Raw genomic sequence first — 113517 nt, 5'->3', positions numbered from 1 at the left:
CGCTCCCATGAACTTCGTGGGAGCGCTCCCAGAGCCTTCGCGGCTCACGTTACGCCCGAGATTTGCGTCGTGTCAAGAACTTTGTGGGCGCGCTCCCACGACCGCGATGCATGGTCGCCTTCTCCCCCGCTGGGGCGTCAGCGGGTGGGCGCCAGCTGGCGACGCGCCTCGTCGATGGTCGTCATGATCTCGATCGACGTCTGCAGCGGATGCAGGGGCGACTCGATGAGCCCGTCGTCGATGTGCTGTGCCACGGCCGCGGCCTGCCACGCCATGCCGTCGCGGTGGCGCAGGCCGGAGCGATCGACGAAGCGCCCTCGAGCATCGCCCTGCAGCGCGGAGAAGCCTCCGGGAAAGACGAACGACGGATCGATCTGCACAGTGCCGCCCGATCCCGAGATGGACGCCGAGCCCGGCGATGTCACCCGGATGCTCGTGCTCAGCAGAGCCTGAGCGCCCGACGGGTACGCGAGCACGACCGCGCTCTGCTGGTCGACACCCGAGTCGGTGCGTGTGCCGAGGGCCGTGACGGCAGTCGGGGCGCCCAGCCACAGGTGGCTGAGCCAGACCGGGTAGACACCGAGGTCGAGCAGCGCGCCGCCGCCGAGGGCCGGATCGAACAGTCTCCCACCGGCGCTCTGGTCGGCGGCGAACCCGAGATCGGCGATGACCAGGCGCGGATCGCCGATGACGCCGTCTTCGTGCAGATGCAGCATGACGTCGGTCTGCGGCAGGAAGCGAGTCCACATCGCCTCCATCGCGAACACACCGGCGTCGCGGGCAGCAGCGGTGATCTCGCGCGCCTCGTCGGCGGAGAGGCCGATCGGCTTCTCGATGAGCACGTGCTTGCCAGCGGCGATCGCGTCGGTGGCGAGTCGCCGATGCTCGCTGTGCGGGGCGGCGATGTAGACGATCTGCACCTGCTCGTCGTCGTACAGGGCGGCATAGTCGTCGTGCACGCGGGGGATGCCGTTTCGCCGGGCGAACTCGTGGGCGCGCTCCACGGATCGCGAGGCTACGGCGATCATGCGCTGGTCGGTGTGCGTGTGCAGGGCATGCACGAAGTCGGCGGCGATGCCACCTGGCGCGACGACGCCCCAGCTCAGAACCGGTCCGCCCCGGAGCGGCGTCGTTCGCGGAGCGGGCATGGTGAGCAGGGGCGCGGTCATGAGTCCTGAACCTAACGCACGGCGACGAGTGGGCAGCGTGCCCGCTTCGACGGGGTGGACGATTCCGAAGTCGTCGGGTATCGTCCTGGGCACGATCGGAGATCTCTCTCAGATCGCACGGGGGTGAGCGTGAACGTGGCGACGATAGAGGTCCGCAGACCTGCGGTGTACCTCTGGGGCGCGCTCTTCGTGCTCGTCTGGGCGCTTCTCAGCGCCGTGCTCAGCGGCAGTGAGGCTCGAGCGGATGACGAATCCCCCACGCCGCTGTCGGGGCTCACGTCACTCGTCGGCGACACACTGGGCGATGTCGTCACGCCGGTCGCGAAGGTGGCGACTTCGACTGTCGAGCACGTGGCCGCGCCCGTGGTCTCGACCGTCGAGAAGGTCGTCGCGAAGACGACGACCACCGTGGCGTCGGTCCCCGTCGTCGGGATTCCTGCGGCGCAGGTCGTCGCGAAGACCGCCGACACGGTGTCGAGCGTGACGCAGACCGTCGAGGATGTCGCAGCATCGGCTCCGGTCAGTGCGATCCTCACCCCGGTCACGGATGCTGTCAGCAGCGTTCCCGTGGTGGGCGCGTTCGTCGATGGACTCGGCGCGACCGCTCTCATCGACGAAGTCGCGACGGGCGTGGACGGAGTCCTCGAGGTCGTGCCACCTGTCATCGACAGCACGGTGGATCCCGTCGTCGACGGGCTGCAGCCGAGCATCCCGAACACCGATGGTGCCGTGCGGCCGGAGCTAGATCTTCCGCTCGACGCCGACCTCTCCGCAGCCGCCCCTGGCGTGGACAGTGCAGCCGCGCCCGTCGTGTCCGTCGCGGCGGAGACCGCCGCAGCGTACATGGCGCGGTCCTCCGCGTCCGGCGTGCTCGTATCTCGCGACGGCGGCGCGACAGTCGCCCGAGATTCCCATGCTCAGCCGACCGCGCCGTCCGACGATCGCAACGGTGTGCCCGGGACCGTTCCGGGCGTTGCGGGCCCCGGGTCCGCTGCCAGCGGCAGCGGATCCTCACCCGGCACGAGTTCTGACAGTCCTTCTTCCGCACGCCTCGACCTCGAGGCCTCGACGCGGACGGGTATTCCCGCCGATGCGGCTCTGCCGGATTCTCCGGCGGGCAGCACCGACGTATCTCCTGACTGACGAGAGGGCGGCCGATCCTCCATCGGCACGCCGGACCACGCGACCGCGTGGTCTTCATCTCGCACAGATCAGGAGTAATTCTCATGCGCACTATCGTCAAGCACGCCATGTGGGGCGCGCTCATCGCCGGCGGCGTCTCGCTGCTCGGCGCCACGGCCGCGAACGCGGCCGAAACGAACGGAGACGAAGGTCTTCTCTCGGGAACGCAGATCCTTGCGCCGGTCACTGCACCCATCGACATCGTCGGAAACGCCGTCTCGGTCCTCGGCAGCGCAACCGGCATGACGACGAACGCCGCGCCTGCGGCTTCCGCGCCGGCCTCCACGCCGGCTTCCTCACCCGTGACCACCGGCGACGGCGGCGTGGCGTCGGGCACGCAGGCGGTCGTCGACGTGGTCGCCCCGGTGACCGTGTCGGGGAACGCCGTGAGCGTTCTCGGCTCATCCGCCGCTCAGACGGATGCCGCTGCGCCGGCGGCTGCACCGGCCCCGGCGCCCGCGGCGGCCGCGACCTCGGGGGTGGACGGCATCCTGGCGGGTACGCAGGGCCTCGTGTCTGTCACCGCGCCGATCACGGTGAGCGGCAACAGCATCTCGGCGCTGGGCGACTCTGCCGTCACCGGTGGCGCCGGCGAGACCCCGGCACCCAGTGAGGCACCCGGGACCGACGCCACCACCGGCGGAAGCGACGGAATCCTCGGCGGCACACAGGTGCTCGCACCCATCACCGCACCGATCACCATCGGCGGCAACGCAATCGCAGTCCTGGGTGACTCTGCAGTCACCCAGGGACCAGCTGGCACCTCAGCCCCGGCTCGGACGCCCTCGACCAACGCCACGACCGGCGGAAGCGACGGCATCCTCGCTGGCACCCAGGTGCTCGCACCCATCACCGCACCGATCACCATCGGCGGCAACGGCATCTCGCTGATCGGCGACAGCACGGTCGAGGTACCGGGCACCGACCCGGGAACCGACCCGGGCACCGACCCGGGAACCGATCCGGGCACCGACCCGGGCACCGAGCCTGGCGCCGAGCCCGGCACCGAGCCCGGAACCGACCAGGTGACAGACCTCGGCATCGCTACTGCGGCTCTTGTCGCGTCGCCGCGGGTTTCGGCGATGTCGGCCGCAGCGACCGGTGCCCCCGCGCTGGCCGCGACCGGTGGCGGTGAGTTGGCTCCGGTCCTCGCGCTGTTCGCAGGTCTGATGCTGCTCATCGGCGGAGCGCTGGTCCGCCGCGCCCGCGCAGCGATCTGACCTCTGCCCTTGCGGCGGATGCGACTCGTGAGGTCGCATCCGCCGCAGGGGCGTGCCCGCCGGCATCCGTCCCGCCCGACCTGCCGAGGTCGGAAACGTACACAGACGCGCCGCAAAGCGTGCGTTCTTGACCTCGCACCGCAACCCCGACGCGCACACAGACCGCCAGGCACGCAGAAGGCCCCCGGGCATCCGGAGATGTCGGGGGCCTTCTGGTGCAGCGAGATTACTTCGCGGCGATGACCTGAAGGGTGATCACGGCGGTGACGTCGTCGTGCAGACGAACCGTCGCCTCGTGCTCGCCCGTCGTCTTGACCGGAGCGGCGAAGTGCACCTTGCGCTTGTCGATCGAGCCGAGGCCCTCGGCGGCGACAGCGTCGGCCACGTCGGCGGTCTTCACCGAGCCGAACAGGCGCCCCTCGGCGCCGGCCTTGACGGCCAGACGCACCTTGGTGCCCTCGAGCTTGTTCTTGAGTGCGGTCGCCTCGTCGAGGTCGTGGATCTGGCGGGCCTTGCGGGCTGCCTGGATCGACTCGACCTGCTTCTGGCCACCACGGGTCCACGCCACGGCGTAGCCCTTGGGGACGAGGTAGTTGCGGGCGTACCCGTTCTTGACCTCGATGACGTCACCGGCGCTACCCAGCCCGGCGACCTCGTTCGTGAGAATCAGCTTTGCCATGTCGGTACCCCTCAGCGGCCAGCGCCGGCGTAGGGCAGCAGGGCCATCTCGCGAGCGTTCTTGATCGCCTTGGCGATCAGACGCTGCTCCTGCACCGAGACTCCGGTGATACGACGGGCGCGGATCTTGCCGCGCTCCGAGATGAACTTGCGAAGCGTCGCGACATCCTTGTAGTCGATGACGCCAACGCGGATGGACTTCGCGGGAGCGGTGGGCTTGCCACCCTTCCGCGGCTTGCGGCGATCGCCGCTCGACTTTCCAGCCATGTTTCTTCCTTAAGAGATGAGATCGGATGCCGGAGCATCCGGAATTCAGAACGGGGTGTCGTCGCCGAAGCTGCCCGGAGTGCTCCAGGCGTCAGCGCTCGAGGAGCCGGGCGTCGACCACGGCTCGTCCGAGACCTGCTGCTGCTGCTGCTGCGGACGCGACTGTCCACCGCCGCCGTTGGATGCGGCCCGCGTGACCTGTGCCGTCGCGTATCGCAGCGACGGACCGATCTCGTCAACCTCCAGCTCGATCGAGGTGCGCTGGTTGCCTTCGCGGTCCTGGTAGGAGCGCTGACGCAGACGGCCCTGCGCGATGACGCGCATGCCCTTCGTCAGCGAACCCGCCACGTGCTCGGCGAACTCGCGCCACACCGACGCGCGGAGGAACAGCGCTTCGCCGTCCTTCCACTCGTTGGCCTGACGGTCGAACGTGCGCGGGGTCGAGGCGATGGTGAAGTTCGCCACCGGCAGACCGTTCTGCGTGTAGCGCAGCTCAGGATCTGCGGTGAGGTTGCCCACCACGGTGATGACGGTTTCGCCGGCCATGTTCCCTAGGCCTTTGCGACCTTGGGCTTGCGGGCAGCCTTGTCGGCGGCGCGCTTGGCCTCGGCGGCGACCATGGCCTGTGCCTCTTCGGCACGCAGGACCTTGGTGCGGAACACGAGCTCGCTCAGCTTCAGCTGACGGTCGAGTTCGTCCGTGGCCTGGCTGGTCGCGGTGAAGTTGACGACGGCGTAGATGCCCTCGTTCTTCTTGTTGATCTCGTAGGCGAAACGACGCTTGCCCCAGACGTCGACCTTGTCAATCGAGCCACCATCGTTGGTGATGACCTTCAGGAACTTGTCGAGGTTGGGGGCAACCTGGCGCTCGTCCAGCTCGGGGGTCAGAATGACCATGAGCTCGTACTGGTGCGTCACTTACCCACCTCCTTCGGACTAGAACGGCTCCCGGGACTTTCCCGGAAGCAGGAGGGTGTGTAGCACGTCGTCTGTCGCGGCTTCCCGAATGGATGCCGACGGGCAGACAACCACAGCAGTCTACCGGATCGACGCGGATGCTTCCGACCGTCGTCGCACCGGCTCTGCGAGCGGGCTCGGCGCGAGCGTGAAGTCCGCTGCCAGGGCATCCGGAACAGCCGCTCGGCTACGGCGGCGCTTCAGCGCGGCCAGCGCTGCGATCGCCGGCGTCACCAGCACGGCCGCGATGCGTCCCGACGGTGTGCGGTCGGCGTCGCCGAGCACCATCCGGCGGTGCCACGCTGCGTGCAGGGCACCGCCGCGCGGCAATGGCACCGTGCGCGCGGGCAGGGCGCCGCGGCGTCGCTGCGCGACCAGCGCGCGCACCTGCTCCCACCATCGCGAATCGCGCGAATCGTGGAAGTAGTTGGCCGCCGCCCACTGCGGGTCCGGATGCCGGAAGCGCCGCGCCACCACGTCGTCTCCGCCGCCGAGCAGCCCGCTGCGGTCGAAGACGCGGTTGAGCAGGTCGGGCCGGATGCCGAAGTCGTCGAGTGCGATCACCGGGACGCCCGCGGCCAGCGCCTCCACGGCCGCCGTCGAACTCACCGTGACCAGGCCTTCGGCAGTGGCCAGTGCCTCGGCCATCGGCGCGAACGAGAAGACGAGGTTCTCGGGGGCGTTCTCGAGCAGGTCGGTGTAGCCGTCGCGCTCCTGATGCGCTTCGACTTCACCTGGCCGCGAGCGCAGCTTGACGACGACGCGGCGCGACGGGTCGGCCACCGCCGCGAGGCGCAGGACCTCGGCGATGCGGCGCCGCTCGGCACGATCACCCGGCACGAGCGCCTGCGCGGCGAACACGAGGTCGGTGCCTGTGCTCGCCACCCGAGCCGGCTTCGCGAACGGAAACGTCGCGAGCCCCACGGGCACCGTGGCGCCGAGGGCACGGCCGAGGCGCGTGTACGCGGTGACCTCGCGGTGCGAGTGCACCACGACGAGGTCGCAGTGCCGGCGATACTCGAGTGCGCCGCGCAGCGCTGGGATCGACATACCCGGCAGACCGCTGACCACGACAGGACGGCGGGTGAGCCGGTCGATCTCGCGTCCGAGCAGACGCACGAACGGGGCGCGACCCGCGAGCACGACGACGTCGGGAGTGTCTCTGGCGAGCCAGTCGGCGGCGTCGTCGAAGGCGATCCGCGTGATCGACGCGGGGTGGTCAGCGAAGCGGGTGCCGGCGACCGCGGCATCCCGCTGCGCATCGCTCACGACCAGCGGCGTGTGCACCAGCAGCAGGTGCTGACTGATGTCGTCTACCTGGTCGATGAGGTGGGCGGCCCACTTCACGAACGAGTCGGCGTCGCCGATGGCGACCACCCGCAGGCGGGGCGGCCGGCTGCCGGGGAAAGTCATGCCCCGACGCGACGCAGCTTGGCCATGGGAGCGAGCTCGCCCGGATAGACGCGCTTGACTCCGTCACCGAGTGCTTCCTCGATGACGCGGATGTCGCGAACCAGGCGCTCGAGACCCGCCGGTTCGAGGGACGCGGCGTGATCCGAGCCCCACATGGCGCGGTCGAGTGTGACGTGGCGCTCGACCCCCACTGCGCCGAGCGCGACGGCGGCGAGCGAGATCTGCAGGCCGCGCTCATGGCCGGAGTAGCCGACCGGCACGCCCGCGTAGCGGTCGCGCAGCGTGGCGATCATCTTCAGGTTCGCCTCACCCGACTCCATCGGATACGTCGAGGTGGCGTGCATGAGGATGGTGCGGTCGGTGCCCAGCGTGTCGAGCGCCCGGTCGATCTGCTCGATCGTCGACATGCCGGTGGAGAGGATGACGGGCTTGCCGGTCGCGCGCAGCGCCTGCAGCAGCTCGGTGTCGGTGAGGCTGGCGGATGCCACCTTGTGGGCGACCACGTTCAGGTCCTCGAGGAACTCGACGCTCGGCACATCCCACGGCGAGGCGAACCAGTGCAGGCCTGCCATCGTCGCGTAGTCGCCGATCTCGATGTACTGCTCGCGGTCGAACTCGACCCTGCGGCGGTAGTCGAGGTAGCTCATGGTGCCCCAGGGCGTCTCGCGGGACACGTCGCGCATGTGCTCGGGAGTGGCGATCTCCGGAGTGCGCTTCTGGAACTTCACGGCGTCGGCGCCGGCGGCGCGGGCCACGTCGATGAGCTGCTTGGCGATCTCGACATCGCCGTTGTGATTCAGGCCGATCTCGGCGATGACGTACGTGGGACGGCCCCCGCCGATCACGCGGTCTGCGATGGTGACGGTCATGAGGACCCTCCGTTTCCGGTCGTGTCCTCCCGGTCTACGCGGCTCGGGTGAACCTGCGGCGTCGAGCCGGTGACCGGCTGCCGACGCTCGTACGGCGAACCGGGGCGGCGGGAATCAGCGCGCGGCGAGCATGCGCTCGGCAACCTCGCGCACCGCTCCCTCGCCACCGCGACGAGTCAGGACGACGCGCGCGGCCGCCCTCACGGCGGGGTGGGCGTTCGCCACGGCGATCGGCCAGCCGACGATGTCGAGGGCGGCGAGGTCGTTCACGTCGTTGCCGACGTAGGCGATGTCGGCGAGCGCGATGCCGTTCTCGGCGGCCCACGACTCCAGAGCGGCGGTCTTGTCTTCGATGCCGTGCAGCACCGGCACCTGCAGCTTCTCAGCCCGACGAGCGACGACGGGGTTCAGTTCGGTGGAGAGGATGAGCATCGGGATACCCGCGCGGCGCAGCCGCGAGACGCCCATACCGTCTTCCCGGCTCACCCGCACCGACTCGCGGCCCTCGGTGTCGACCGTGGCCGTGTCGTCGGTGTGCACCCCGTCGAAGTCGGTGACGAGCACGGATGCCGGGATCGGGGCATCCGGTGCGGGGTCGAGCGCCGCGAGAGCGTCTGCGACGGCGAGCTGGTGCTCGTCGTCGATCTCGATGGCGGAGGTCTCGGGCACGTCGACGATGCCGATGCGGCCGAAGAACCGGTGACCCGCCGTGCGGAAGCCATCGGCGGTGAAGGCGTAGAACGCCCCGGTCTCGAGGTGGTGCGGCTCGCGGTCCTGCCGGCGCGGCCTGTTCGAGGCGTCGTGGTTGACCGCGGTGGCCAGCTGATCGGCATCCCGTCGCCAGAGGAAGCCATAGGTCTCGTGAGCGGAGAAAACGCTGTCGTAGCGGTCGGTCGCGATGTGCGCGGCGGCCTCGGCGATGCCCTCGCTCGGGATGAAGGGGGACGTCGCCTGCACGAAGACCACGGTGCCGACCAGGACGCCGTCGGCGGCGAGCGCGTCGAGGGCGTGCAGCACCGCGCTCTCGGACGTCGCGGTGTCGCTCGACAGATCGGCTGGGCGCGTGATGACCCGCGCACCCGCCGCGGCGGCGACGCGTGCGATCTCGGCATCGTCGGTGCTGACGACCACCAGGTCCACGCCTCGAGCCTCGACAGCAGCGCGAACCGCGCGTTCGACCAGCGATATCCCGCCGACCCGCCGCAGGTTCTTACCCGGCACGCCCTTCGACCCGCCGCGCGCGGGGATGATCGCGACAGTGAGCTCGTTCTCGGTCATCGGCCGGTTGCCGCCTTCCAGACTCTGCGGGCGCGGCGCTTCGCGCCCGCTGCGGTGAGCTGCAGCTCCTCCCAGCGCCCGACTCCCCCGGCCTGGCCACCCGGCCGCTGCCACCGACCCCGCGCGGGCGCACCGGGCAGGTCGAGGGCGCGCAGTCGGTCGGATGGCACGTATCGCTCACGGTCGCGGCCGGTCATGGCCGCCAGCGCCGCGATCGCGCGCGGCCGAAGATGCCCGACGATGTGGGGCTGCATGGCGTATCCGACGGCGTCGACGATGCCCTGCAGCTCATCCGTCGCGACGCCGCGCTCGAGGGCGTCGACGATGGCGGCGGGCACTCGGTTGCTGTTCTCGTACGGTGTGAGTCGTGCGAGCACCGTGTCGGATCCCACGGCGTGTCCGGGGATCCCGAACACCGTTCGCGCTGTCGGCAGAGCGGTCGAGAACCCGGCGATGACCGCCGCTGCCCCCAGGCGGTGCGCGACGTACTCCGCCGGCTGGTCGCCGGCGTAGGTGGCGAAGGCGACCCCTCGAGCGGATGCCCGCTGCCCGAGCGCATCCGAGAACGCAGGCGGCGCGGAGGGGTGCGGTTTGAACACGACGCGCTGCGCGCCGGCATCCGCCGCCCGGTCGATCATCCGCGTCTGCAATGACGTCTCGTCGTCCTGGCTCATCAGCCCGAGAGCCGACAGGTACTGCCCGATGACCAGTGCCGTCGGGACGTCGGGCGACACGAGGGCGTCCAGAGCGGCATCCGGCTGCGCCTGCCCCACCTCGCACAGCACCCGCCCGTGATCCGCAGGGTCGACCGGCACCGGGATCGCGCCGGTCTCGGCGAAGACGAGCGGTACGACGCCCGGCACGACATCGGGGTGCACGACGCGGGCGACGCGCTCGGTGACCTGCCGTGGCATGGCGCTGCGGATCGGCGAGTACGTCATGAGCCCGTCGCCGATGACATTCAGCTGCGCCTGCGAGAACAGCGCCATCAGCGTGCGCGCCGGTGCGACCTGCGGCGACTGCACGAACAGCTCGAGCCGGGCGTCGTGGAGTGCCCACGTACGCCTGAGCAGCCGCTCAAGCATCGGCAGTTCCTGCTCACCGGGGTGCCAGGTGGTCGGGTGCAGCGGATCGAGCAGTGGGTTCAGCGGCTCGATGCGGTCGAATCGCGCGCGCAGCGGGGCCAGCCGGGGCACGCTCTCGAGATCGGGTGCGGTCTCGGGCACCGCGGCGGTGCTCATCGGCACGAGGATGCGCTCGACATCGTCATCTCCCAGCAGCCCTGCATCAATGGCGGCGACTGCCGTCATCAGCCCGTAGGCGCTGTGCAGGGCGAACAGCTGAATCGTCCCGCTCATGCGTGATCCGCGTCCCGGAGCACCCGCGCGAGCACCCGCCTACGGGAGCCGCCGATGCGGTCGCTCGCCGTCCGCGCCTGGTCGCGAGGCAGGCGAGCGATGAGATCCCGGATGCCGGCACGCAGCTCTCTCCGCACGGCAGGCTGCATGCGGCGAGCGCGCACGAGGTGATGCGAACTGAGCGCGAGCACGCTGAACACCGCCTTGGGCAGCAGCTGATCGGCATCCCGATCCGCCTCGACGAGATCGAGCACCTCGCTCAGAGCCCTGGAGAAGTGCAACTGGCGCCGATCGAGCGTCTTGGAGAGCGAGTCGGAGAGACCCCGGCGGTACAGCAGGTGCGGGGCGTCGACGACGGCGAACGACCGCGCGTGCAGGTGCAGCCGCCAGATCCAGGGGCGGTCCTCGGCGGTGAACAGACCATTGCTGAACGCGGCGACGCCGCTGTCGAGCATCCGGCGGTGCAGCAGACCCGCCCACGCGAACGGATAGTCGACCATCGTGCGGTCCTCGACGGGCAGGATCGCCTCGCGCGGATCGACGACGATCCCGCGATGGGTGAACGGGGCGCGCACGAGCCGCCGCTCCGCTCCCTGAACCGTGACGTGATCGGTGCGCACGAAGTCGCAGCCGAGGGCGCGCAGTGCGCGCTGCAGGGCAGGCAACCGGCCGGGCTGCATCCAGTCATCACCGTCGAGGAAGCAGAAGGAGTCGCCCTCGACGTACGCCAGGCCCTGATTGCGGGCGGTGGCGAGCCCTCTGGGGGTGCCGTTGCGAATCACCTCGGCATGCGCGAACCGCTCGGCGTACCGGCGCATGATCACCCCGGTGTCATCGCTCGAGCCGTCGTCGATCGCGACGAGCTTCAGCGCGTGATCGTCGGGGAACTGGCGGACGAGGGTCTCGAGAGCCGTGCCGATGAACCTGCCGGCGTCCTTCGCGGGGACGATCACGGTCATCGACGGTGCGGGCACGGCGTCATCGTGCCTGGCCGCTCTTACGGGCGTCGGTCCGCCCGGTGAACAGCGGGTGACGTCGTCAGCGCTGGATGGCGGGCACGTCGGCCCATATCGCCCGCTCGGCGGCGGACGGTGCCGCCGGGATGCGGCCTGCGCCGTCGGGCTCGGGGATCGCCGCGAGCAGCGCCTGCGTGTACGGGTGCTGCGGGTCGGCCCAGAGCTGCGCGGTCGGCCCGGATTCGAGCACGCGGCCGCCGAACATCACGAACGTCCGGTCGGCGATGCGCTGCACGACGGCGAGGTCGTGCGAGATGAACAGCATCCCGGCACCCGCCTCTTTGACGAGATCGCGCATGAGCGCGGCCACGCTGGTCTGTGTCGACGCGTCGAGAGCCGAGATCGGCTCGTCGGCGACGAGCAGCTGCGGGCGAGCGGCGAGCGCCCGCGCGATCGCGATGCGCTGCTTCTGACCGCCCGAGAACTGGTGGGGGAACTTCGAGACGGATGCTGTGGGCAGACCGACCTTCTCGAGCCACTCCTCGACCGTCGAGCCCTCCGTACCGCGCGCTCGCGCGGTGGCGATGCCGTCGGCGACCTGGTCGCCGATCCGGCGACGGGGGTTGAGCGAGGTCGATGGATCCTGGAACACCATCTGGATGCCGGTGAGGTGCTTCGGGCGCCGGCGCACCCGCAGCGGCGTCACCTCGCCGTCGAGGAAGCGGGCCGTGCCGCCCGCGAGCTTCTCGATGCCGACGGCGGCGCGGGCGAGGCTCGACTTGCCGCTGCCGGATTCTCCGACGAGAGCGACGGTCTCACCGGCATGCACCTGAAGCGACACGTCGTCGACCGCGACGACGGGCGGGTTGCCGGGGTAGCGGACGACGATGCCCTGAGCGTCGAGGACGGTCTCATGCGCCATGATCGTCGACTCCTTCGATGCGTGAACCCGGCAGGGCGGCGAGCAGCTGCCTGGTGTACTCGTGCTGCGGGTCGCGGAACAGCGTCTCTCGATCGGCGTGCTCGACGACCCTGCCGTCCTTCATCACGGTGACGACGTCGGCGATCGCGCTCATCACCCCGAGGTCGTGCGTGACGAGCAGGACGGCGATCTGCCGCTCGTCTGCCAGTTCTCGCAGCAGCGTGAGGATGCCGGCCTGCACGGTCACGTCGAGCGCTGTCGTCGGCTCGTCGGCGAGCAGCACCTCGGGATCGCACGCGAGAGCGCACGCGATCGCGATGCGCTGCCTCTGACCGCCCGAGAACTGGTGCGGGTAGCGGCGCAGCGCATCTTCCGGGTTCGGCACCTGCACGCGTTCGAGCAGCTCGACGGCGCGCTGGCGGGCGGCCGCGGCGCGCAGCCCGAGGTGCACGCGCATGTGGTCGGTCAGCTGACGCCCGACCGGTATCTGCGGGTGCAGCGAAGACGAAGGGTCCTGGAACACCATGGCGATGCGCCGACCGCGGATGCGGTTCATCGCGCGCCGGCCCAGGCTGAGCAGTTCGGTGTCGCCCAGCCGGATGGAGCCGCCGGTCCGTGCGTGACGCGGAAGCAGGCCCAGCACGGCCATGGCGGTCAGCGTCTTGCCCGACCCGGATTCTCCGGCGAGCCCGTGGATGCGCCCGGCGTCGAGCTGCACCGAGAGGCCCTTCACGAGAGGGCGTCCGATGTCGACCGTGAGGTCGCGGATGTCGAGGATGCTCATGCGCCGCCTCCGCTCGATGCGACCAGTTCGGTCTGCTTCTCGTGCGTCACCTCGGCGGTCGGGTCGAGGATGTCGCGCAGCGCGTCGCCGAGGAAGTTGAACGCGAGCACGACCGTGAGGATGGCGAGGCCGGGGAAGACTCCGAGCCACCACGCGTCGAAGTTCTGCATCGCGGCCGAGATCATCGATCCCCATTCGGCCGTGGGCGGCTGCGCGCCCAGACCGAGGAATGACAGACCCGACAGCAGCAGGATCGCCGCACCGATGTCGAGCGTCGCGAGCACCAGCAGCGGGCCGGCGACGTTGGGGAGGATGTCGACCACGAGCGTGCGTGCCGGCGAGTGGCCGAGGAGGCGACCGGCGATCACGTAGTTCTGGTTGCGCAGCGACAGCACGATGCTGCGAGTGACGCGCGAGTACTGCGGCCATGACACGACCACCGCGGCGATCACCGCGTTGAACAGTGACGGGCCGAGCGACGCGGCGACGACCATCGCGAGGATCACGGTCGGGAACGCCATGAACAGGTCGGTGATGCGCATGAGCGTCTCGTCGACCCATCCGCCGAAGTACCCCGCGAGCGCGCCGATCACGGCGCCGATGACGAGGGCGGCGACGACGAGGGTGAGCGCCAGCGGGATGGTGACGGTGGCGCCGGTCATGAGGCGCGAGAAGATGTCGCGCCCGTTGCCGTCGGTGCCCAGCAGCGTGTCGACGCCGGGGGTCTGCAGGCGCGGCAGAACCTGCGCGTTCGGCTCGAACGGCACCCACCACTGCGCGGTGAAGGCGACGAGGATCCACGCGGCGGCGACGACGGTGCCGATGACGCCCAGGGGGGTGCGCCAGGCACGCGGCCAGCGCAGCCTGAGCCGCCCGGGCATGCGGGGTGCGCGAGAGCTCATGCGATCCTCACTCTCGGGTCGAGTACGCCGTACAGCAGGTCGACGATGAAGTTGATGACCAGGTAGATGACGCCGACGATGAGGCCGACGCCCATGATTCCGGGCAGGTCGAGGTTGGCCGCCGAGTTGTAGGCGTACGTGCCGAGGCCCGGCCAGGCGAACACCGACTCGACGAGCACGGTGCCCGAGAGCAGTGAGCCGAAGGCGACGCCGACCACGGTCAGCACCGGCAGAGCCGCTCCACGCAGCACGTAGTCGAGCACCACGCGCATGGCCGGCAGGCCCTTCGCGCGAGCCGCCCGGACATAGTCGCTGTCGAGCACCTCGAGCACAGACGTGCGGATGAACCGGGTCAGCAGACCGATCGTCACCAGTGACAGCACCATCACCGGCAGCGCCAGGTGCGCCATGGCGTCGGCCCAGCCCACGCCGTCGCCGTTCAGCAGATAGTCGATCGTGTACAGCCCGGTCACCCGGGGCGGCGGGATGATCGACGGCGAGACGCGACCGGACCCCGGGGCGATGCGCAGGTTGAGGAAGAACACGTAGAAGCTCACGAGCGCCAGCCAGAAGGTCGGCACGCTGAGCCCGATCAGGGTGACCACACGCACGATCTGGTCTGTGACCATGCCGCGCCGGTACGCGGCGAGCGTGCCGAGCACGAGGCTGACCGCGAGGCTCAGGACGATCGCGCACAGCGCGATCTCGATCGTGGCGGGCACGGCAGTGGCGAGATCCGCGGTCACGGGCTGCCCGGTGACGAGGGAGGTGCCGAGGTCGCCGCGCAGCAGCTTGCCCATGTAGATGAAGTACTGCACGAACAGGGGCTGGTCGAGTCCCTGCGCCTTGATGAAGGCTTCGCGCGTCGCGGGGTTCTGAGAGGCCCCCTCACCCAGTGCCGCGGAGACGGGGTCTCCGGGAACCAGGTTGGTGAGCAGGAACGTCACGACCGTGACGCCGATCAGCAGCAGCACCGAGGTGCCGGCCCGGCGCAGCAGGTACCCCGCCAGGGGCGACTTCTTGCGCTGCGCCTGTGTCTGCACAGCCACTGTCGTCATCACGGTCGATCCGTTCAGCCGGCGGGCGTGATCTCGGCGATGTCCATCTCCCACACGGAGTTGTAGACAGCGCCGTCGACCTTGTCGGAGGTCGCGATGTTGCGTCCGGGCACGATCAGAGGAACGAACGGGCCGCTCGCCTGCATCGTCTCGGCGAATTTCGTGAACGCGGCGGTGCGCTCGTCGGGGTCGGTCGCGCTGGCGGCATCCGCGGCGATGGCGGCGATCTCGGGGTTGGCCGACTGCTCCCAGCCCGCACGCAGACCGACCTTCAGACCGGGACCGAAGGGCAGGAAGTTCGCGGAGTCGGCGTAGTCCGGGCCCCAGAACCAGAGGCCGAAGCCCTCGGTGCCGTTCACGTACGCGTCGAGCTCGGTGGCGAACGGTGCGGGGGCGAGCTCGACCGTGACGCCGGCGTCCTTCAGCTGCGCCTGGATGCGCTCGGCGAGCGGCGTGAACTCCACACCGCCGACGGGGTAGTCGTTCGGGAACTGCAGCTTCAGCGTCTGACCGGTGTAGCCGGCCGCGTCGAAGGCCGCCTTCGCCTTGCCGAGGTCCTGGGTGACACCCTTGTCGAGGGCGCCCTCGAATCCGGGCGGGATCACGCCGGTGGCCTGCTCGGCACCGGCGCCGGCGAGCTCGAGCAGAGCCGGGTAGTCGAGTGCGTACCGGATGCCTTCGGCGAGCTTCACGTTGGCCAGGTCGCCGGCGACGCCGGTCGACTGGTTCAGCAGCAGGAAGATGGTCTGCCCGGACGGCACCGAGTCGACGTCGAGACCGTCACCGAGACCGCTGACCTGGTCGCCGTTCAGGTCCATGGCGACCATCGAGTCGCCGCCCTTGAGGTTGGCGAGCTGGGTGGCGCTCTCGGAGACGTTGCGGATGACGACGCGGTCGTAGGCCGGCTTCTCGTCGCCGTTGTACTCGTCGTTCTTCTTCAGCACGATCTGCGAGCTGAGGTCGAGGGTGTCGAGCACGAAGGGGCCGGAACCTGCGGAGGCACCGTCGAAGTACTTCTGCGCGGAGTCGGAGCCGTCGGTGCTGCCGCCGTTCTTCATCACCACGTCGGCGTTGACGATGCCGAGAGCGGGGTTGGCGAGGATGGCGGGCAGCTGCAGCAGGGGCGTCTCGGTGGTGAAGAGGATCGTCTTCTCGTCGACCTCCGTGATGGTGACGCCGGAGAGGAGGAAGTTGGGCTTGGCGTCGGCCATGCCCTGGATGCGCTGCAGCGAGAAGACGACGTCCTTCGCCTCGATCGGGGTGCCGTCCGAGAAGACGCGGCCGTCTTCGAGCGTGAAGGTGAACTCGGTGGCGGAGTCGTTGGCCTCCCACGACGCGAGGCCGGGGATCGGGGTCGAGACGTCCGAGCCCTTGAAGTCGACGAGCGTCTCGTACATCGCCTTGGCGAGCATGTTGCCGGTCGGGTCGTAGGTGTGCCCGGGGTCGGCGGTCTCGACCGAGAACGCGGTGTCGATGACCAGGGAACCACCGGACTTCGCCCCGCCGTTGCTGTTCGCAGAGTTTCCTCCCGAGCATCCGGTCAGGGCGAGGAGCGCGACCGCTCCGAGGGCGATTGCCGGCGTGCGCAGCGTCGACAGCATGGGTACCTCCATTGGCAGGGTGGATCGGGAGTCCTGGGCATCCAACGGTGGACGACCGTGATCAGATTCCCATGATGTGCGACGATCTGTCCAATGACATCGCGTCATAAAGACGAAGCATGTCCGAACGATGGAGATTGGGGTGCAGAATGTCCAGCGCTGACGCTGAACAAGACCACGGTTCTGGACGAAGTGCCGCCGCTCTCGATCCGGTCTCGTATCGGATCCTCGATCTGCTTCGCGAGAACGGGCGCATCTCGATCGCCGCGCTGGCCGAGAAAGTGGGCATCTCGCGAGCCAACGCGTACACCCGGGTCGAGGCTCTGATGGCCGATGGTGTGATCACGGGTTTCAGTGCGCGGGTCGACCCCGCCAAGGCCGGGCTCTCGATCGGGGCGATGATCTTCGTGACGGTGTATCCACAGGCGTGGGCGTCGTTCCGCGCGCAGATCGCCGAGATGCCCGACATCGAGTACTGCGCGGTGACGACCGGTGAGCATGACGCGATGCTTCTGGTCCGGGCAACGGATGTCAGCGGCGTGCACGAGTTCTCGACGGGAGTGATCGCCCAGCTTCCCGAGGTGCGCACGGTGGTCAGCGTCGTCGTGCTCGACGAGGTGATCCGCCGACCGTTCGTGCTTCCTCCCGATCTGCCCGAGCGCAACCTCGACGTGCCCCTGGGCATGACTCAGTGGACGCCGGCGACGCCCGGGCGCGGAGCGCTGCCGCCGCGGTGACCGCGACGTCCGGATCAGGCTGCGGCGGTCTCGACGCAGACGCTGAGCTGAGGGGCGCCGTGCATCTCGTAGTGCTCGACCAGCCGCAGCATCCCGTCGTCGTCGACCTCGATCTCGCTCTCGCCGTCGCCGGTCACGACCTCGCCCGTCGCTGCCAGCACGTGCACGAACGACACCCAGATGGTGTCGCCGGTGCGGGTTCCCACGAAACGGCCGATCGTGACGGTGTCACCGGTGTAGTCGCCCCAGATCGCACCGTCCTGCTCGAAGTAGTGGAACACGCTCGGGGCGTCATGGTCGACGACCGAGGTCGTCGACGACACCATCTTGAACGTGCGGCCGTCGAGAGTGGGCAGGGTTCGGGTCTGATTCACCCATCGATCATGGCAGGTACCGTGGACGAATGAATCCGGCGCCGGCGCAGCACCACCCGTTCGAGACGCGTCCGCTGACGGAACCGGTCGACCCGCGCGCGGTGAACGCGTTCTGGCACGCGGTCAAGGGGCAGGACCCGACCTCCGGGTCGCAGATCGTCGTCGGCGTGATCTTCGCGGTGGTCTTCGGACTCATATTCCTTCCGACCATCGGGTTCACGCTGTTCGCGCTGATCGCCGGAATGGCGTCCGGGGAGGCGGGGGTCGGTGCGCTGTTCTCGCTGCCGGCGCTGCTGCCGGTCGTCATCGCCGCGGTGGGCATCCCGCTGTTCGTCTCCTCGCGCCGTCGGACACGCGAGAGCACCTACCGGATCGCACGGTTCGCCGAAGCGAACGCGATGACGTTCCGTCGCATCGTGGCCGACCCGCCGCTTCCGGGCATGATCTTCCATCGGGGACACTCGCGGGTGGCGTCGGACCTCGTGCGCGGGCAGCATCCCCGCTTCGTCGAGTTCGGCAACTACCGCTACACGACCGGGTCGGGGAAGAGCAAGACCACCCACAGCTGGGGGTATGTCGCCGTGAAGCTCGACGTGCCGCTGCCCAACATCGTGCTCGACGCGCTGGGCAACAACTCGCTCGGGTCGAACCTGCCGGCGACGTTCTCGAAGGACCAGCGGCTCTCGCTCGAGGGCGACTTCGACCAGCACTTCACGCTGTACTGCCCGAGCGGGTACGAGGCCGACGCGCTCTACCTGTTCACCCCCGACATCATGGCGAGATTCATCGACCACGCCGCGCAGCTCGACGTCGAGATCGTCGATGACTGGCTGTTCCTGTACTTGCGCCGGCCGGTGTCGACCACCGACGTGAGCACTTGGGCGTGGCTGTTCGGCACGGTCGGCGCACTGCTCGGCAAATTCGACCAGTGGGCGCGCTGGCGGGATGACCGGCTGCGATCCGCGCAGCACTCCGCGGCGCAGCATCCGGCGACCCGGCTGCCACCGCCCCCGACTTCACCCGCGGCTCTGCCCTTCGCCCCGCCCGCAGGGACGTTGCGGCCGCCCGCAGGCGTCGCCCCGCAGGGCCGCCGCCTGCGCAAGGGCTTCTCGTGGGTGGCGCTCGTGATCATCGTCGTCGTGTTCGGCGTGACGCTTCTGCCGCACTTCCTCGGCATGCTGTCGTTCGTCTTCTTCCGCTGACGCGGGGCGGGAATATACCCGGGGCGGCGGGCTTTCGATCGACCCGCGGATGAAGGATGCTGGACGAGCATGCGGTCGCCCCCGCGGCCGCAGCTCGATCAGGAGGTTGCACGATGAAGGCCATCCAGTACCGCACGATCGGCCGAGGACCGGAGCTCGTCGACATCGATACGCCGGAACCCGGGCCCGGCCAGATCCGCCTGAAGGTCACCGCCGCCGGTCTGTGCCATTCCGACTGGTTCATCATGGGCCTTCCGGCCGAGCAGTACGTGTACGGCCTGCCGCTCACGCTCGGGCACGAAGGTGTGGGCGTGGCCGAGAAGCTCGGCGAAGGGGTGGAGGGCATCGAGCTCGGAGCCTCGTACGCCATTTACGGCCCGTGGGGATGCGGGCAGTGCCACGCCTGCGCACGGGGTGCGGAGAACTACTGCACGAAGGCCGCGGAGCTCGGCATCCAGCCCCCGGGCCTCGGCTCGCCTGGGGCGATGGCCGAGTACGTGATCGTCGACGACGCACGCCATCTCGTGCCCATCGGCGACCTCGATCCGGTCGAGACGGTGTCGCTGACCGACGCCGGCCTGACGCCGTACCACGCGATCATGTCGTCGAAGGAGAAGCTCGTCGCCGGCTCGACGGCCGTCGTCATCGGCACCGGCGGTCTGGGCCACGTCGGCATCCAGCTGCTGCGCGCGATCTCGTCCGCAACCGTCATCGCTCTCGACATCGCCGATGAGAAGCTCGCGCTCGCGCGTGATGTCGGGGCCCATCACGCGCTGATGTCGGACGATTCGGCCGTCGACGAGATCCGCCGGCTCACAGAGGGCCGCGGAGCCGAGGCCGTGTTCGACTTCACGGGCGTGCAGCCGACTCTCGACATCGCGCGTCAGGTCGTCGCCGTCGACGGCGATATCCAGATCGTCGGGATCGGCGGCGGCCTGCTGCCCACCGGGTTCTTCTCCACCCCGTTCGGTGCATCGGTTCGCGCCCCGTACTGGGGCACCCGCAGCGAACTCATGGAGGTGCTGGCGCTGGCCCGCGTCGGATCGGTGGGTGTGCACGTCGAGCGCTATTCGATGGATCAGGCGGTGGAGGCGTATACGCGGCTGCACGACGGGAGGGTGCAGGGACGCGCGGTCGTGGTGCCGTGACGACGATGTGACGCGTCGGAACGCGGTAGGCCGCGATGGACGGATGCTCTGGCTCGGATGCCTAGGCCGGAGCGAGGCCGAAGTACTCGAGCTCGGCGTCGTTCAGCATCCGGGATCGGATCAGGAACCGCATGCCCGTCGGGCCCTCGACGCTGAACCCGGCCCCGCGACCGGGGACGACGTCGATAGTCAGGTGCGTGTACTTCCAGTACTCGAACTGCGCCTCCGACATGAAGACCTCGATCGGGTCGAGGCCCTCGATCTCGAGCCGGCCCAGCAGCACGTCGCTGGGGCCGGTGATGAACATGCCGATCGGGTAGCACATGGGCGACGAGCCGTCACAGCATCCGCCCGACTGATGGAACATCAGGGGCCCGTGCTGCGCCGTCAGCTCACGCAGCAGCTCGGCCGCGGCATCCGACACATCCACCCGCTCGTACTTTCCGATGCTCACCATCTGCGACTCCTTCGCTCGGGAACGGCTGCCGGGCGGACGTCACGAGACGCCCGCCCGGCCCTGGGGAGGTCGATCAGAAGAAGCCCATCGGCCCTTCCGCGTACGACACCAGCAGGTTCTTGGTCTGCTGGTAGTGATCGAGCATCATCTTGTGGTTCTCGCGGCCGACGCCCGACTGCTTATACCCGCCGAACGCGGCGTGGGCAGGGTACTGGTGGTACGTGTTCGTCCACACCCGACCCGCCTCGATCGCACGACCGGCACGGTAGGCCGTGTCGCCGCTGCGGCTCCAGACACCGGCGCCGAGGCCGTAGAGCGTGTCGTTGGCGATGGAGATCGCGTCGTCGAAGTCGCTGAAGCTCGTCACCGACAGGACAGGACCGAAGATCTCCTCCTGGAAGATGCGCATGTCGTTGGTGCCCTCGAAGACGGTGGGTGCGACGTAGAAGCCCTCACTGAGGTCGCCACCGAGGTCGACCCGCTCACCGCCGGTGAGCAGCTTCGCGCCGCCCTGCTTTCCGATGTCGATGTAGCTGAGGATCTTCTCGAGCTGGTCGTTCGACGCCTGCGCGCCGATCATCGTGGCGGGGTCCAGCGGGTTGCCCTGCACGACCTTGCCGACCCGTTCCAATCCGTCGGCGAGGAATCCGTCGTAGATCGAGCGCTGGATGAGGGCGCGCGACGGGCACGTGCACACCTCGCCCTGGTTGAGGGCGAACATCGTGAAGCCTTCGAGCGCCTTGTCGTAATACGGGTCGTCGGCGCGCGCGACGTCCTCGAAGAAGACGTTCGGCGATTTGCCGCCGAGCTCCAGCGTCACAGGGATGAGGTTCTGCGAGGCGTACTGCATGATCAGCCGGCCCGTCGTCGTCTCACCCGTGAACGCGACCTTCCGGATGCGCTTGTGCTGGGCGAGCGGAGCGCCGGCCTCGATGCCGAACCCGTTGACGATGTTCACGACACCGGCCGGGAGCAGGTCGCCGATGATCTCGAAGAGGAACAGGAGGGATGCCGGGGTCTGCTCGGCCGGCTTGATGACCACGCAGTTACCGGCGGCGAGCGCAGGAGCGAGCTTCCACGTGGCCATGAGGATCGGGAAGTTCCACGGGATGATCTGGCCGACCACACCCAGCGGCTCGTGGAAGTGGTACGCGACGGTGTTCTCGTCGAGCTGGCTGATGCCGCCCTCCTGCCCGCGCAGCACGCCGGCGAAGTAGCGGAAGTGGTCGACCGCGAGCGGGATGTCGGCAGCGAGCGTCTCGCGCACCGGTTTGCCGTTCTCCCACGTCTCGGCGACGGCGATCATCTCGAGGTTCTCCTCGATGCGGTCGGCGATCCTGTTGAGGATGACCGAGCGCTCGGCGGGCGAGGTGCGCTTCCATGACTCGAACGCCTTCCAGGCGACATCGACGGCGCGGTCGATGTCCTCGGCGGTTCCTCGGGCGACCTCGGTGAACGGCTTGCCGTTGACCGGGCTCACGTTCTCGAAGTACTGACCCTTCGCGGGCTCGACGAACTCGCCGCCGATGTAGTGGCCGTAGCGGGCACGGTAGTTGGCGACGGCTCCGGGCTGACCGGGAGCGGCGTATGCGGTGGACACGTCTTCTTCGACGATGGTCATCGGTGACTCCTTCGACGGGCCGCGGCCTCGATGCTGCGCGGCTGTTGGGTTCGAAGGTAGGTGGCGTGACGTTGCACCTCGGTGCGCAACGTTGCATCGGGTTGCGCCCCTGTGCGAGTCGATCCGGATGCCGGAACGGGATGCCGGAATCAGCGCCCTTCGAGTCTCTCGATCCGACTGACGAGCGCTGCGCGTCGCGGCGAGCGCGCGGGAAGCATCTCGAGGCACAGACGCAGTGCTTCGGCGTCGTTCCTGCCCTCGGGAATCTCCGCATACGCGAGCAGAACGTCCAGGCTCGCCTCGGTGATCATCGCCTCATGCAGCGCCGCACGCACGGTGTCGCGGAACTCCTCCACGCCGGGCGACGTCGATTCGGGCAGAACGGCGCCTGCGTACGCGCTCAGGGCGACGCGGTGCGCTCCCCGGTCGAGCAGCGAGAGCACGTTCTGCGCATCCGTCTCGAGCGGCGCGGTGAGCCGGTACGGGCGCGACTCCGGCGCCAGATCTGGCGAGACGCGCTCGAGCACCTTGCGCAGGCGCACCATCTCGGGCCGCAGGGTGTCGGTCGACGCGGCTTCGCCGTAGACGAGCTCGGTGAGCCGCTCGGCAGAGAGCCCGTGGCGATGCACGGCCAGCATGAGCAGGATCTCGGCGTGCCTCGCGCTGAGCTCCACCACGGTCTCGCCCTCGTCGGAGACGAGCTCGAGTCGCGCACGATCGCGGGCGAGCACCTGCAGTCTGGCCTGACGGGTGTCGCGCGGCGCTCGTCTCGGCGATCGCTCTGTCACGCGCGAGGGCCCGCTGCGCGCCCTCAGCCTGGCGACCAGCAGCTCGGATTCGACCGCCCGCGCTGTGGCATCCACCAGCATCCGGGCCTGAGGCGTGACCGCCTCCGCCCCGCCCGTCACGTCGATCACGCCGAGGATGCGACGCGTCTCGGGGTCGAAGACGGGAGCGGCCGTGCACGACCACGGCTGCACCAGGCGGTTGTAATGCTCTGCGTGGTGGATCTGCACCGATGCTCCGACTGCGAGCGCGGTCCCGGGTGCCGAGGTGCCCACCATCTGCTCGGACCAGTTGGCACCCTCGACGAAGCCCATCTCCCCCGACAGTACCCGCTGACGTAGATCGCCCTCGACCCACAGCAGGCGACCGACGTGATCGCCGACGGCGACCACGACGCCGGAGTCCTCGGCGCTGCCGGGCAGCAGCAGCGAGCGGATGAGGTCCATCACCCCGGCGAGCGGATGCCCGGTGCGATACGCCTCGAGCGCCTCCTGACTGAGGTCGAGGGGCGGCAGGTCCTCGGCGCCGACCCGGCTCTGCCACGCCCGTTCCCACGAGGCCCGGACCAGAGGACGCACCTGCTGCAGGCGCCGGTCGTCGAGGTTGCCGGCCACGAGCTCTTCGTGTGCTCGCTCGATCAGAAGACGCGAGACCTCAGGCGAGGCATCACGCGATGACGACCACGGGGACGGCACGGGTGCTCCGATCGGCGCTGATGGGTGTGCCCAGTGTACGTCTGCGACGGGCCGCGGTCACCTGCTCGTGCGCCCAGGATTCAGGCGAGGGTCGTGCGCTGCGACGCGCTGGCGTCGATCACCCGGTCGAGGGTTCGCCAGGCGTCGGCGGCCTGCAGCGCGCCGCCGATCCGCGAGGCGTTCGTGCGGAAGGAGGGCTCGTTCAGCACTCGGTGCACGGCGGCCCGGATCGTCGGCGCACCGGGTGTCTGCGTGCGCAGGTCGATGCCCGCACCCGACCACCCGACTCTCGCGCACACCTCGACCTTGTCCTCGGTTCGCCCGGCGACGACCAAGGGTGTTCCGTGCCCCAGCGCCTGCTGGACCCCGCCGTAGCCGCCGTTGGTCACCATGACGTCGGTCTTCGCCAGCAGCAGGTCGTAGGGGAGATATTCGGCGATGCGGGCGTTCGCGGGCAGGTCGGATGCGATGTCGCCGACGGGACGCCCACCGGTGGATGCCACGACGAGCACACCGCTGTCGCGCAGCGCTTCGATGGTCGGCAGCAGGAGCTGCGAGAAGTCGCTGTTCGCGATGGTTCCCTGGGTCACGTGCACGACCGGTGCGCCGGCGTCGAGGTCGCTCCACCACTCGGGCAGCGCGTGCGCAGAGGACGCGCCGGGAAGCGGCCCGGCGAAATGCACCGTCGATGGCAGGTCGGATCGGGGGTATTCGAACTCCGGAACCGTGAACTGCACGTATGCGTCTGCTCGTCCGGCCCAGTCGAGGATGAATCCCCCGAGGCGAGAGCCCGTCTCGCGGCTGGCGAGCGCGTCGGCCTCCTCCTGCACCCGGCGGAAGATCACGCGCTCGGCGATGGTTCGCAGCACGATGTTGCGCAGTCGCCCGATCGGTCCCGACATCGGCGTGATACCCAGGCCGAACGGTGCCGCGTCGCGGCTGCGGACGCCGAGCGGGAAGATTCCGAGGGCTATCACCGGCGGCCGCTCGCCCAGTGGCAGCTGCTGCAGCAGCGCTGCGCCGAGAAAGAGAGGCTCGGCGAGCACGGTGTCGATGCGTCGCTCTGCGAGCAGAGCGCGCACGGCGGCGAGCTGAGCCACCCCGGGCCTGACGAACAGATTGCTCATGTCGAAGCGCAGGGCTGCTGTGCCGGTCAGGCCCACGCGCTCGGGGAACGCGCCGTCGGCGTCGTCGAGATCGACGTCGGCGGCGGCGGGAAGAGCCACGAACCGAGCGCCCGTCTCCGCGACGCGATCGGCGTAGCGGGCACTGGTGAGGAACGTCACGTCGTCACCGCGCTCGATGAGATGGCGGGCGACCTGCAGCAGCGGCATGACATGGCCGTGAGCCGGGGTGCAGGCGATGAGGTGGCTGGGCATGGCGCTCCTTCTCTAAGATCGGTATACCGAGAAAGTATTCATCTGCCCGTGAGGAAAGTCAATGGTTGAATCCACCGCTCGCGTCTACCGCTCCGAACTCCGCGCGCGTCAAGTGCGGGAGACACGCGCGCGGATCATCGCGGCGGCCGGAGAGCTGTTCGCCCAGCAGGGGTACCAGGCGACGACGATCGCCGCGATCGCTCGAGTGGCCGGCGTCTCAGGCGAGACCGTCAAGTCGGCGGCGTCGAAGGCCGAGCTGCTGATCGCCGCCTTCGAGATGACGTTCTCGGGACGAGAGGGCGCGGAGTCGCTCACCGACACCGAGGTCGCCAGCGGCGTGCTCGACCTGCCGGACGATGTCTTCCTCGATACGGTGCTGGCGCAGATCACCGAGGCTAACGCCCGCGGACACCGTCTCTGGACGGTGCTGCTGGGCGCCGCGCTGTCGGATGAGCGCGTCGACGAAGTGCTCATGCAGATCATGCGCCGTCGCGCCGACGACTACCGTCGCCTGGTCGACGAGCTCATGGCCCGCGGCCTCGCCGTCGCCGAGGACGATCCCCGGAGAACCGCTGCCGCGCTGTCGTTCCTGCTGTCACCCGAGAGCTACCAGCAGCTCGTCGCGCAGGCAGGCTGGGACCACGACACCTACATGCAGTGGCTGCGCGCGGCCGTCGCCGCGGAACTCGCTCGCTGACTCCTGCTCGCGAAAGCGCGGCGCTCGGGCCGGTGCTGCGTCACCGCTGAGACTTCCGTTCCAGCACGAGACACGCCTGTGCAGGCCCTGCTTCGTGCTGCAACGCAAGTCTCGCCGACGGGTGCGTGACCGAGCCGCTCAGCCGCGCGCAGCCCACCACTCGCGCAGACGCTGCTCGGCGGCATCCGGGCCGATCACTCCCTCGTCGAGCCGCACCTCGAGCAGGAACCGATACGCCTCGCCGACGTCGCGGCCCGGCGCGATGCCGAGGATCTGCTGGATCTGATTGCCGTCGAGTTCGGGACGGATGCTGTCGAGCTCCTCCTGCTCGCGCAGCTCGACGATGCGCCGCTCGATGTCGTCGTAGGCAGAGGCGAGGCGAGCGGCCTTGCGCCTGTTGCGGGTGGTGACGTCGGCGCGCACGAGGATGTGCAGGCGGTCGATGACGTCGCCGGCGTCGCGCACGTACCGCCGCACCGCGCTGTCGGTCCAGGCGCCCTCGGCGTAGCCGAAGAAGCGCAGGTGCAGCTCGATGAGCTTCGCGACCGCATCGATCGTGCCGCCGTCGAAGCGCAGCGCCTGCAGGCGCTTGCGCGCCATGCGCGCGCCGACCACGTCGTGGTGGTGGAAGGTGACCCCTCCCCCGTTCTCGAGCTTGCGGGTGCGCGGCTTGCCGATGTCATGCAGCAGCGCGGCCAGGCGCAGCGGCACGTCGGGGGCGGCGTCGGGGTTGCGCGTCTTCTCGAGGTCGATCGCCTGGCGCACCACCGTGAGCGAGTGCTCGTAGACGTCTTTGTGGTGGTGGTGCTCGTCGACCTCGAGCCGCAGCGCGCTCACCTCGGGCAGGAACTCCTCGATCAGCCCGCTCTCGACCAGCACCCGGATGCCGCGGACCGGGTCGTCGGTCTGCATGAGCCGCACGAGTTCGCCCTGTACGCGCTCGGGGCTGACGATCTTCAGCGTCTCGCGCAGCTTCTCGACGGCGGCGAAGGTGGCGTCGTCGATCGCGAAGTCGAGCTGCGCACTGAAGCGCGCCGCGCGCAGCATCCGCAGCGGGTCGTCGCCGAAGCTGATCTCGGGATCGATCGGGGTGCGCAGGATGCCCGAGACGAGGTCCTCGACCCCGCTCGTCGGATCGATCAGCTTGACGGCGGGAACCTGCAGCGCCATCGCGTTGACGGTGAAATCGCGGCGCAGCAGATCGCCGTGGATCGTGTCGCCGAACTCGACGACGGGTTTGCGGGTGACGCCGTCATAGCTGTCGGCCCGGTACGTGGTGATCTCGACCTGCTCGCCCTGTACCCGCGCGCCGATGGTGCCGAAGGCGCGGCCGATGTCCCACTGGGTGCTCGAGACCGGGGTGACGATGCGGAGGATGTCGTCGGGGCGGGCGTTCGTGGTGAAGTCGAGGTCGTGTGTCTCGCGGCCGAGCAGCGCATCGCGCACCGGGCCGCCGACGACGGCGAGGTCGAAGCCCGCATCGGCGAAGGCGGTCGCGAGGGTGGCGACGACGGGATTCGCGGCGAGCGCGCCGAGTCGGGACAGGCCCTCGGCCATATTGAGCATGGATTCAAGGGTACCGGCGCTGCATCCGCAACGTCGTCTTGAGCAGATCCTCAGGCTAAGCGCTTGCCCGCCTGAGCAGATCCTGCGACAGCTCCAGCACCATTGCGAGTGGAATGCAGTGGCGCATCGCTTCACCCGGGCGACGCTCTCGGTCACACTCCCCGGTTCGGAGGAAGTCTGCGAGGCGCAGCGGCTGACAGTCACTGCTGAAGAACTGGATATTGGGGAGGGGACCATGACGATGTTTCGTCATGCACGGTTCGAGGACGGAGAAGGGCCGGACTCGCTCGGCTCGTTCGGCGAGCCCTCGACCGATGCGGGCCCGCTCACCCTGCAGCCCGCCGCGACCTCCGAAGCCATCTGGCACGCTCTGCTCACCGGCTCTCCCGTCGATCAGGTCAGCAGCCCGCGACCGACCTCCGCCGCCGACGAACCGCTGTCGCGCCGCGCGCGCCGCCGCGCAGAACGCCAGCGGCTCGCGACCGAGCAGCTGCTCACGGCCGGGCAGTTGGACGCGCCGGCCGCTCAGGGGCGTCGCACCTCCACCGATCCGGATGCCACTGCCCCACTGAATGCGGAGCCGGATGCCCTGGCCGCGGCGCCGGACGCGGAGAAGCCGGCCGCAGACGCAACGGCCGCACCCGCAACGACCGCACACGCGACGCCCGCAGAAGCGACAGCCGCAGAGACGGCGATCACCGTGACCGCAGCCGGACACAAGGCGACCGCGACGCCCGCATCCGGACACACGTCCGCCGCGCACGACAGCACGCTGCCGCCTGCCAGCACGCTGCCACCTGCCAGCACGCTGCCGCCTGCCAGCGACAGCACGTTCGCGCTGCTGCAGGAGTTCGCGGCCGACGAGCGCACCACGGTCGCCGTGCCGCCGGCCACGCACGCGCTGCCCGGCGCGGACGACCCGCTGCAGTCGGATCCCGAGCCTCAGGCCGATCCGGAGCCGGCGCCGCCCGTCGAACCCGAGCAGGAGGCGGAACCGGCGACACCGCGCGAGCGGGCGGTCGCGCTGGCTCAGCGATTCGGGCTCGCCTTCGTCGACCTCACCGAGTTCGCCGTCGAGCTGTCGGTGGTCACGCTGATCCCCGATCAGCTGTGCCGCCGCCACGTCGCGCTGCCCATCTCGCGCATCGGGGAGCGGATCATGGTCGCCGTCGCCGACCCCGCGAACGTCATCGTGCTCGACGACGTGGCCGCCGTACTGCAGACCCCCGTCATCCCGGTGGTCGCCGAAGCCGAGGCGATCCTCGCCGCCATCGACCGCTACCACCGCGTCGACTCCGAGCTGGAAGAGCTGACGTCGGCCTTCGAGGGCGGCGAGAGCGACAGCGACCTGTGGAGCCAGGACGTCGACGCCGCCAGCGACGAAGCCCCGATCATCCGGTTCGTGAACCTGATCATCAGCCAGGCGATCACCGACCGCGCATCCGACATCCACATCGAGCCCACGCGCGACGAGCTGCGGGTTCGCTATCGCATCGACGGCGTGCTCGTCGCCGTGCAGAGCGTGCCGCGCTCGATGATCGCCGGCGTGATCAGCCGCCTGAAGGTCATGGCCGAGCTCGACATCGGCGAGCGCCGTCGCCCGCAGGACGGCCGGATCACGGTGGTGCACAGCGGTCGCAGCGTCGACCTGCGCGTCGCCACCCTGCCCACGGTGTGGGGCGAGAAGGTGGTCGCTCGTGTGCTCGACGCGCCGGTGGCCAGCCTGCAGCTCAGCGACCTGTCGATGCTCGATCGCAACATGGACGTCTACCGCAAGAGCTTCACCAAGCCCTACGGCATGATCCTCGTCACCGGGCCGACGGGGTCGGGCAAGTCGACCACCCTGTACACGACGCTCGCCGCGATCTCGAAGCCGACGGTGAACGTCATCACCGTGGAAGACCCGGTCGAGTACCGTATGGCCGGCATCAACCAGGTGCAGGTGAACCCGCGCGCCGGCCTGACGTTCGCCTCTGCGCTGCGCTCGATCCTGCGCTCCGACCCCGACGTGATCCTGCTCGGTGAGATCCGTGACGAGGAGACGGCGAAGATCGCCATCGAGTCGTCGCTCACCGGCCACCTCGTGCTCTCGACCCTGCACACCAACGACGCGCCGAGCTCGGTCACCCGGCTCATCGAGATGGGCGTCGAGCCGTTCCTCGTCGGGTCGGCGCTGGATGCCGTGGTCGCCCAGCGACTGGCGCGTCGCCTCTGCGCGCGGTGCAAGACCGAGTCCGTCGCCACCGAGGTCGAGATGAGGATGATGGGCGGGCTGCTCGATCCGCCCCAGGAACCGCCGACCGTGTTCCGGCCCGCCGGATGCTCGCAGTGCTCGAACACGGGCTATCGCGGACGCGTCGCGCTGCACGAGGTGATGGCCGTGGACGACGAGATCGAACGTCTCGCCTCTGCGAACGCTCCGACTGCTCAGATCACCGCGCATGCCGAGGCCGCCGGCATGACTCGACTGCGGATGGACGGCTGGGCGAAGGTGCTGCTCGGGCACACCTCGATCGAGGAAGTGCTGCGGGTCACCGTATGACCGGCCCGCGCGACTCCCTCCGCTCCGACATGACTTCCTTTCACGAGAGGGCAACACCGTGAACCACGACGATGGGATGACTCCCGTTGCGACGTCACCGCGTTTCGACGCGCTCCTCGGGGGCGTCGACGTCGACCCCGAGCTGCGCTCGTTCCTCGACGGGGTCGCCGGGGTCACGCTGCCCGGTGGCGCCCCCGCTGCGCAGCCGACGCGGCGCAGTCGTGCCCTGACCGGTGCGATGCCGGTGATCGAGTCGCCCTTCGACGAACCCGTGCACGCTCCGGCCGAGCTGTCCGAAGCCGTGCTCGCTCCGGCTGAGCTGTCCGAGCCCGTGCACGCTCCCGTCGAGCTATCGGTCGCGGCCCCACCGGCCGAGACGGCTGCGCCCTCGCCCGCGCCGACTGTGCCGCTGCCGACGGCGTCCGCACCGGCATCCGTCGCGCCCGGTCCGGTTTTCGCGGGCGACCTCCTGCCCGACTTCAGTCGCGCTACGGCGAAACCCGTGCGCGTGTCGCGCGCGGGCGACGTCGAGCGCGTCATCCGCGCCGAGATCCCGGATGCCGACCCCGAGTTCGTCCGCTCGATCGCGTCGATCATCGATGACGGCGCCTCCGACCTGCACCTGGTCGCCGAGTCGACGCCGGTGGTGCGCATCGACGGTCAGCTGCGCTCGGTCTCGGGCACGTCAGTCTGGGATCGCGACCGCATCCGCCGGGTCATCGAGAGCTTCGTGCCCGCCGAGCAGATGCAGGTGTTCCACCGCGAACTCGAGCTCGACCTCGCCTACTCGGTGGGTGACATCGCCCGCTTCCGGGTGAACATCTTCCAGGACCAGCGCGGGCTGGGTGCGGCGCTGCGCATCATCCCCACCGAGATCAAGTCTGTCGGCCAGCTCGGGCTGCCGCGCGAGCTCGTCGAGCTCGCCAATCTGCCGCGTGGACTGGTGCTCGTGTGCGGTCCGACGGGGTCGGGCAAGTCGACCACGCTCGCCGCCATCATCGACCGGGCGAACAGCACCCGCGCCTCGCACATCGTCACCGTCGAGGATCCGATCGAGTTCCTGCACCACCACAAGCGCGGCATCATCAACCAGCGCGAGGTGGGAGCCGACACGCGCAGCTTCTCGGACGCCCTCAAGCACGCGCTGCGTCAGGACCCCGACATCATCCTCGTCGGCGAGATGCGCGACCTCGAGACCATCTCGACCGCCCTGACCGCCGCCGAGACCGGTCACCTCGTCTTCGCCACCCTGCACACGCAGGATGCCGGGCAGACGATCGACCGCGTGATCGACGTGTACCCCGCGCATCAGCAGTCGCAGGTGCGCACGCAGCTCGCGGCGACGTTGCGCGCGGTGATCGTGCAGACCCTCATCCCGCGCGCCGGTGGTACCGGCCGCGCGGTGGCGACAGAGGTGATGTTCGCCAACCCCGCGATCCAGAGCCTGATCCGCGCCGGCAAGACGCACCAGCTGCGCACCGCGCTGCAGGCTGGCAACGACGTGGGCATGCACACCCTCGACCAGGACCTCGCGCGCCTGGTGCTGGCAGGCGATATCGAGTACGGCGCGGCCCTCGAGCTCGCGCAGGACGTCACCGAGTTCGACCAGATGGTGCGCAATCGCGGCATCAGTCGCGCCGCGGCGGGCGATCTCACCCCCGAGGGCGTGCGCCAGAGCACCGCCGGCACGACGGGAGCGCACTGAGATGGCCTCGACGCAGACACCCCAGTGGACCTACCGCGGCATGGGAAGCGACGGCAAGTCCGTGAAGGGCGTGCTCGAAGCGCCCTCCGAAGCCGCGGCGATCCAGCAGCTGAAGGCCCGCGGTGTCTTCCCCGACAAGCTCGCCGCGAAGGGCGGCGGCAAGGGCCTGCAGCGCGAGATCACGATCCCGGGTCTGGAGCGCAATCCGAAGCTGAAGGATCTGGCGATCCTCACTCGGCAGATGTCGACCATGGTCAGCTCGGGTGTGTCGATCCTGCGCTCCATGACCATCGTGCAGGCGCAGACCGAGAATCCGAAGCTCAAGCGCACGGTCGCCGAGGTGGCCAGCCGCGTCGAGGGCGGCACGGCGCTGTCGATGGCGCTCGAGGAGTTTCCGCTGATCTTCCCGCCGATCATGGTGCACCTGATCCGCGCCGGCGAGACCGGCGGCTTCCTGGATCGCTCGTTGATCATGGTGGCCGACAACTTCGAGGCCGAGACCAAGCTGCGTGCCAAGGTGAAGTCGGCGCTCACCTACCCGATCGTGGTGCTCATCATCGCGGTCGTGGCCGTCGCCGCCATGCTCGTGTTCATCGTCCCGGTGTTCGAGAACATGTTCACAGACCTCGGTGGCCAGCTGCCCGGGCCGACGCAGATGCTCGTCGACCTCTCGCATGCCATGCCGATCGTGCTGCCGATCCTCGTCGTCGCCGTGATCGCGTTCTCGATGTGGTGGTGGCGGGCGAAGAACACGCCCGCCGTGCGGCAGATCGTCGATCCGTTGAAGCTCAAGGTGCCGGTGTTCGGCAAGCTCAACTCGAAGATCGCGCTGACGCGCTTCGCCCGCAACTTCTCGACCATGCTCGCCTCGGGCGTGCCGATTCTGCAGTCGCTGAGCATCGTCGGCGCCACCGCCGACAATCAGGTGATCACGAATGCCCTGGAAGAGGTGGCGGATGCCGTTCGGCAGGGCCGCCCCATCGCCGAGGCACTGTCGGGCGCGGATGTGTTCCCCGACATGATGGTGCAGATGATCGGGATCGGCGAGGAGTCGGGCGCGATCGACACCATGCTCGAGAAGACGGCGAACTTCTACGACGACGAAGTCGAGACCATGAGCTCGCAGCTGACCGCGCTGCTCGAGCCGCTGATGATCGTGTTCATGGGCGGACTGCTCGGCTACATGATCGTCGCCCTCTACATGCCCATGTTCATGATCTTCCAGCAGATCCAGTCGATGTGACCCGGGCGCGGCGACCCGAATCTCCCCGCCGCCTGACCCGCCCGTCTCGAGAGTGAGCAGGCGCTGATCGGCGCGCGCCCTCACGGCATCGAGAATTGCGTAACAACCAGGGTTTTCTTTGCAGAAACCTTGCACTTCATCAGTAATGTCAAAGCGTCGGGACAACCCACCTCGACGCCTCATCACTTTCAGTCCCGACCCCAGAGAAGGAACACCATGAACAAGGCAATCGCCAACGTCCTCAAGAAGCGTCAGGACGGCGAGAAGGGCTTCACGCTCATCGAGCTGCTCGTCGTCGTCATCATCATCGGCATCCTCGCCGCCGTCGCCATCCCCGTCTTCCTGAACATGCGCCAGGGCGCGTGGAAGGCGTCTGTGGAGAGCGACGTCACGAACTCGGCTCTGGCCGTGGAGCAGGCTTCGACCGCCAACAACGGCAGCCTCGTCGGTGTGTCACAGTCGACGCCGGAGGAAGGCAAGTCGTACACCCTGAGCACCACGACCAAGCCGAAGCTGGCGACGGGAACCGTCTCGCCCGATAACACCATCACCATCACGTTCCCGACGGCCGTTGACGGTGGCTACACCATCGCCGGTAAGAACAAGAACGTCGCCGAGACCTACACATACGACAGCGCCACCGGGAAGGGCACCTGGGCCGCATCCAAGTAAGACCGTCTTTAGCGGCTGTGCCTGCACGGTGAACCGTGCAGGCACAGCCTTTCTCCCCCAATCCGACCGAGAGGAGCTGACATGCACGATCCCGCCGCACGCCGCGACGACGACGGCTTCACGCTCATCGAGGTCATCATCGCCGTCGCCCTGCTGCTCGGCGTGGCCGTCGCCCTGGGCGCCTTCGCGATTCAAGGTCTGCGCCTCGCAGCCGACCAGCAGCGCGCGCAGCTCGCCGTCTCGGTCGCTTCGGCCCGCATGGACGAAGTGCAGCGGCTCACCGGCTCGAACGCGCAGCTCGAGACCCTCATCTCGGGGCGCCGTGCCGCACCAGTGACCGCCGCGTTCGCCGCGACCGCCGGCGTCTCGGGCGTCGCGGCCACCTACCCCGCATCGACCACCTCCGGTGCCACAGCGGTGATCCCGATCACGCAGACCGTCCGCCGCAGCGGAACCGACTTCCGCTCCACCGTGCTGCTCGGCACCTGCTACCAGCCCACCGCCGCCGGGCAATGCGGCAAGATCTCAGGCAAACCGGCCGACCCGTTCCCCGCCGCGACTCCCGATCTCAGCCGCATGATCCGCGTGATCGTCATCGTCGACTACACCGGCTCCTGCGGCGGATCGGACTCCTGCACATTCACCACCTCCGCGCTGTTCGACACGAAGGGCGACGTGCCGTGGCTCGCCTACTGACACCGCGCGGCCAGCGTGCTGGGCGAGCGCGGCGCCGCCGCGACGCCGAATCCGGCCACACGCTCGTCGAACTCACCGTCGCGATGGCCGTCTTCTCGGTCTTCCTCGCCCTGTTCATCGGCGCCGTCGTCGCCGTCTCGCGAGCGTCGACCGAGGCGCGCGTCGACGCCCAGACCTCGAGCGCCGCCGGCATCGCCCTGCAGCGTATCGAGCGCTCGGCGCGCTACGCCGACGCTGTCAACCAGCCGGGAGCCGCGGGAGGCGCCGCCTACGTCGAATGGCGCACCGATGCCGTCTCGGCAAGCACAGGAGTCACCACCTGCACGCAGCTGCGTTACCGCGCCGACGACGGCACGATCGCCCTGCGCAGCTGGCCCGCGACTCAATCGCCTTCGACCGGAAAATGGAACGTGATCATGCGCGATGTCATCGGCACCGCCACCACAACCTACCCCTTCGCCACAATGGTCGCCGCCGCCGGAGTGAGCAACTACCAGGGCCTGACCGTGCACGTTCGCGCCGGTCTCGATGACCGCGCCGGGTCCGAGGCGATGACCACCATCTACGCCAAGAACAGTTCCGTCGAATCGCCCTCGAACGCCATGGCCGCCTCGGGGCAGAGCGCCACACCGATCTGCGCGGGAAGCGGGTACCGATCATGATCCCTCTGCACGACCTGCGCGCCGCGCTTCGGCGCCGCCACCTCGGCCGCCACGACGAGGGCTCGGCGCTGCTGATGACCGTCGTGTTCACCCTCTTCGCCGGCGGGATCATGCTCGTGCTGCTGTCGGTGCTGCTCTCTCAGATGCAGGCCATCCAGCTGGCGCAGAAGAACACGCGCACCGGCTACGCCGCGCAGGCCGGCATCCAGGCCACGCTCTCGACCTTGCGATCGAACACCGAGAGCAAGGTCGTCGCGGGCACGGCCGCCGACTACGGCAACCCGTCGAAGCTTCCCCAGGCGGTCACGGGCTCAGTCGACGGCGGCGGATTGGCCTACTCGGTGACCGTGAAGTACTACGCCGAGGATCCCACGAACAAAGACAGCACCTGGCTCGACGCGTACGAACTGAAGTTCGCTCCGGGAGGAAAGCCGCTGAAGCAGCCGCGCTTCGCGAGGATCGTCTCCACGGGAAGCGATGCCGGATCGGCTGCTGGCGCGGCGATGAACCGCACCGTCACGGCGCTCTACACGTTCACGACCACGAACGTGAACATCCCCGGCGGTCGCATCAACAGCTCCGACGGGAACAGCTGTCTGAAGGCCGCCACTGCCACGGTCGGCAGCGTCATCAACATGGTGACCTCCGCCAACTGCACTGATGACACGCTCAACCTGTGGGTCTACGACACCGACTATCGACTCAAGCTCGCCAGCACCATCGGCAAGTCCACGGTGCTGTGCATCACCGGACAGCAATGGGTCGCCACGTCCAGCGGCACCAACTCGAGCACTGTCGACGCCACCCTGCGCAAGTGCGAAGCCTCGAACACCGCAGCGCACGGCAACCAGCTGTGGAGCTGGGAGCCGCCGGGTTCATGGGTGGGGCAGAACAAGGCGAACAGCGCGCGCACGAATCGCTGGCTCAGTCTCGAGAGCGGAAAGGTCGTCGAGAAGACCTCAACGACCGGAGTGTTCAACCCGACTCCGAGCGTCGGAGCCGGAGCAGCAAGCTACGCCACGAATCAGATCGTGAACTACAACGAGTTCGGTCGCTGCATGGATGTGACCGACGAGCAGATCGGCAAGGCGTTCATGATCGTCTACCCCTGCAAGCAGGACCCGGGCGGCACGGGCGTCAACCTCAAGTGGAACCACAAGTGGTACTACACCGAACCGTCGGGCGCCGCTGTGTCGTCAGCTGCGCAGGCGATCTCGGTGAAGCTCAACAACAGCACGCCCTACTGCCTGACCACGAGCGGGACGTCGAACACCGACGTGCGCTTCGAGGCATGCTCACCTGGGAACGTCGCATCGCTGAACGCCAAGCAGAAGTTCATCCGCAACGGCAACACCGGCAACACGCTCACCAGCTACACGTTCCAGCTCGCCGACGACCGCACCCGCTGCCTGGCTGCTGTGCCCGAATCCGGTTACGGCTGGTCCCACGTGCGACTTATTCCGTGCAACGGCTCCACCACTCAGAAGTGGAACGCGCCCGCGCTGATCACCGGCTCCTCCCTCGGCGGATACAAGGAGATCGGATGATCGCCGGGGTGCTGCCCGCGTGGGTGCCGATCGGGTTCGCGGCGGTGTTCGGCGCGCTGATCGGCTCGTTCCTCAACGTCGTCGTGTGGCGGGTGCCGCAGGGCCTGAGCGTCGTGTCGCCGGGCAGCGCCTGCCCGCGGTGCGAGCGTGCGATCGCCTGGTACGACAACCTGCCCATCGTGTCGTGGCTGCTGCTGCGAGCGCGGTGCCGGCACTGCGCCGAGGGGATCAGCATCCGCTATCCGCTGGTCGAAGCGGCGACGGCCGTGCTCTTCGCCGCCGTCGCGGCGGGCGCCGTCTTCGGCGACCTGCCGCCGGCGGTCGCTCCGGCGCTGCTGATCTGGGCCGCAGGCGGTCTCGCGCTGGCGCTGATCGACGTCGATCACCACCGCCTCCCGAACGTGATCACGCTGCCCGCCTACCCGATCACCGCGGTGGCGCTGCTCGCGGCGTCGTGGATCACCGGCGAGTGGTGGCGGATGCTGCAGGCCGCGATCGGCCTGATCGCCCTCGGCGGCATGTACCTGCTGCTCGCCCTCGCCTACCCGGCCGGGATGGGGCTGGGCGATGTGAAGCTGTCGGGCTCGCTCGGCATGCTGCTCGCCTGGCTCGGCTGGCCGCAGCTCATCGTCGGCGGCTTCAGCGCCTTCGTCGTCGGCGGGGTGGTCGGCGTCATGCTGATGCTCACCGGCAGCGCCGGCCGCAAGTCCGGCGTGCCGTTCGGTCCGTTCATGCTGCTCGGCGCCGTCATCGGCATCGCCGCCGGACCGACTCTCGCCGACCTCTACCTGCGCCTGACCGGACTCTCCTGACCCCGGCACCCCGACTTCTCCCCCACCGAACCAGCTAAGGACCACCATGGCAGCCGTCGTCGCTCTCGATCTGAGTCGCCGCACCCTGCGCGGCGTGCAGATCGACGCTCCGTACACCGCTCGACCCAAGATCACCCGTTTCGCCGCCGTCGACCTGCCCGAGGGCACCGTGTTCGACGGCGAGATCGTGGATGAGCGCCGCGGTATCACCGCACTCAAAGACCTGTGGCGCAGCGGCGGCTTCACGACCAAGAAAGTCGCCCTCGCTCTCGGAAACCGCAAGGTCGTCGTGCGCGAGGTCGCCCTCCCGGAACTCGCCGGCAACCGCGCCGCGCTGCGCTTCGCCGTCGAGGGCCAGGTGCCGATCGACCTCGACGATGCCGTACTCGACTTCCTGCCCCTGCGCCCCGCCGCCGACGGCAGCGCGAAGCAGGAGGGCCTGCTGGTCGCCACCGCCCGCAGCAGCCTCGAGTCGACCGTCAACGTGATCGAGCGCTCCGGCCGCTTCGTCGACGCCATCGACTTCGCCGGTTTCTCGCTGCTGCGCATCCTGCCCGGCACCGTCGGGCAGGCACAGGCCATCATCAACGTGGGCGCGTCGAGCACGACGGTCGTCATCGCGAACGGCACCACCCCGGAGTTCGTGCGCATGGTGCCCAGCGGTGGCGACGACATCACCCGCAGCATCGAGCGCGCCCTGGGCATCGACTTCGCCGAGGCCGAGCACGACAAGATCAGCCGCGGCCTGCAGGGCGGCGCGACCAACGCTCGCGACATCGAGGCCGAGACGGTGCTGCGCGAGAACGTCGCGGCGCTGATCGACAGCATCCGCAACACCCTGAACTTCTACGTCGGTGCGCACCCCGACACCCCGATCGAGCGCGTGCTGCTGACCGGCGGCGGCAGCCGCCTGATCGGACTGGCACCGGTGCTCAGCCGAGCGCTCGGCGTGCCGACCAAGCACGCCGATCCGCTGGCCGCGTTCGCGCTCGGCAGGGGCGTGCGCGAATCGGGTGTGGACCGGTGGGCGCTCGAGCTCGCCGCCAGCATGGGAGCCACCGTGGGAGAGAGACGATGATGGCGACGATCGAGAAGACGCGCACGATCGAGAAGACGCGGAAGAGGGATGCCGCTGCGGCACCCGCGCGACGCCGCGGGGGTGGGGTGCAGCCGGCGCTCATCGCCCGCGTCGACCTGCTGCCGCCTAGTGTCGAGCTGCGGCGCCGGCAGAGCGCCACCCTGCGGCTGCTGGGTATCGGGCTCGCGGGGCTGCTGCTGATCGCGGTTGCCGGATCGTTCGCGACGTCGTTCTTCGCCGGCGATGCCGAGCGCCGCCTGGCCGATGAGCAGGCGCGCAGCGCGCAGCTGATCGCCGAGCAGAACGAATACCTCGAGGTCTCGGGGATCAAGGCGCAGCTGGCCGACCACGAATCGGCGCAGCTTGCCGCGCTGTTCCTCGACATCGACTGGCCGCGCATGATGCGCGAGCTCGATGCGGCACTGCCCGCCGGTATGGTGCTGAACGCCGAGACGATGACGATCCGCGGGGTGGGCGCCGAGGCGGCTGCCGACGCGGAGGGAGCAGTGCATCTCGATGCGCCCGGGGTCATCGAGATCTCGTTCACCGCCAATACCCCGGTGTTCGAATCCACGACACCACTGCTGACGGCATTGGCGAACCTGACGGGCTACGTCAGCGCCCGAGTGGACGCGGTCAACGGCGGCGCCGAAGACGGCTACACCGTCACCGGCATGGTGCAGCTGGACGCGAGCGCCTTCGGCGGCACGGCACGCGCCGACGCGCTGGAGGAAGAACTGGTCGCGGCGCTGCGCCTCGCGCTGGAGGAGGCTGTGACCGCGCCGCCCGCCCCGGCCGCCGATCCGGATGCAGACCCCGGTGCTGACCCGACATCCGGTACCGCCGATGAGAACACGGAGCAATGAGCATGGACAGGCATCGTCTGAGTCTGATCGTCGTCGGCGTTCTCGCCATCGGCATCGTGCTGGGCACGTTCTTCCTCGGCGTGCAGCCGCAGCTCGATCGCATCGCCCGCGCCGACGAGCAGCGAGCAGCGGTCGCGCAGACCAACGCCACGCAGCAGGCGCGCAACGCGGCCCTCGCCCAGGATCAGGCGAGGATCGAGGAATATCGCACCCAGCTCGCGACTGCACAAACCGAGATCCCGGCGCAGCGTTCCCAGCAGGCGCTCATCGACCAGCTGCACGGAGCCGCCGCATCTGCCGGTGTCACGATCACCACCCTCAGCTTCGACACCGAGATCGCCTGGGCGGCACCCGACGGAACAACGGTCGACCTGCCGCCATCCGGCACTCTCGTCGCGATTCCGATGACACTGGCCGCGACCGGCGAGCGCGCAGCCCTCGAGCAGTTCACCGCCAGCGTCCAGGCAGCGACCCGCATCGTGACCGTGCTGTCGAGTCAGTACTCGGGGCCCGACGAGCCGACGCTCACGTTGCAGGGCACGACCTGGGCTCTGAAACCCGCCGGGTGAGCCGACGGCTCGTCCTGCGCCGCAGCGGACGTCCCGAGCAGCATCCCACGGTCTCTCACACCAGTGGGATGCTGCTCTGCGTCTCAGGCGCGACGACGACCGGTGCGCAGCAGCAGGCCGCCGGCGACGAGGGCGAGCAGCGCGAGGATGCCGACACCGACTGCCCACTCCCCGGACGAGCCGGTCATCGCCAGCGGGTGACCGGAGCGGGTGAGGCCCGGACTCTGCTGTCCTGCGTCAGAGTCGCCGGTCGTCGGATCCGCGCCGGCTCCCGGAGCCACACCGCCGGTGCCGCCGCCAGCACCTGAGCCGCCACCAGGTCCCGACCCACTGTCCGGGCCCTCGCCGGAGCCACCCTCGCCGGGTTCCTGAGTGTCCTTGCCGTCGATCGTGAACGAGCGCACCTCCGTGCTCTCGACGCCGCCGAACGGACCGGTGGTTCGCACGTACCAGCCGTGCTCACCGGCATCCAGTCCCGTCCACGCGACCGTCGTCTGCTCGCCGCTGACGACATCCTGCACGCAGTCGATCTCGTTGGTGGTGAGGATGTCGACGCGGAACGAATCCGTCGACAGCATCTTCGTCACCGGGGCGATGCCGCCCGCGGCGTACGGGATCTCGAACTCCTGCATGCCGGCCGGACTGTTCAACGACGCGTCGTCCGAGTCGAAGTCGTCGAGCGACGGCGAGTAGGTGCGCACGATGATCCGCCCCTGCTCGTTGTCGAAGTGCAGCAGGCGCAGATACCCCTGACCGCCCTCCGGCAGACCCTGGTAGTCGAACAGCATCGAGTACACGGTGCGATCAGCAGTTCCGTCACCATCGTCGTCGAACTCGTCCAGGCGGGTGTAGGCGTCGTGGTAGTGGCCGGAGCCCACCGAGATCACGTTCGCGTTGGGCGCCACGACCTCGTCGTAGATGCGCTGCGGGAACGGCCCGAGCCCGCCGGTGGTAAGCATGTACTCGTGCAGGTTGATCATGACCTTGCGCTCGGGGTACTGCCGGATCACCGAGTTCATCCACGCGATGTCCTCGGAGTTCGACGCCTCGTCGTTGGGGTCGGGCCAGCCCATGTACATCATGAGCATGTCGATCCCGCCGGCGGTCACCAGATCGTAGTGGCCACGGTTGTCCTTGTACGACCCGCCGTACCAGGGATTCTCGGCGAAGCGCGCCTCGCCGAAGGTGGCGCTGTACGCGGTGTAGTCGCCGTCCCAGTGGCCGACGTCGTGGTTGCCGGCCAGCACGCCGTACGGGATGCCCGCGTCGTCGAGCTTGCGGTAGGCCGCGTCGGCGTTCTTCCACTGGTGCGGCTGGTCGTAGTTGTCGACGATGTCGCCGGTGTGGGTCATGTACTGCAGGTTCAGCGCATCGCGCTGCGCCACGAGGAAGTCATTCATCTTCATCTGGTGCTGATACCAGACGTCCGATCCGCCCGATCCGGCCAGATCACCCTCATTGCGGTTGTAGTACTGCGTGTCCGACAGCCAGCCGAGCGTGAAGTCGTACTGATCACGTGCAGTGGCTCCGGCGTTGAACGGTGTGACCCGCGAGTCGCGCGAACTCGAGTCGGCACCGGCCCATCCCTCGGAGTGCTGCACGAGAAGCGTCAGCTCACCGCGCTTCGCATGCCCGTCGACGGGCACCTCGGCCTCGAGCGCGAAGCTGGTCGGCGCTCCGCCTGTGGTGACGTGGCGGTCGACCTCCTCCCACGAGCCGTTCGTCTTCTGCACGTAGAGCAGCACCTTGGCATCCGCGTTGGCAGACCCCTCCCAGCCGACACGCACCTGGGCATCGGTGCCGACGCGCGCGGGGACCTGCACCGTGAACAGCTGGTACGGCATGGCCGTGTCCGAGGTCGCGGCGACCTCGATTCCGTCCAGTCGCGCGATGCGGGCCAGCTCGTCCTCGCTGAGCGGCTTCGCATCGCCGCGGTCGGTCGAGCGTGAGCTCGACGTGGTTCCGGCTGCGACCTGCACCTCGGCATCGAGTGAGGTGTACGAGTACCCCTCCGCGAAGCACAGCTCGAGACGATCGTCGACCTGAGAACCGGGTCGAGCGACGAGGTCGACCTCATCGCCGGTCAGCTCGGCGCCGTCATCGGGGCTGATCAGCTGTGTGCGCGGCTTCTCGTCGGCCGTCGAGAACTCGATCGTGCTCGTCGAGACGTTGCCGACCGCATCCCTCGCAGTGACGACCAGAGTGTGGTCGCCGGGGGCCAGCGCCAGCGAAGAGGTCGCCAGCGGCAGCGCGATCTCGTGCTCGTCGAGGGTCGCCACGACGGATTCGAAACCGGAGCCGGTGTCGGTGATCGTCGCGTCGATGGTGAATTCGCCGCGGTACTGCCGCCCGTCGGCGAGGGTGCTGTCGATCCGGGGAGCGGTGTTGTCGACGGTCACCGTGCGGGTGGCCGTGAGGGCATCCGGGGGCCCGGCGCGGGTCGCCGCGGTGTGCTCGGATGCGGTGACCACGTGCGGGCCGTCGGCGACGGCGGTCGTGTCCCACAGCGTCGACACCGAGTCGAACGCGTCGTCGGGGATGGTGAACGTCGCGAGGAAGTACACCAGATTGGCGTCGCTGAAGTTGATCGGCTCGACCGATGACGTGGGGCAGTCGCGTGCGGTCGGCTCCTTGCCCTCGCCGGCACCCGAGCAGGAGGTGGGGCGCAGCACGCGACCATCGGGCAGCACCAGACGCGGGTTCATCGCCGTGAAGTCGTCGTTGTTCTCGTTCGGATCGGGCTGGGGCCACGCCTTCGTCCCGGCGTAGACCCCGAGCGTCAGCTGCTCGCCGCGCACGACCTCCTGAACGGGGACCTCGGCGTCCACCGTCACGACGCGGTCGTAGTAGCCCTCGTCAAACACGGTCAGCACCGTGTCGCCGAGCTTCAGCCCGTTGCGGAAGAACGCGTCGGTGCTGGTCGCCTCGATGGCGAAACGGGGCGCACGCTCGAGAGAAGCGATGGTCTCGCCCACCGGCTCACCGTCGACAGACAGAGAGAGGGATGCCGGGTCGCCGTCGGTCGTCGCGACCAGCGGCGTCTGCCCGCCGACGAACTGGCCGTCGGCGACGTTCAGCCGTACCGGGTCGTCGGGAGTGCTGTCGAGAGTGAGGCGCACTGGGCCGAGGGTGGTGGTCTGGAGGCCGTCGCCTGCCGTGACCGAGTACTGCAGCCAGCGTTTGCCGTAGACATCGACCGAGGGGATGCGGTACTCGTATCGACCGGCCGAGGTGAACGAGAGTTCACGCGTCTCGGTCGCGCCCAGGTCGTCGGTCAGCGTCAGGGTGACGCGGCGCACGAGCACGTCGTCGGTGACGTCGAACCCGAGCGCGACATCGTCGCCCTGCGGCAGCTCAGAGCCGCCCGTCAAGTCGACGATCTTCGGAGCGGTGCCCCCCTCCGGATGCGGCACGTAGGCCTCGGCCACCTGGTCCGCGCTGACGGCTCCCGGGGTCGGGGTCGCGAGACCGAGCATGCTCTGGCTGGCGCCGGCGGGGTCGGCAGGCACCCACAGTGCGCCGCTGGTGTCAGCGGGGTTCCAGCCGTACTGGATCGCCGTGGAGGCGGTCGTCTGGCCGTCGTCGAAGTAGTAGGCGCGCGAGACGTCGTGCCCGCTCTTCGTCATCAGCTGCAGACCGCGCGCACCGCCGTTCGCCATACCGCCCGAGGCGATGGTGAGGATGCTCTCGCCGAGCACGAGCTCGGTGCCGAAGGCGGCGTTGAAGTCGGCTACCGTGTATCCCGCGCTCAGCACGGCCGGGTTCTGGATCCACAGCACGAGCGTCTCGCCGGGCGCGATGGCCGGCTCTCCCGGGCCTGCGGGCCACAGGGTCGAGGCGTTCGTCGTCGGGCCGCTCAGGGCGTTGTCGGTCGTGAGGTAGTGCAGCGCGTAGTCACCGAAACCGACCGGCGCGTCCGAGGCGTTGTACACCTCGATGAACTCGAAGGCATCGGACCCCGCCACGTTCGCCGTGTCGGGAGCCACCTCGGTGATCTGCAGGATCGGGCCCTTGGCGTCGGGGTCGGTGGGCTTGGGAGCGGGGATCAGCTCGCTGGTGACCTGCTCGATCGTGATGGAACCCGGTGTCGGTGCGGCGGTCTCGCCGGTCGGGTCGAAGTCGAGAAGCCGCGCGTCGGCCGAGCCGATCTGGTTCGGCACGGCGAACTGCGCGTTCCACGGCGTCGAGCTCACCCCGTCATCCGCGGGCACCCATGCACGCGCGAGGGCTGTTCCCTCGGCGTCCGTCAGGCTGAAGCCGCGTGAGCCGCTGTTCGCGAACCCGCCCTGAGGGCCGAAGCGCAGCACCTGCACCGTCTCGGCCACGCCGTAGAACGCGCGGAACTGCTCTTTCGTGAGGCTGCGGCGCGCGTCGCCGTCGGCGTAGTTCATCCAGAGCACGGCGGTGCCGCCGGCAGGGATCACCGCCGGGCTGTCGTCTTCGCCGTCGAGGTGGATCAGCGGCTGCACAGCGCCCGCATTCCACTGGCTCGTGTGATAGCGGATCTGCAGACCTTCGGCGGTGAGGTCGATCGGCTCTGCGGTCGTGTTCGTGATCTCGATGAACTCGTAGTTGTCGGCGCCGGCGTTGTCGCCGTTGATCTCGGTGATCGCCAGCGGCCAGTGCTTGGCTGCGTTGCCGCTCTCGCCGGTGATGAGAGCGAGATCGGATGCCTCAGATGCTGCGTCATCGGGGCTCGGAGCGGGGTCTGCGGGAGCCGTCTCGCCCGGAGTGGGGTCGGCGGGAGTCGGCTCGGGGGACGCCGGAGCCGTCGCATCCGGAGCCGGCTCGGTCGTCTCCTCCGGCGTGGGAGGATCCTCGGGCGAAGGAGTCTGCTCCGGGACGTCGGGCGTCGGCGAGGTGGTGCTCTGTGCAGGCGTCGCCGGGGTCGTCTCGTCTGCGTAGGCGGCCGCGGCGATCTGCGGTACGCCGCCGGACGCCAGCACTGTGGCCACGATCACCGCGGCGAGCGCTCCGGCTCCGGCGCGGTGGGGTGAGGAATGGGGCATGGAGAAAAGACCTTTTCACGAAGGGGAACGGCGAGTGCCGCGTCTCTTCGTAGTCACCCCACATGTCGCCCAGGTGTCCGTACGCGCCCGTCTTCGACCGTTTCGTGAACCCTCGGTGAACTTCGTGCTTAGAATCGCCTCGTGGCCGACGACGCACCACCACCCGCGGATGCACCCGCTGTGCATCCCTCCCGCCGGGGCTTCCTCAAGATGAGCGGGGCCGCCCTCGCCGGAGCGGTCGTCGGCGGAGCAGGCGGAGCGGCGATCGGGGTGTCACTGGCATCCGGCCACCGAGGCGGCTTCGCCAGCGAGCCCGACCCCTTCGCCGCGCTCACCCCTCGCAGCGAACCGGGCTTCGATCACATCGTGGTGCTCATGGGCGAGAACCGATCCTTCGACAACCTGCTCGGCTACCTGTACTCCGCCGAGAACCTGCCCGACGGCGAGACATTCGAGGGGCTCGCTTTCGGGGCGCACAGCAACACGGCATCCGACGGCACGGTGGTCACCGCGCACGTCTACACGGGAAGCACCGACCGGATCATGAGCCTCCCCGATCCGGACCCGGGTGAGGAGTACCCTCACGTGAACACTCAGATCTTCGGAACGGTCGATCCGAAGACCAACGCCGAGCTCTTCGTCGACCGGATGGAGGCGCCGTTCAACGCCCCGACTCACGGGGAGAAGGCGACGATGTCGGGTTTTCTCGAGGACTACCTCATCAACGTCCGGCGGTTGCGTCATGGTGCCGAGCCCACGCCCGAGGAAGCCGCGCACATCATGGGCTCGTTCTCGCCCGACATGCTGCCCGTGCTGTCGACACTCGCGTCCGAGTTCGCCGTCTTCGACCACTGGTACGCGGCAGTTCCCTCCCAGACGTTCTGCAACCGCTCGTTCTTCCACGCCTCCACCTCGCACGGCTTCGTCACCAACCAGGCCGGCGGCGGCTACCTGAAGTGGCTGGAGGCGCCGGCAGCCCCCACGATCTTCAATCGGCTGGAGGAGAAGGGGCTCAGCTGGCGGATCTACATCGACCGCCTCCAGCTGGTCTCGTTCACCGGCATGCTGCACGCATCCGTGCTCGAGAAGTACTGGCGAACCGAGCACTTCGGCACGATGGAGGACTTCTACGCCGATGCGAAGAACGGCTCCCTGCCGGCGTACGCATTCATCGAGCCGCGGATGGTCTACGACCACAACGACTTCCACCCGCCCTTCGGTGCGCCACGCGAGAGCACCGCCGACGGCGAGGAGGTGTTCGACAGCGCTGTCTCTGACGTGCGCGCCGGCGACCGGCTCGCCCACGACGTGTACGAGGCGGTGCGCACGAGCGCGTCGCCCGACGGCTCGAACGCCGTCAACACGCTGCTGCTGATCACGTTCGACGAGCACGGTGGATGCTTCGACCACGTGCCGCCTCCGCCGGCGACCCGGCCGACCGCCGACACGGGGCCCGGCGAAATGGGTTTCACCTTCGATCGTCTCGGATGCCGGGTGCCGGCCATCGCGGTGTCGGCGTACACCAGGCGCGGCACGATCATCCACGACGAGATGCATCACGGGTCGGTGACGGCCACGCTCAGCCGATTGCATGCGCTGGAACCGCTCAACGACCGCGACGCCTCGGCGAACACACTGTTCGACGTCGTCAATCTCGACCAGCCCCGGCATCCGGCCGATTGGCCCGTCACTTCTCCCGCCTACACGCCACCGAATCCCGAGAGCATGGCGCCCGCGTCGGGCGAGGCTGCGAAGCTCAAGCCACTCACCCCACCCGCCCGGGGGCTGCTCGGCCTGCTCATCGCCCGGTACGGCCGACCCGATGAGCCGGAGCCCGAGACGTTCGCCGACGCCTACCGCCTGCTGCACGAGCACGGCGACGGGCTGTTCGGCCCGCCCGACCGCTCGTGAACCCAGACGGTCAGGGAATCGGATCTCCCTGCACCGGACCCTCGGTGTTCGGCTTCCAGCCCAGCGCCGGGGCGACGTGCTCGGCGAAGGCCTGCAGCACGTGCAGGTTGTACTCGGGGCCGAGCTGGTTGGGGATCGTCAGCATCAGGGTGTCCGCCGCCATCACGGCCTCGTCGGCCCTCAGCTGCTCGATCAGCTCGTCCGGCTCAGCCGCGTAGGTCTTGCCGAAGGTCGAGCGATAGCCGTCGATGATGCCGACCTGGTCGCTGTTCTCACGCGAGCGCAGTCCGAAGTAGGCGCGGTCGCGGTCGCTGACCAGGGGGAACACGCTGCGGCTCACCGACACGCGTGGTCTTCCGGTGTGGCCGGCTTCTCGGTACGCCGCACGGAACAGATCGATCTGCTCACGCTGCAGCTCGTGGAAGGGCTGCCCTGTCGCCTCGGTGAGCAGGGTCGAGCTCATCATGTTCAGGCCCATGCGCCCGGTGGTCTCGGCGGTCGCACGCGATCCGGCACCCCACCAGATGCGGTCGCGCAGCGTGGGCGACTGCGGCTCGATGGCCAGGTAATGGCCCTCTCCGACCATGCGCGGGTCGCCGGGAGCGAGGCGCTCTCCGTCGATCGCCCGGAGGAAGAGGTCGAACTTCTCGCGGGCCAGCACGCTGCCGCGCTCGGTGTCGTCCTCGTCGTGGAACCCGAAGGTCTCGTAGCCCCGCAGCGCCGTCTCGGGTGACCCGCGGCTCACCCCGAGCGCGATGCGGCCGTCTGCGATCAGGTCGAGGGCGGCGGCCTCCTCGGCGAACTGGAACGGGTTCTCGTAGCGCATGTCGATCACGCCGGTGCCGACCTCGATGCGCGTCGTGCGCGCGGCCATCGCCGACAGGAGCGGCATGGGTGACGCGGCCTGGCGTGCCCAGTGGTGCACCCGCACGTACGCGCCGTTGACCCCGATCTCGTCGGCGCCCTCGGCGAGCTCGATGGTCTGGCGCAGCATGTCGCCGGCGGTGCGGGTCAGGGAGCCGGGCACGTCTGCGTAGTGCCCGAAGGAGAGGAAGCCGAATGCCTTCATGTCGTATGCAAACGCATGAAAGGAGGATGCTATTCCGCAGCCGGCAGCAGCAGACCGTCGAGCACCAGGCGACGAATGCGCGGTTCGATGTCGGCCCACAGGTCAGCGAGCGGCACATCGAACAGGTCGGCGAGTGCGGCGACGATCTGCCCGACGGTCAGTTCGCCGTCGCACGCGCCGACGAACCCGGCGAGCGCGCTGTCGACGCCGATCGTCCGCCCGAAGCCGCCGCCCTGGCGCAGCTCGATGACGCTCGGGTCGTCCTCCCCGGGCATGTGGTGCCGCGCCTCGGTCACGTCGGGCGCGACCACCAGGCGATCCGGGATGCCCTCGGCCAGCGCGTCGTGCGCGGCGAGGCCCGCACCGAGGGCGCGGCCGAGGTTCGACACGGGCTGCGCGATGGTCTCGAAGCGACGCAGCACCTCGGCATCCGGCATCGCGCGGCGCAGCAGGATGTACCCGAAGCCGACGGCGGTCACGCCGCGATCGGCGAAGTCGTCGAGCCACGCGGCGAGCAGCCGCGTGAACTCCGCATCGCGCGGCAGGGTGCCGCCGTCGCGGATCCACAGTTCGGCGTATCCGAGTGGCGTGAGCTCCTCACGCTGGATCACCCACGCGTCGAGATCGGCGCCCACCCACGAGCGCACGCGATCGAGGCCACGAGCGCCGGCACGCGACTCCCAGTTGCCGAGCAGCTGCGCGATGCCGCCCGGCGCGAGATGCGCGGGCGCGCGCCGCAGGAACTCCTCGACCAGGGCATCCCCTACCAGGCCGCCGTCACGGTACTCGTACTCCGGCACGCCGGTGGCGCGCGGCGTGATCACGAACGGCGGATTCGACACGATCAGGTCGAACGCCTCCCCCGCGACGGGCTCGAAGAGACTGCCGACGCGGAACTCGATGTTGTGCACGCCGTTCAGCTGCGCGTTCAGCTCGGCGTAGGCGAGAGCGCGCGCCGAGATGTCGGTCGCCACCACCAGGGCCGCATGCCGCGACACGAGCAGCGCCTGGATGCCGCATCCGGTGCCCAGGTCGAGTGCCCGCCCCACGGGCACGGGGATCACCAGCTCGGCGAGGGTGCGCGACGCGCCGCCGACACCCAGCACATGATCGGCGGGCAGCGCCGTCCCGAGGGCGATCTCGTCGAGGTCACTGGCGATCCACCACTCGCCGACACCGTCGGCGTCGACGAACGACTGCGGCCGGATCAGCGACTCCGGATGCACCCTCGCTTCCTGCACGCGGGCGAGACCCAGTGCGACCACGCCCGCGACGCCGACGCCGGGCAGCGCCCGCTCGACGGCGGCCTGCGGCTGCGGCATCCCGAGCACCCACAGCCGGCCCAGGGTCGCGAGCACGTCGTCGCGCGACCGCAGGGCGCGCAGGATCGGCTCGCGCAGTCCGCGGCCGAGCGCGTCGTCGGCCTCCTCACCCCACAGCGACCGCAGCGGCTCGGAACGGAAGTCGGCGGCGTCGAGATCGGCGGCGAGCGCCCGTGTCAGAGCGGCGTCGGGGCGGGGCTGAGCGCGATCAGGCACGGCGGTCACTCTACGCGCCTTCAGGGTTCCCCGCGTTGCGCGCCCTAGAATCGGGGGCGTCGTCGGTGCTGGCATCCGGCGACCCGCACTCATGATCTCGAAACTCCGTGAAGGCCGACGCCCGCGCGCGCGGCGGCTGCTGAGCCGCCTCGCCGCGGCCCTCGTCGTCGGCTCCCTCGGCCTGACCGCCGCTTCGCCGGCGGTCGCCGATGACGCGGACGCCGAGCAGCAGGCCAAGGCGGCCGTCGAGATGTTCCTCTCGGTCGGCGACACCGGTGAGGCGGCGCTCGGCGCCCCGCTGCTCGGCAGCGTCACGATCGAGAACCCCACCGACAGCGACCTCACCGCCGGCAGCCTCAGCGTCGAGCTGAACACCACTCCCCTCGCCGACGGCGCCGCGCTCAACGCCTGGCTCGACGACGACACCGTTGGCGGCGCCTTCCGCCCCGTGGCCGTGGAGAGCTCGCCGGCGGTCGCCGACGGGTCTGACGAGACGGTCGACCTGACCGTCGAGCCCGCCGCGCTGGGCGAGCTCGCGCCCGGCGTCTACCCGCTCCGGGCCCGGCTCACTGGGACGACCACCACCGATGCAGCCGGCAAGACCGTGCCCTTGAGCGTCACCACCGGATCGGTGCTCGTCGTTCCCGCGCCCACCGACGCCCGCACGGCGGTGATCGTGCCGGTCACCGCGACACCCGAGAACGGCGCACTGCTCTCGGCCGACGAGCTGAGCACCCTCACCGCCGAGGGCGGCTCTCTCGCCGAGCTGATCGACGCCGTCGCCGGCACCAGCGCGATCCTGGCGATCGATCCGGCGATCCCCGCATCGATCCGCGTGCTCGGCGACCGCGCTCCCATCAGCGCCAGCCAGTGGCTGGAGCGCTTCGAGGCGCTGCCGAACGACATGTTCACCCTGCAGTTCGGCGATGCGGATGCCACGGTGCAGGCTCAGGACGGGCGCTCCGAGCTGCTCGGCACGCCCGATCTCACCCCGCTTCTCGACCCTGCCGACTTCCCCGCCGTGGATCCTAAGCTCGAGCCGACCTCGAACCCCACCCCCACGCCCATCCCCACCGCCGAGCCCGAACTGCCCGACAGCAGTGAGCTGACGGCCGTGCGCGGTGCGCAGGGCAGCATCCTCTGGCCGCGCCCGTCGGTGACCGAGCAGGATCTCGCCGCCTTCGGCGCCTACCTCGGCGACAAGGTCACCACGATCCTGCCCTCCACCGCGGTGCAGGGCGACGACGCTGCCGTGCACAGCGCGGTCGACGCGCGCGACCTGATGATCACCGACGCGGCGGCGTCCGCGCGCCTGTCGGCGGCCGTCGAGCACACCGATCCGGCCGCGGCGGATGCCGGGATGGCCGCGGTCGCCGGGCATCTCTTCTTCGCCCAGCAGCGCAGCGCCCTCACCGCCGTCGCACTGGATCGATCCGAGACCCGCTCCCCCGAAGCGCTGCGCAAGGCCCTCGTCGCGTTCGCCAGCCCCGGTGCGACGCTCAGCACACTGCGCGCCGGCGATCCGGCATCCGTCTCACTCACCGAGACGACTGCCGGTGCGAGGGTGGCAGAGCTGAACAGCATGCTGGCCGCCGCCGACCGGCTCAGCGCCTTCGCGACGATCCTCGACGAGCCGGCCGTGCTGCTCGTCCCGGATCGCATCCGCACGCTGCGGGTGATCGGAGTCGGCCTCAACGACGAGGAGTTCGCCGAGCAGGTCGCCGCCCACACGAAGCGCGTGAGCACCACCCTCACCTCGGTGACCGTGGTCAAGCCGAAGCCCGTGCAGTTGTTCACCTCGGCCGCACCTCTTCCCGTCTGGGTGCGCAACGACCTGCCGTGGCCGGTCACCGTCACGCTGTACAGCACACCGTCCGTCAACCGTCTCGACATCCAGCCGGCTACCGAGGTGACGGCGCTCGCCTCGAGCTCGACCCGCGTCGACGTGCCGATCGAGGCTCGCGTCGCGAGCGGCCGTGTCGATGTCACCTTCTGGCTCAACAGCCCCACGGGCGTGCCGATCGGGCAGCCGGAGGTCGCCGACGTCACGCTGCGCGCCGACTGGGAGGGCATCGGCCTCGTCATCCTCGGTGGAGTGATCGTGCTGCTGCTCATCGTCGGCAGCGTGCGGATGGCTCGTCGCCGGAGAGCGGATGCCCTGCACCAGGCGCAGGGGCCGAACGGGCCCGCAGAAGGAGAGCAGTGACAAGTCTCGGCCGCGCCAGCGCCATCCTCGGGGCGGGGACGCTGATCTCCCGCATCACCGGTCTCGTGCGAACGATCGTGCTGGTCGCCGCGATCGGCACCATCGGCCAGGCGGGTGACGCCTTCGGTGTCGCAAACCAGCTGCCGAACAACGTCTTCACGATCATCCAGACGGGCATCCTCACCGCGGTGATCATCCCGCAGATCGTGAAGTCCGCCAGCCACCGCGACGGCGGGCAGGCGTACATCTCGAAGCTGTTCACCCTGGGCACGGTCGTCTTCCTCGGCGCGACTGTGCTGGCCATGCTCGCCGCCCCGTGGCTGGTGGCGCTGTACGGCCCGAACTTCACCCCCGAGCAGATGGCCCTCGCGATCGCGTTCGCCTTCTGGTGCCTGCCGCAGATCTTCTTCTACGGGCTGTATGCCCTGATCGGCGAGACACTCAACGCCAAGCGCGTCTTCGGGCCGTACACGTGGACCCCGGTCGCGAACAACATCGTCTCGATCGCGGGATTCCTCGTGTTCATCGCCCTGTTCGGCGACAACCAGAGCCGGGTGGATGTCTGGGATCCGACGATGATCGCGGTGCTCGGCGGCACCGCGACGCTCGGCATCGCCGTGCAGGCCCTGCTGCTGCTCTTCGCCTGGCGTCGCACGGGTCTGCACCTGCGCCCCGACTTCCGGTGGAAGGGCGTCGGCCTCGGCCAGGTGGGCACGCTCGCCGGCTGGACGTTCCTGATGGTGATCGCGGGGCAGATCGCCGGACTCATCCAGACCCGCGTCGTCACCGACTCGTCGGGCGACTACCCCTCGGTGTTCATGATGCAGGCCGCCTGGCTGGTGTTCATGCTGCCGTACTCGATCTTCGCGATCTCGATCGGCACCCCGTACTTCACCCAGATCGCCGAGCACGCCCACGCGAACCGGCGCGATGAAGTGCGCTCCGACATCGCCCGCTGCATCCGGGTCGTGTCGCTGTTCATCGTCGGCTCGGGCATCGCCCTCGCCGTCGCCGCGGTGCCGGCCACGCGCATCTTCACCGAGAGCCCCGCGGATGCCGTCGCCGCGGCCCCCGTGCTGATCTGCTATCTCGTCGGTCTGCTGCCGCTGTCTCTGCTGTTCATCGTGCAGCGCGCGTTCTACGCGTTCGGCGACACCCGCACCCCGTTCGTGTTCACCCTCGTGCAGGTGGGCCTGATCATCGGCTTGTCGTACCTCGCCGCCGCGGTCGCGCCGCTCAGCCAGCTCGCCGCCGCGGTCGCCCTGGGGCAGTCGTTCGCCGGGCTCGTGCAGACGGTGATCGCCGTGCTCATCCTGCGGCACCGTCTCGGCGGTCTCGAGCTGCCGCAGACGCTGCTCTCTCTCGGCCGCTTCGTGATCGCCGCCGTGCCCGCGGGCCTGGCCGGATGGGGGACCTATCTGCTGCTGGGCGCCGACCGGGGATGGGCCGCCGGGCAGACCGGATCGACGTTCATCGACAAGCTGCTCGGCGCGGTCGGCACCGGTGTGATCGGCCTCGTCGCCGTCGTCGTCTACGCGCTCGTGCTGCTGGTGCTGCGTGCGCCCGAGATGGATGTCGCCCGCAGGCTCGTCACGCGGGTTCTGCCGCGACGCTGAGACCCGTCGAGGGCGGCGGCATCGGGCATCCGGACTCGTCGTCCTGCGCGGCGGCTCTCCCGGCGCGCGGGAATGCCGCCCGGTTACCATGGGTTGAAGCAGACGACGCGGATCACCCCGCGCCCGCCGGACATCCGCAGCCTTAGGAGAGCACATGCGTCAGGTCATCATCATCGGCTCCGGCCCGGCCGGTTTCACCGCCGCGATCTACGCGGCGCGCGCCAACCTCGAGCCGCTGCTGGTCGCCAGCACCGTAGAGGTCGGCGGCGAGCTGATGAACACGACCGACGTCGAGAACTTCCCCGGTTTCCCCGACGGCATCCAGGGACCCGACCTGATGGCCAAGCTGCAGGCGCAGGCTGAGAAGTTCGGCACCGAGGTTCTGTACGACGACGTCACCGAGCTTCAGCTCGACGGACCCGTCAAGAAGGTCATCCTGGGCAGCGGTGCGGTGCACGAGGCGTCGACGGTGATCTACGCGACCGGCTCGGCCTACCGCAAGCTCGGGGTCGAGGGCGAAGAGCGCCTGTCGGGCTATGGCGTCTCGTGGTGCGCGACGTGCGACGGCTTCTTCTTCCGCGAGAAGGAGATCGCGGTCGTCGGCGGTGGCGACTCGGCCATGGAAGAGGCGACCTTCCTCACCCGCTTCGCCTCGAAGGTGTACGTCATCCACCGCAAGGACACCCTGCGCGCATCGAAGATCATGCAGGAGCGGGCGTTCGCCAACGAGAAGATCGAGTTCATCTGGAACAGCACCGTCGACGAGATCCTCGGCGGCGACTCGGTCAGCGGTGTGCGTCTGCGCTCGACCGTCGACGACTCGACCCGTGAGCTCGCCGTCGACGGCGTGTTCGTCGCGATCGGCAACGACCCGCGCACCCACCTCGTGCACGACAAGCTGCAGCTCACCGACGCCGGCACGATCTGGGTCGACGGGCGCTCGTCGCGCACCTCGGTTCCCGGTGTGTTCGCCGCCGGCGACGTGATCGACCCGACGTACCGTCAGGCCGCCACCGCCGCAGGATCAGGCGTTGTCGCGGCGCTCGATGCCGAGCACTTCATCGCCGACCTCGAAGACGCATCGGTCGAAGAGCCGGCGGCGCTGGCCGCCGAGATCATCGTCGGCTGAGACACCTCGACGCGGTGGCCCACGCCGCCGCGGGAACAGAATCGCGTCGTCTGACGTTCGATCAGGTGGACACCGAACAAGGAGACAATCCATGACTGCCAAGGCAACCACTCAGGCGACCTGGGAGCAGGACGTGCTGCAGGCCGAGGGACCCGTGCTGGTCGACTTCTGGGCCGCGTGGTGCGGACCGTGCCGCATGGTCGCGCCCGTGCTGGACGAGATCCAGGCCGAGAACCCCGACAAGATCACGATCCTCAAGCTCAACGTCGACGAGAACCCCGATCTGGCCATGAAGTACCAGATCACCTCGATCCCGGCGATGAAGGTGTTCCAGGGCGGAGAGGTCAAGACGACCATCATCGGCGCCAAGCCGAAGTTCGCGCTCGAGCAGGACCTCGCGCCGTTCATCGGCTGAGCCTGAGCTCTCGTTCTTCAAGAGCCCGTCACCTCGCGGTGGCGGGCTCTTCTGCATCCACGCCCGCCGAGTGAGCCGCGTGACTCTACGCCGCGAGCATCCGCCAGACGGTGGTGCTGAGCTCGGGATACTCGTGCGCGATGCTGCGCAGCACGCTGTCATTCCACCGCGGATCACGAGGATTCCCACCCCGGTCCTCGTACACGTCAGTGCGCAGCAGCAGCACCACGAGCTCGTCGACCGACGGCAGCTCCGACATGAAGTCCCAGGGATCCTCTCCGCTCCGAAGCCGCTCGTGCACCAGCACCGAGCGCTCGTCCCCCGCCTCTGCGCGCAGCACTTCGAGACTGGCGCGGCGGGGGAAGGAGGGGATCACCACACAATTCTACGAGCGCCGAGTGCGTGTGCGACGCTCGACCTTCGTATCCTCGGTCATCGCTTCGAGCTCCTTCCCCTTGGTCTCGGCGACCTTGAAGTACACGAAGAAGAACGACAGCAGCGCGAAGAACGCGTAGAAGCCATACGCGAAGGTGAGGCCGATCTCGGCGAACGCCGGGAAGGTCGTCGAGATGAAGAAGTTCGCCGCCCACTGCGCTGCCGCAGCCACCGCGAGAGCGCCGGCGCGGATCGAGTTCGGGAACATCTCCCCCAGCAGCACCCACACCAGCGGGCCCCAAGTCGCGCCGAAGAAGACCACGAACGCATTGGCGCTGATCAGAGCGATCGTCGACCACGGGTCGGGAAGGGTGACCGCGCCCTCGGCGTCCAGGGTCCCGAACGAGAAGGCGACGGCCATCAGTCCCAGCGTGACCGTCATGCCGATCGAGCCGACCATCAGCATCAGCCGGCGACCCACGCGATCGACCAGCAGGATCGCGATGATCGTCACGACGATGTTCGTCACCGACGTGATGACCGTGATCGTCAGGGCATTCGACTCGTCGAAGCCGACCGACCGCCACAGGGTCGTCGAATAGTAGAAGATCACGTTGATGCCGACGAACTGCTGGAAGATGCTCAGCAGGATCCCGACCCAGACGATCGGCTTCAGTCCGAAGCGGTGGCCGCGCAGATCGCTCAGCGACTCGGTGCGCTCGGTGTTGAGCGTTCCGGTGATCTCGGTGATCTTCGCCTTCACGTCGATGGTGCCGGTGACCAGGGTCAGCACCTCGGCTGCCTTGTCGACGTCGCCGCGTGCGACGAGGTACCGTGGCGATTCGGGCAGGCGCATCGCCATGATTCCGTAGACGATCGCGGGGATCGCCTCGGCGATGAACATCCAGCGCCAGGCATCCAGCCCCCACAGCGGCTCCGCCGCGCCGCCCGCGACGTTCGCGAGAAGGGCATCCGAGAGCAGTGCGACGAAGATGCCGGTGACGATCGCGAGCTGCTGCAGCGATCCGAGCCGGCCGCGGACGTGCGCCGGTGACACCTCGGCGATGTAGGCCGGGGCGATGACCGATGCGGCGCCGACGCCGAGGCCGCCGACCACGCGCCAGATGATGAGGTCGATCACCCCGAACGCAAGGCCTGACCCGACCGCCGAGATGAGGAAGAGCACCGCCGCCACGATCATCGTGGGGATGCGACCGAACCGGTTGGCCAGGGGGCCGGCGAACCACGCGCCGACTGCGCAGCCGATGAGTGCCGACGACACGGCGAAGCCCTTGAGTCCCACACCGAGATCGAACGCCCCGGCAAGGGCGTCGACCGCTCCGTTGATCACCGCGGTGTCGAAGCCGAAGAGGAATCCTCCGAGCGCCGCCGCGATGCTCACCCCGATGACGCGTCGACGGATGCCGTCAGCCGGACCTGTGCCTGCTGGGTGTGTCATGATGCCCCTCCTCTTCCGGTGCTCCGGATGCTAGCGGAGCGAGTGCACGGGCTGAAAGGGGCGTGCGGGCGGGCGTGGAAAGCGGTAGGAGGGTTCTGGTGTGTTCGGGGCTGGGCGTACGCCCAGAATGGCCGATGAGCACCGGGCGTACCCGGTGCTCTCGGCGGTTGTCGTGATCGACCCGGATCAGCGCGATCCGAACTCCTCTTCGCCGAGTTCGGCGAGAATCCGGTTGAGATCCTGAATCGACGCGAATTCAATCTTCACCTGGCCTTTTCGTGCACCAAGAGCGATCTGCACCCGCGTGTTGAGGCGATCTCCGAGCTTGTGCGAGACCTCGTCGAGGTACGCGCGGCGCGCCCCGGCGGTGGGCTTGCTGGCAGGTGTCGACGTGGTGGGCAGGGTCTTCGCGGCGGCCTCGGTGGCGCGCACAGAGAGGTCTTCGTTCACGACCTTGTCGGCGAGGCGCTGCATCTGTTCGGGCGTCTCGACCGACAGGATGGCACGGGCATGGCCCGCGGAGATCACTCCGGCTGCGACGCGCTGCTGCACGGGCAGCGGCAGACGCAGCAGTCGGATGGTGTTGCTGATCTGCGGACGCGAGCGGCCGATGCGGGTGGCGAGCTGCTCCTGCGTGATGCCGAAGTCCTCGAGCAGCTGCTGGTACGCGGATGCCTCTTCAAGCGGGTTCAGCTGCGATCGGTGCAGGTTCTCGAGAAGAGCATCGCGCAGCAGATCCTCGTCGGCCGTCTCGCGCAGGATCGCAGGAATCGTGGCGAGGCCAGCCTCACGAGCGGCGCGAGTACGACGCTCGCCCATGATCAGCTCGTACTCGCCGTCTGCGTTCTGGCGAACGATCACCGGCTGCAGCACGCCGAACTCGCGCACGCTGTGCACGAGCTCGGACAGGTGATCCTCGTCGAAGTGCGTGCGCGGCTGACGGGGGTTCGGAACGATGCTGTTCGGGTCGACCTGGATCAGTCGCACGCCGGGCACCTGCGAGAGCTCCGCCTCGTCGGTGACGGTGACGGTGTTCTCGGGCTGTGCGGGCGCGGCATCCGTCTTCACCTTGGTCGCGCCGGGGAAGAAGACGTCGACCGGGCGCTCCGCCTGATCCGTCGTGGGGATGAGTGCGCCGATTCCCCGACCCAGTCCAGTGCGCTTGGCCATCATGCTCCCTTGTTCTGCGCGGCGGAATCCTTGCGCTGCGCGATCTCGACTGCTGCTTCCCTGTAGGCGACCGCCCCCGCCGACGTGCTGTCGTACGAGATGACGGTCTGTCCGAAGCTCGGGGCTTCGGATACCCGCACCGAGCGCGGGATCACGGCTCTGAGCACCTGCTGAGGGAAGTGGGTTCTCACCTCGTCGGCGACCTGCTGGGCGAGGCGCGTGCGCGCGTCGTACATCGTGAGCAGGATGGTCGACAGGTGAAGTTCTGGGTTTAGGTGCTTCTGGATCATCTGGATGCTGCCGAGCAGCTGACTCAGGCCCTCGAGCGCGTAGTACTCGCACTGGATGGGGATCAGCACCTCGGATGCCGCGGTGAACGCGTTGATGGTGAGCAATCCGAGGGAGGGCGGGCAGTCGATGATGACGAAGTCGACGGAGTTGTCGCGCAGATACTCCTCGAGAGCACGACGCAGACGGAATTCGCGTGCGACCTGCGATACGAGCTCGATCTCCGCGCCCGCGAGGTGGATCGTGCTGGGGGCGCAGCGGAGATTCCCGGACTCGGGACTATCCTGAACGATCTCGCCGAACGGGAGGTCGTTGATCAGAACGTCGTAGATGCTCTTGGTGTCTGCGGAGTGAGTAACTCCGAGCGCCGTCGACGCGTTCCCCTGCGGGTCGAGGTCGACTACCAGGACTTTCGCCCCGAGATCAGCGAGAGCGGATGCCAGATTGACGGCCGTCGTGGTCTTTCCCACACCGCCCTTCTGGTTCGACACAGTGAAGATGCGAGTATCCCCGCTGAACTCGACCTCGACCGTCTTGAGCGCCTTGCGCCGTGAGGAGAGGTCTGCGAGTTCCCGAGCCAGCGGGGTATCCATCCCGAAATCCTGGTTCGGCGATGCGTTGTCGGATGGTTTCACGTGAAACATCGACTCCTTTCGGGACCGTCCTCCACTCTACGTGATCTCTCCCCTACTCCCCCGCCGCCTCTCCCTTCCCCCGCTCATTGAGCAGAGCCCCCCACCCCCCGGTCATTGAGCGAGGAGCGCAACGACGAGTCGAATGCCCGGAACCCGGACGCCCTTGCTCCAGTAGCCGAGATGCCGGCGATACCCTCCAGACACCCGTTTCACGTGAAACGTGCGTCGACCGTCTCTCTCCACCCCCGGTCACTGAGCGAGGAGCGCAGCGACGAATCAAAGTGTCCGTTCCACGTGAAACACGTGTCGCACGACTGCCGCTCACCCCACGGTCATTGAGCGAGGAGCGCAGCGACGAGTCGAAATGCCCGGGCACTCAGCCCCACTCCCCGTCCGCTCACCAAGAAAGAGCCCAGCGACACCAGCAAACACCCGTTACACGTGAAACGTGCGTCGACTGGCTCTCCTCAAACTTTCGGTCATTGAGCGAGGAGCGCAGGGACAAATCAAAGTCTCCGTTCCACGTGAAGCCCGTGTCGCACGACTGCCGCTCACGCCACGGTCGTTGAGCGAGCAGCGCAGCGACGAGTAGAAATGCCCGGAACCCGCACACCCGCCGCCCGCCGCTCAGTAGCCAAGAAGCGCTACGACACAAGGCAAGCGCCCGTTTCGCGTGAAGCGTGCGGTCGAAAGCTCTCCTCGCCCGGTTACTGAGCGAGGAGCGCAGCGACGAGCCGAACTGTCGACCTGAACCCCAGCGACCGTCTCATACGGTCAACGGTGATGAGAACCAGGTCTACATAGTGATGATCTAGTTTCACGTGAAACGCCGCCGTTCATCGCGACCCCGACGATCGAAGCGCACGCTCGCGAGCGCTCCACCCTTTGAGCGCAGCGAACCCCCCTTCGATGAATGCCAGGCGCTTGGCATGACTCCATCCCTGGATCTGCTTCTCTAGGGCAAAGGCTTCGTCAATTCGATCGAACTCGGCCCACCAGATCAACTCCACCGGCCGGCGGTCCGTCGTGTAGTCGCTACCTAAACCCTGCTGATGCGCTGCCAGTCGATCGTCAAGGTGCTTGGTACTCCCCGCATAGAAGGTTCCATCCGCGCATCGCAGAATGTAGGTATAGCCGGCCATAAAGGAACTGTAGAGTCAGCGCCCGGCCGACCAACGCCGGTGGTCCGGCGATCTGAACAAGTTGATCTACGACACGTTTTGTGCAGGAGCAATCGAAAGCGATCTTCGGGACTGCACAGCGGGATCATCTGTTGGTCGAATCAAGCGTGCACTCATGTAACGAGGAGTCGCACTCCGGTACGTTCCGGTGGGTGCCTTTCGACTCGCTGCGCTCGCTCAACGACCGAGGGATGTGGGGGCGTTTCGACTCGCTGGGCTCGCTCAACGACCGGGGGACGCGGGCGTTTCACCCGAAACGCATCGCCCACGTGACGGCGAGGGGCGTTTCGACTCGCTACGCTCGCTCAACGACCGCGAGCTGCGGGCGTTTCACGTGAACGCATCGGACGCGTGGCGGTCACGGGCGTAAGGGGCCGTTCGAGCTCCGGGAGCGGTGAGGGGCGTTTCGACTCGCTGGGCTCGCTCAACGACCGGGGATGCGGGGTGCTTTAGGACGTTTCACGTGAAACACAAATCCGCGCTATGTCTGCAGTCGCTGCGCTCGCTCGACGATCGCGGGGGTTCAGGCGCGGACGCGGGCGCGGACGACACGCGTCGGTTCGGAGAGAAGGTTCTCCCCCAACACCTGGACGGAGACATCCGTCACCTTGTGCTTCTTCAGCACCTTCTGCGCCGAATCGATCTCGGCGGGCACGTTGTGCCCCTTCAGCAGGATCAGCTCGCCACCGTCTCTGACCAGCGGTGCAGTGATCGGGACGAGCGTGCGCATCGCGCTCACCGCACGAGCCGTGACTACGTCGAACTCAAGACCCACATCCTCGGCTCGCGCCCGCATCACTCGCACGCTATCCAGGCCTAGAGCGTCAACCTGCTCGTTCAACCAGGTGACACGTCTCTCCATCGGCTCGATCAGCGTCCACTGCACGTCCGGGCGGCCGATCGCCAGAACGAGGCCGGGCAGGCCCGCACCGGAGCCGACATCTGCGACCGAACCCGAGAAGAGAGGCGCGGCAATGGCCGAGTTCAAGATGTGACGCGTCCAGATGCGCGGCAACTCGAGGGGGCCGATCAAACCTCGCAACTCACCTTCAGCCACGAGGTCCGCCGTGAACCGCCGCGCCAGATCGATGCGATCGCCGAACAACTCAGCTGCGACCGCAGGTTCGGACTCGACGTCGGGGGTGGTCATGAAGAGCATCCTAGAACTCGGGGGAGATGCGGGGGAGGGCGTTTCGACTCACTGCGCTCGCTCAACGACCGGAAAGCCCGCTGGCGAGGGAACGTGTGCCCACGTTCCACGTGAAACATCAGCCGCGGGAGATCACCGTGTGCCGGTCAGCACCGTCTCCGTACGACTCCGACGTGAGGCCACGTTCCGAGACGATGTCATGCACCAGCTTGCGCTCGTAGCTCGACATCGACGGCAGAGACGCCTGGGTCGCACCCGCCTCGAGCTTGGCGACCGCGGCATCCACCAGCTGCTCCAGCTGACGCCGGCGCGTATCGCGAGATCCGCCGATATCGAGGATCAGCCGCGAGAACGCGCCGGTCCGGCTCTGCACGGCCAGTCGCGTGATCTCCTGCAGCGCCTGCACGGTATCGGGCTCGGACAGCACCGACAGCCCATCGCCCTCCGCCTCGACGGAGACGTACGCGCGCCCCTGGCGCACGTCGAGGTTCAGGTCGCCATCGATGTCGGCGATATCGAGCAGCTCCTCGATGAAGTCCGCGGCGACGTCGCCTTCGTGCTCGAGCTCCTCGAGCGTGGGGTCGGTCTTCACGTCATCGATCATCAGTTGGAGCCCTTCTTCTTCGCACGCTTCTTGCTCATCGGCTGCTCGCGCTTGGGAGTCTCGGCCTTCGCCTTCTCGAGCTCCTCGAACTTGCGCTGCTCTTCCGCCTCGTACACCGACATCGGAACGACCTTGCCCTGCGCGTTGACCGCCTTGCCCTTGCGTGCCAGGCGCTCTTCGCGCGCCTTCGCCGCCTCGGACCCCGGGGTCGGCATCTCACGGATGACGAGGAACTGCTGCGCCATGGTCCACAGGTTCGACACGAACCAGTACATGACGACACCGAGCGGGAAGAACACACCCGAGAAGATGAAGCCGAGCGGCAGCACGTAGAGCATGATCTTCTGCATCTGATACGCCTGGCCGGTCTTGGCCTCGGGCGACAGGTTCTTCGAGATGATCTGCAGCTGGGTGAAGAACTGCGAGACGATCATCAGAACGACGAGAATCGCCAGCAGGATGATCGCCGGAGTGTTGCCGGAATTCCAGGCATCGCCGAGGGTCTCGTGCAGAGACACCGTGCCGAAGAGCTTGGCGTCGTAGAACTCCCTGGTCAGCTCGGTGTTGAGCAGGCCGACACCGCCGCTGCCCGCCTGGGCGTGCATCCCCACGTCGCGCAGCACGCTGAACAGAGCGAAGAAGATCGGCATCTGCACGAGCAGGGGAAGACAGCTCGACATCGGCGTCGTACCGTGCTTCTTGTACAGCGCCATGGTCTCGCGGCTCATCGCCTCACGAGAGAGCTGATCCTTCTTGCCGCGGTACTTCTCCTGAACTTTTCGCAGCTCAGGAGCGATTTCCATCATCTTCCGCTGGCTCTTGATCTGCTTCACGAACAGCGGGAAGACCGCCGCGCGCACGACGATCACCAGGCCGACGATCGACAGCACCCAGGTGATGCCCTCGGCCGGGGCCATGCCCATCGCCGTGAGCAGCCAGTGCCAGGCCACGAGGATGAGCTCGACGGCCCACTTCAACGGCCACAGGATGACACCGAACAGGTCGAAACCGCCGGCGTTCGGGTCAGGCGAGGGTGAGTTCGCGAGCAGAAGGTCAAGACCCACTGTTCAGTCCTTTCGAGCGGGTACGACGAACCCGCGCGGGGTCAGGTCGTATCGGAAACGAGCGTGGGGCTTGACGTCGTCGACGCCGCCCGCGCTCCACGGATTGCAACGCAGGATGCGCCAGGCCGAGAGCACTGCTCCCCACACGGCGCCGTTCTGCTGAACCGCTCCTACAGCGTACGCGGAACAGGACGGGTAATACCTGCACACATCCCCATAGAGCGGGGAGATCACCGCGCGGTACAGCGCGAGAAATGCGAGAACGAGATTGCGGGGCAGCAACAGGATGCCGCGCAGCAGATCGGATGCCCGGAACCGCGCCGTTCCGAACGCGTAGGAGGGCAGCGCGCTCATGTCGGCGCCGATCCGACGAGAACGCGACGCAGGCAGCGCTCGACGTCGGTGCGGAGGGAGGAGAAATCCGCGTCAGCGGATGCAGGAAGGGCACGGATGACGACATCCGTGCCCTCAGGAACCATGTCGATGAACTCCGCGCACACTGCCTTGAGGCGTCGGCGAACGGTGTTGCGAACCACGGCGGTTCCTACCTGCTTGCTGATGATGAAGCCGAACCGGGGTGCCCGCTGCTCCGCGCCGACGAGCACCGAGGTGATCAGGCGTGGTCCGCCGCACCGCGTTCCCCGGCGGACCACCTGTCGGTAGTCGCCACCGCGAGTCAGTCGATTCGGCCGGGCGAGCACTGGGCGGTCAGGCCGAGAGCTCGGTGCGGCCCTTCGCGCGGCGAGCCGACAGGATGGCGCGGCCGGCGCGGGTCCGCATGCGGGCGCGGAAGCCGTGCTTCTTGGCGCGACGACGGTTGTTGGGCTGGAAAGTGCGCTTGCTCATGGAATCACTCCGGGAATGGTGTCACCGGGTCGAATCAACCGGAGACGGGGGGTACTGCCTAAAATGGCATAAGTCAACCGATTAAGGGTACGACCTGCCGCCACGCAGGGCAAATCCGCCTCCGGATGCCATGGCCTGACGCATCCGATCGCGGTGCCGCGACCGTCGAGTTGCGCACACCCATTATCCACAACTGTGAAGATCTCCGTCTCACGCGACACACCCGCGTGTTTACGCGGGCGGCTTGCTGTTAACCCCACCGGTGACTACCGTGGCATCCGACGTTATCCACAGGGGAAGATCACGCTTTACGGCGCGTTTTCCACAACTTCGCCCGGAGCACCATGACCTCTGCCGCCCATCCCGATGTGCCCATCTGGTCGACCCTGCTCGAGCGACTCGCCGGCGATGATCGAGTCAGTCCCCAGCTGCATGGCTTCCTGAGCCTGGTCGTGCCGGCGGGGATCATGGGCGGCGTGCTGTACCTGGACGTTCCCAACGACCTCACCGCCGCGCAGATCAACAAGCGGCTGCGTGTGCCCATGATGGAGGCACTCTCGGCGATCGGCGACGAGGTCACCTCGTACCGAACGGTCGTGAACCACGAACTCGTCGACCAGCCGACCGCACCGATCGCCGTCTCGGACTTCGCGATCGCCGAGCCGGCGCGCATCGAGTCGCCGATGGAGCAGCAGCCTGCTCCCCTGCGGCACGAATCACGTCTGAATCCCAAGTACACCTTCGACAACTTCGTCATCGGACAGTCGAATCGCTTCGCCCACGCCGCCGCGGTCGCGGTCGCCGAAGCCCCGGCGAAGGCGTACAACCCGCTGTTCATCTACGGCGATTCCGGTCTGGGCAAGACCCACCTGCTGCATGCGATCGGGGATTACGCCCAGTCCCTCTACGCCGGTGTGAAGGTCAGATACGTCTCGAGTGAGGAGTTCACGAACGACTTCATCAACTCGATCGCCAACAACCGCGGCGCCGCGTTCCAGAGCCGGTACCGCGAGGTCGACATCCTGCTCATCGACGACATCCAGTTCCTGCAGGGTCGCGCCGAGACCCAGGAGGCGTTCTTCCACACCTTCAACCAGTTGCACGACCACAACAAGCAGGTCGTGATCACGAGCGATGTCGCGCCCAAGCTGCTCACCGGCTTCGAAGACCGCATGCGCAGCCGCTTCGAGTGGGGCCTGATCACCGACGTCCAGGCGCCCGATCTCGAGACCCGCATCGCGATCCTCCGCAAGAAGGCGCAGAGCGAGTCGCTGCACATCCCCGACGAAGTGCTCGAGTACATCGCGACCGTGGTCTCGTCGAACATCCGCGAGCTCGAGGGCGCCCTCATCCGGGTCTCGGCGTTCGCGAGCCTGAACCGCTCGATGCTCGACATCTCACTGGCCCAGACGGTGCTGCGCGACATCGTGGACACCACTGAAGACAACATCATCTCGCCGACCGACATCATCACGGCGACGGCGGCCTACTTCAAGCTCACGGTCGACGACCTTTACGGATCCAGCCGTTCGCAGCAGATCGCGACCGCACGCCAGATCGCCATGTACCTGTGCCGGGAGCGCACGAGCCTGTCACTGCCGAAGATCGGTCAGCTCTTCGGCAACCGCGATCACACCACGGTCATGTATGCCTGCAAGAAGATCAGCGAACTCATGAAGCAGCGTCGATCGCTGTACAACCAGGTCACCGAGATCACCACCCAGATCAGCCGTCGCTGATCGTGCGACACGCCTGATCCCAGGGGAAATCGCGACGGTTCTCCGCAGGGCCTGTGGATAACTTGTGGAAACCCTCGCGTCCGGATGCCTCCGTCACCACCCACCTGTGGATAACCGGCGTCGACGCTCGAAAGGCTCACACCTCCGTATCCCGCGGATTCCTCAGGGATTCCACATCTGACACGTGTGTAGTTTCCTACTCCCCGCTGATATCCACCGAGTTATCCACAGAATCCACAGTTGTTAACACCGTTAAGAGAATTCCATCTGGACAGGGCTCATCCGATGACCAGAGAGATGTGGACGAACCGGCGCCGATCTCGCAATTCGGGTGGTGGAGCGCTCGTCTCCTGCGGCTAGCATGGGATCGCCTGCAGTGCGCCCACTGCAGTGAGCCGAGGCAACGAGGGAGCGCCCGTGAGGTTCCAGGTCAACCGCGATGTGTTCAGCGAGGCTGTGTCCTTCGTCGTCAAGCTGCTCCCGCAGCGCAATCCGCAGCCGATCCTCGCCGGAGTGCTGATCGAAGCATCCGGTGAGGGACTGACCCTCTCGGCATTCGACTACGAAGCCTCCGCCCGCACGACCATCGAGGCGACGGTCGACGAGCCCGGCACGATCCTCGTGCACGGACGTCTGCTCTCCGACATCGCGAGCCGCCTGCCCAACGCGCCGATCGAGATCGCCGTCGAGGATGACGGCGGGATCGCCGTCACCTGCGGATCGGCGCGCTTCACCCTTGCGGCTATGCCTGTCGAGGAATATCCCTCGATCCCCGAGGTCACCGGATCGACCGGTGTCGTCCCCGCCGAGGACTTCGCGACCGCGATCGCCCAGGTGGCCTTCGCCGCATCGCGCGACGACGTCACCCCGGTGCTCACCGGCGTGCAGCTCGAGGTCGCGGATCACAACCTCAGCCTGGTCGCCACCGACCGCTATCGCGTGTCGCTGCGCGACGTGCCGTGGGACGGCGAGGTCGCTGAGCAGTCCGCGCTGGTCCCGGCGCGCACCCTCACCGAGGTCGGCAAGACCTTCGCTCACGCGGGCACCATCGAGGTCGCCTTCTCGGGCGCGGGGGATCGCGAGATCATCGCCTTCACCGCCGGCAACAAGACCGTCACCTCTCTGCTGATCAAGGGCAATTTCCCGCCCGTGCGCCGGCTCTTCCCCGAGCAGACCGACCACTACGCGGTTGTCAACACGGCGGAGCTCATCGAGGCCGTCCGCCGCGTCGCGCTGGTGCTCGACCGCTCGGCACCACTGCGATTCACCTTCGGCGCCGACGGCGTGACGATGGATGCCTCGGGCAGCGAGCAGGCACGGGCATCCGAGTCGGTCGACGCGCACCTGAACGGCGGCGACGAGGTGACCCTGGGTCTCAACCCGCAGTACCTGCTCGAGGCTCTCGGCGCTGTTCGCAGCGAGTTCACCCGCGTCACATTCACGTCGAGCGACAACGCGAACAAGCTCAGCCCGGTGCTCATCACGAGCCAGACCTCGGTCGACCAGGCCGGACTCGATTCGTTCAAGTACCTGCTGCAGCCGAACCTCCTGCTGCGCTGAGGTTCTGCAGGGGCCGATGTCGGGGCCCGAAGGTAGGCTGAAGCGGTGATTGTGGAGCACCTGAACCTGGTCGACTTCCGCAATTACGCGACCGCTGACCTGGCTCTGCACCGCGGTCCGAACGTGCTGGTCGGCAGCAATGGTCAGGGCAAGACGAATCTCGCCGAGGCGATCGTCTTCCTCGCCACGCTGGGCTCGCATCGGGTGTCGTCGGACGCCCCGCTGGTCAAGGACGGGAAGGACTTCGCCGTCATCCGGGCGCGTCTCGCGCACGGAGAGCGCAAGGTTCTCGTCGAGGTGCAGCTGAACAGGCAGGGCTCGAACAAGGCCCGCATCAACGGATCCCCGTCGAAGACCAACGAGCTGCCCCGCTATGCGCACGTCGTGCTGTTCGCCCCGGAAGACCTGCAGATCGTGCGCGGCGACCCGTCATCACGCCGAAGATTCGCTGATCAGATGCTGATTCAGCGCATGCCGCGCATGGCCGGCGTGATCGCCGACTACGAGCGGGTGCTGCGCCAGCGCACGGCGCTGCTGAAGTCGGCGCGCGCCCGCGGCGTGCGCGGCGAGGGGCTGTCGACCCTGGATGTGTGGGACGACAAGCTCATCGCCCTGGGCTCGGAGATCATCCACGCGCGACTTCGGCTCGCCGCCGACCTGCAGGGTCCGGTGGCCGATGCCTATGCGGCGATCGCGGGTGCGGACCACCGTCCGCAGCTCGAATGGGCGCTGTCGGTGCGTGGGGCGGTTCCCGAGGACGACTCCGACGACGAGGTCGACGCCGGCGCAGATCCGCGCGGCGAGATCGCCGACCAGTTCCGCTCGGCGCTGCAGGCCAAGCGCAGCAAGGAGATCGACCGCGGTCTCACACTCGTCGGTCCGCACCGCGACGATCTCATCCTGCGGGTGCGCGATCTGCCGGTGAAGGGCTACGCCTCCCACGGTGAGTCGTGGTCGGTCGCGCTGGCTCTGCGCCTGGCATCCGCCGAGCTGCTGCGAACCGAGTCCCCGGCCGGCGACCCGGTGCTGATCCTCGACGATGTGTTCGCCGAGCTGGATGCCGACCGCCGTCAGCGCCTCGCGGCGCTGACCGCGGGATACGAGCAGGTGATCGTCACGGCGGCGGTCGAGGCCGACATCCCCGAGCCGCTGCACCGTCATGTCGTGCGGATCAGCGCCGGCACGATCAGCGATGAGAGGGAGGATGCCGATGACCCGGGTCCCTGAGCCGGTCGAAGGGCCGCAGCCTCCCGAGACGATCGCGACCTATCTGCGCCTGCGCGGGCTCAAGCCGAGCGCGAAGAACTGGAAGCGCAGGAAGCGCATCGAGGTCGATGACGACAACGCACCGTTCACCAAGGGGCGCGATCCCGGCATGCTCGGCGATGTGCTGGCGAAGCTCACGAAGGATTCGGGGTGGGAGAAGACCCTCGCCGCCGAGGACCTCGTCAGGCAGTGGGCCGAGCTCGCCGGCGCCGACACGGCGAAGCACTCCGAACCCGTGTCTCTCGAGCGCGGGGTGCTCACGGTGAAGTGCGATTCGACCGCATGGGCGAAGAACCTGCAGTTCATGCGGGCGGTCATCATGACCGAGATCACCACCCGGTATCCCGATGCCGGCGTGCAGAACATCCGCTTCATCGGACCGGACGTGCCGTCGTGGAAATGGGGTCCGCGGGTTGTGCCCGGGCGGGGCCCGCGGGACACCTACGGGTAGGACACCACGGCCGCACCCTCAAGCGCTCAGAAGCGATCACACGGCGTTTGAGGCGCATGTCGACCTTCGCAACCCGCTAGAATGGGTACTACTTTCGATGTGGAGAACCATTTCTGATGACGCCTGAAGACAACGCCGACGACGCTTCGACGAACGCGCCGACCGAGAACAGCTCCGCGAAGGTCTCCGGCGACTACGGGGCCGACCAGATCCAGATCCTCGAAGGTCTCGAAGCCGTCCGCAAACGGCCCGGCATGTACATCGGCTCCACAGGGCCGCGCGGTCTGCACCACCTCGTGTACGAGATCGTCGACAACTCGGTCGACGAGGCCCTGGCCGGTCATGCCGACAACATCGAGGTCACCATTCTCGAAGACGGCGCGGTGCGCGTGGTCGACAACGGCCGCGGCATCCCTGTCGATCCGCACTCCTCCGATCCCAGCAAGTCGACGGTCGAGGTCGTGCTCACGATCCTGCACGCGGGAGGCAAGTTCGGCGGCGGCGCCTACGCCGTCTCGGGCGGTCTGCACGGCGTCGGCTCGTCGGTGGTCAACGCGCTCTCGACCCGCTTCGACGTCGAGGTCAGGCAGAAGGGCTTCGTCTGGCGGCACCGGTTCGCCGAGGGCGGCGCTCCGCAGCAGCAGCTCGAGAAGGGCGAGCCGACGGAGGAGACCGGCACGACCATCACGTTCTGGCCGGACCCTGAGATCTTCACCGAGACGGTCGACTTCGACTACGACACGCTGCGCACCCGTTTCCAGCAGATGGCGTTCCTGAACAAGGGACTGCGCATCGCGCTGCGCGACGAGCGTCCGGCATCCGCTCTCGAAGACGAGGTCGACGGCACCGTCGTCACCCGCCAGCCGGGCGAGGTGTTCCTCTACGAGCGCGGTCTGGTCGACTACGTCGAGTACCTCAACAAGGTGCGCAAGGCCGAGGTCGTCAACGAGGAGATCATCGCGTTCGAGTCGGAGGACACCGAGCGCAAGATCTCGCTCGAGCTGGCGATGCAGTGGACCACGTCGTACACCGAAAACGTGTTCACCTACGCCAACACGATCAACACCCACGAGGGCGGCACGCACGAAGAGGGCTTCCGCGCCGCGCTGACCAGCCTCGTCAACCGCTACGCCCGGGCGAACAACCTGCTCAAGGAGAAGGACGAGAACCTCTCCGGAGACGACGTCCGCGAGGGCCTCACGGCCGTGATCTCCATCAAGCTGGGCGAGCCGCAGTTCGAGGGCCAGACGAAGACCAAGCTCGGCAACACCGAGGCTAAGGCGTTCACGCAGAAGATCGTGAACGATCAGCTGGGCGACTGGTTCGATCGCAACCCGCAGCAGGCGAAGAACATCATCCGCAAGGCGATCGATGCCGCGACCGCCCGCCTCGCCGCCCGCAAGGCCCGCGAGACCGCCCGCCGGAAGAGCGTGTTCGAGTCGGCCGCGATGCCCGACAAGCTCAAGGACTGCACGAGCAAGGACCCGTCGATCAGCGAGATCTTCCTCGTCGAGGGAGACTCGGCCGGCGGCTCGGCGGTGCAGGGACGCGACCCGCACACCCAGGCCATCCTGGCGCTGCGCGGCAAGATCCTCAACGTCGAGCGGGCGCGACTCGACAAGGCGCTCGGCAACCGCGAGGTCCAGGCGATGATCCAGGCCTTCGGCACGGGCATCGGCGAGGATTTCGACATCGCGAAGGCCCGCTACCACAAGATCGTGCTGATGGCGGATGCCGATGTCGACGGCCAGCACATCACCACCCTGCTGCTCACGCTGCTGTTCCGCTACATGCGCGGGCTCATCGAGGCCGGTTTCGTGTACCTCGCGATGCCCCCGCTGTACCGGCTGAAGTGGTCGAACGCGCCGCACGAGTACGTGTACTCCGACGCCGAGCGCGATGCGCTGCTCGCCCACGGAGCCGAGAACGGCAAGCGCCTGCCGAAGGATGCCGGAGTGCAGCGCTACAAGGGTCTGGGCGAGATGAACGCCAAGGAGCTGTGGGAGACGACGATGGATCACACCACGCGCACCCTCCGACAGATCACCATCGACGACGCCGCCGCGGCGGACGAGATCTTCAGCGTGCTGATGGGTGAGGACGTCGAGTCGCGACGCACCTTCATCCAGCGCAACGCCAAGGACGTCCGCTTCCTCGACATCTGATAGCGCGTTTCGCCTCGCTGCGCTCGCTCAACGACCGGTATCGAAAGAACACACATGACTGACGAAGAACGCCCCGACATCACCGCGGGCCACGAGCACGGCCGCATCAACCAGGTCGACCTGCAGTCCGAGATGCAGCGGTCGTACCTCGACTACGCGATGGCGGTCATCGTCGGCCGTGCGCTGCCCGACGTGCGCGACGGTCTCAAGCCCGTGCACCGCCGCGTGCTGTACGGCATGTACGACGGCGGCTTCCGCCCCGACAAGTCGTTCTCGAAGTGCGCGCGCGTCGTCGGCGAGGTGATGGGTCAGTACCACCCGCACGGTGACACGGCGATCTACGACACCCTCGTGCGCCTCGTGCAGCCGTGGTCGCTGCGGTACCCACTCGCGCTCGGCCAGGGCAACTTCGGCTCCCCCGGCAACATGGGCGCCGCCGCCCCGCGATACACCGAGACGAAGATGGCCCCTCTCGCGCTCGACATGGTGCGCGACATCGAAGAGGACACCGTCGACTTCTCGCCGAACTACGACGGGCAGACGCAGGAGCCCGACGTGCTGCCGGCGCGGTTCCCCAACCTGCTCGTCAACGGGTCGATCGGCATCGCGGTCGGCATGGCGACCAACATCCCGCCGCACAACCTGCGCGAGGTGTCGGCCGCGGCGCTCTGGGCGCTCGAGAACCCGCACCTTCCCCGTGAGGAGCTGCTCGAAGGTCTCATCCAGCGGGTTCCGGGCCCCGACTTCCCGACCGGCGCGCAGATCCTGGGCACGAAGGGCATCCACGAGGCCTACCGCACCGGCCGCGGCTCGATCACCATGCGCGCGATCGTCGAGGTCGAGGAGATCCAGGGCCGCACCTGCCTCGTGATCACCGAGCTGCCCTACCAGGTGAACCCCGACAACCTCGCGGTGAAGATCGGCGACCTGGCCCGCGACGGCAAGATCACCGGCATCGCCGACATCCGCGACGAGTCCTCCGACCGCACCGGTCAGCGCCTCGTCGTCGTGCTCAAGCGCGATGCGGTGGCGAAGGTCGTGCTGAACAACCTCTACAAGCACACCCAGCTGCAGGAGAACTTCGGCGCGAACATGCTGGCGATCGTCGACGGCGTGCCCCGCACGCTCGGCATCGACGGATTCATCACGCACTGGCTCGATCACCAGCTCGACGTCATCGTGCGCCGCACCGGCTTCCGGCTGCGCAAGGCGCAGGCGCGCATGCACATCCTGCAGGGATACCTGAAGGCGCTCGATGCGCTCGACGAGGTCATCGCCCTGATCCGCCGCTCGCCCACCGTCGACGAGGCGCGGGAGGGTCTGAGGACGCTGCTCGACATCGACGACGACCAGGCCGAGGCGATCCTGCAGATGCAGCTGCGCCGCCTGGCGGCCCTCGAGCGGCAGAAGATCATCGACGAGGCCACCGAGCTCGAGGTGAAGATCGCTGACTACAAGGAGATCATCGCGACCGAAGCCCGTCAGCGTGACATCGTGCGCACCGAGCTCACCGAGATCGTCGACCGCTTCGGCGACGAGCGTCGCACGCACATCCTGCACGGCTTCGACGGCGACATGTCGATGGAAGACCTCATCCCTGTCGAGGAGATGGTCGTCACCGTCACCCGCGAGGGATACATCAAGCGCACGCGCAGCGACAACTACCGCTCGCAGCACCGCGGCGGCAAGGGGGTCAAGGGCGCGCAGCTGCGGGCCGACGACCTCGTCGAGCACTTCTTCGTCACCACCACGCACCATTGGCTGCTCTTCTTCACCGACAAGGGGCGCGTCTACCGCACCAAGACGTACGAGGTGCCCGAGGCGGGGCGCGATGCGAAGGGTCAGCACGTGGCGAACCTGCTCGCCCTGCAGCCTGACGAGAAGATCGCCCAGGTGCTCGCCATCAGCGACTACCAGGCGAAGGACTACCTGGTGCTCGCCACCCGCAGCGGCCTGGTGAAGAAGACCCGCCTCGGCGACTACGACACCAACCGCCAGGGCGGCGTCATCGCCATCCGTCTGCGCGAGACCGACGAGCTGGTCAGCGCGAAGCTGGTCGACTCCGACGACGACATCCTGCTCATCAGCGCGAAGGGCATGTCGGTGCGCTTCCACGCGACCGACGAGGCGCTGCGTCCGATGGGCCGCGCCACCGAGGGCGTGCGGGGGATGAAGTTCAAGGACGACGAGGACTGCCTGCTCTCGGCATCCGTCGTGCACGACGACTCGTTCGTCTTCACCGTCACCGACGGCGGGTACGCGAAGCGCACGACGGTCGCCGAATACAAGGTGCAGAAGCGTGGCGGAACGGGCATCAAGGTGGCCAAGCTGAGCGACGAACGGGGCGTTCTCGCGGGTGGTCTCATCGTCTCCGAGGACGACGAGGTCTTGGTGGTTCTCTCCAGCGGCAAGGTGGTACGCTCTGCCGTGGCCGAGGTGCCGGCGAAGGGTCGGGACACGATGGGAGTCGTGTTCGCCCGCATGTCCGGTGACGACCGCATCCTCGCCGTCGCCCGCAACAGCGAGCGCGGCATCGAGGAGGATGACGAGTCTCTCGGCGAGATCGAGGTCTCCGAGCCCGCCACGCCACCCGCTGACACTCCCGAAGCCTGATCCGAAGAGAGCACCGATAGATGAGTACAGTCGCTGACAAGCTGGCGAAGAAGTCCACGCGCAAGACCGGGGGCAAGCAGGTGCGCCTGCGCCTGGTCTACGTCGACTTCTGGTCAGCCGTGAAGCTGTCGTTCCTCGGAGCGGTGGCGCTGGCGATCGTCACGATGGTGTCGTTCTTCCTGGTGTACCTCGTGCTGCAGGCGACGAACGTCATCGCGCAGGTCGGCAAGATCCTCGACACCCTGACCGACGGAGCCATCGACCTGTCGAGCCTGATCGGGCTGCCGCAGATCATGGCCTTCGGCGCGGTCGTCTCGATCCTGAACCTCATCGTCTTCACCGTGCTCGGCGCGGTCATCGCGGGAATCTACAACCTGGCGGTGAAGGTGACCGGCGGGCTGCTCGTCGGATTCATGTCGAACTAGTCTCTCTGCGCGAAGACCCCCGGCCCGTTCGAGGCCCGGGGGTCTTCTCGCATTCCGGTCGTTCCGGGCGATCACACCACGCCGGTGGTGCCGAGCAGGGTGCCGATCAGCCAGGTGACGAGCAGGGCGATCGCGCCGCCGACCACGAGTCTCAGGGACGCCCGCCCCGGTGACGCACCGCCCACCCGTGCCGAGATCACACCCGTGGCGGCCAACGCGAGCAGCACCGCGGCGAAGGTGACGGGCACCCGCCATCCGGGCGGCGGCAGCAAGATGGCCAGAAGGGGCAGCAGCGCCCCGATCGTGAACGAGATCGCCGATGACAGCGCCGCATGCCACGGGTTCACCAGGTCGTGCTGATCGATGCCGAGTTCGACTTCGAGGTGCGCAGCGAGCGCGTCGTGCTCGGTGAGCTCGATCGCCACCTGCTGCGCGGTCTGCTCACTCAGCCCGCGCTGCCGGTAGAGGTCGGCGAGCTCGGCCAGTTCCTCCGATGGCATGGTGCGCAGCTCTTCGCGCTCCTTCTCGATCAGCGCGCGCTCGGTGTCGCGCTGACTGCTCACCGAGACGTACTCGCCCAGGGCCATCGAGATCGCACCGCCCACCAGGCCCGCGAGACCGGCGACGAGCAGTGCCGCATTGTCGGTGGTCGCGCCCGCGACGCCGACGACGAGAGACGCCACCGAGACGATCCCGTCGTTCGCGCCGAGCACCCCGGCGCGCAGCCAGTTCAGTCGCTGCCCCGTTCCGCTCGAGTGCGGCTCGTCGTCGTGCGTTGCGTCGGATGCGCTCATGCAGTCAGTGAATCACGCCGCGAACGCGCCTGCGGGTAGGGAAAACCCGAATGCGGATGTCTGGCTGGCTCCGTGTCGGGATGCTCCGGCGAAACCGTAGCTTTGAGTCATGACCACGAATCCGACTCCCCCGGCACCGCGCCGTTCCGAGGCCGCGCACATCGCGCCGCCGCCGGCGGCGCCCGCACCCGCGGCGCCCGCACTCGCGGCGACTCGGCCGAGCGCGGATGCCGCACGGCCGCCGCTGCGCATAGTCCTCACCATCCTCCAGCTCGCCGCCCTCGGGGCCGTCGGCTCGGCGGCGCTCGCCGCACTGAGTGCGGTGCTCGGCGTCGGGCTCGCGCTGCTGTTCGTCTTCGGCATCGGCCTGCTCTTCCTCGTCGGCGTCGTCTACGCGATCTACGGTGTCGCGTGGTTCGAGGTGCGCCGGGTGGGAAGTCTCTACGGCACCGACCTTCCCGACCTTCGCTGGCGGGAGCGCACCCGGCCCGGCTTCGGCGGGTGGCTGCGGAACCTCGCGCGGCAGTCGATCGACGGGCGCATGTGGCGCACGATGCTCAACTTCGTGCTCGCGTGCATCCTCGGCACGATCGTGCTGCGGGTGTTCTGGGGCGTGATCTGGTCGGTCTTCTTCGCGTTCGCGCCGCTGTCTTCAGAGGGCAGCATCGCGGGACCGTTCGGCAGCTATCTCGCCGTCGAGTGGGCGCCGCTGATCGGCATCGTCGGTGTGATCGTCGGCGTCGGCGGCATGATCGGCCTCGCACTGCTGCATCGCGTGCTGAGTCGAGCACTCGTCATTCCCAGTCGCGAGGCTGAGCTCACCGCTCAGGTGCGCACGACCACGGCGCAGCGCGCCGGAGCGGTGCGCGCAGCTGAGCTCGAGCGCACCCGGATCGAGCGCGACCTGCACGACGGGGTCCAGCCCCGGCTGGTGTCGGTCGGCATGACGCTGGGCCTAGCCCAGCAGAAGATCGACGCGGATCCGGCAGCCGCGAAGGCGCTGATCGACGAGGCGCACACCTCGACCAAGGCGGCGATCACCGAACTCAGGCAGCTGGCCCGCGGCATCCACACCTCCGTGCTCGACGACCGCGGCCTCGACGCCGCGCTGTCGGCCTTGGCCGGCCGCTCGCACATCCCGGTGCAGCTCGACGTGCGCATCGATCCCTCGGCGACGGGTGCCGGCGCCTCCTGCCGCGACGCGGAAGCGGCGGTCTACTTCGCGATCGCCGAGTCGCTGACCAATGCGGCGAAGCATTCCCGCGCCAGCGAATGCCGCGTCGTCGTGCGCAGCCGCGACGGCGGGCTGTGGGCCCGCGTCGAGGACAACGGCATGGGCGGCGCGCAGGTGCAGCCGGGTGGCGGCCTCGACGGGATCACCAACCGTGTGCTCGGCGCGGGCGGCACCTTCCGTCTCGACAGCCCCATGGGCGGTCCGACCAGCCTGGAGGTGAGCGTGCCATGCGCATCCTGATCTGCGAGGACTCGGTTCTTCTGCGCGAAGGACTCGTCCGCCTCCTCGACGACGCCGGCCACGAGGTGGTCGCGGCGCTGCCCGACACGACCGGCCTGATGGATGCCGTCACGGAATCCGCTCCCGACCTGGCGATCCTCGATGTGCGTCTGCCGCCCACGTTCACCGATGAGGGCATCCGCGCGGCGCTCGCCATCCGGGCAGCGTTCCCCGGGCTCGCCATCCTCGTGCTGTCGCAGTATGTCGAGGAGCGCTACGCCAGCGATCTCATCGCCGCCCAGACGGGACAGACGCAGGCCGGCGCCCTCGGCTACCTGCTCAAGGACCGGGTGGCCGACGTCGCCGAGTTCGTCGAGTCGGTCGAGCGCATCGCGGCCGGCGGTACGGTGCTCGACCCCGAGGTGGTCGCGCAGCTGCTCACGCGGCGCAACCGCGACGAGCGGATGCTGCGACTGACCGAGCGCGAGCGCACGGTGCTCGCGCTGATCGCCGAGGGCAAGTCGAACAGTTCGATCGCCGGGATGCTGTTCCTCAGCGAGGCCAGCGTCGAGAAGCACATCACCGCGATCTTCCAGAAGCTCGGGCTGGAGCCCGAAGACGGAAACCGGCGGGTGCTGGCCGCACTCGCGCATATCGAGAACCACGGCTCGGCTGACGCCGGCCGCACGGAACAGGGAGGGCTGCGATGAGCGGCACGAAGAAGAGCATCGGCGCGATCACCGTGGTGATCGCCGCGTTCGGCGGGGCCGTGATGCTCGGCTCCGCGGCATCCGCCGCCGTCACCGGCCTGCAGCAGATCGGCCCGCAGTCGGGGCAGCTGACGGCGGATGTCGAAGGCGTGGGCTCGATCGACGTCGAAGTGGGCGGGGCGAACATGCGCATCATGTTCGACGACGTCGACGACGCCGAGCTCCGGGTCGAAGGCGGGTCCACCGGCGGGTGGCGAATGCGTTCCGACGACGGCCGGCTGACGGTCCGCGGCCCGGATCGCGGGTTCGACTGGTGGAGTCCGAACTGGCTGCGAGGCGACGAGCGGGCGACACTCGTGCTGCCGCTCGCTCTGGAGGGAGTGGATGCGGAGCTCACCCTGCAGGCCGGCCGGCTCGACGTCGCGGGTGAGTTCGCCGATCTGGGAGTCGACGTGCACGCCGGGTCGCTCGCGCTGGCCGGGGATGCTCGCGCGCTCGACATCGAGCTGAACGCCGGGCGCGCCGATGTCGAGCTGCGGGGAGTCGAGCACGCGCAATACCGGATCAGCGCGGGCCGCGTGGTCTCGACGCTCACGAGCGTGCCCGACAGCGTCGACTTCACGGTGTCGGCCGGAGCGCTCGACCTCACGCTGCCCGACGAGGAGTACGACCTGCGCCGCGAGGTGAGCGCAGGATCGCTGGACAGCAGCCTCGATCAGAGCAGCTCCAGCCGGCATCGGATCACGGGGAGCGTCTCCGCCGGATCCGCGACGCTTCGCCCCGGTGGCACCGCGGAATGAGTCGAAACGCCCGGCCTGCCCGCAGGCCGGGCTCGATTCGCTTTTCGGCAGGATCATCCGGTAAAGTCTTGGAGGTTGACGGGGCTATAGCTCAGGCGGTTAGAGCGCTTCACTGATAATGAAGAGGTCCCAGGTTCAAGTCCTGGTAGCCCCACTCCGACAACGGAAATCCCGCGGTGCTCGCACCGTTGGGGGCCTTAGCTCAGTTGGTAGAGCGCTTGCTTTGCAAGCAAGATGTCAGGAGTTCGAATCTCCTAGGCTCCACAGATCGAAAGCCCCGACATCGTCGGGGCTTTCTTCCGCTTCACGGAAGCTCTGTTCTCTTCATCCGCAGACAGTGCCAGGGTGGACGCATGACTCTGCCGCACGCTGACATCGATCCGGACGGACTGCTCGAGTACTCGGTGGTGTTCACCGATCGGTCGCTGAACCACATGTCGACGCGCTTCATCGGCATCATGCAGCAGACGATCGACACCCTCTGCGATGCGTACAGCGCCGACAGCGTCGCGTTCGTCAACGGCGGCGGCAGCTTCGCGATGGAATCCGTCGCGAGGCACCTCGCCACGGGCAGGCGGGCCCTGATCGTGCGCAACGGCCTGTTCTCGTATCGCTGGTCGCAGATCGTCGAGATCGGCGGCATCGCCTCCGACGTCACCGTCTGCCTCGCCCGCCCCGACAGCGACGACGTGCAGGCGGCGTGGGCTCCGGCGCCGATCGACGAGGTGGTCGCCGCCATCCGCGCGAAGCGCCCCGAGGTGGTCTTCGCGCCGCACGTCGAGACGGCCGCCGGCATCATCCTGACCGACGACTACGTGCGCGCGCTCTCCGACGCGGTGCACGAGGTCGGTGGCGTGCTCGTGCTCGACTGCATCGCCTCCGGTGCGATGTGGGTCGACATGCGCGCCCTTGGCGTCGACGTGCTCCTCTCCGCCCCGCAGAAAGGATGGAGCGGGTCGCCGGGAGTCGGGTACGTGATGCTCAGCGGGAAGGGCCGGGATGCCGTGGCATCCGGCACCGCGACCAGCTTCGCCCTCGACCTGAACCGCTGGCTCGGCATCTCCGACGGCTACCGGGACGGCTCGGCAGGCTACCACTCGACCATGCCCACCGACACCATCGCACGCAACCTGCGCCAGATGATCGAGACCCGCGAGCGCGGCTTCGACACGCTGCGCGCCGCGCAGATCGACCTTGGCACGCGCGTGCGCGCGCTGCTCGCCGAGCACGGGATGCCGTCGGTCGCCGCACCGGAGTTCGCTGCGCCGACCGTGGTGGTCGTGCACACCGCCGATCCCGAGCTGCGAACCGGCGCGGCATTCCGGCAGCACGGAGTGCAGGTCGCGGCCGGCGTGCCCCTGCACTGCGACGAGCCGGAGGGCTTCTCGACGTTGCGGGTCGGGCTGTTCGGCCTCGACAAGCTCGGCGACGTGGATGCCGCCGTGGCCCGCCTCGAGCGAGCGCTCATCGATCTTCGCGTCTGAGCCTCGACGGGCACGCCGGAACGCCGTCGTTCCGCGGGCGGGCGACCCCCTCGGTTTATTCTGAAGGGTGCGCCATGCCCATCGTCGACGGTACGCACAGGAGGACTCTGTGGCGGAGATTCTGCGAGTGGAATCAGACGACAGCGCCGATGTCGCGGAGATCTGGAAGACCTTCGTGCCCTCGGCGTCCCTGCTGCACATCGACCCGGCCGAGTTCGCATTCCGGTGGCGGTCGGCGACGCTGAGCGACGTCGCGATCGTGCGATACTCGCTCACCGCCGAGGTGCACTCCCGCGTGCAGCCCGAGGATCAGCTCTTCGCGTGCCGGCTGGTCGCCGCCGACAGCGAGCTGCGCACGCGGCGGTCGATCATCGAACCGGGCATGCCGTGGGCGACCGACAGCGCGCAGGTCGAAGCGGAGTGGAAAGGCACGGCGGAGGTCTCCGCCCTCATCCTCGACCGCATGGCCGCGCAGGAGCTCGCGCGCCGGATCACCGGAGACGAGATGCTCTCGCTGCGGCTGACATCGGTGCATCCGCGCTCGGATCTCGCGGCGCGTCAGTGGATTCGCGCATTCGACTACCTGCTCACTTCGGCGATGTCGCTCGACGGTGCCGACGACGAGCTGATCGAGGCGGGTCTCACCCGTCATGCGCTGACGAGCATCCTCAGCTGCTTCCCCTCGACCTTCTCGTCGGCGATCACCCGCGACGGCGGCGGTCACAGCGCGGCGACCGTGCGCCGCGCGCTGACCTACATCGACGAGAACGCCCACCGCCCGATCACCGTCGATGACGTCGCCGAGTCCGTGCACATCTCGACCCGCGGGCTGCAGTACGCGTTTCGCCGCAGCCTCGACACCACTCCGACCGAGTACCTGCGCCGGGTGCGCCTGGACGGCGCGCATCGCGACCTGCGCGACGGCGGCGACGAGTCGGTGTCTCAGATCGCACGGCGCTGGGGGTTCGCCAACGGCTCGCGGTTCAACGCGCTGTATCGGCAGACATACGGTCGCGCGGCCAAGGAGACGCTGCGGGGGGATTGAGCACGCGAACCGTTCAGAGAACGAACAGCGCTTGCGCATCGCGTCGCGCGGCGCACCCCGAGGATGCACGGGGCGGCGGGGCGCTCGTACGGTGAGCACAAATGGGACTCATCTACTACGGCAACTCACCCGATCCGATCGAGGTGGACGATCGCACGCTCGCCCACATCAAGGTCGTGATCGCGCTGAAGCTGCGCCGAAACGAGAGCTTCACGCTGTCGTGGCGGCATCCTGACGGATCCGGACGATCGACGCTGTGGCTGCACCCCTCGATCCCGCTGCGTTTCAGCTTCGACGAGCCCGTGGCTCCCGAGCTCAGCCAGCAGTGGCTCAGAGAGCTGTCGACCTCCGCGAACACGAGCGGTGGCATCCTGCTCACCGAAGAGCACATCGAGCCCGTCGAGACCGTCTGACCGGAAGCCGGCCGCACCGCGACTACTGTGAGTGCATGGACCTGCGCGTCGCCGCCTACGGGATCGTCACAGACGACGACGGGCACGTGCTGCTGGCCCGGTGGGTCGAGGGGCGTCGCATGGCGTGGACCCTTCCCGGCGGCGGACTCGAGGAGGGCGAGGATCCCGAGCTCGCCGTGCGCCGTGAGCTGCGCGAGGAGACGGGCTTCCGAATCGAGACGACGGCGCTGCTGGGCATCCACTCGCGGGTGATCCCGGCGTCGCGACGCGTGCGCCGCGACGAGAAGAAGCTGCCGCTGCACACGCTGCGGATCGTCTATCGTGCCGAGATCACGGGCGGAGAGCTGCAGTTCGAGAAGAACGGATCCACCGACAAGGCGGCGTGGTTCACCCTCGACGAGGTGGCCGAGCTGCAGCGGGTGAAGCTCGTCGACATCGGCCTGCGAATGGCCGGCCTGCTGCCGACCGCTGCCGGCTGAGCGCTGCGATTCCCGGGCGCCGGGCCGTCGGCCGCGGCGCCTCGCCGACCGTGGGCGACGCGCCATCCGGCGGGGCGAGACGGGCCGGCATACCGTCGTGCGCTGATATCGTGCGAGCATGGCTGCCGCACCCGCAGGGATGCTCGGCCGCTGGCCGGTGTCAGACGGTCGCGGGCAGGGCAGGGCCGACCGCGGTCCCGCTGAGGACGACGGAAGCCGCGCCCGAGATCCTCGCCGGATCCCTCCCGTCGGCCGCTTCCTGGCGGTCGCCGCGCTCACCGGGACGGGCATGCTGGCCGTCGCGGCATCGTTGGGCATTCCGGCGGCGGGGCTGGCCGTGGCGGGCACATCGTTCGCCGCCGCCACTGCGCTGTTCGCTGTGCTGCTGTCGCGCCGTCATCCGCATTCCCGCCTCGGCGCGGCGAACGTGGTCACTCTCGTGCGGATGGCCATCGTCGCGCTGCTGCTGGGTGTGCTCCCCGCGAGCGGCCCCCTCACCGACGCGGTCGTCGTGCTGACGGTAAGCGCCGGCACGCTCGCGCTGGCCCTCGACGGCCTCGACGGCTTCCTGGCCCGCCGTCAGGGAACGGCGTCGCCGTTCGGGGCCTCCTTCGACATGGAGGTCGACGCGGCCTTCGGCCTGGTGCTCGCGCTGCTCGCCATGCACGGCCCGGCCGGTGCGCTCGCACTGCTGCTCGGCCTGCCGCGGTACCTGTTCGCGATCGCCGCCGTCGTCGCTCCCTGGCTCAACGGCCCACTCGACGAGCGGTACAGCCGCAAGGTGGTGTGCGTGGTGCAGCTGATCGCCCTGCTGACGCTGCAGCTGCCCTTCCTGCCCCCGACAGCGGCGGTCGCGCTGGTCGCGGTGACCGGACTGTCGCTGGCGTGGTCGTTCGGCGTCGACGTGCGCGCCCTCTGGAGACGCCGGGTGCCGTCGTGAGCACGACGGACGAACCTGTGACGCGGCACCACCGGGCGCGCCGCCGGCTGATGCGCGCCGTGCAGACCGCCGCCGCCCTCGTGCTGCTGCTGCTCGTCTGGCGCATCGCCGGAGGCGCGGACGCGCTCGACCTCGTCCGCGGCGCGCACGTCGGCTGGCTGGCGGCGGCGCTGATGCTGCTGATGGCGCTGACCGTTCTCGGCGCGCTGCGCTGGCGCCTGACCGCCGCGCCTCTGGGCATCCGGCTCGGCATCCGCCAGGCGATCGGCGAGTACTACCTGGCGCAGCTGGTTAACACCACCGTGCCCGGCGGCGTGCTCGGCGACGTCGGCCGCGCCGCACGCTCGCGCCACGACGCCGGAGCGGCCGCGGCGGCCGGAGCGGTCGTCGTGGAGCGGACGATCGGGCAGTTCGCCATGCTCGTCGTGCTCACCACCGGCTTCGTGGGCACGCTCGTCGTGCGCCCGTCGATCGACTGGCCTCGCCCCGTGCTGACCGCCCTCGCGGTGCTGCTTCCGCTGGCCTGGGGCACGACGCTCGCCGTGCTTCTCAGCCTGCGCGCGCAGCGGGCAGGCTCGGGCCGGGCGGCGCGCGCTGCGCAGGGTCTGCGCCGCAGTCTGCGCGCCGCGCCGTGGCAGCAGGTGATGCTCGGCGCGGCCACGGCGAGCTGCGTGCTCGGCGCGTTCGGCTGCTGCGCGCTCGCGATCGGTGCGCCGCTCAGCTTCGCTGCGGTCGTCTCCGTCGTGCCGCTGGTGCTGCTGGCCATGCTCATCCCCGTCTCGATCGCCGGCTGGGGGGTGCGCGAGGGCGCCGCCGTGGCGCTGCTGCCGATCGCGGGCATCAGCGCCTCGCAGTCCCTCGCGGTCAGCATCGCCTTCGGCCTGACATCCCTGCTCGCCGCGCTGCCGGGAATCGGCGCCGTGTGGGCACGACGGCGCCACTCGAACCGCGGTGACCCGACTCCCCCCGACGTGCACGGCCTGGACGACGTGCGTGCCGCACCGGCGTCGTCACCGAACCGATGACTCGCCTCGAACATCAGGAGACCTCATGAACGACCTGCATCACACCCCCGTGCTCTCGCGCCGCACGCTTCTCGGCGCGGGCGTGCTCGGCATGATCGGTCTCGGCGCCGTGGCCTGCAGCGCGCCCGGGGGCGGCCGGCCGTCGGCCGGCGACCCCGCGAAGGCCTCGCTGCAGCTCTCGTGGCTGCACTCCGTGCAGTTCGCCGGCAGCTACATCGCGCTCGACCGCGGCTGGTGGCGCGACGCGAATCTCGAGGTCAGCCTGCTGCAGGGCGGTCCGAACGCCCCGGTCGAACCGCCGGTGGTGTCGGGAGCGGCGCTGATCGGCATCTCCGCCGCCGACTACACGGCGGCGGCGGTGGCCGAAGGCGCGCCGTTCAAGATCATCGGCGTCGCCATGCAGAAGAACCCCTTCGTGATCGCCTCGCTGCCGGCGAAGCCGGTGAACGAGCCGAAAGACCTCGAGGGCCTGCGCATCGGCATGGCCACCGCGAACACCCCGGTGCTCGAGACGCTGTGCACGCTGAACGACGTCGACATCGATCGCATCGAGGTCGTTCCCACGCAGTACTCCGCGCAGCCGCTGCTGGCGGGAGAGGTGGACTGCCTGCTGTGCTGGGAGACCGATCTGCCCGTGGCGATGGCGGTGCAGGGGGTCGAGTCCGTGACCATGCTGATGGCCGATCACGGCTACGTGCTGCACTCGCAGACCTACATCGCCACCGAGCAGAGCCTGGCCGAGCGCCGCGACGAGCTCGTGGCGCTGATGACCGGTGAGATCCGCGGCTGGGAGAAGTACCGCGAAGACACCGATGCGGCCGCGCAGCTCACGCTGAAGATGTTCCCCGACGCCGGTCTCGACGCCGAGGTGCAGAAGCTGCAGGCGCAGCGGCAGGTTCCGCTGATGTTCTCCGATCTCACCGACGAGCACGGCTTCGGCTGGTGGACCGATGAGACCGTCGAGGCGAATCGCAGGACCCTCGCCCTGCTCGGTCGTGACGTCGATGCCGACCTGTGGGATCGGTCGATCCTGGAGCAGATCCATGGTGGCTGAGCCCCCGGTCGTTCATCTTGCCGGGGCGAGCAGGACGTTCGGTGATCTCGAGGCGCTCACCCCCACCGATCTCACCTTCGCCGCCGGACAGACGACGGCGCTGGTCGGGCCGTCGGGCTGCGGGAAGTCGACCCTGCTGCGCCTCGTCGCCGGTCTGGAGCGGCCCAGCAGCGGCCGGGTCGCCATCGACGACGCCCCACCGAGCGAGGTCGCCGGGCGCGGCGACCTCGCGGTGGCATTCCAGGATCCGTCTCTGCTGCCGTGGCGCACCGTGCGCGGCAACATCGCGCTCGCCCTGCGACTGGCTCGTCGCCCCGCCGATCCGGATGCCGTCGACCGGCTCATCGCGCTGGTGGGTCTGCACGGCTTCGGCGACGCGCGCCCCGCCGAGCTGTCGGGCGGCATGCGTCAGCGTGCGGCGATCGCCCGTGCGCTGGTGACGCGCCCGCGGCTGCTGCTGCTCGACGAGCCCTTCGGCGCGGTCGACGAACTGACCCGGCAGGACCTGCTCGTCGACCTGCCCCCGCTGTGGCGCGAGGGCGGCGCGACGACGCTGCTCGTCACCCACTCGATAGTCGAGGCGGTGCGCCTCGCGGACCGGATCGTCGTGCTCAGCCCGCGTCCGGCGCGGGTGGTGGCCGACGTGGTCGTCGATCTGCCGCATCCCCGCACGGCGGACAGCGTCCGCACCCCGGGCTTCGAGGCCGTCCTCGACGAGGTGACCCTCGCCCTCGCCCGCTCGCGGGGTACGGCGGCCGCATGAGCGCGAGTCCCCCTGTGGTGCGGCGCCGGCTGCTGACCCTGCTCACGGTGCTCGCGCTGCTGCTGCTCTGGGAGGCGGTCGCCCGGCTGCTCGCCGGCGCATACGTGCTGGCCGCGCCGAGTGAGATCCTGCTCACGCTGAAAGACGACGCCGGACTGCTGCTGCGCGCGCTCGGGGTCACCGGCGCCGCGGCGCTCGCCGGTTTCGTGCTGGGAAATCTCGCCGCCGTCGCCCTGGCCGCGCTCGCGGTGCTGCTGCCGCGCACGCAGCCGGTGATCACCACGGTCGCGCTGGTCGTGTTCTGCCTTCCGCTGGTGGCGACCGGCCCCGTGCTGCGGGTGATGCTGGGCCCGGGCGACGGCCCGCAGATCGCCCTGGCCGCGCTCGCGGTGTACTACACCACGATGATCCCCGTGCTGGTCGGTCTGCGCGCCGCCCCGGCCGGCTGGTTCGATCTCGTGCAGAGCTACGGGCGCGGGCATGCCGCCGCCCTGCGGTACGTGCGGGCACGCGCAAGCCTGCCGTACCTCGTCGCCGGGCTGCAGATCGCGGCGCCCGCGGCGTTCCTCGGCGCGATGGTCGGCGAGTTCACCGGCGCCGAGAGCGGACTCGGCGTGCTGACTGTGCGCGCCGCTCGTGATCTCGACGTGCAGCTGACCTGGGCGATCGCCACCGTCGCGACCATCGTGTCGGTGCTCGCCTACGCCCTCGTCGGCGCCGTGGGGCGTCGGATGCACGCGGGCCCGCCTCCGCTCATCCTGGCCCCGCCGCGCCCGCCCGCCTCGGCCGCGCACCGGGTGCGCCGCGCGATGGCATCCGCCGTCGGCTTCATCGTCGTGATCCTCGTGCTGTGGTGGGGTGGGATCATCGTCACCGGGCTGAACCCGTTCTTCGCCCGCACGCCGGTCGACGTCGCGCGCGTGCTGCTCGGCGTCGACGACGAGGGCGCGGTGCGTGACACCCTCGTCGCCGCGCTCGGACAGACGGCCGCGCTCGCCGTGCCCGGCTACCTCGTCGGTCTCGCCGTGGGTGCGGGGCTCGCCATGCTGCTCGTGCTCGCTCCGCCGATCGCGGCGGTGAGCATGCCTCTCGCCATCGCCCTGCGCGCCGTGCCGATCGTCACGACCGCTCCCCTGGTGGTGCTGCTGCTCGGTCGCGGGCCGGTCGGCGGTATCGTCCTCGTGGCGATCATGGTCTTCTTCCCCACGCTCATCGCCTGCCTGCAGGGACTGCGCCAGGCACCGGGGCAGGCACTGGACGTGCTGCGCAGCTACGCGGCATCCGACCTCACCGCCCTGATGCGGGTGCGCGTACCCGCGATGCTGCCGGGCTTCTTCGCCGCCGCGCGGATGAGCGTGCCGGCGGCCGTGCTCGCCGTCACCGTGGTGGAGTGGCTGGCCACCGGTTCGGGGATCGGCAACCTCATGGCGCTGGCGGCGTCGCGCTCGGGATACGACCTGCTCGCCGGAGCGACCGTGCTCGTCACCGCGGCGTCGGCGCTCGGCTACGCACTGGTGGGCGCGGTGGAATCGCGCGTGCTGCGCCGCTACGCACCGGAGCAGCAGTGGTGAGCCGGGCCGTGTTCGCCGTGCCGGGCGACCTGCACACGGTGACCGGCGGCTACGTCTACGAGCGGAACCTGCTGGAGGGGCTGCGCGCGCTCGGCCTCGAGGTCGCCCATCTCGCGCTCGGCGATTCGTTTCCCGAGCCCAGTGCCGCCGATGTCGCTGACGCCGCCGCCGCGCTCGCGGCCGTCGACCGCGGGGTGCCGCTCATCCTCGACGGCTTCCTGGTCGGCGCGATGCCCACCGCGGCGCTCCAGACCGTCACCGCGCCCATGGTCGGCATCGTGCACCACCCCCTCGCGCACGAGGACGGACTCGACGACGCGCGCAGAGAGCACCTGTTCCGCACCGAGCGCGACAACCTGACCCTGCTGCGCGCGGTGCTCGTACCCAGTCCGCACACCGCGCGGATCCTGATCGGCGAATACGAGGTCCCTGCCGAGCGGGTGATCGTCGCCCGGCCGGGAACCGAGCCGCCGCGCCCGCCCACCCCCTCGTCGTCGGCTGTCGGTGCGACGGGCGACACGTCGCCGCTCGTTCTCGCGGTCGGCATCCAGCACCCGCGCAAGGGTCATGACGTGCTGCTGCGCGCACTGGCCCGGCTCGCGGACCTGCCGTGGCGGGCGGTGATCGCGGGCACGCCGCACGACGCCGACCACGTCGAAGAGCTGCGCCGGCTGACCGTCCGGCTGGGTCTGCAGTCGCGGGTGCGGCTGGCCGGCGCGGTGAGCAGCGCCGAGCGCGACGCACTCTACCGAGCGGCGGACGTGTTCGCCCTCGCCACTCGCTACGAGGGATACGGGCTCGTCTTCGACGAGGCCCTCGCCCACGGCCTGCCGATCGTGTCGTGCCGTACCGGAGCGGTTCCCGAGACGGTGCCGCCGGATGCCGGGGTGCTGGCCGCACCCGACGACCCGGAGGCGTTCGCCGATGCGCTGCGCCCGCTGCTCGTCGACCGCGCGCATCGAGCCCGCCTCGCAGCGGCCGCAGCGCGCGCCGGTGCACGGCTGCCGACATGGGAGGACACCGCTGAGGTCGCTGCCGGCGTACTCGACGCGGTGCTCGCCGACGTGGTCGACGGGATGTGAATCAGCGACGGGCGTCGGACGACGCCTCGGGCTGGGAGATGTCGGCGACCGTCGCGCGGTAGGCGCGGATCAGGTCGTCGGCCTCGACGAAGAGACTGTAGCCGTGGGCGCCCGCGCCCATCGCGATGCGCCGCCCGACGATGGTCTCGTCGGCGTACACGGGCCAGTCGGTGGTGCTGCCGATCGGCACGATCGTGCCGCGCTCGAAGCCCGTGGCAGCAAGAGCGAGCTCGGGCTCGGGCAGGCGCAGCCTGTTCACACCGACGATGGCGCGCAGCTTCGGCCACGAGATGGAACGTCCACCGGGAACCAGGGCGAACAGGTACTCGGGCGCGGTCCCCGAGCCCGTCGACGAAGTCTTCACGACGAGGGTCTTCACGATGTCGGACGGCTGCAGGCCGAGAAGGGCTGCTGCCTCCGGGAGACTGCGCGCCTGCGGCCGCTCACGGATCTCGATGTCGAGTCCTCGAGCGGCCGCGGCAGCACGCACCCGCTGATGCGGGTCGGCTTCGATCACGCGTTGGGCGGCGACAGCGGGTCGTCGGCGACCCACAGCTCGTCGTCGGCGCGCAGTGCCTGCCAGGCGGCGGCGACGACGCCGACCGCCGCGGCGACGCCGAGCACGATGGCGACGACCGAGCCGAAGCCCATGCTCTTCTTGGGCGGGGCGACGTGACGGGGGCCCCAGCCGAGATCGTGACGCTTCTTGTTCGCGACATCCCACGCCGACAGCGCGGTTCCCACGACGCCACCCACGACCGGCACGACCCGGTGGTCGACGACGTGCTTGCCGAACTTGACGCCGCGGTCGACGGCGGGTGCGAGGTGACGCTCGTACGAGTCGTGCACGGTGGGCAGGACCTGCTCGCGGTTGAAATGCCCGAGCTGGCGGCCGGCCTCACGGGCGACGTCGGCAGCGTGCCCGACGAGAACCTGCTGCGACTCCCAGAGTCGTCCGGCGTCCTGCTGAAGTCGACGCAGTTCCTTCTTGCGCTTGCGGCTGAGATTCACGTTGCTCTCCCGTCGGTCGGTCGATGTCCGTTCCGCTGATCATCCAATCACAACACACTGGATACGAGCAGAGTCTGGCGGTCGGCGTGAGGAAAGGAGAGAATACGCCGCGCTCGCACAGGGCGGCTCTGCGACAATGGATCCATGCCTCATGCATCTCACGTCGCAACCCTGCACACCAACCACGGTGACATCGTCATCAACCTGTTCGGCGATCACGCTCCGAACACGGTCGCCAACTTCGTCGGCCTCGCCGACGGCTCGAAGGCGTGGACGCACCCCGCCACCGGCAAGCCCGGCGAGGGCGCGCTGTACAAGGACGTCATCTTCCACCGCATCATCCCCAACTTCATGATCCAGGGCGGCGACCCGCTCGGTCAGGGCATCGGCGGTCCCGGGTACAACTTCAACGACGAGATCCACCCCGAGCTGAACTTCAACGACCCGTACGTGCTCGCCATGGCCAACGCCGGCCTGCGCCGCAACGCCATCACCGGCCAGGCCGAGGGCACCAACGGCTCGCAGTTCTTCATCACGACCGACCCGACCCCGTGGCTGCAGGGCAAGCACACCATCTTCGGCGTCGTCGCCGATGACGCCTCGAAGGCTGTCGTCGACGAGATCGCCGCGGTGCGCACCGGCGCGCAGGACCGTCCCGTCGAGGACGTCGTGCTGCACTCCGTCGACGTCGTCGCCAACTGACCCACGACCGCTCGAGCCGATCCGGATGACCTCTCCTGATTTCACGCGCAACCGCGAGAACTTCTGCTACCGGCATCCGGATCGGCAGAGCTTCGTGCTCTGCCAGCGCTGCACGCGCACTGTCTGCGCCGACTGCCAGACCCAGGCGCCGGTCGGCGTCATCTGCCCCGAGTGCATGAAGGCCGACCGCAAGGACCGGACGCCCGCGCAGCGCCGAGCCGAGCGTGCCTGGCGCTCCGGGGGCGGCTCCTCGCAGCCCATCGCGACGTACGCCATCATCGCGGTCACCTCGGTGGTGGGCGTGCTGCAGCTGCTGCTCGGCCCGATCATCAACGGGACTCTGCTGTTCGCGACGCCGTACCTCTTCCCCGACATGTTCGGCGGCGACTTCTCGTTCCAGCCGTGGCGGCTGCTGACGACGATGCTCGTGCACTCGGGCATCACGCACTTCCTGCTGAACATGCTCGCGCTGTGGATGATCGGTCGCAGTCTCGAGCCGCTGCTCGGCCGATGGCGGTTCGTCGCCCTCTACCTCATCGGCGGACTCGGCGGCTCGGTGGCGATGGCCGTGCTCGATCCTGTCGCCGCCACGGTCGGCGCCTCCGGCGGCATCTTCGCCCTGATGGGTGCGCTGCTCGTGATCGGTCGGCACATCGGCGCCAACATCCGCGGGATCCTGGTGATTCTCGCGATCAATCTCGCCATCGGGTTCATCCAGACGCTCAACATCGCCTGGCAGGCACACATCGGAGGAGCGGCCGTCGGCGCGCTGATCGGCCTGATCTTCGCCCGCACCCGCCGGCACTCGCAGCGCACGGTTCAGATCCTGCTGCTCGTCGTGCTCACCGTCGTGCTTCTGGCGGTCGCGTTCCTGGTGTCTCCGATGGTGCTGCGCAGCCTGTTCTGACGCCGCCCCAGAGGCGAGGAGCGCGGTTCTGCACATCCTCTGCACAGGCTGTCCACACGGCTCTGCACAGCATTCCCGGCGGTTATCCACAGGTCTGTCCACACCTGGGGAGAATTACACCGATGTTATTCACAGGTGGAGAGGGTTGTTAACAACATGCTGGGGAAAGCGAGACGCCCCCTCACCACAGGGTGAGGAGGCGTCGGAGCACGGGCTCATGGGCCCGCGCCGGCTGGAGTGTCAGCGCCAGCGGGTCGTCATCAGAAAGCCGATGAGTGCGATGCCCAGACCGATTCCGAGGTTCCACGAGTCGAGACCCGGGATGGGGAAGCGCGAGCCCGAGATGTAGTAGACGAGGATCCACGCCAGGCCGAGCAGCATGAAGCCGACCATGACGGGCTTGAACCACACGGCGTTCGGGGCGGCATCGCCCTCGGGACGCTCGACGGCGGGTTCTTCGGGATTGCGGTCACGTGCCATGCGCATCATTCTAGCCGGGCGAATAGACTTCCCCCTATGCATGCGGTCGCGACGTCCCCGGCCCCGCTGCGGGGCGCGGAACCGGCTCGTCGACGCTCGCACGCGACGGTGGCCAGCGTCATCGGCGAGCTGCTGCTCACCGCCGGTGCGGTGGTGCTGCTGTTCGTGGCGTGGCAGATGTGGATCGGCGACCTCATCATCGGCGCCGAGAACAACGCCAAGGGCGCTCAGCTGTCTGCCCAGTGGGCCGAGCTCCCGCATCCCGAACCGCCACCGGTCGTGCAGCAGGGCGACGAGACGGTCTACGAGCCACCGCTGCTGGCGCACCCGGGGGATGCCCAGATCTTCGCGAACATGCGCATCCCGCGCTTCGGCGACGACTACAACGTGCACATCGCGGGCGGCACCACACGCGAGCGCACTCTCGACAGAATCGGCATCGGTCTCTACAAGCAGTCGAAGATGCCGGGAGAGGTGGGCAACTTCTCGCTCGCCGGTCACCGCACCACGTGGGGCAAGCCGTTCAACCTCATCGACACGCTGCGTCTCGACGACGCGATCGTCGTCGAGACCGAGGCCGGCTGGTACACCTACCGGTTCCGCAACCTGCAATACGTGAAGCCGTCGGCCGGCGACGTGCTGCTCGACGTGCCCCAGATGCCGCAGGTCGCCCCGTCAGATCGGTTCATCACCCTCACCGCGTGCTCGCCGCTGTACTCGCTCGCCGAGCGCATCGTCGCGTACGGGGTGTTCGAGAGCTTCCAACCGCGCGCCGAGGGTCCGCCCGCCTCGCTGGCATCCGCCGACGCGGCCGGTGCGTCTGCCGAAGGAGTCCGCTGATGTACGCCGCTCTCTGGCGCCTCCTGCCCGGACCGTGGTGGCTGCGCCTGCTGCTCGTGCTCGTGCTCGTGGCAGCCGCCCTCTACGGGCTGTTCTTCCATGTGTTCCCCTGGATCAGCCCGCTGATCACCCCCGGCGAGGTGGACCTGCAGTGACGTCGCGGGTGCTCGTGGTCGACAACCACGACAGCTTCGTGCACACCCTGATCGGCTACCTCCGCGAGCTCGGTGCCGAGGTGGTGATGGTGGAGGCGGATGGCGCGGGCGCCGCTCCGGATGCCGAGGTGCGCCGTCACTGGCGAGAGCGTCTGCGCGGGTTCGACGCCGTGATGATCTCGCCCGGACCCGGCTCACCCGCAGACGCCGGCGCCTCGATCGAGGTCGTGCGCCTGGCCGCGCAGACGAGGATGCCGCTGCTCGGCGTCTGCCTGGGACACCAGACGATCGGCGAGGCCTTCGGCGGCGCGGTGGGAGCCGCCCCCGAGCTGATGCACGGCATGGTCTCGCAGGTGAGCCATGACGGATCAGCGCTGTTCGACGGCATCCCCTCGCCGTTCGCCGTCGGACGCTACCACTCACTCGCCCTCGACGACGCGTCCCTGCCGCCGACGCTGCGCGTCACCGCACGGGCCGAGCACGGCACGATCATGGCGGTGGCCCACGACACGCTGCCCATCGACGGCGTGCAGTTCCACCCCGAGAGCGTGCTCACCGAGCACGGGCACCGCCTGCTCGGCAACTGGCTCGCGTCGGTCTCGTCGGCAGAGTTCGGGCGTCAGCCGGCCGGGGGAACGCAGTAGCGCAGCTCGACGGTGGAGTGGATGGGCACCTCGCCCGGCGACTTCGACATCGAGGCGACCACGTTCGGCGTCTGCCCCTCAGCGCACGGGCCGAGCTCGACGGGCTCCGCGGTGAGGCCCAGCTTCTCGAGCTGGCCCTTCGCCGCATCCATCGAGAAGCCCGTCATGTCCTCGAGCGTGACGTAGCCGTTGGCGACGACCAGGTCGATGACCGTGCCCGGGGCGACCTGCGCACCGGCCCGCTCGCTCGCGCTGAGCACGGTTCCCGCCTGGGCGTCCTTGTCGTTCTGGGGACGCACCGTGCCGAGCGCGAGCCGAGCGTCGTCGAGCACCTGCTTCGCGGCATCCTGCGACAGTCCCTCGACCACCGGCATCTCCACCGTGTCGGCGCCGGTCGAGACGTACACGATGACCGAGGTGCCTGCCGTCAGCTTCGCCCCGGTGGTGGGGGCCGAGCGGATGACGTGTCCTTCGTCGAAATCCACGCTCGCCTCTTCGCGCATGTCGGGGATCAGCCCCCGTTCCTCGAGGGCGTTCTCGGCGTCGGTGGCCGTGAGGTTCACGAGGTTCGGCACGGTGACCGACGACGTCGGAACGTCCTTCGGCTGCACGGCCAGAGTGACCACCCAGATGAGCACCGAGACCAGAAGAACCGCGAGCAGGGCGACCCCCGCCCAGATCCACGCCACCGGAGGGCCCGACTGGGTGCGGGTCATGGTGGTGTCCGAGCTCAGCTGACGCAGCGACCGAGCGGTCTCCTGCGCCTGGCGCGGGTTGGATCCGTAGAGCTCGCTGGTGAGCGCGCCGATCTCCCTCTTGGACGGCGTCTCGCCGTCGGCGACCGCCTTGAGGGCCAGACGGAACGATCCTGCGTCGGGGAACCGCTGGTAAGGGTCCTTAGCGAGAGCGCGCAGCACGATGGCATCCATCGATCGGGGCAGCTGCTCGTTGACCTCGGTCGGCGGCAGCGGCGTCTCGCTGACGTGCTGGTAGGCGACGGCCACGGGGGAGTCGCCGCGGAACGGCTGACGGCCCGTGAGCATCTCGTACAGCACGACCCCGGCCGAATAGAGGTCGGTGCGCGCATCGACCGACTCGCCCTTCGCCTGCTCGGGTGAGAAGTACGCGGCGGTGCCGAGGATCTGCGTCGTCTCGGCGACGGTCGACGACGAGTCGGACACGGCACGCGCGATGCCGAAGTCCATCACCTTCACGGTGCCCTTGTCGGTGATCATCACGTTGCCCGGCTTGATGTCGCGGTGCACGACGCCGGCGCGGTGCGAGTACTCGAGTGCCTCGAGGATGCCGTCCTCGTAGCGGATCGCGTCGGCGACGGGAAGCGGCCCCCGCGCGATGATGTCCTTGAGCAGGGTGCCGTGCACCAGCTCCATCACGATGTACGGCTCGGTCTGCTCGGTCGAAGCGCTGGACTTCTGCGCTCCGGACGCGGTCGAGTGGGTCCCTGAGCCCGTCGAAGGGTCGCCGGCGTCGTAGACGCGCACGATCGAGGGATGCGACATGCGCGAGGCCGCCTGCGCTTCGAGACGGAACCGGGTGCGGAACGCCGTGTCGCGCGCGAGATCCGGGTCGAGGATCTTGATCGCGACCTCGCGACCCAGCGTCAGGTCGTAGCCACGGTGCACGCTGGCCATGCCACCCTGACCGATGACCTCATCGACGCGGTAGCGACCCGCGATGATGCGCGGCTCTGGCGACACAGACGACTCCCCTCAGACCTCGTGGACCCCCCTCCAGATTACTGGGCAGGGGCTGTGCCCTGGCTGTCGCCCCCGCCGACGGCGGGCGGGGTCGGGGTGGCGACGGCTTCGATCTGCTTCTCCATCTGCGGGGAGCGCGGGGACGGCAGGTCGTTCCCGCAGAAGGCCACGTAGCTTGCGGTCACCGTGGCGCCCGGAGTGCCCGTGATGGTGATCGGTGCGCTGAGCTGACCGCGGCCGAACGTGCGGTCGGCGTTGCCGTCGTCGAAGGTCGCGTTGGTGAGCTTGACCTCGTACGCCGACAGCGCCGGCACCCCGTTGGGGCACTCGAAGTTCGTCCAGTTCAGCGTCACGGTGGCACCGGTGGTGGGCGTGCCGCTGAGGCTCGGGGCCGATGACGGCGTCGGGATGGTGACAGCGGCCTTGTACGTCGTGAGCGTGATCAGGGTCCCCTCTTCGACGTTGCCCGATTCGCTGACGCTCTGCACCCAGCCCTCGCGGTCGGGGGTGGGAGCGGCGGTGTTGCCCGCGACGCACTCGCCCTGCAGGCCGTTGTCGACAAGGGTCTGCTTGGCCTCGTCGCAGGGCCGCTCGGTCAGATCGAGGTTGCCGACGTTGACGAGCGCCTTCTCCGTCGCGCTCGGCTTGGCCGAGGTCGGCTTCGGCTTGGGCTTCGCGGGGGTCGAGGATGTCGCGATGGGCCCCGCCTCATCCTGGTTGCTCAGCATGGCGATCAGCGTGCCGCCCAGCACGAGCACGAGCAGTGCGATCAGGGCGATCAGCGGCCACGTCCACGGGCTGCGCTTGCGCTTCTTCTCCTCCGGCTCGGTCGCCGTCGTCGAGGCGACGGCTGCTCCCGAGGGCAGCTGAGCGGTCGTCGGCAGGATGCGCGTGGCCTCCTCGCCGCCCATCCCGTTCAGGATGCGCGTCGCGTCATCGGCATCCGCCACACCCGCACCCGCGATGGCGGGCACCGCGATCGCGGCCGAGTTCAGGTCGCCGCGGCGCAGCGCCTGCGCGGCGCGCGAGACGGTCGCCGCCGACGACGGCCGGTCGGCCGGCTTCTTGGCGATCATCGCCATCACGAGATTGCGTACGGGCACCGGCACCGCGTCGGGCAGCGGCGGCGGCTGCTCGTTGATCTGCGCCATCGCGATGGCCACCTGCGACTCGCCGGTGAACGGCCGCTTGCCGGCGAGGCACTCGTAGGCGACGATGCCGAGGGAGTAGACGTCGGTCGCGGGCGACGCGGCGTGCCCCGATGCCTGCTCGGGCGACAGATACTGCACGGTGCCCATGACCTGCCCGGTGGCGGTCAGCGGCACCTGGTCGGCGATGCGGGCGATGCCGAAATCGGTGATCTTCACGCGCCCGTCTGGCGTGATCAGCAGGTTGCCCGGCTTGATATCGCGGTGCACGAGACCCGCGGCGTGCGCGGCCTGCAGCGCCGCTGCGGTCTGCGCCACGATGTCGAGGGTCTTGTCGGCGCCGAGTGCGCCGTCGCGCTCGAGGATGGTCGACAGCGCCTCACCGGGCACGAGCTCCATGACGAGGAAGGCCGAGCCGTTCTCCTCGCCGTAGTCGAAGACGCTGGCGATGCCCTCGTGGTTGACGAGGGCGGCATGACGGGCCTCGGCGCGGAAGCGCTCGAGGAACCCCGGGTCGCCCATGTACTCGTCCTTGAGGATCTTGATGGCGACCGTGCGCCCGATCACGTGATCGGTCGCCTCCCACACCTCACCCATGCCGCCGATCGCAATCCGCGACAACAGCTCGTAGCGTCCTCCGAACGACACACCCTGCGTCGGCCTCATCTGCCCAGCACCGCCTCTATGACCTTTTTGGCAATCGGAGCGGCGATCGCGTTGCCGCTGCCCGATGTGCCTCTTCCACCGCCGTCTTCGACGACGACTGCCACCGCGACCTGCGGATTCTCCGCAGGCGCGAAACCTGTGAACCACAGCGTGTACGGCTTGCCGCCGTTCTCCGCCGTGCCCGTCTTCCCGGCGACATCGACGCCGTCTATTCTTGCACCCGTCGCCGCGCCCGATGCGACGCCCTCGACCAGCACCGCGGTCAGCGCGTCGGCCGTCTCGCGATCGAGAGCCTGCGCGAACGCCTCGTCGTCGAACTGCCTGTGCACGGCGAAGTCGTCGCCGATCACGGCATCCACCATCCGCGGCTTCATCACGGTGCCCTCGTTGGCGAGGCCCGCCGACATCATCGCGATCGTCAGCGGAGTCGCGGTGACCTTGCCCTGGCCGAAGCCGGTGAGGGCGGTCGCGTCGTCGCTGAGCCCCGACGGGTAGGTCGACGGGGTGACGGCCAGGGGGATCTCGAGATCGGTGTTGAATCCGAATTTCTCGGCCATCTCGCGGATGCGCTTGTCGCCGAGCTCGACGGCGAGCTCGGCCATCGGGATGTTGCAGCTGAGTTTCAGCGCCTGTGCCAGCGTCGTGGTCTCGCCGTCGCCGCAGGCGCCGCCCCACGCGTTCGACACGGTCGTGGTCGTGCCGGGCAGCGTGTAGCGCGCGGGGTTCGGGAAGGTCGAGTCGAGCGTCCACTGGCCGGATGCCAGGGCCGCGGCCGCGACGATCACCTTGAAGGTCGAGCCGGGCGGGTTCAGGTTGCCGCCGATCGCGCGGTTGTACAGCGGCTTGCCGGGGTCGGTCGACAGGCGGTCGTACTCCGCCTCGACGGCCGCGGGGTCGTGCGCGGCGAGGGCGTTCGTGTCGAAACCAGGGGTCGACACCATCGCGAGCACGCGGCCCGTGGCCGGTTCGATGGCGACGACGGAGCCCTTCAGGCCCTGCATCGCGTCGTACGCCGCCTGCTGCACGCGGGGGTCCATCGTCAGCTCGACGCTGAGACCCTGCTGCGGCTGCCCGGACAGGATGCGCTCGATCTCACCGAAGAACGCGTTCGAGCCGGTGCCCGACAGATCCGAGTTGAGCGCCTGCTCGATGCCGGTGCGCGAGTCGAGCACGGGGTTGTAGTAGCCGGTGATCGGTGCCCACAGCGCCGGATCGCTGTACACCCGCTGGTACTGGTAGCGATCGTCGGCGGCCACCGAGGTCGCGATGGCCGTGCCGTCGACGATGATCGATCCGCGCTGGATCTGGTAGCTGTCGAGTCGGGTGCGCGTGTTCGCGGGATTCTGCCCCAGGCTGTCGGCGTCGACCACCTGGATCCAGCTCGTCGCGACGAACAGCGACAGGAACATGGCGAGGATGACGAAGCTCAGCCGTCTCAGCTCTCTTGTCATCAGCCGATCACCACCCTGGGCTGGCGGCGCACCGCGTCGCTGATGCGCAGCAGCAGGGCGACGATGAGCCAGTTGGCCACCAGCGATGAGCCGCCGGCGGCGAGGAACGGCGTGGTCAGACCGGTCAGCGGGATGACCCGGGTCACGCCGCCGACCATGATGAACACCTGCAGCGCGATCGTGAACGACAGGCCGGCGGCGAGCAGCTTGCCGAAGTCGTCCTGTCCCGCCATCCCGATGCGCAGACCCCGGCTGATGAACACCATGTACAGGCAGAGGATGGCGAACAGCCCGACGATGCCCAGCTCCTCACCGAGACTCGGGATGATGTAGTCGCTGTGCGCCAGCGGGGTGATCTGCGGGCGTCCCTGACCCCATCCGGTGCCGATGAGGCCGCCGTGGGCGAGGCCGAAGATGCCCTCGACGAGCTGGAAGCTGCCGCCGTCGCGGGAGATCACATCGGGGTTGAACGCGTCGAGCCAGTTCGTGAACCGGCCCTGCACATAGGAGAGCACTCGGGTGGCGAGGAACACGCCGACTCCGACGCCCGCGAGTCCGATGAGCACCCAGCTGGTCTTACCCGTGGCGACATAGAGCATGGCGATGAACATGCCGAAGATGAGCATCCCGGTGCCGAGGTCGCGCTGCGTGACGATGATCAGCAGCGAGAGCAGCCACACGACGAGCACCGGACCCAGCTCGCGCATGCGGGGCCAGGTGATGCCCAGAGCCCGCTTGCCCACCGAGCTGAGGCTCTCCCGGGTGCGGACGAGGTATCCGGCGAAGAAGATCGCAAGGCAGATCTTGGCCAGCTCGCCGGGCTGGAACGACACGACGCCACCCAGCGACACCCACACATCGGCGTTCACGCCGCGCGCGCGCAGGCCGGGGACGAAGGGCAGGATCAGCAGCACGATTCCGGCCAGGCCCGAGATGTAGGTGAACCGGTAGAGCACGCGATAGTTGCGCAGGGCGATGACGATCGCGATCGCGCCGGCCAGCGAGATCGCCGTCCAGGCGAGCTGCTTGGTCGAGTACATCTCCCAGCCGGTGTACTTCTTGGCGATGTCGATGCGGTAGATCATCGCGATCCCGAGTCCGGAGAGCACCGTGGCGATGGGAAGGACGAAGGGGTCGGCGTCGGATGCCACCGCGCGCAGCACCACGTGCAGCGCGAACACGAGCACGGCCAGCCCTCCGCCGATCGCGAGGATCATCGGATCGATCGCGCCGAGGGCCCCGAGCTGAACGAGGGTCAGGGATGCGCCCGAGATGAGCACCGCGAACAGCAGCAGCCAGAACTCCCGGTTGCGCTGCTTCTGCGGCATCCGGATCTTCTTCAGCGCCTTCAGCACGCTGGTGTCGGCCGAGACGGCGGTCATGGCGTCGGCACCTCCGTGGTCGCGGTGGGCGTGGGCGAGGGCTGCGGGGGCTCGACGGGCAGCACCATCTTCGCGAGGCGATCGGTGATCGCCTCGGCGTCGGCGAGCGAGCGGGCGTTGATGGTCCGCTCGACTGACGAGCGCTGGTACGACTGCAGGTCGGCGAGCAGGATGCCCGTGTCCTTCACCTCTGTCGACAGCGAGAACGGGCCGATGCTCTGCTGCACGCCGCGGTAGATGACGACGCTGTCGTCATCGGCGCCCACGTAGTAGCGGGTCTGCGTCCAGTTGTAGGCGAGCAGACCGGCGCCGACCAGGGCGAGGACGGCGAGGAACAGCGCGACCAGCCAGGCGATGCGGCGCCGGCGAGCACGACGTCGATCCTCCTCGATGATCTCCTCGAAGAAGTCGTCGGAGTCGGGTTCGAAGTGGCTGGGCTCGTTCGCGGCCTGCAGCACAGGGTGCAGCCATCCGGTGAGCGAGGGCCGCGGTGCCGGCACCGGCAGGTCCGCCGGGTTCGACGCCGCACCGACGATGGTCGGGGTGCCCGACGAGAGCGGATGCGCGCCGCCGACGTCGACGAGCACCATCGTCACGTTGTCGGGTGCGCCGCCGTCGAGGGCCTGCTTGAGCAGGTTGTCGGCCGTGCGGCCGGGGGCGAGCCCGAGACGCATCGCCTTCGCGATGTGCTCGTCGTCGACGACGCCGGACAGCCCGTCGGAGCACAGCAGCCAGCGGTCGCCTGGTCGAGTCGGCATGACGAACATGTCGAGGTCGGGGGCGATGTCCATGTCGCTGAGCACGCGCATGAGCACGGAGCGGCGCGGGTGGTAGCGGGCCTCTTCGACCGTGATGCGGCCCGAGTCGACCAGACGCTGCACGAAGGTGTGGTCGGTGGTGATCTGGGTGAGGGCGTCGTCACGGTACAGATAGATGCGCGAGTCGCCGATGTGCCCGATGACCGCATGGTCGTCGACCATCACGACGGCGCACAGCGTGGTGCCGAGGCCGGCGAGCTCCGGTCGCTCCTTCGAGGCCTGCACGAGGTCGGCGGCCGCGGTGGTGGCGGCCGCCTGCAGCTCGGCCTGCGCGTCGTCGGTGCTGGCGTAGGCGTGGTCGAGCGGCTCCATGCGCGCGATGGCCAGCGTCGAGGCGACATCTCCGCCGGCGTGGCCGCCCATGCCGTCCGCGACGACGAACAGGTTGGCGCCGGAGTATCCGGAGTCCTGATTGTTGGAGCGGACCTTCCCGGTGTGGGAGATCGCTGCACTCGAGCCCTCGAAGACCATCTGGATGCGGGGCCTTAGGATCGCAGCTCGAAGGTCGTGGCGCCCACCTTGACGGGGGTTCCGATCGCGACCTGCAGGGGTTTGTCGCCGAGGCGTCGCCCATCCAGGTAGGTGCCGTTGGTGGAGTCGAGATCCTGAATCGTCCAGATGTCGCCGCGCTTCGACAATCGGGCGTGGTGGCTGGAGGTGTAGTCGTCGCGGATCACGAGGCCCGACTCGCTGGAGCGGCCGATCGACAGCGAATCCGCCGAGCCCAGCGGCACCTCGAGTCCGGTCTTGGGGCCGGAGGTGATGATCAGGTGCGTGGGGATGCGGCCGTTCGCGGGCTCCCTCGGCGCCCGGGCAGCGGGAGCGGGAGCGGGAGCGGCGGCCGCCTCACCGGCGGGCATCTTGCGCACGCGGACGCCGAACAGGTCGGCGCGAAGCGAGTAGACGACGCCGAACACGAAGAACCACAGCAGCACCAGGAAGCCGATGCGCAGCAGCAGAAGCACGAGTTCGCTCATCGACGTGTTCCCCTCTCGGCCCCTGAGCTTGCCGAAGGGCTCACCGGCACGACGTGGAAGGTGAGCTCGGTGCGCCCGATCGTGAACGATGTGCCCGGCGTGAGTGCGGTCTCGCGGATCTTCTGCCCGTCGACCTTGGTGCCGTTCGTCGAGCCCAGGTCGCGCAGCATCGCGCGCTCGCCGTCCCACAGGATCTCGGCGTGCCGGCGGCTGGAGCCCGCGTCCGAGATGGTGATGTCGGCGTCGCCGCCACGGCCGATCACCGTGCGGGCGTTGGTTAGCGGATGCCTGCGGCCGTCGATCTCGACGACGCCCTGCCAGTCGACGGTGCTCTCGACGGAGGAGGAGTTCACCCGCACCACGCCGGTGGCGACGCGCTCGTCGGCTTCCATCGAGATGTGCAGCGGGCCGGCGAAGCTGTACCCCTGTGCCCGGGCGTGCGTCGTCAGCAGCGCGAAGAGCTCTTCGTGCAGCGCGCGTCCGAGGGCGGACATCCGCTGGTGATCGTCGGGGCTGAGCCGCACGAGGTAGTCGCTGGGCGTGATGATGCGGTCGCGGCTCACCACAGCCGCGTTCGTGTCGGCCTCGCGCCGCAGCGCCGAGGCGATCTCGACGGGCTGGACGCCGCTGCGGAAGGTCTTGGCGAACGCGCTGTTCACAGCGCGTTCCAGACCCTTCTCAAAGCTGTCAAGTAGTCCCACGAGGTTCCTTTGGCATGCCGACCGGTAGGGCCATCGTAGTCAGGCGGGCTGGATGACCGCTTCAGGACGTCGGCCGGGTTCGAAGCAGGCCGTCCATCGTGATAGCCTTTCGAGGTTGAGTTCTCCGGAACGAGACGACGCGCGAGTGGCGGAATAGGTAGACGCGCTGGCTTCAGGTGCCAGTGCTCGCAAGGGCGTGGGGGTTCAAGTCCCCCCTCGCGCACCCAATGGTGAAGGCCCCGGATCATCCGGGGCCTTCACCGTTTCCGCACGACGTGGGCGAAGGGCCTCACGCCGGCTCGGGGGTGGTGGCCGACGCGGCGGCGGGAAGGTACTCGTCGAGCACGAGCTCGCCGGTGGCGTTCAGTGCCGTCATGATCGTCGCGATCCGCTCCGGCCCGACCGGCGGGAGGACGGCCGCGTCGAAGCCGAACTGGATCGGGATCGCCGGATGCACCCAGATGGTGGTTCGGGCGTCTTCGGCGTCGTCGCCGCGCAGCCAGGTCAGCAGGAAGCTCTCGTTGCGGCGCAGCTTGGTGCCGATGACGATCTTGAGGTGCACGAGCGTCTCATCGTCGATCGTGATCGCCGGCTCAGTGCTGTCGTACTTCAGTCTTCCCATACTGGATGATAAGCCGCCCCGCGTTCCGGGCGCGGCCAATTCGATCGCACGGCAGCCCCGCGATCCGTGCTCCCCGTCACCACTCGCGGTACAGAACCGCCAGCGCCTGCACGCCGCCTGACCGATACGCGCGCAGCTGCCGGTGCGATCCGGTGCCCTCCGACCGCAGTCGTGCCAGATGCTCGTCGACGAAGGCCTCATCGCCGAGGGCGGCGAGTGCGGGCCGGATGCCGTCGAGCATCCGCTCGGTCGCCGCCCACGCGTCTTCGATCTCACCCTCGGGCGTGAACAGCCGCGCCTCCATGCCGTGGCGGGCCGCCAGCCACAGTGCCGCATCGAGCTCAGCGGCCGGCGGAGCGGCATCCGGCAGATCATCGGCCACGGCGATGGCGCGCGTGAGTGAGGCCTGCAGCAGCGCATCGTCGACCCGCAGCTGAGCGTCGGCGACCCGTGTCTCCACGGTGTCGAACCTCTCAGACAGGCGCACCGCCCACGAGGTCGATCCGCGCGAGGGGAGCAGCCCGACGGTCACCATCTGCTCGACGGTGCGGTGATACTCGTCCGCGTCGTGGAAGGCAGGAGGCGCCCACGACACGGGCAGCCGCCTGATGAGCACACTGCGCCAGCTCGCCAGCCCTGACGGCACGCCATACGTGAACGGCGAATTGGCGCTGAGGGCGAGCAGCACCGGCAGCCAGGCGCGCACTCGCCTCAGCGCGCGTACTCGCTCTTCATCGCCGACCACTTCGACGTGCACGTGCAGACCGTTGACCGCGTGCTGCCTGGTGAGTTGTCCGAGCAGAGTCGATACGTCGTCGTAGTGCTTCGACGCGGAGATCAGCGGCGCGCTCCACTGCGCGAGCGGAGCGCCGGTGGCGGCGACGAGCGCATTCTCCGGGGCCAGCTCCGCGAGCATCCGGCGCATCCCGCCGAGCTGCGACCCGGCCGCGCCCAGTGTGCGAACGGGATCCGTGGCGCACTCGAACTGGCAGGTGAGGTACTCGGAGGTGATCACGCCCCCGCCTGGCGCAGCGCCCTTGACCCGATCGACGATGCCGCTGCCCGACAGCGGGATCAGTGCGGACTCGTCGAGCAGCACGAACTCCTCTTCGACGCCGAAGCGCGTGGCATCCATCTGCTTCTCCTGTCGGCTGGGGATACGACAAGCGCCGCCGACCCGGAGGTCAGCGGCGCGATGTCAGGCGCAACGGCCGCGAAGGTTACTTGTCGAACGCGTCCTTGACGTCGTCGCCGATCTTCTTGGCGTCGGCCTTGACCTGATCGGTCTTGCCCTCGGCCTGAAGACGCTCGTTGTCGGTGGCATCGCCGATGCCCTCCTTGGCCTTGCCCACGAGCTTCTCGGTGTTGTGCTTGGCGTCGTCCATGGCTCCCATGGGTTCTCCCTCCGTTCGGGGCGGGATCACCGCCCGGTCTGACGTGGAGATGCCAGCGTGTCACCGGCGGGCGGGATGAGGCCAAGGGATTGACAGCCGCGGCGGTGCGCGATACGTCGCGGATGCTCGAGGAGGCATCCCGCATGAAGCGGCTCGGAGAGGTCGTCGGCCTCGCTGTGCTGACGATTCCTCTCCGAGCCTGCAATCCCCCTGTTGTCCCCCAGTTCGTATCCTGGAGGTGCATGCGGTGGGATCCGATCGTTTGTTCCCCGATTCCCCTTCGGTGACGGCTACTCCCCAGTTTCCGACGATCTCCACATGCGGTCGGTCCCTTCGCCTGCATCTCCCCAGAAGCTGAGGCGGGGGCCCGCTCTCATCATGGCATTGATTCTCCGATTTGTCCCCCATATGGGGGACAAATTTATCAAGACTCATGTATGCTGAATCCTGACGCACCCTCCGGTCGTCTTCGGCCCTCACCGCTCCCCCCGCGGTGGGGGCCATCCACATTTCATGCAACATTTGGATCACCTTCCGCTTCGACCTATTGACGGAAGGGTCCCCTGGGATAGCGTTAGCGCAGTCGGGGCATCCTGCGTCGACATGGCAATCAGCAGAACGGCAGTAGATGAGCACCCAGGGCACGGTCAAGTGGTTCAACTCGGAGAAGGGCTTCGGCTTCATCTCCCCCGATGACGGAGGCGCCGACGTGTTCGCGCATTACTCCGCGATCGCATCCAGCGGCTACCGGTCACTCGACGAGAACCAGCGCGTCGAGTTCGATGTGGCACAGGGCCCCAAGGGCCTTCAGGCCGAGAACATCCGCCCTCTCTGAGGCGGGTTCCGAACTCCCCGGTGCCGATCGGCGCCGGGGAGTTCTGCGTCTGCAGGGTGCTCGAGACTCAGCCGAGCAGCAGGGCGTGCAGCTCGTCGGCATCGGCCACCCGCGCCGTCGCGCCGTCGGCCTCATCCGGATGCCCGAAACCCCAGTCCGAGAAGATGACCGGGATGCCGTGCTCGGCCGCGCCGTCGACGTCGTGGTGGCGGTCGCCGATCAGCACCGGGCGCGACACGTCGACACCGGCGGAGCGCAGCCGGTCGAGCGCCTGGCCGACCACGAAGGCCTTGCCGTCGTGGTTGCCGACGCTTCCGACCCTGGCACCGGAGACCGCGGTGAACAGCGGCGTCAGCTCATAGTGATCGAGGATCGCCCGCACCTGGTTCTCGGGCTTGGTGCTGGCCGTCGCCTGCGGGATGCCCGCGGCGTGAACTGCGCGCAGCACATCGGCGACGCCGGGGTAGAGGTCCACCGAGGCCGCGTATCCGTCTGCCGCGGCGAGAGCGCGATACCGCCGCACCGCCTCTTCGGCCTGCGCGGCGTCCATTCCCGCGCGCAGCTCGAACGACTCCAGCATCGGCGGGCCGATCCACGACGACAGCGCCTCGGCCTCGGGCTCAGGCAGACCGTACGACGCGAACACCTGTTGCAGGCGGGGGAGGATGCCGGCGGACGCGTCGGCGATGGTGCCGTCGACGTCCCAGAGGACGCAGGTGTATGACGAGGCGGGCATGCATCCAGCCTACGGGGCGCAGAGGATGCTCAGAAAAGCCGGGGGATGCCCGACTCGATGCCCTTCATGCCCTCGTAGTCGAGCACGACGCACCGGATGCCGCGATCCTCGGCGAGCACGCGGGCCTGGGGCTTGATCTCCTGGGCGGCGAACACCCCGGTGACGGGCGCGAGGTGCGGGTCGCGGCCGAGCAGCTCGAGGTAGCGGGTGAGCTGCTCCACACCGTCGATGTCACCGCGCCGCTTCACCTCGACCGCGATGGCGGCGCCCCGGGCATCCCGAACCATCAGGTCGACGGGACCGATCGCCGTCGGGTACTCGCGACGCACCAGCGTCGCGCCCTCGCTGATGAGGTCGACCTGCTCGGCGAGCAGCCGCTGCAGGTCGGCCTCCACGCCGTCCTTCTGCAGGCCGGGGTCGATGCCGAGATCGTGCTGCGAATCGTGCATGATCTCGTAGATCTGCACGCGCAGCGCATCGCCGGTCTTCTTGTGGGTGACGCGCCACACCTCGATGACGCCGGCGCCGGCCTCCTCCTCGCCGGGGATCTCGGGGGAGAGCGAGCACGGCGGGCTCATCCAGTTCAGCGGCTTGTAGCTGCCGCCGTCGGAGTGCACGAGCAGGCTGCCGTCGCCCTTGTGCACCAGCAGGCGCGTGGCGAGGGGCAGGTGGGCGTTGAGCCGACCGGTGTAGTCGACCGAGCAGCGGGCGATGACGAGACGCACCCGTCGAGCCTAGTTCGTCAGGGCGGGGTCGGTGGCGCGCAACGGCTTCGCGGCCGACGAGAACAGTCCCGACATCACCACGAGCGCCACCAGGATGAACAGGGTGTTCAGCAGTCCGATGTGCTCGCTGATCAGACCGAGCACGGGCGGCCCGCCGAGGAAGGCGACATAGCCGATGGTCGCCGCCGCGCTCACCCGGGCTGCCGCCTTGGCCGGGTCGTCGGCCGCGGCCGACATGCCGAGCGGGAACCCGAGCGAGGCTCCGATCCCCCAGAGCGCGGCTCCCAGCAGCACGAGCGGCAGGCTGGGCGCGAGAATGAAGAGCAGGATGCCGGATGCCGCGGTCGCGGCGAGAACGCGCAGCACGGCGACCCGACCGAAGCGGTCGACGAGCGGCCCGCCGCACAGGCGCACGGCGGTCATGCCCACCGAGAACACGGTGAGCGCGAGCGCACCCATGCTCACCTCTTCGCCGTGGCCCTCGACGACGCCGAGGGCGATCCAGTCGTTGGCGCCGCCCTCGGCGAACGACATGCCGAGCATGACGATGCCGAGCGCGTACGTGCGCGGCTCGCGCCACGCCTCGAGAGCGGTGTTCAGACGTCGGCGCACCGACGGCTTCTCGTCGGGCGCCGGGTCGAGGGCCGCCTCGCGCACGGGCACCTGGACGAAGCAGATGACGGCAGCGGTGAGGATGATCGCGCCGATGATGCCGGCATGCGTGGCGACGTTCATCGAGAGCAGGGCGGCTCCTGCACCTGCGCCGGCGCCGATGACCGTGCCGAAGCTGAAGAAGGCGTGGAACACCGGCAGGATCGTCTTGCCCATCTGCTGCTCGATGGCGGTGGCCTCGACGTTCATCATGACGTCGACCGAGCCGTTGCCGAAGCCGAACAGCACCATGCCCAGCACGACGACGGGAATGGATCCGAACACGTCGGTGCCGACGCCGATGAGGATGACGCCCGAGCCGAAGAGCACCATGCCGATGAGCATCCCCAGGCGTGCGCCGGTGCGGGCCATCACGACCGGGCCGGTCGATATGCCGATGATCGACGAGATGCCCATAGCGAGCAGCAGCAGGCCGATCTGCGCCTTGTCGATCTGCAGCGCGGCTGCGATGCTCGGCACCCGTGACGCCCAGGTCGCGATCGACAGGCCGCTGGCGAGGAAGATCGCGAAGATCGCGATGCGCCAGCGGACGAACTGCGAGCGGGTGAGGGCGGTATCCATCCCGACAGTGTATCGAAACGATTCGATACACGAGCCCTTCGGTGGGAGCCGCGAGCTATCCTCGGAGCATGGGCACCGGGATGCGACGAGCGACGATCGCCGACGTCGCGCGCGAGGCCGGGGTGTCGACATCGACGGCATCGGTCGTGTTCAGCGGCAAGGTGAACGTCGCAGACGCCACCCGGGAGAAGGTCCTCGCGGCGGCGGCGGCCCTCGGCTACACCGGACCCGACCCTCGCGCCGCCTCGCTGCGCACGGGTCGCAGCGGCATCGTGGGGGTCGTGCTCGCCGGTGAGCTGCGGCACGCGTTCCTCGACCCGGTCACCACGGTGATGATGGATGGCCTGACCGACGCGCTGGCGTCGATCAGCACGGGCATCCTGCTGCTGCGCGACGACCCGCGCGACGACGAGCCGCCGGCCATCGCCGAGGCACCCGTCGACGCCGTCGTGCTGATCGGATGCTCGGCGCGGGCCGGCGAGCTGCTCGAGGTCGTGCGGCAGCGCGGCCTGCCCGTCGTGGTGATCGAGGGTGGGGCCGGTATCGAGGTTCCGCAGGTCACGCTCGACAATCGTGAGGCGAGCGCGACCATCTCCCGGCATGTATTCCAGCTCGGGCATAGACGAGTGGCGAGCATCACGCTGCCGGTGGACTCGGCGCGAGAGCGCGTGCCGCTGACTGCGGAGAGGGAGGCGGTGGCCACCGTCTCTGTCACGCTCGACCGGCTGGCGGGCTTCCGGGAGGTGTTCCCCGAGGCGGTGGCCGTCACGGCGGGGGGCAGCCTGGTCGACGAGGGCTACCTGGTCGCCCGCATGCTGCTCGCCACCGACGACGGAGCTCTGCGCGACGACCGGCCGACCGCGATCATCGCGCAGAGCGACCTGCTCGCCGTGGGCGCCATCCGAGCGGCTGAAGAGCTCGGACTGCGGGTGCCCGACGACCTCACGGTGGTCGGCTTCGACGGCATCGCCGCCGACGGGCTCGGCTCGCTCGAGCTCACCACCATGGCGCAGCCTGCGCTCGAAAAGGGTCGCGCGGCAGGCGAGCAGGTGACGCGGATGCTCGGGGGCGAACCGGGCGAATCAGTGCACTTCTCGTGCGAATTCCGCGCCGGCGAGACATCTGCCCCGCCTGTTCACTGAGTCGTCGCGCAGCGGGCATTCGGCCCCGCATTGTCTTCGGATTACGCTATGTGGTTATATAACCTCATAGCGTAACTCTCAGACCTCGCGAAGGCAGGCCAGAATGAACCAGCTGGGCCCGGCGGACATCCGTCGCAGCAATGCCCTCGCGTGCCTGTCTGCGCTGCGTGCGACCGAAGACCCGGTGACGATCAGCGAGCTGGCGGCGGTCACGGCGCTCTCTCGTCCGACCGTCGAGGCGGCCATCGCGGGGTTCGAGCGACGCGGGACGGTCGTCGCCGCGGCGGCATCGGCCGGATCCAGTGCCGGAGGCCGGCCGGCACGGCGGTACATCCTCGACGAGATGAGTGCGCTGGTCGCCGGCATCGACGCCGGTCCGCGCAACGTGCGCGTCCTCATCTCGGACCTCCGCGGGCGGGTCGTGAGTCGCGCCCACGCGACGGTGCCTGGGACGCCGACCGCCGCCGAGCGTATCGACCTCGTCACCGACACCGTGCGGCAGGCCCTCGCGGCGAGCGGCGCGGCCCCCGACCGACTGCATGCGAGCTGCACAGCGGTCTCCGGAATCATCGGCGACGACGGCCGACTCGTCGACAGTTTCGCCGTGCCGGAGTGGAACGGCGTTCCCATCGCAGAGGAGGTGGCGCGACGCTTCGATTGCGAGTCCCTGATCGAGAACGACATCAAGCTCGCCGCCTACGCCGAGCATCACATGGGTGCGGCACGCGGTATCGACGACATCCTCTTCATCCAGATCGGCAACCGGATCTCGCTCGCGCAGACCTTCGGCGGGCAGATCTTCCAAGGCGCTCATCGCAGCGCCGGAGAGGTGGGAAGCCTGCGCGGTATGCGCTGGACCCGCACCTCGGTGAAGGGGAACCTCGCATGGCGCACCGGGCCGACCGGCGAGGATGTGCTCGCCGCGGCATCGGCGGGCGACGTGCAGGCGCTCGAGGAGGTGCGCGGATTCGTCACCGAGATCGCGCCGCTGCTCAGCACGGTCGCACTGGTGGTGGATCCCGCCCGGATCGTCATCGGCGGGGGACTGTCGCGCGCGGGAGAGCTCTTCGTCGACATGCTCCGCGACGAGATCCACCGCCTGATCGTCCTTCCGGCGCAGCCCGAGGTCCTGGCCTCGCCGCTCGGCTCGATAGGCTCCGCGGCCGGAGCGCTCGCCCTGGCCTTCCAGCGCGGCTCGCAGCGCCTGTTCGGCATCCCGGATGCCCCGGTGCCCACCATCACCATGCCCGCCGACGGGAAGGCAGCGGCATGACGCTCCGAGTGGGGATCGTCGGCGTCGGCGCGCGAGCCGAGATCGGACGATGGGTGAACGATGCCGGCGTCGACGCCCGACTGGTCGCCGCCGTCGACGTGCGTCCCGAGGCGGCCGCGCGGGCCCGGCGTCTGTTCGGCGACGACGTCGCGTTCGTCACGTCCCTCGACGACCTCGTGGCGCTCGACGTCGACGCGGCGATCGTCACGACTCCGGACGACGCCCACGCGGATGCCGCGGAGTTCCTGCTTCGCGCAGGAGTCGCTGTGTACCTCGAGAAGCCCCTCGCCATCACGGTCGAGGACTGCGATCGCATCCTGCTCGCGGCGTACGAGTCAGGCAGTCGGCTGTACGTCGGGCACAACATGCGCCACATGGACGTGGTGCGTCGTCTGCGCGACATCGTCGCGAGCGGTGCGATCGGCGAGGTGCGAGCAGTCTGGTGCCGGCACTTCGTCGGCAACGGCGGCGACTACTACTTCAAGGACTGGCATGCCGAGCGTGCGAGGGTCGGCAGCCTCCTGCTGCAGAAGGGCGCCCATGACATCGATGTCATCCACTGGATCGCAGGCGCCTATACCGAACAGGTCGTCGGCATGGGCGACCTCATGGTGTACGACAGAGTGACCTCGCGTCGCGACAACTCCGATCGGCTGCTGCGCGACTGGTTCAGCCATGACAACTGGCCGCCGGAAGCGCAGATCGACCTCAACCCCACAGTGGACGTCGAGGACGTCTCGATGGTGCAGATGCGGCTCTCGAACGGAGTTCTCGCGTCGTACCAGCAGTGTCACTTCACTCCCGACTACTGGCGCAACTACACGATCATCGGCACTCGCGGTCGAGCCGAGAACTTCGGTGACACAGAAGGCGGCGTCGTGCGCGTCTGGAACCGTCGGCACGACTACCAGGAACGCGGCGACCTCGAGTTCCCCATCGCCGGCGACGCGGCAGGCCACGGTGAAGCCGATCAGCTGACGATGGCCGAGTTCCTCGGGTTCGTCGCGCACGGGGGAAGCACGGCGACATCACCCGTCGCCGCGCGCCAGGCCGTCGCGACGGGCATCACCGCCACCCAGTCCCTGCGGCAGGGATCGGTGCCGATGACCATCGCGCCACTCGCTCCATCACTCCAGCACTACTTCGACAACCATCAAGTCCCCGCCTGACGGCGGGCGGGCGCTGCCTGCGCCCACCGAACGAAAGAGAGAAACATGCGGTCCATGCGAAGCGGCATCGGCGTCGGCATCATCGTCGGTGCACTCCTGCTCACCGGCTGCTCAGGCGGCGGAACGAACGGCGGAGGCGAGGTCGACACCTCGCTCGATCCCGCCGACATCAGCGGCAAGCTGTCGTACGCCATCTGGGATGTCAATCAGCAGCCAGGGATGGAGGCGCTGATCGACGACTTCAACAAGACCTACCCGAACGTCAAGGTCAAGATCGAAGTCACGGCGTATGCGCAGTACTTCACCAAGCTGCAGACGCAGGCGTCGTCGGGCACCCTCCCCGAGGTGTTCTGGATGAACGGCCCGAACTTCCAGCTCTTCGCCTCGAACGACATGCTCGCGCCGCTGTCACCGCTCGTCGAGGCCGACATGCTCGACACCTCGAAGTACCCCGAAGCGCTGAACAGCATGTACAGCCTCGGCGACGAGCAGTACAGCGTGCCGAAGGACTTCGACACCATCGCGGTGTACTACAACCGCGAGATCCTCGAGCGGGCCGGACTGGAGGAGCCCACCTCCGACTGGACCTGGGATGACTACCGGGCGATGGCCAACCAGATCACCGACCGCCTCGGCTCGGAGGGGATCATCGGCACCGGCGAGAACTACGACAACCAGCCCATGCTCTACCCCGCTATCGTCAGCAACGGCGGCAGCATCATCAAGGACGGGAAGTCCGGCTACGACGACCCGAAGACCATCGAGGCGATCCAGTTCTGGCGCGACATGGTCGCCGACGGCGCCACGCTGACCCCCTCGCAGAACGCCGACACCACCGGCACTCAGCGCTTCCTCAACGGCCAGGCCGGGATGGTGTGGTCTGGCACGTGGCAGGTCGCACCGCTGCTGGACTCCGTCGTCAAGGACAAGATCGGCGTCGTCGAGCTGCCGCTTGCGCCCTCGGGCGACCGGCAGACCGTCATCCACGGCATCGGCAACTCGATGAGCGCGAAGGCGGCCTCCGACCCTGCCGCTCAGGCGTTCCTTGCGTATCTCGGCTCTGAGAAGGCCGCGCTCATCCAGGCCGAGATGGGCACCGCCAACCCGGCCTACGAAGGAACCCAGCAGGCGTTCGTCGACTCGGCACCGGCCTACAACCTGGAGATCTTCCTCACCGCCGCGGATGAGTACGCACAGCCGTACCCGATCTCGAAGAACACCAGCGCCTGGAACAAGTTCGAGACCGAGCTGCTCCCCGAGGCGTTCTCCGGCGACCGTCCCGTCGACGAGGTCGCGAAGGAGCTCGCGGAGAAGATGAACGAGGCTCTCGGCAAGGAGAAGTGAGTCGGATGAGCTCCGCACGGAACGGGGTGGGCGCGCGCACCGCGCCCACCCCGGCCGTCCCAGTCGCGAAGCGAACGCGATCGGCCGACGGCTACTGGCCCTTCGTCTTCGTCGCGCCGCTGTTCGCCGGCGTGATCCTCTTCTACCTGTGGCCGCTCGCCCAGTCCGCCTACTACAGCTTCACCGAGTGGGGAGTCTTCGGTGGAGCGACCTGGATCGGCGCCGAGAACTACGTGCGTCTGCTGAACGATTCGCAGACGCTGCGCTCGATCCTGAACACGGTGATCTACACGGCGATCCTGCTGCTCGGCATCCCGATCGCCACGGTGCTCGCCAGTCTGCTGAACCGGCCGGGGCTGCGTTTCGCGACCCTCTATCGGATCTGCTTCTTCCTGCCTTACGTGGCGATGCCCACGGCGATCGCCATGGTCTGGAAGATCATCTACAACCAGGACTACGGCATCATCAACGCGATGCTCTCCACCCTCGGCATCCTCGGACCCGCGTGGATCTCCACGGAGTGGTTCGCGCTGATCGCCGTGTCGGTACTGGGATTGTGGATGTCGATCGGCTTCAACATGATCATCCTCGCCGCCGGCCTGAAGGGGATCCCCGCCGAGCTGTATGAGGCCTCGTCGCTCGATGGCGCCTCGCCGACGCGACAGTTCTTCTCGGTGACCGTGCCGCTGCTGACGCCGTCGATCTTCTTCCTGACCGTCATGCAGCTCATCAACGGCTTCCAGCTGTTCGACCTGCTGTACGCGCTGCTCGGCCCGACCAACCCGGTGATGCCCAAGACGCAGTCTCTGGTGTTCCGCTTCTACGATGCGGCCTTCCTCGCCAACGACAAGGGCTACGCCTCGGCAGTGGCGATGGTCATCCTGCTCATCATCGCCGCGGTGACACTTCTGCAGTTCCGGATGCAGAGGAAGTGGGTGCACTATGTCGATTGACACGACCAGCACGACAGGGTCGGCGACCGAGGCGATGGTGACCCTCGGGCGACGCTCCGGCAAACGCCCCGCGGCCACGACGCGCGGCGGTCGCACGGGCAGCCACACGATCGCGCACGTCGTGCTCGCTCTCGCATCGCTGCTGATGATCTTCCCCTTCCTGTGGCAGGTGAAGCTCTCACTGTCGACCGAGGCGGAGATCATGGCGATCCCGCCGAACTTCTGGCCGTCCTCGGCCGAGTGGCAGAACTACGCCGAGGTGTTCCAGCGACTGCCGTTCCTCAGCCAGTTCTGGGTCTCGGTGGGCGTCACCGCGCTGCGCACGCTCGGCCAGGTGCTGCTGTGCTCGATGGCGGGCTATGCCTTCGCGCGCATGCAGTTCCGTTTCAAGGGCGTGCTGCTGGCACTCATCCTGTCGATCCTGATGGTGCCCGCGCAGGTCTACCTCATCCCGCAGTACCAGATCATCCAGGGATTCGGACTGCTCGACACCGTGCTCGGCATCGCCCTGCCCGGACTGTTCAGCGCGTTCGGCACCTTCCTCATGGTGCAGTTCTTCCGCACCATGCCCGCGGAGCTCGAGCAGGCCGCGCGTCTGGACGGGTGTAACAGCTGGCAGATCTTCTGGCGCGTGATGCTTCCGCTCGCCAAGCCAGGGCTCGTCTCCCTCGCCATCATCACGATCCTCGCGTCGTGGAACGATCTGCTCTGGCCGCTGGTGGTCGCCAGCACACCCGAATCGATGCCGCTGTCGGTGGGTCTCGCGACCCTTCAGGGCTATCGCGCCAGCATCCACACCGGAGTGCTGATGGCGGCCTCGCTGCTGGCGATGGCGCCCGTGCTCATCTCGTTCATCATCCTGCAGCGCCGGGTCGTCGAGGGCATCGCCTTCTCCGGGCTGAAATAGAAGGGAACTCATGACTCACTCAGCAGAGTCCGACCCGCTCGTCGTCGGGCTGGTCGGGGCCGGCGGCATCTCGCAGGTGCACGCCGCAGCGTGGAAGCAGCTGGGCGCGCATGTCCTCGTGCACTCGCTCGCGGGAGCGGAGGAGCTCGCCGCCCGGCACGACCTCGAGGTCGTCGGCTCGCTCGACGAGCTGCTCGCACGGGCGGAGATCGTCGACATCGTCACGCCGACGCACACGCACGAGCAGATCGCGCTCGCCGCCGTGGCGGCAGGTCGCAACATCGTCTGTGAGAAGCCGCTCACTCTCTCCGCCGAGGCGACGCGTCGAGTCCATGCCGCGGCGGTGCGGGCGGGCGTCCAGATCTACCCCGCGCACGTCGTGCGATACATGGCGCCGTACATGCGGGCGAAGGCCGCGGT

The 113517-nt window shown here is 68.6% G+C and carries 107 protein-coding genes and 3 tRNA genes (1 of these 110 running past the window's edge); 58 read left to right on the top strand and 52 right to left on the bottom strand.

Features of this window, described 5'->3' with window-relative positions; all coding sequences use genetic code 11:
- Window positions 1-137 precede the first annotated feature (137 nt).
- Window positions 138-1169, bottom strand: a complete 1032-nt coding sequence (locus tag ACWGSM_RS04885; RefSeq protein WP_452321831.1) for a Gfo/Idh/MocA family protein — start codon at window positions 1167-1169, stop codon at window positions 138-140.
- A gap of 123 nt (window positions 1170-1292) precedes the next feature.
- Here ACWGSM_RS04885 and ACWGSM_RS04880 point away from each other — a divergent pair, with 123 nt between their 5' ends.
- Both ACWGSM_RS04880 and ACWGSM_RS04875 read left to right on the top strand, forming a co-directional pair.
- A complete protein-coding gene (locus ACWGSM_RS04880) occupies window positions 1293-2312 on the top strand; it encodes a hypothetical protein (RefSeq protein ID WP_452321830.1) in 1020 nt (339 codons plus the stop codon).
- Between the two features lie 83 nt (window positions 2313-2395).
- Entirely contained in the window at window positions 2396-3571 is a 1176-nt protein-coding gene (locus tag ACWGSM_RS04875; protein ID WP_452321829.1) for a chaplin family protein, read from the top strand.
- A gap of 226 nt (window positions 3572-3797) precedes the next feature.
- Here the strand turns inward: ACWGSM_RS04875 and rplI are convergent, their stop codons facing one another.
- From rplI to ACWGSM_RS04805, 14 genes are all read right to left on the bottom strand, one after another.
- Complete coding sequence (gene rplI / locus ACWGSM_RS04870) at window positions 3798-4250, bottom strand: 50S ribosomal protein L9 (RefSeq protein WP_313357079.1); 453 nt, start codon at window positions 4248-4250, stop codon at window positions 3798-3800.
- An 11-nt stretch (window positions 4251-4261) separates the two neighbouring features.
- Window positions 4262-4516: a 30S ribosomal protein S18 gene (gene rpsR / locus ACWGSM_RS04865; protein WP_071641238.1), complete on the bottom strand. Its 255-nt coding sequence runs from the start codon at window positions 4514-4516 to the stop codon at window positions 4262-4264.
- 45 nt (window positions 4517-4561) lie between these two features.
- Window positions 4562-5062 (bottom strand): single-stranded DNA-binding protein, encoded by a 501-nt coding sequence (locus tag ACWGSM_RS04860; RefSeq protein WP_452321828.1) that lies wholly within the window; start codon window positions 5060-5062, stop codon window positions 4562-4564.
- 5 nt (window positions 5063-5067) lie between these two features.
- On the bottom strand, window positions 5068-5433 hold the full coding sequence (rpsF, locus tag ACWGSM_RS04855; RefSeq protein WP_452321827.1) for a 30S ribosomal protein S6: 366 nt from the start codon (window positions 5431-5433) through the stop codon (window positions 5068-5070).
- Window positions 5434-5553: 120 nt separating this feature from the next.
- Complete coding sequence (locus ACWGSM_RS04850) at window positions 5554-6885, bottom strand: DUF6716 putative glycosyltransferase (RefSeq protein ID WP_452321826.1); 1332 nt, start codon at window positions 6883-6885, stop codon at window positions 5554-5556.
- Window positions 6882-7754: an N-acetylneuraminate synthase family protein gene (locus tag ACWGSM_RS04845; protein ID WP_363384165.1), complete on the bottom strand. Its 873-nt coding sequence runs from the start codon at window positions 7752-7754 to the stop codon at window positions 6882-6884. The genes ACWGSM_RS04850 and ACWGSM_RS04845 overlap by 4 nt, the downstream gene beginning before the upstream one ends.
- Before the next feature lie 114 nt (window positions 7755-7868).
- A complete protein-coding gene (locus ACWGSM_RS04840; protein WP_363384162.1) occupies window positions 7869-9032 on the bottom strand; it encodes an acylneuraminate cytidylyltransferase in 1164 nt (387 codons plus the stop codon).
- Window positions 9029-10390 (bottom strand): polysialyltransferase family glycosyltransferase, encoded by a 1362-nt coding sequence (locus ACWGSM_RS04835; RefSeq protein WP_452321825.1) that lies wholly within the window; start codon window positions 10388-10390, stop codon window positions 9029-9031. Before ACWGSM_RS04835 ends, ACWGSM_RS04840 begins: the two co-directional genes overlap by 4 nt.
- Complete coding sequence (locus ACWGSM_RS04830; RefSeq protein ID WP_363384156.1) at window positions 10387-11364, bottom strand: glycosyltransferase family 2 protein; 978 nt, start codon at window positions 11362-11364, stop codon at window positions 10387-10389. The genes ACWGSM_RS04835 and ACWGSM_RS04830 overlap by 4 nt, the downstream gene beginning before the upstream one ends.
- A 64-nt stretch (window positions 11365-11428) precedes the next feature.
- Window positions 11429-12268: an ABC transporter ATP-binding protein gene (locus ACWGSM_RS04825; RefSeq protein WP_452321824.1), complete on the bottom strand. Its 840-nt coding sequence runs from the start codon at window positions 12266-12268 to the stop codon at window positions 11429-11431.
- Window positions 12258-13052: an ABC transporter ATP-binding protein gene (locus ACWGSM_RS04820; protein ID WP_363384150.1), complete on the bottom strand. Its 795-nt coding sequence runs from the start codon at window positions 13050-13052 to the stop codon at window positions 12258-12260. The genes ACWGSM_RS04825 and ACWGSM_RS04820 overlap by 11 nt, the downstream gene beginning before the upstream one ends.
- Window positions 13049-13954: an ABC transporter permease gene (locus tag ACWGSM_RS04815; protein ID WP_363384147.1), complete on the bottom strand. Its 906-nt coding sequence runs from the start codon at window positions 13952-13954 to the stop codon at window positions 13049-13051. Before ACWGSM_RS04815 ends, ACWGSM_RS04820 begins: the two co-directional genes overlap by 4 nt.
- Window positions 13951-15012 carry an ABC transporter permease gene (locus ACWGSM_RS04810; RefSeq protein WP_452321823.1) on the bottom strand — a complete coding sequence of 354 codons (1062 nt, stop codon included), beginning with the start codon at window positions 15010-15012 and terminating at the stop codon, window positions 13951-13953. Before ACWGSM_RS04810 ends, ACWGSM_RS04815 begins: the two co-directional genes overlap by 4 nt.
- Before the next feature lie 14 nt (window positions 15013-15026).
- Entirely contained in the window at window positions 15027-16613 is a 1587-nt protein-coding gene (locus tag ACWGSM_RS04805; protein ID WP_452321822.1) for an ABC transporter substrate-binding protein, read from the bottom strand.
- Window positions 16614-16762: 149 nt separating this feature from the next.
- Here ACWGSM_RS04805 and ACWGSM_RS04800 point away from each other — a divergent pair, with 149 nt between their 5' ends.
- Window positions 16763-17350, top strand: a complete 588-nt coding sequence (locus ACWGSM_RS04800) for an Lrp/AsnC family transcriptional regulator (protein WP_452321821.1) — start codon at window positions 16763-16765, stop codon at window positions 17348-17350.
- Between the two features lie 14 nt (window positions 17351-17364).
- On the opposite strand, the gene ACWGSM_RS04795 is transcribed toward ACWGSM_RS04800, so the two are convergent.
- On the bottom strand, window positions 17365-17724 hold the full coding sequence (locus ACWGSM_RS04795; protein WP_452321820.1) for a hypothetical protein: 360 nt from the start codon (window positions 17722-17724) through the stop codon (window positions 17365-17367).
- A 29-nt stretch (window positions 17725-17753) separates the two neighbouring features.
- Between ACWGSM_RS04795 and ACWGSM_RS04790 the strand changes: the two genes are divergently transcribed.
- Together ACWGSM_RS04790 and ACWGSM_RS04785 are read left to right on the top strand one after the other, a co-directional pair.
- Window positions 17754-18926, top strand: a complete 1173-nt coding sequence (locus ACWGSM_RS04790) for a hypothetical protein (RefSeq protein ID WP_452321819.1) — start codon at window positions 17754-17756, stop codon at window positions 18924-18926.
- Window positions 18927-19039: 113 nt separating this feature from the next.
- Complete coding sequence (locus ACWGSM_RS04785; RefSeq protein ID WP_452321818.1) at window positions 19040-20074, top strand: NAD(P)-dependent alcohol dehydrogenase; 1035 nt, start codon at window positions 19040-19042, stop codon at window positions 20072-20074.
- 61 nt (window positions 20075-20135) lie between these two features.
- Here the strand turns inward: ACWGSM_RS04785 and ACWGSM_RS04780 are convergent, their stop codons facing one another.
- The 4 genes from ACWGSM_RS04780 to ACWGSM_RS04765 all read right to left on the bottom strand — a co-directional run bounded on the left by ACWGSM_RS04780 (window position 20136) and on the right by ACWGSM_RS04765 (window position 25012).
- Window positions 20136-20531 (bottom strand): DUF779 domain-containing protein, encoded by a 396-nt coding sequence (locus ACWGSM_RS04780; protein ID WP_452321817.1) that lies wholly within the window; start codon window positions 20529-20531, stop codon window positions 20136-20138.
- Window positions 20532-20604: 73 nt separating this feature from the next.
- The gene (gene exaC, locus ACWGSM_RS04775) at window positions 20605-22152 is read right to left on the bottom strand and encodes an acetaldehyde dehydrogenase ExaC (protein WP_452321816.1); all 1548 of its coding nucleotides are present in this window, start codon (window positions 22150-22152) and stop codon (window positions 20605-20607) included.
- A 149-nt stretch (window positions 22153-22301) separates the two neighbouring features.
- A complete protein-coding gene (locus ACWGSM_RS04770) occupies window positions 22302-23633 on the bottom strand; it encodes a GAF domain-containing protein (RefSeq protein ID WP_452321815.1) in 1332 nt (443 codons plus the stop codon).
- 80 nt (window positions 23634-23713) lie between these two features.
- Window positions 23714-25012 carry a glycosyltransferase gene (locus ACWGSM_RS04765; RefSeq protein WP_452321814.1) on the bottom strand — a complete coding sequence of 433 codons (1299 nt, stop codon included), beginning with the start codon at window positions 25010-25012 and terminating at the stop codon, window positions 23714-23716.
- A gap of 61 nt (window positions 25013-25073) precedes the next feature.
- Between ACWGSM_RS04765 and ACWGSM_RS04760 the strand changes: the two genes are divergently transcribed.
- Window positions 25074-25709 carry a TetR/AcrR family transcriptional regulator gene (locus ACWGSM_RS04760; protein WP_452321813.1) on the top strand — a complete coding sequence of 212 codons (636 nt, stop codon included), beginning with the start codon at window positions 25074-25076 and terminating at the stop codon, window positions 25707-25709.
- 138 nt (window positions 25710-25847) lie between these two features.
- On the opposite strand, the gene ACWGSM_RS04755 is transcribed toward ACWGSM_RS04760, so the two are convergent.
- Complete coding sequence (locus ACWGSM_RS04755; protein ID WP_452321812.1) at window positions 25848-27275, bottom strand: CCA tRNA nucleotidyltransferase; 1428 nt, start codon at window positions 27273-27275, stop codon at window positions 25848-25850.
- A 235-nt stretch (window positions 27276-27510) separates the two neighbouring features.
- On the opposite strand from ACWGSM_RS04755, the gene ACWGSM_RS04750 reads away from it, so the two are divergent.
- The 11 genes from ACWGSM_RS04750 (at window position 27511) to ACWGSM_RS04700 (ending at window position 39667) form a co-directional block, all read left to right on the top strand.
- Window positions 27511-29817, top strand: a complete 2307-nt coding sequence (locus ACWGSM_RS04750) for a GspE/PulE family protein (RefSeq protein ID WP_452321811.1) — start codon at window positions 27511-27513, stop codon at window positions 29815-29817.
- Between the two features lie 58 nt (window positions 29818-29875).
- Window positions 29876-31522, top strand: coding sequence for a type IV pilus twitching motility protein PilT (locus ACWGSM_RS04745; RefSeq protein ID WP_452321810.1), 1647 nt, complete (start codon window positions 29876-29878; stop codon window positions 31520-31522).
- A gap of 1 nt (window position 31523) precedes the next feature.
- The gene (locus ACWGSM_RS04740) at window positions 31524-32765 is read left to right on the top strand and encodes a type II secretion system F family protein (RefSeq protein ID WP_452321809.1); all 1242 of its coding nucleotides are present in this window, start codon (window positions 31524-31526) and stop codon (window positions 32763-32765) included.
- Window positions 32766-32981: 216 nt separating this feature from the next.
- Window positions 32982-33437, top strand: coding sequence for a type IV pilin protein (locus ACWGSM_RS04735; RefSeq protein ID WP_452321808.1), 456 nt, complete (start codon window positions 32982-32984; stop codon window positions 33435-33437).
- An 81-nt stretch (window positions 33438-33518) separates the two neighbouring features.
- On the top strand, window positions 33519-34133 hold the full coding sequence (locus tag ACWGSM_RS04730) for a type IV pilus modification PilV family protein (RefSeq protein ID WP_452321807.1): 615 nt from the start codon (window positions 33519-33521) through the stop codon (window positions 34131-34133).
- Window positions 34118-34795, top strand: a complete 678-nt coding sequence (locus ACWGSM_RS04725; protein WP_452321806.1) for a PulJ/GspJ family protein — start codon at window positions 34118-34120, stop codon at window positions 34793-34795. Before ACWGSM_RS04730 ends, ACWGSM_RS04725 begins: the two co-directional genes overlap by 16 nt.
- The gene (locus ACWGSM_RS04720) at window positions 34792-36342 is read left to right on the top strand and encodes a hypothetical protein (protein ID WP_452321805.1); all 1551 of its coding nucleotides are present in this window, start codon (window positions 34792-34794) and stop codon (window positions 36340-36342) included. The genes ACWGSM_RS04725 and ACWGSM_RS04720 overlap by 4 nt, the downstream gene beginning before the upstream one ends.
- The gene (locus tag ACWGSM_RS04715) at window positions 36339-37154 is read left to right on the top strand and encodes a prepilin peptidase (protein WP_452321804.1); all 816 of its coding nucleotides are present in this window, start codon (window positions 36339-36341) and stop codon (window positions 37152-37154) included. Before ACWGSM_RS04720 ends, ACWGSM_RS04715 begins: the two co-directional genes overlap by 4 nt.
- A gap of 46 nt (window positions 37155-37200) precedes the next feature.
- Complete coding sequence (gene pilM, locus ACWGSM_RS04710; protein ID WP_452321803.1) at window positions 37201-38232, top strand: type IV pilus assembly protein PilM; 1032 nt, start codon at window positions 37201-37203, stop codon at window positions 38230-38232.
- Window positions 38229-39098, top strand: coding sequence for a hypothetical protein (locus ACWGSM_RS04705; RefSeq protein ID WP_452321802.1), 870 nt, complete (start codon window positions 38229-38231; stop codon window positions 39096-39098). Before pilM ends, ACWGSM_RS04705 begins: the two co-directional genes overlap by 4 nt.
- Before the next feature lie 2 nt (window positions 39099-39100).
- Window positions 39101-39667, top strand: a complete 567-nt coding sequence (locus ACWGSM_RS04700) for a type 4a pilus biogenesis protein PilO (protein ID WP_452321801.1) — start codon at window positions 39101-39103, stop codon at window positions 39665-39667.
- A gap of 83 nt (window positions 39668-39750) precedes the next feature.
- Here the strand turns inward: ACWGSM_RS04700 and ACWGSM_RS04695 are convergent, their stop codons facing one another.
- A complete protein-coding gene (locus tag ACWGSM_RS04695; RefSeq protein ID WP_452321800.1) occupies window positions 39751-44676 on the bottom strand; it encodes a metallophosphoesterase in 4926 nt (1641 codons plus the stop codon).
- Window positions 44677-44817: 141 nt separating this feature from the next.
- Between ACWGSM_RS04695 and ACWGSM_RS04690 the strand changes: the two genes are divergently transcribed.
- The gene (locus ACWGSM_RS04690) at window positions 44818-46587 is read left to right on the top strand and encodes an alkaline phosphatase family protein (RefSeq protein WP_452321799.1); all 1770 of its coding nucleotides are present in this window, start codon (window positions 44818-44820) and stop codon (window positions 46585-46587) included.
- A 10-nt stretch (window positions 46588-46597) separates the two neighbouring features.
- Here ACWGSM_RS04690 and ACWGSM_RS04685 read toward each other — a convergent pair whose 3' ends face one another.
- Complete coding sequence (locus ACWGSM_RS04685; RefSeq protein WP_452321798.1) at window positions 46598-47656, bottom strand: LLM class flavin-dependent oxidoreductase; 1059 nt, start codon at window positions 47654-47656, stop codon at window positions 46598-46600.
- 29 nt (window positions 47657-47685) lie between these two features.
- Window positions 47686-49203: a class I SAM-dependent methyltransferase gene (locus ACWGSM_RS04680; protein WP_452321797.1), complete on the bottom strand. Its 1518-nt coding sequence runs from the start codon at window positions 49201-49203 to the stop codon at window positions 47686-47688.
- An 82-nt stretch (window positions 49204-49285) separates the two neighbouring features.
- Between ACWGSM_RS04680 and ACWGSM_RS04675 the strand changes: the two genes are divergently transcribed.
- The 4 genes from ACWGSM_RS04675 (at window position 49286) to trxA (ending at window position 54560) form a co-directional block, all read left to right on the top strand.
- Complete coding sequence (locus ACWGSM_RS04675) at window positions 49286-51400, top strand: DUF6049 family protein (RefSeq protein WP_452321796.1); 2115 nt, start codon at window positions 49286-49288, stop codon at window positions 51398-51400.
- Window positions 51397-53016 (top strand): murein biosynthesis integral membrane protein MurJ, encoded by a 1620-nt coding sequence (gene murJ, locus ACWGSM_RS04670; RefSeq protein WP_452321795.1) that lies wholly within the window; start codon window positions 51397-51399, stop codon window positions 53014-53016. The genes ACWGSM_RS04675 and murJ overlap by 4 nt, the downstream gene beginning before the upstream one ends.
- 154 nt (window positions 53017-53170) lie before the next feature.
- Window positions 53171-54145 (top strand): thioredoxin-disulfide reductase, encoded by a 975-nt coding sequence (trxB, locus tag ACWGSM_RS04665; protein ID WP_452321794.1) that lies wholly within the window; start codon window positions 53171-53173, stop codon window positions 54143-54145.
- A 91-nt stretch (window positions 54146-54236) separates the two neighbouring features.
- On the top strand, window positions 54237-54560 hold the full coding sequence (trxA, locus tag ACWGSM_RS04660; RefSeq protein WP_204974995.1) for a thioredoxin: 324 nt from the start codon (window positions 54237-54239) through the stop codon (window positions 54558-54560).
- Between the two features lie 85 nt (window positions 54561-54645).
- Here the strand turns inward: trxA and ACWGSM_RS04655 are convergent, their stop codons facing one another.
- The 11 genes from ACWGSM_RS04655 to rpmH form a co-directional block, all read right to left on the bottom strand.
- Complete coding sequence (locus tag ACWGSM_RS04655; protein WP_177243789.1) at window positions 54646-54936, bottom strand: tryptophan synthase subunit alpha; 291 nt, start codon at window positions 54934-54936, stop codon at window positions 54646-54648.
- A 9-nt stretch (window positions 54937-54945) separates the two neighbouring features.
- Window positions 54946-56394, bottom strand: a complete 1449-nt coding sequence (locus ACWGSM_RS04650; RefSeq protein ID WP_452321793.1) for a sugar porter family MFS transporter — start codon at window positions 56392-56394, stop codon at window positions 54946-54948.
- A 186-nt stretch (window positions 56395-56580) separates the two neighbouring features.
- Window positions 56581-57564, bottom strand: coding sequence for a ParB/RepB/Spo0J family partition protein (locus ACWGSM_RS04645; RefSeq protein WP_452321792.1), 984 nt, complete (start codon window positions 57562-57564; stop codon window positions 56581-56583).
- The gene (locus ACWGSM_RS04640; RefSeq protein WP_452321791.1) at window positions 57564-58445 is read right to left on the bottom strand and encodes a ParA family protein; all 882 of its coding nucleotides are present in this window, start codon (window positions 58443-58445) and stop codon (window positions 57564-57566) included. The genes ACWGSM_RS04645 and ACWGSM_RS04640 overlap by 1 nt, the downstream gene beginning before the upstream one ends.
- An 878-nt stretch (window positions 58446-59323) precedes the next feature.
- On the bottom strand, window positions 59324-59629 hold the full coding sequence (locus ACWGSM_RS04635) for a GIY-YIG nuclease family protein (RefSeq protein ID WP_452321790.1): 306 nt from the start codon (window positions 59627-59629) through the stop codon (window positions 59324-59326).
- A 562-nt stretch (window positions 59630-60191) separates the two neighbouring features.
- Complete coding sequence (gene rsmG, locus ACWGSM_RS04630) at window positions 60192-60818, bottom strand: 16S rRNA (guanine(527)-N(7))-methyltransferase RsmG (protein ID WP_452321789.1); 627 nt, start codon at window positions 60816-60818, stop codon at window positions 60192-60194.
- Between the two features lie 118 nt (window positions 60819-60936).
- Window positions 60937-61422 carry a Jag family protein gene (locus ACWGSM_RS04625; protein ID WP_452321788.1) on the bottom strand — a complete coding sequence of 162 codons (486 nt, stop codon included), beginning with the start codon at window positions 61420-61422 and terminating at the stop codon, window positions 60937-60939.
- A complete protein-coding gene (yidC, locus tag ACWGSM_RS04620) occupies window positions 61422-62486 on the bottom strand; it encodes a membrane protein insertase YidC (RefSeq protein ID WP_452321787.1) in 1065 nt (354 codons plus the stop codon). Before yidC ends, ACWGSM_RS04625 begins: the two co-directional genes overlap by 1 nt.
- 3 nt (window positions 62487-62489) lie before the next feature.
- Window positions 62490-62840, bottom strand: a complete 351-nt coding sequence (yidD, locus tag ACWGSM_RS04615; RefSeq protein WP_313356440.1) for a membrane protein insertion efficiency factor YidD — start codon at window positions 62838-62840, stop codon at window positions 62490-62492.
- A complete protein-coding gene (gene rnpA / locus ACWGSM_RS04610) occupies window positions 62837-63139 on the bottom strand; it encodes a ribonuclease P protein component (RefSeq protein WP_452321786.1) in 303 nt (100 codons plus the stop codon). The genes yidD and rnpA overlap by 4 nt, the downstream gene beginning before the upstream one ends.
- A 55-nt stretch (window positions 63140-63194) precedes the next feature.
- Window positions 63195-63332: a 50S ribosomal protein L34 gene (rpmH, locus tag ACWGSM_RS04605; RefSeq protein ID WP_022879826.1), complete on the bottom strand. Its 138-nt coding sequence runs from the start codon at window positions 63330-63332 to the stop codon at window positions 63195-63197.
- 344 nt (window positions 63333-63676) lie between these two features.
- On the opposite strand from rpmH, the gene dnaA reads away from it, so the two are divergent.
- The 7 genes from dnaA (at window position 63677) to ACWGSM_RS04570 (ending at window position 73551) form a co-directional block, all read left to right on the top strand.
- Entirely contained in the window at window positions 63677-65071 is a 1395-nt protein-coding gene (dnaA, locus tag ACWGSM_RS04600; RefSeq protein ID WP_452321785.1) for a chromosomal replication initiator protein DnaA, read from the top strand.
- A 417-nt stretch (window positions 65072-65488) separates the two neighbouring features.
- Entirely contained in the window at window positions 65489-66631 is a 1143-nt protein-coding gene (gene dnaN, locus ACWGSM_RS04595; RefSeq protein ID WP_452321784.1) for a DNA polymerase III subunit beta, read from the top strand.
- A 45-nt stretch (window positions 66632-66676) separates the two neighbouring features.
- Window positions 66677-67858 (top strand): DNA replication/repair protein RecF, encoded by a 1182-nt coding sequence (recF, locus tag ACWGSM_RS04590; protein WP_452321783.1) that lies wholly within the window; start codon window positions 66677-66679, stop codon window positions 67856-67858.
- Window positions 67842-68348, top strand: a complete 507-nt coding sequence (locus ACWGSM_RS04585; RefSeq protein WP_452321782.1) for a DUF721 domain-containing protein — start codon at window positions 67842-67844, stop codon at window positions 68346-68348. Before recF ends, ACWGSM_RS04585 begins: the two co-directional genes overlap by 17 nt.
- 116 nt (window positions 68349-68464) lie before the next feature.
- Entirely contained in the window at window positions 68465-70513 is a 2049-nt protein-coding gene (gene gyrB, locus ACWGSM_RS04580; protein ID WP_452321781.1) for a DNA topoisomerase (ATP-hydrolyzing) subunit B, read from the top strand.
- A gap of 54 nt (window positions 70514-70567) precedes the next feature.
- Window positions 70568-73126: a DNA gyrase subunit A gene (gene gyrA, locus ACWGSM_RS04575; RefSeq protein ID WP_452321780.1), complete on the top strand. Its 2559-nt coding sequence runs from the start codon at window positions 70568-70570 to the stop codon at window positions 73124-73126.
- A gap of 20 nt (window positions 73127-73146) precedes the next feature.
- Window positions 73147-73551: a DUF3566 domain-containing protein gene (locus tag ACWGSM_RS04570; RefSeq protein ID WP_101188886.1), complete on the top strand. Its 405-nt coding sequence runs from the start codon at window positions 73147-73149 to the stop codon at window positions 73549-73551.
- A 71-nt stretch (window positions 73552-73622) separates the two neighbouring features.
- On the opposite strand, the gene ACWGSM_RS04565 is transcribed toward ACWGSM_RS04570, so the two are convergent.
- Window positions 73623-74345, bottom strand: coding sequence for a VIT1/CCC1 transporter family protein (locus ACWGSM_RS04565; protein ID WP_452321779.1), 723 nt, complete (start codon window positions 74343-74345; stop codon window positions 73623-73625).
- A 109-nt stretch (window positions 74346-74454) separates the two neighbouring features.
- Between ACWGSM_RS04565 and ACWGSM_RS04560 the strand changes: the two genes are divergently transcribed.
- The 15 genes from ACWGSM_RS04560 (at window position 74455) to ACWGSM_RS04490 (ending at window position 87164) form a co-directional block, all read left to right on the top strand.
- Window positions 74455-75819, top strand: coding sequence for a histidine kinase (locus tag ACWGSM_RS04560; protein WP_452321778.1), 1365 nt, complete (start codon window positions 74455-74457; stop codon window positions 75817-75819).
- Window positions 75807-76508 carry a LuxR C-terminal-related transcriptional regulator gene (locus tag ACWGSM_RS04555; protein WP_452321777.1) on the top strand — a complete coding sequence of 234 codons (702 nt, stop codon included), beginning with the start codon at window positions 75807-75809 and terminating at the stop codon, window positions 76506-76508. Before ACWGSM_RS04560 ends, ACWGSM_RS04555 begins: the two co-directional genes overlap by 13 nt.
- A complete protein-coding gene (locus ACWGSM_RS04550; RefSeq protein WP_452321776.1) occupies window positions 76505-77308 on the top strand; it encodes a hypothetical protein in 804 nt (267 codons plus the stop codon). Before ACWGSM_RS04555 ends, ACWGSM_RS04550 begins: the two co-directional genes overlap by 4 nt.
- 80 nt (window positions 77309-77388) lie before the next feature.
- Window positions 77389-77462: transfer RNA gene (locus ACWGSM_RS04545), tRNA-Ile, on the top strand.
- 37 nt (window positions 77463-77499) lie between these two features.
- Window positions 77500-77572 (top strand) — tRNA-Ala (locus tag ACWGSM_RS04540).
- Between the two features lie 89 nt (window positions 77573-77661).
- A complete protein-coding gene (locus ACWGSM_RS04535; protein ID WP_452321775.1) occupies window positions 77662-78792 on the top strand; it encodes an aminotransferase class V-fold PLP-dependent enzyme in 1131 nt (376 codons plus the stop codon).
- A gap of 127 nt (window positions 78793-78919) precedes the next feature.
- On the top strand, window positions 78920-79837 hold the full coding sequence (locus ACWGSM_RS04530) for a helix-turn-helix transcriptional regulator (RefSeq protein WP_452321774.1): 918 nt from the start codon (window positions 78920-78922) through the stop codon (window positions 79835-79837).
- A 101-nt stretch (window positions 79838-79938) separates the two neighbouring features.
- Entirely contained in the window at window positions 79939-80250 is a 312-nt protein-coding gene (locus ACWGSM_RS04525; protein ID WP_452321773.1) for a DUF7882 family protein, read from the top strand.
- 35 nt (window positions 80251-80285) lie between these two features.
- Entirely contained in the window at window positions 80286-80729 is a 444-nt protein-coding gene (locus tag ACWGSM_RS04520) for an NUDIX hydrolase (protein ID WP_452321772.1), read from the top strand.
- 118 nt (window positions 80730-80847) lie between these two features.
- Window positions 80848-81669 carry a CDP-alcohol phosphatidyltransferase family protein gene (locus ACWGSM_RS04515; RefSeq protein ID WP_452321771.1) on the top strand — a complete coding sequence of 274 codons (822 nt, stop codon included), beginning with the start codon at window positions 80848-80850 and terminating at the stop codon, window positions 81667-81669.
- Between the two features lie 17 nt (window positions 81670-81686).
- On the top strand, window positions 81687-82694 hold the full coding sequence (locus ACWGSM_RS04510) for a lysylphosphatidylglycerol synthase transmembrane domain-containing protein (protein ID WP_452321770.1): 1008 nt from the start codon (window positions 81687-81689) through the stop codon (window positions 82692-82694).
- Between the two features lie 25 nt (window positions 82695-82719).
- Window positions 82720-83748: an ABC transporter substrate-binding protein gene (locus ACWGSM_RS04505; protein WP_452321769.1), complete on the top strand. Its 1029-nt coding sequence runs from the start codon at window positions 82720-82722 to the stop codon at window positions 83746-83748.
- Window positions 83738-84511 carry an ABC transporter ATP-binding protein gene (locus ACWGSM_RS04500; protein WP_452321768.1) on the top strand — a complete coding sequence of 258 codons (774 nt, stop codon included), beginning with the start codon at window positions 83738-83740 and terminating at the stop codon, window positions 84509-84511. The genes ACWGSM_RS04505 and ACWGSM_RS04500 overlap by 11 nt, the downstream gene beginning before the upstream one ends.
- On the top strand, window positions 84508-86082 hold the full coding sequence (locus tag ACWGSM_RS04495) for an ABC transporter permease (protein WP_452321767.1): 1575 nt from the start codon (window positions 84508-84510) through the stop codon (window positions 86080-86082). Before ACWGSM_RS04500 ends, ACWGSM_RS04495 begins: the two co-directional genes overlap by 4 nt.
- Window positions 86079-87164: a glycosyltransferase family 4 protein gene (locus ACWGSM_RS04490; protein WP_452321766.1), complete on the top strand. Its 1086-nt coding sequence runs from the start codon at window positions 86079-86081 to the stop codon at window positions 87162-87164. Before ACWGSM_RS04495 ends, ACWGSM_RS04490 begins: the two co-directional genes overlap by 4 nt.
- 1 nt (window position 87165) lies before the next feature.
- Here ACWGSM_RS04490 and ACWGSM_RS04485 read toward each other — a convergent pair whose 3' ends face one another.
- Entirely contained in the window at window positions 87166-87654 is a 489-nt protein-coding gene (locus tag ACWGSM_RS04485; RefSeq protein ID WP_452321883.1) for an aminoacyl-tRNA deacylase, read from the bottom strand.
- A 23-nt stretch (window positions 87655-87677) separates the two neighbouring features.
- Window positions 87678-88175, bottom strand: coding sequence for a DNA helicase (locus ACWGSM_RS04480; protein WP_452321765.1), 498 nt, complete (start codon window positions 88173-88175; stop codon window positions 87678-87680).
- Window positions 88176-88319: 144 nt separating this feature from the next.
- On the opposite strand from ACWGSM_RS04480, the gene ACWGSM_RS04475 reads away from it, so the two are divergent.
- A complete protein-coding gene (locus ACWGSM_RS04475) occupies window positions 88320-88877 on the top strand; it encodes a peptidylprolyl isomerase (RefSeq protein WP_313357467.1) in 558 nt (185 codons plus the stop codon).
- A gap of 25 nt (window positions 88878-88902) precedes the next feature.
- Window positions 88903-89784 carry a rhomboid family intramembrane serine protease gene (locus ACWGSM_RS04470; RefSeq protein WP_452321764.1) on the top strand — a complete coding sequence of 294 codons (882 nt, stop codon included), beginning with the start codon at window positions 88903-88905 and terminating at the stop codon, window positions 89782-89784.
- A 240-nt stretch (window positions 89785-90024) separates the two neighbouring features.
- Here the strand turns inward: ACWGSM_RS04470 and ACWGSM_RS04465 are convergent, their stop codons facing one another.
- Window positions 90025-90264, bottom strand: coding sequence for a cell division protein CrgA (locus ACWGSM_RS04465; protein ID WP_071642807.1), 240 nt, complete (start codon window positions 90262-90264; stop codon window positions 90025-90027).
- A gap of 36 nt (window positions 90265-90300) precedes the next feature.
- Between ACWGSM_RS04465 and ACWGSM_RS04460 the strand changes: the two genes are divergently transcribed.
- Genes ACWGSM_RS04460 through ACWGSM_RS04450 form a run of 3 tightly spaced genes read left to right on the top strand, consistent with a single transcriptional unit; the run spans window position 90301 to window position 91903 of the window.
- Window positions 90301-91104: a class E sortase gene (locus tag ACWGSM_RS04460; protein ID WP_452321763.1), complete on the top strand. Its 804-nt coding sequence runs from the start codon at window positions 90301-90303 to the stop codon at window positions 91102-91104.
- Entirely contained in the window at window positions 91104-91259 is a 156-nt protein-coding gene (locus ACWGSM_RS04455; protein WP_313357473.1) for a hypothetical protein, read from the top strand. The genes ACWGSM_RS04460 and ACWGSM_RS04455 overlap by 1 nt, the downstream gene beginning before the upstream one ends.
- On the top strand, window positions 91256-91903 hold the full coding sequence (locus tag ACWGSM_RS04450; RefSeq protein WP_452321762.1) for an anthranilate synthase component II: 648 nt from the start codon (window positions 91256-91258) through the stop codon (window positions 91901-91903). Before ACWGSM_RS04455 ends, ACWGSM_RS04450 begins: the two co-directional genes overlap by 4 nt.
- Here ACWGSM_RS04450 and pknB read toward each other — a convergent pair.
- The 7 genes from pknB to ACWGSM_RS04415 are packed head-to-tail and all read right to left on the bottom strand — an operon-like array spanning window position 91879 to window position 100764.
- The gene (pknB, locus tag ACWGSM_RS04445) at window positions 91879-93621 is read right to left on the bottom strand and encodes a Stk1 family PASTA domain-containing Ser/Thr kinase (RefSeq protein WP_452321761.1); all 1743 of its coding nucleotides are present in this window, start codon (window positions 93619-93621) and stop codon (window positions 91879-91881) included. The two genes, ACWGSM_RS04450 and pknB, sit on opposite strands and share 25 nt — an antisense overlap.
- A 38-nt stretch (window positions 93622-93659) precedes the next feature.
- Window positions 93660-95435 carry a serine/threonine-protein kinase gene (locus ACWGSM_RS04440; protein WP_452321760.1) on the bottom strand — a complete coding sequence of 592 codons (1776 nt, stop codon included), beginning with the start codon at window positions 95433-95435 and terminating at the stop codon, window positions 93660-93662.
- Window positions 95432-96886 carry a peptidoglycan D,D-transpeptidase FtsI family protein gene (locus ACWGSM_RS04435; RefSeq protein WP_452321759.1) on the bottom strand — a complete coding sequence of 485 codons (1455 nt, stop codon included), beginning with the start codon at window positions 96884-96886 and terminating at the stop codon, window positions 95432-95434. The genes ACWGSM_RS04440 and ACWGSM_RS04435 overlap by 4 nt, the downstream gene beginning before the upstream one ends.
- On the bottom strand, window positions 96886-98268 hold the full coding sequence (locus tag ACWGSM_RS04430; RefSeq protein WP_452321758.1) for an FtsW/RodA/SpoVE family cell cycle protein: 1383 nt from the start codon (window positions 98266-98268) through the stop codon (window positions 96886-96888). Before ACWGSM_RS04430 ends, ACWGSM_RS04435 begins: the two co-directional genes overlap by 1 nt.
- Window positions 98265-99557 (bottom strand): PP2C family protein-serine/threonine phosphatase, encoded by a 1293-nt coding sequence (locus tag ACWGSM_RS04425; protein ID WP_452321757.1) that lies wholly within the window; start codon window positions 99555-99557, stop codon window positions 98265-98267. The genes ACWGSM_RS04430 and ACWGSM_RS04425 overlap by 4 nt, the downstream gene beginning before the upstream one ends.
- Window positions 99558-99571: 14 nt before the next feature.
- On the bottom strand, window positions 99572-100063 hold the full coding sequence (locus ACWGSM_RS04420; protein WP_452321756.1) for an FHA domain-containing protein FhaB/FipA: 492 nt from the start codon (window positions 100061-100063) through the stop codon (window positions 99572-99574).
- Window positions 100060-100764 (bottom strand): FhaA domain-containing protein, encoded by a 705-nt coding sequence (locus tag ACWGSM_RS04415; RefSeq protein ID WP_452321755.1) that lies wholly within the window; start codon window positions 100762-100764, stop codon window positions 100060-100062. The genes ACWGSM_RS04420 and ACWGSM_RS04415 overlap by 4 nt, the downstream gene beginning before the upstream one ends.
- 139 nt (window positions 100765-100903) lie before the next feature.
- On the opposite strand from ACWGSM_RS04415, the gene ACWGSM_RS04410 reads away from it, so the two are divergent.
- Window positions 100904-100987: transfer RNA gene (locus tag ACWGSM_RS04410), tRNA-Leu, on the top strand.
- A gap of 66 nt (window positions 100988-101053) precedes the next feature.
- Here ACWGSM_RS04410 and ACWGSM_RS04405 read toward each other — a convergent pair.
- The 3 genes from ACWGSM_RS04405 to ACWGSM_RS04395 form a co-directional block, all read right to left on the bottom strand.
- Window positions 101054-101386 carry a DUF7882 family protein gene (locus ACWGSM_RS04405; protein ID WP_452321754.1) on the bottom strand — a complete coding sequence of 111 codons (333 nt, stop codon included), beginning with the start codon at window positions 101384-101386 and terminating at the stop codon, window positions 101054-101056.
- A gap of 76 nt (window positions 101387-101462) precedes the next feature.
- On the bottom strand, window positions 101463-102521 hold the full coding sequence (locus ACWGSM_RS04400) for a carboxylate-amine ligase (protein ID WP_452321753.1): 1059 nt from the start codon (window positions 102519-102521) through the stop codon (window positions 101463-101465).
- 85 nt (window positions 102522-102606) lie between these two features.
- Window positions 102607-102780 carry a CsbD family protein gene (locus ACWGSM_RS04395; RefSeq protein ID WP_099196818.1) on the bottom strand — a complete coding sequence of 58 codons (174 nt, stop codon included), beginning with the start codon at window positions 102778-102780 and terminating at the stop codon, window positions 102607-102609.
- Window positions 102781-103408: 628 nt separating this feature from the next.
- On the opposite strand from ACWGSM_RS04395, the gene ACWGSM_RS04390 reads away from it, so the two are divergent.
- A complete protein-coding gene (locus tag ACWGSM_RS04390) occupies window positions 103409-103615 on the top strand; it encodes a cold-shock protein (RefSeq protein ID WP_071641060.1) in 207 nt (68 codons plus the stop codon).
- A gap of 67 nt (window positions 103616-103682) precedes the next feature.
- Here ACWGSM_RS04390 and ACWGSM_RS04385 read toward each other — a convergent pair whose 3' ends face one another.
- Genes ACWGSM_RS04385 through ACWGSM_RS04375 form a run of 3 tightly spaced genes read right to left on the bottom strand, consistent with a single transcriptional unit; the run spans window position 103683 to window position 106309 of the window.
- On the bottom strand, window positions 103683-104351 hold the full coding sequence (locus ACWGSM_RS04385; RefSeq protein ID WP_452321752.1) for an HAD hydrolase-like protein: 669 nt from the start codon (window positions 104349-104351) through the stop codon (window positions 103683-103685).
- 29 nt (window positions 104352-104380) lie between these two features.
- Window positions 104381-105076: an endonuclease NucS gene (nucS, locus tag ACWGSM_RS04380; RefSeq protein WP_452321751.1), complete on the bottom strand. Its 696-nt coding sequence runs from the start codon at window positions 105074-105076 to the stop codon at window positions 104381-104383.
- 9 nt (window positions 105077-105085) lie between these two features.
- Complete coding sequence (locus tag ACWGSM_RS04375; protein WP_452321750.1) at window positions 105086-106309, bottom strand: MFS transporter; 1224 nt, start codon at window positions 106307-106309, stop codon at window positions 105086-105088.
- Between the two features lie 68 nt (window positions 106310-106377).
- Between ACWGSM_RS04375 and ACWGSM_RS04370 the strand changes: the two genes are divergently transcribed.
- From ACWGSM_RS04370 to ACWGSM_RS04340, 7 genes are all read left to right on the top strand, one after another.
- Window positions 106378-107451 (top strand): LacI family DNA-binding transcriptional regulator, encoded by a 1074-nt coding sequence (locus tag ACWGSM_RS04370; protein WP_452321749.1) that lies wholly within the window; start codon window positions 106378-106380, stop codon window positions 107449-107451.
- A 103-nt stretch (window positions 107452-107554) separates the two neighbouring features.
- Window positions 107555-108724, top strand: a complete 1170-nt coding sequence (locus tag ACWGSM_RS04365) for an ROK family protein (RefSeq protein ID WP_452321748.1) — start codon at window positions 107555-107557, stop codon at window positions 108722-108724.
- Complete coding sequence (locus ACWGSM_RS04360; RefSeq protein ID WP_452321747.1) at window positions 108721-109893, top strand: Gfo/Idh/MocA family protein; 1173 nt, start codon at window positions 108721-108723, stop codon at window positions 109891-109893. Before ACWGSM_RS04365 ends, ACWGSM_RS04360 begins: the two co-directional genes overlap by 4 nt.
- Window positions 109894-109938: 45 nt before the next feature.
- Window positions 109939-111237, top strand: a complete 1299-nt coding sequence (locus ACWGSM_RS04355) for an ABC transporter substrate-binding protein (protein WP_363381924.1) — start codon at window positions 109939-109941, stop codon at window positions 111235-111237.
- Window positions 111238-111242: 5 nt separating this feature from the next.
- A complete protein-coding gene (locus tag ACWGSM_RS04350) occupies window positions 111243-112190 on the top strand; it encodes a carbohydrate ABC transporter permease (RefSeq protein ID WP_452321746.1) in 948 nt (315 codons plus the stop codon).
- Entirely contained in the window at window positions 112180-113097 is a 918-nt protein-coding gene (locus ACWGSM_RS04345; protein WP_452321745.1) for a carbohydrate ABC transporter permease, read from the top strand. Before ACWGSM_RS04350 ends, ACWGSM_RS04345 begins: the two co-directional genes overlap by 11 nt.
- Before the next feature lie 10 nt (window positions 113098-113107).
- Window positions 113108-113517 carry the beginning of a Gfo/Idh/MocA family protein gene (locus ACWGSM_RS04340; RefSeq protein WP_452321744.1) on the top strand. It continues 652 nt past the right edge of the window, so 410 of the gene's 1062 nt are visible here — the first part of the coding sequence; it begins with the start codon at window positions 113108-113110; its stop codon lies beyond the right edge, outside the window.

It is taken from the genome of Microbacterium sp. NPDC055521 (assembly GCF_053619695.1).
This window is presented reverse-complemented; position numbering and strand designations above follow the sequence as displayed.

Coding starts and splice junctions, on each gene's coding strand:
- rsmG (WP_452321789.1), bottom strand. CDS start 60,818: ATGACCACCCCCGACGTCGAGTCCGAACCTGCGGTCGCAGCTGAGTTG.
- trxA (WP_204974995.1), top strand. CDS start 54,237: ATGACTGCCAAGGCAACCACTCAGGCGACCTGGGAGCAGGACGTGCTG.
- ACWGSM_RS04730 (WP_452321807.1), top strand. CDS start 33,519: ATGCACGATCCCGCCGCACGCCGCGACGACGACGGCTTCACGCTCATC.
- gyrA (WP_452321780.1), top strand. CDS start 70,568: ATGACTGACGAAGAACGCCCCGACATCACCGCGGGCCACGAGCACGGC.
- ACWGSM_RS04525 (WP_452321773.1), top strand. CDS start 79,939: ATGGGACTCATCTACTACGGCAACTCACCCGATCCGATCGAGGTGGAC.
- pilM (WP_452321803.1), top strand. CDS start 37,201: ATGGCAGCCGTCGTCGCTCTCGATCTGAGTCGCCGCACCCTGCGCGGC.
- rplI (WP_313357079.1), bottom strand. CDS start 4,250: ATGGCAAAGCTGATTCTCACGAACGAGGTCGCCGGGCTGGGTAGCGCC.
- ACWGSM_RS04760 (WP_452321813.1), top strand. CDS start 25,074: ATGGTTGAATCCACCGCTCGCGTCTACCGCTCCGAACTCCGCGCGCGT.
- ACWGSM_RS04440 (WP_452321760.1), bottom strand. CDS start 95,435: ATGAGGCCGACGCAGGGTGTGTCGTTCGGAGGACGCTACGAGCTGTTG.
- ACWGSM_RS04425 (WP_452321757.1), bottom strand. CDS start 99,557: ATGGTCTTCGAGGGCTCGAGTGCAGCGATCTCCCACACCGGGAAGGTC.
- ACWGSM_RS04405 (WP_452321754.1), bottom strand. CDS start 101,386: ATGGGAAGACTGAAGTACGACAGCACTGAGCCGGCGATCACGATCGAC.
- ACWGSM_RS04825 (WP_452321824.1), bottom strand. CDS start 12,268: ATGGCGCATGAGACCGTCCTCGACGCTCAGGGCATCGTCGTCCGCTAC.
- trxB (WP_452321794.1), top strand. CDS start 53,171: ATGCGTCAGGTCATCATCATCGGCTCCGGCCCGGCCGGTTTCACCGCC.
- ACWGSM_RS04550 (WP_452321776.1), top strand. CDS start 76,505: ATGAGCGGCACGAAGAAGAGCATCGGCGCGATCACCGTGGTGATCGCC.
- ACWGSM_RS04555 (WP_452321777.1), top strand. CDS start 75,807: ATGCGCATCCTGATCTGCGAGGACTCGGTTCTTCTGCGCGAAGGACTC.
- ACWGSM_RS04350 (WP_452321746.1), top strand. CDS start 111,243: ATGAGCTCCGCACGGAACGGGGTGGGCGCGCGCACCGCGCCCACCCCG.
- ACWGSM_RS04520 (WP_452321772.1), top strand. CDS start 80,286: ATGGACCTGCGCGTCGCCGCCTACGGGATCGTCACAGACGACGACGGG.
- ACWGSM_RS04420 (WP_452321756.1), bottom strand. CDS start 100,063: ATGAGCGAACTCGTGCTTCTGCTGCTGCGCATCGGCTTCCTGGTGCTG.
- ACWGSM_RS04735 (WP_452321808.1), top strand. CDS start 32,982: ATGAACAAGGCAATCGCCAACGTCCTCAAGAAGCGTCAGGACGGCGAG.
- ACWGSM_RS04805 (WP_452321822.1), bottom strand. CDS start 16,613: ATGCTGTCGACGCTGCGCACGCCGGCAATCGCCCTCGGAGCGGTCGCG.
- ACWGSM_RS04790 (WP_452321819.1), top strand. CDS start 17,754: ATGAATCCGGCGCCGGCGCAGCACCACCCGTTCGAGACGCGTCCGCTG.
- ACWGSM_RS04625 (WP_452321788.1), bottom strand. CDS start 61,422: ATGATCGATGACGTGAAGACCGACCCCACGCTCGAGGAGCTCGAGCAC.
- ACWGSM_RS04755 (WP_452321812.1), bottom strand. CDS start 27,275: ATGCTCAATATGGCCGAGGGCCTGTCCCGACTCGGCGCGCTCGCCGCG.
- ACWGSM_RS04400 (WP_452321753.1), bottom strand. CDS start 102,521: ATGGATGCCACGCGCTTCGGCGTCGAAGAGGAGTTCGTGCTGCTCGAC.
- ACWGSM_RS04810 (WP_452321823.1), bottom strand. CDS start 15,012: ATGACGACAGTGGCTGTGCAGACACAGGCGCAGCGCAAGAAGTCGCCC.
- ACWGSM_RS04780 (WP_452321817.1), bottom strand. CDS start 20,531: ATGGTGAGCATCGGAAAGTACGAGCGGGTGGATGTGTCGGATGCCGCG.
- ACWGSM_RS04885 (WP_452321831.1), bottom strand. CDS start 1,169: ATGACCGCGCCCCTGCTCACCATGCCCGCTCCGCGAACGACGCCGCTC.
- ACWGSM_RS04845 (WP_363384165.1), bottom strand. CDS start 7,754: ATGACCGTCACCATCGCAGACCGCGTGATCGGCGGGGGCCGTCCCACG.
- ACWGSM_RS04720 (WP_452321805.1), top strand. CDS start 34,792: ATGATCCCTCTGCACGACCTGCGCGCCGCGCTTCGGCGCCGCCACCTC.
- ACWGSM_RS04465 (WP_071642807.1), bottom strand. CDS start 90,264: ATGGCACGTGACCGCAATCCCGAAGAACCCGCCGTCGAGCGTCCCGAG.
- ACWGSM_RS04390 (WP_071641060.1), top strand. CDS start 103,409: ATGAGCACCCAGGGCACGGTCAAGTGGTTCAACTCGGAGAAGGGCTTC.
- ACWGSM_RS04560 (WP_452321778.1), top strand. CDS start 74,455: ATGACCACGAATCCGACTCCCCCGGCACCGCGCCGTTCCGAGGCCGCG.
- ACWGSM_RS04345 (WP_452321745.1), top strand. CDS start 112,180: ATGTCGATTGACACGACCAGCACGACAGGGTCGGCGACCGAGGCGATG.
- ACWGSM_RS04715 (WP_452321804.1), top strand. CDS start 36,339: ATGATCGCCGGGGTGCTGCCCGCGTGGGTGCCGATCGGGTTCGCGGCG.
- ACWGSM_RS04740 (WP_452321809.1), top strand. CDS start 31,524: ATGGCCTCGACGCAGACACCCCAGTGGACCTACCGCGGCATGGGAAGC.
- ACWGSM_RS04800 (WP_452321821.1), top strand. CDS start 16,763: ATGTCCAGCGCTGACGCTGAACAAGACCACGGTTCTGGACGAAGTGCC.
- ACWGSM_RS04385 (WP_452321752.1), bottom strand. CDS start 104,351: ATGCCCGCCTCGTCATACACCTGCGTCCTCTGGGACGTCGACGGCACC.
- ACWGSM_RS04505 (WP_452321769.1), top strand. CDS start 82,720: ATGAACGACCTGCATCACACCCCCGTGCTCTCGCGCCGCACGCTTCTC.
- ACWGSM_RS04515 (WP_452321771.1), top strand. CDS start 80,848: ATGGCTGCCGCACCCGCAGGGATGCTCGGCCGCTGGCCGGTGTCAGAC.
- ACWGSM_RS04875 (WP_452321829.1), top strand. CDS start 2,396: ATGCGCACTATCGTCAAGCACGCCATGTGGGGCGCGCTCATCGCCGGC.
- ACWGSM_RS04750 (WP_452321811.1), top strand. CDS start 27,511: ATGACGATGTTTCGTCATGCACGGTTCGAGGACGGAGAAGGGCCGGAC.
- ACWGSM_RS04860 (WP_452321828.1), bottom strand. CDS start 5,062: ATGGCCGGCGAAACCGTCATCACCGTGGTGGGCAACCTCACCGCAGAT.
- ACWGSM_RS04700 (WP_452321801.1), top strand. CDS start 39,101: ATGGACAGGCATCGTCTGAGTCTGATCGTCGTCGGCGTTCTCGCCATC.
- ACWGSM_RS04685 (WP_452321798.1), bottom strand. CDS start 47,656: ATGAAGGCATTCGGCTTCCTCTCCTTCGGGCACTACGCAGACGTGCCC.
- ACWGSM_RS04820 (WP_363384150.1), bottom strand. CDS start 13,052: ATGAGCATCCTCGACATCCGCGACCTCACGGTCGACATCGGACGCCCT.
- ACWGSM_RS04815 (WP_363384147.1), bottom strand. CDS start 13,954: ATGAGCTCTCGCGCACCCCGCATGCCCGGGCGGCTCAGGCTGCGCTGG.
- rpmH (WP_022879826.1), bottom strand. CDS start 63,332: ATGAGCAAGCGCACTTTCCAGCCCAACAACCGTCGTCGCGCCAAGAAG.
- ACWGSM_RS04430 (WP_452321758.1), bottom strand. CDS start 98,268: ATGACCGCCGTCTCGGCCGACACCAGCGTGCTGAAGGCGCTGAAGAAG.
- ACWGSM_RS04435 (WP_452321759.1), bottom strand. CDS start 96,886: ATGACAAGAGAGCTGAGACGGCTGAGCTTCGTCATCCTCGCCATGTTC.
- ACWGSM_RS04850 (WP_452321826.1), bottom strand. CDS start 6,885: ATGACTTTCCCCGGCAGCCGGCCGCCCCGCCTGCGGGTGGTCGCCATC.
- ACWGSM_RS04370 (WP_452321749.1), top strand. CDS start 106,378: ATGGGCACCGGGATGCGACGAGCGACGATCGCCGACGTCGCGCGCGAG.
- ACWGSM_RS04395 (WP_099196818.1), bottom strand. CDS start 102,780: ATGGGAGCCATGGACGACGCCAAGCACAACACCGAGAAGCTCGTGGGC.
- ACWGSM_RS04705 (WP_452321802.1), top strand. CDS start 38,229: ATGATGGCGACGATCGAGAAGACGCGCACGATCGAGAAGACGCGGAAG.
- ACWGSM_RS04650 (WP_452321793.1), bottom strand. CDS start 56,394: ATGACACACCCAGCAGGCACAGGTCCGGCTGACGGCATCCGTCGACGC.
- ACWGSM_RS04570 (WP_101188886.1), top strand. CDS start 73,147: ATGAGTACAGTCGCTGACAAGCTGGCGAAGAAGTCCACGCGCAAGACC.
- ACWGSM_RS04840 (WP_363384162.1), bottom strand. CDS start 9,032: ATGACCGAGAACGAGCTCACTGTCGCGATCATCCCCGCGCGCGGCGGG.
- ACWGSM_RS04645 (WP_452321792.1), bottom strand. CDS start 57,564: ATGGCCAAGCGCACTGGACTGGGTCGGGGAATCGGCGCACTCATCCCC.
- ACWGSM_RS04495 (WP_452321767.1), top strand. CDS start 84,508: ATGAGCGCGAGTCCCCCTGTGGTGCGGCGCCGGCTGCTGACCCTGCTC.
- ACWGSM_RS04785 (WP_452321818.1), top strand. CDS start 19,040: ATGAAGGCCATCCAGTACCGCACGATCGGCCGAGGACCGGAGCTCGTC.
- ACWGSM_RS04835 (WP_452321825.1), bottom strand. CDS start 10,390: ATGAGCGGGACGATTCAGCTGTTCGCCCTGCACAGCGCCTACGGGCTG.
- ACWGSM_RS04695 (WP_452321800.1), bottom strand. CDS start 44,676: ATGCCCCATTCCTCACCCCACCGCGCCGGAGCCGGAGCGCTCGCCGCG.
- ACWGSM_RS04635 (WP_452321790.1), bottom strand. CDS start 59,629: ATGGCCGGCTATACCTACATTCTGCGATGCGCGGATGGAACCTTCTAT.
- ACWGSM_RS04460 (WP_452321763.1), top strand. CDS start 90,301: ATGCATGCGGTCGCGACGTCCCCGGCCCCGCTGCGGGGCGCGGAACCG.
- yidD (WP_313356440.1), bottom strand. CDS start 62,840: ATGAGCGCGCTGCCCTCCTACGCGTTCGGAACGGCGCGGTTCCGGGCA.
- exaC (WP_452321816.1), bottom strand. CDS start 22,152: ATGACCATCGTCGAAGAAGACGTGTCCACCGCATACGCCGCTCCCGGT.
- ACWGSM_RS04365 (WP_452321748.1), top strand. CDS start 107,555: ATGAACCAGCTGGGCCCGGCGGACATCCGTCGCAGCAATGCCCTCGCG.
- ACWGSM_RS04640 (WP_452321791.1), bottom strand. CDS start 58,445: ATGGATACCCCGCTGGCTCGGGAACTCGCAGACCTCTCCTCACGGCGC.
- ACWGSM_RS04535 (WP_452321775.1), top strand. CDS start 77,662: ATGACTCTGCCGCACGCTGACATCGATCCGGACGGACTGCTCGAGTAC.
- ACWGSM_RS04765 (WP_452321814.1), bottom strand. CDS start 25,012: ATGCCCAGCCACCTCATCGCCTGCACCCCGGCTCACGGCCATGTCATG.
- ACWGSM_RS04585 (WP_452321782.1), top strand. CDS start 67,842: ATGACCCGGGTCCCTGAGCCGGTCGAAGGGCCGCAGCCTCCCGAGACG.
- gyrB (WP_452321781.1), top strand. CDS start 68,465: ATGACGCCTGAAGACAACGCCGACGACGCTTCGACGAACGCGCCGACC.
- ACWGSM_RS04475 (WP_313357467.1), top strand. CDS start 88,320: ATGCCTCATGCATCTCACGTCGCAACCCTGCACACCAACCACGGTGAC.
- ACWGSM_RS04375 (WP_452321750.1), bottom strand. CDS start 106,309: ATGGATACCGCCCTCACCCGCTCGCAGTTCGTCCGCTGGCGCATCGCG.
- ACWGSM_RS04500 (WP_452321768.1), top strand. CDS start 83,738: ATGGTGGCTGAGCCCCCGGTCGTTCATCTTGCCGGGGCGAGCAGGACG.
- ACWGSM_RS04355 (WP_363381924.1), top strand. CDS start 109,939: ATGCGGTCCATGCGAAGCGGCATCGGCGTCGGCATCATCGTCGGTGCA.
- ACWGSM_RS04455 (WP_313357473.1), top strand. CDS start 91,104: ATGTACGCCGCTCTCTGGCGCCTCCTGCCCGGACCGTGGTGGCTGCGC.
- ACWGSM_RS04470 (WP_452321764.1), top strand. CDS start 88,903: ATGACCTCTCCTGATTTCACGCGCAACCGCGAGAACTTCTGCTACCGG.
- ACWGSM_RS04675 (WP_452321796.1), top strand. CDS start 49,286: ATGATCTCGAAACTCCGTGAAGGCCGACGCCCGCGCGCGCGGCGGCTG.
- dnaA (WP_452321785.1), top strand. CDS start 63,677: ATGACCTCTGCCGCCCATCCCGATGTGCCCATCTGGTCGACCCTGCTC.
- rpsR (WP_071641238.1), bottom strand. CDS start 4,516: ATGGCTGGAAAGTCGAGCGGCGATCGCCGCAAGCCGCGGAAGGGTGGC.
- ACWGSM_RS04360 (WP_452321747.1), top strand. CDS start 108,721: ATGACGCTCCGAGTGGGGATCGTCGGCGTCGGCGCGCGAGCCGAGATC.
- ACWGSM_RS04565 (WP_452321779.1), bottom strand. CDS start 74,345: ATGAGCGCATCCGACGCAACGCACGACGACGAGCCGCACTCGAGCGGA.